The 114,907-nt window shown below is 55.0% G+C and carries 108 protein-coding genes, 3 tRNA genes and 2 riboswitches (2 of these 113 running past the window's edge); of the genes, 58 read left to right on the forward strand and 53 right to left on the reverse strand.

Annotated features, from left to right (window positions below; all coding sequences use genetic code 11):
• Nucleotides 1-625, reverse strand: partial view of a YdiU family protein gene (locus tag AAC060_RS06220; RefSeq protein WP_339824102.1) — the start only. The gene continues 776 nt to the left of window position 1, outside the view; 625 of the gene's 1,401 nt are visible here — the first part of the coding sequence; the start codon lies at nt 623-625; its stop codon lies off the left edge, out of view.
• 60 nt (nt 626-685) lie between these two features.
• Here AAC060_RS06220 and AAC060_RS06225 point away from each other — a divergent pair, with 60 nt between their 5' ends.
• The 4 genes from AAC060_RS06225 to AAC060_RS06240 all read left to right on the forward strand — a co-directional run bounded on the left by AAC060_RS06225 (nt 686) and on the right by AAC060_RS06240 (nt 4,667).
• Nucleotides 686-1,549 carry an alpha/beta hydrolase gene (locus AAC060_RS06225; protein WP_339824103.1) on the forward strand — a complete coding sequence of 288 codons (864 nt, stop codon included), beginning with the start codon at nt 686-688 and terminating at the stop codon, nt 1,547-1,549.
• 31 nt (nt 1,550-1,580) lie between these two features.
• Complete coding sequence (locus tag AAC060_RS06230) at nt 1,581-2,726, forward strand: glycosyltransferase (RefSeq protein ID WP_339824105.1); 1,146 nt, start codon at nt 1,581-1,583, stop codon at nt 2,724-2,726.
• Between the two features lie 80 nt (nt 2,727-2,806).
• Nucleotides 2,807-4,210 carry a nitronate monooxygenase gene (locus AAC060_RS06235; RefSeq protein ID WP_339824107.1) on the forward strand — a complete coding sequence of 468 codons (1,404 nt, stop codon included), beginning with the start codon at nt 2,807-2,809 and terminating at the stop codon, nt 4,208-4,210.
• A 1-nt stretch (nt 4,211) separates the two neighbouring features.
• Nucleotides 4,212-4,667 (forward strand): GNAT family N-acetyltransferase, encoded by a 456-nt coding sequence (locus AAC060_RS06240; protein ID WP_339824109.1) that lies wholly within the window; start codon nt 4,212-4,214, stop codon nt 4,665-4,667.
• A gap of 57 nt (nt 4,668-4,724) precedes the next feature.
• Here AAC060_RS06240 and AAC060_RS06245 read toward each other — a convergent pair whose 3' ends face one another.
• Together AAC060_RS06245 and AAC060_RS06250 are read right to left on the reverse strand one after the other, a co-directional pair.
• Complete coding sequence (locus AAC060_RS06245; RefSeq protein WP_339824111.1) at nt 4,725-6,041, reverse strand: ammonium transporter; 1,317 nt, start codon at nt 6,039-6,041, stop codon at nt 4,725-4,727.
• A 100-nt stretch (nt 6,042-6,141) separates the two neighbouring features.
• Complete coding sequence (locus AAC060_RS06250) at nt 6,142-7,140, reverse strand: D-glycerate dehydrogenase (protein WP_339824113.1); 999 nt, start codon at nt 7,138-7,140, stop codon at nt 6,142-6,144.
• Between the two features lie 109 nt (nt 7,141-7,249).
• Between AAC060_RS06250 and AAC060_RS06255 the strand changes: the two genes are divergently transcribed.
• Nucleotides 7,250-7,726, forward strand: a complete 477-nt coding sequence (locus AAC060_RS06255; protein WP_339824115.1) for an SH3 domain-containing protein — start codon at nt 7,250-7,252, stop codon at nt 7,724-7,726.
• 1 nt (nt 7,727) lies between these two features.
• On the opposite strand, the gene AAC060_RS06260 is transcribed toward AAC060_RS06255, so the two are convergent.
• Complete coding sequence (locus AAC060_RS06260) at nt 7,728-8,918, reverse strand: acetyl-CoA C-acyltransferase (protein ID WP_339824117.1); 1,191 nt, start codon at nt 8,916-8,918, stop codon at nt 7,728-7,730.
• A 153-nt stretch (nt 8,919-9,071) separates the two neighbouring features.
• On the opposite strand from AAC060_RS06260, the gene AAC060_RS06265 reads away from it, so the two are divergent.
• A complete protein-coding gene (locus tag AAC060_RS06265) occupies nt 9,072-9,830 on the forward strand; it encodes a prepilin peptidase (protein ID WP_339824119.1) in 759 nt (252 codons plus the stop codon).
• Nucleotides 9,831-9,937: 107 nt separating this feature from the next.
• A tRNA-Leu gene (locus AAC060_RS06270) sits at nt 9,938-10,022 on the forward strand.
• Nucleotides 10,023-10,263: 241 nt separating this feature from the next.
• On the opposite strand, the gene AAC060_RS06275 is transcribed toward AAC060_RS06270, so the two are convergent.
• Nucleotides 10,264-11,130, reverse strand: a complete 867-nt coding sequence (locus AAC060_RS06275; RefSeq protein WP_339824121.1) for a hypothetical protein — start codon at nt 11,128-11,130, stop codon at nt 10,264-10,266.
• Nucleotides 11,131-11,230: 100 nt separating this feature from the next.
• Nucleotides 11,231-14,020 (reverse strand): TonB-dependent receptor, encoded by a 2,790-nt coding sequence (locus AAC060_RS06280; RefSeq protein ID WP_339824123.1) that lies wholly within the window; start codon nt 14,018-14,020, stop codon nt 11,231-11,233.
• Between the two features lie 164 nt (nt 14,021-14,184).
• Between AAC060_RS06280 and AAC060_RS06285 the strand changes: the two genes are divergently transcribed.
• The 6 genes from AAC060_RS06285 (at nt 14,185) to AAC060_RS06310 (ending at nt 24,226) form a co-directional block, all read left to right on the forward strand.
• On the forward strand, nt 14,185-15,852 hold the full coding sequence (locus AAC060_RS06285; RefSeq protein WP_339824124.1) for an alkaline phosphatase D family protein: 1,668 nt from the start codon (nt 14,185-14,187) through the stop codon (nt 15,850-15,852).
• Nucleotides 15,853-16,010: 158 nt separating this feature from the next.
• Complete coding sequence (locus AAC060_RS06290; protein WP_339824125.1) at nt 16,011-17,882, forward strand: DUF294 nucleotidyltransferase-like domain-containing protein; 1,872 nt, start codon at nt 16,011-16,013, stop codon at nt 17,880-17,882.
• Nucleotides 17,879-18,571 (forward strand): exonuclease domain-containing protein, encoded by a 693-nt coding sequence (locus tag AAC060_RS06295; RefSeq protein ID WP_339824127.1) that lies wholly within the window; start codon nt 17,879-17,881, stop codon nt 18,569-18,571. Before AAC060_RS06290 ends, AAC060_RS06295 begins: the two co-directional genes overlap by 4 nt.
• A gap of 119 nt (nt 18,572-18,690) precedes the next feature.
• Complete coding sequence (locus tag AAC060_RS06300; RefSeq protein ID WP_339824128.1) at nt 18,691-19,002, forward strand: DUF4212 domain-containing protein; 312 nt, start codon at nt 18,691-18,693, stop codon at nt 19,000-19,002.
• Between the two features lie 11 nt (nt 19,003-19,013).
• On the forward strand, nt 19,014-20,789 hold the full coding sequence (locus AAC060_RS06305) for a sodium:solute symporter family protein (RefSeq protein ID WP_339824130.1): 1,776 nt from the start codon (nt 19,014-19,016) through the stop codon (nt 20,787-20,789).
• Between the two features lie 77 nt (nt 20,790-20,866).
• A complete protein-coding gene (locus tag AAC060_RS06310; RefSeq protein WP_339824132.1) occupies nt 20,867-24,226 on the forward strand; it encodes a PAS-domain containing protein in 3,360 nt (1,119 codons plus the stop codon).
• A gap of 2 nt (nt 24,227-24,228) precedes the next feature.
• Here the strand turns inward: AAC060_RS06310 and AAC060_RS06315 are convergent, their stop codons facing one another.
• Together AAC060_RS06315 and acs are read right to left on the reverse strand one after the other, a co-directional pair.
• Nucleotides 24,229-24,867, reverse strand: coding sequence for a response regulator transcription factor (locus AAC060_RS06315; protein ID WP_339824134.1), 639 nt, complete (start codon nt 24,865-24,867; stop codon nt 24,229-24,231).
• A 3-nt stretch (nt 24,868-24,870) separates the two neighbouring features.
• Nucleotides 24,871-26,841: an acetate--CoA ligase gene (gene acs, locus AAC060_RS06320; protein WP_339824135.1), complete on the reverse strand. Its 1,971-nt coding sequence runs from the start codon at nt 26,839-26,841 to the stop codon at nt 24,871-24,873.
• Between the two features lie 155 nt (nt 26,842-26,996).
• On the opposite strand from acs, the gene AAC060_RS06325 reads away from it, so the two are divergent.
• Nucleotides 26,997-28,379, forward strand: a complete 1,383-nt coding sequence (locus AAC060_RS06325) for a DcaP family trimeric outer membrane transporter (RefSeq protein ID WP_339824137.1) — start codon at nt 26,997-26,999, stop codon at nt 28,377-28,379.
• A 307-nt stretch (nt 28,380-28,686) separates the two neighbouring features.
• Here AAC060_RS06325 and AAC060_RS06330 read toward each other — a convergent pair whose 3' ends face one another.
• Nucleotides 28,687-30,015, reverse strand: coding sequence for a lipopolysaccharide biosynthesis protein (locus tag AAC060_RS06330; protein ID WP_339824139.1), 1,329 nt, complete (start codon nt 30,013-30,015; stop codon nt 28,687-28,689).
• A gap of 63 nt (nt 30,016-30,078) precedes the next feature.
• Between AAC060_RS06330 and AAC060_RS06335 the strand changes: the two genes are divergently transcribed.
• Together AAC060_RS06335 and AAC060_RS06340 are read left to right on the forward strand one after the other, a co-directional pair.
• On the forward strand, nt 30,079-31,242 hold the full coding sequence (locus AAC060_RS06335; RefSeq protein WP_339824140.1) for a hypothetical protein: 1,164 nt from the start codon (nt 30,079-30,081) through the stop codon (nt 31,240-31,242).
• The gene (locus AAC060_RS06340; protein WP_339824142.1) at nt 31,235-32,359 is read left to right on the forward strand and encodes a glycosyltransferase family 4 protein; all 1,125 of its coding nucleotides are present in this window, start codon (nt 31,235-31,237) and stop codon (nt 32,357-32,359) included. The genes AAC060_RS06335 and AAC060_RS06340 overlap by 8 nt, the downstream gene beginning before the upstream one ends.
• Nucleotides 32,360-32,532: 173 nt before the next feature.
• Here the strand turns inward: AAC060_RS06340 and AAC060_RS06345 are convergent, their stop codons facing one another.
• Genes AAC060_RS06345 through AAC060_RS06355 form a run of 3 tightly spaced genes read right to left on the reverse strand, consistent with a single transcriptional unit; the run spans nt 32,533 to nt 35,023 of the window.
• Nucleotides 32,533-33,843: a cobyrinate a,c-diamide synthase gene (locus AAC060_RS06345; protein WP_339824144.1), complete on the reverse strand. Its 1,311-nt coding sequence runs from the start codon at nt 33,841-33,843 to the stop codon at nt 32,533-32,535.
• A complete protein-coding gene (gene cobO, locus AAC060_RS06350) occupies nt 33,840-34,454 on the reverse strand; it encodes a cob(I)yrinic acid a,c-diamide adenosyltransferase (RefSeq protein ID WP_339824146.1) in 615 nt (204 codons plus the stop codon). The genes AAC060_RS06345 and cobO overlap by 4 nt, the downstream gene beginning before the upstream one ends.
• On the reverse strand, nt 34,451-35,023 hold the full coding sequence (locus tag AAC060_RS06355; RefSeq protein ID WP_339824147.1) for a hypothetical protein: 573 nt from the start codon (nt 35,021-35,023) through the stop codon (nt 34,451-34,453). The genes cobO and AAC060_RS06355 overlap by 4 nt, the downstream gene beginning before the upstream one ends.
• Nucleotides 35,024-35,201: 178 nt before the next feature.
• Nucleotides 35,202-35,401: riboswitch (cobalamin riboswitch) on the reverse strand.
• A 59-nt stretch (nt 35,402-35,460) separates the two neighbouring features.
• Nucleotides 35,461-35,651: riboswitch (cobalamin riboswitch) on the forward strand.
• Nucleotides 35,652-35,820: 169 nt separating this feature from the next.
• Here AAC060_RS06355 and AAC060_RS06360 point away from each other — a divergent pair.
• The 11 genes from AAC060_RS06360 to AAC060_RS06410 all read left to right on the forward strand — a co-directional run bounded on the left by AAC060_RS06360 (nt 35,821) and on the right by AAC060_RS06410 (nt 50,425).
• A complete protein-coding gene (locus tag AAC060_RS06360) occupies nt 35,821-37,773 on the forward strand; it encodes a TonB-dependent receptor (protein ID WP_339824149.1) in 1,953 nt (650 codons plus the stop codon).
• Complete coding sequence (locus tag AAC060_RS06365; RefSeq protein ID WP_339824150.1) at nt 37,773-38,180, forward strand: DUF1636 domain-containing protein; 408 nt, start codon at nt 37,773-37,775, stop codon at nt 38,178-38,180. Before AAC060_RS06360 ends, AAC060_RS06365 begins: the two co-directional genes overlap by 1 nt.
• Entirely contained in the window at nt 38,177-39,193 is a 1,017-nt protein-coding gene (gene cobT / locus AAC060_RS06370) for a nicotinate-nucleotide--dimethylbenzimidazole phosphoribosyltransferase (RefSeq protein ID WP_339824152.1), read from the forward strand. The genes AAC060_RS06365 and cobT overlap by 4 nt, the downstream gene beginning before the upstream one ends.
• Nucleotides 39,190-39,756: a histidine phosphatase family protein gene (locus tag AAC060_RS06375; protein WP_339824153.1), complete on the forward strand. Its 567-nt coding sequence runs from the start codon at nt 39,190-39,192 to the stop codon at nt 39,754-39,756. Before cobT ends, AAC060_RS06375 begins: the two co-directional genes overlap by 4 nt.
• Nucleotides 39,753-40,463 (forward strand): adenosylcobinamide-GDP ribazoletransferase, encoded by a 711-nt coding sequence (locus AAC060_RS06380; RefSeq protein WP_339824155.1) that lies wholly within the window; start codon nt 39,753-39,755, stop codon nt 40,461-40,463. The genes AAC060_RS06375 and AAC060_RS06380 overlap by 4 nt, the downstream gene beginning before the upstream one ends.
• Nucleotides 40,460-41,449, forward strand: coding sequence for a threonine-phosphate decarboxylase (locus AAC060_RS06385; protein ID WP_339824157.1), 990 nt, complete (start codon nt 40,460-40,462; stop codon nt 41,447-41,449). Before AAC060_RS06380 ends, AAC060_RS06385 begins: the two co-directional genes overlap by 4 nt.
• A complete protein-coding gene (gene cbiB / locus AAC060_RS06390; protein WP_339824159.1) occupies nt 41,442-42,377 on the forward strand; it encodes an adenosylcobinamide-phosphate synthase CbiB in 936 nt (311 codons plus the stop codon). The genes AAC060_RS06385 and cbiB overlap by 8 nt, the downstream gene beginning before the upstream one ends.
• Nucleotides 42,365-43,825, forward strand: a complete 1,461-nt coding sequence (locus AAC060_RS06395; protein WP_339824160.1) for a cobyric acid synthase — start codon at nt 42,365-42,367, stop codon at nt 43,823-43,825. The genes cbiB and AAC060_RS06395 overlap by 13 nt, the downstream gene beginning before the upstream one ends.
• Nucleotides 43,822-44,340: a bifunctional adenosylcobinamide kinase/adenosylcobinamide-phosphate guanylyltransferase gene (cobU, locus tag AAC060_RS06400; RefSeq protein ID WP_339824161.1), complete on the forward strand. Its 519-nt coding sequence runs from the start codon at nt 43,822-43,824 to the stop codon at nt 44,338-44,340. The genes AAC060_RS06395 and cobU overlap by 4 nt, the downstream gene beginning before the upstream one ends.
• A gap of 351 nt (nt 44,341-44,691) precedes the next feature.
• The gene (locus AAC060_RS06405; protein ID WP_339824162.1) at nt 44,692-47,247 is read left to right on the forward strand and encodes a TonB-dependent receptor; all 2,556 of its coding nucleotides are present in this window, start codon (nt 44,692-44,694) and stop codon (nt 47,245-47,247) included.
• A 226-nt stretch (nt 47,248-47,473) separates the two neighbouring features.
• Complete coding sequence (locus AAC060_RS06410) at nt 47,474-50,425, forward strand: TonB-dependent receptor (RefSeq protein WP_339824164.1); 2,952 nt, start codon at nt 47,474-47,476, stop codon at nt 50,423-50,425.
• A gap of 82 nt (nt 50,426-50,507) precedes the next feature.
• Here AAC060_RS06410 and AAC060_RS06415 read toward each other — a convergent pair whose 3' ends face one another.
• From AAC060_RS06415 to AAC060_RS06450, 8 genes are all read right to left on the reverse strand, one after another.
• On the reverse strand, nt 50,508-50,807 hold the full coding sequence (locus AAC060_RS06415) for an excalibur calcium-binding domain-containing protein (protein ID WP_339824165.1): 300 nt from the start codon (nt 50,805-50,807) through the stop codon (nt 50,508-50,510).
• A 197-nt stretch (nt 50,808-51,004) separates the two neighbouring features.
• A tRNA-Thr gene (locus AAC060_RS06420) sits at nt 51,005-51,080 on the reverse strand.
• A gap of 30 nt (nt 51,081-51,110) precedes the next feature.
• Nucleotides 51,111-51,983 carry a hypothetical protein gene (locus AAC060_RS06425; protein ID WP_339824166.1) on the reverse strand — a complete coding sequence of 291 codons (873 nt, stop codon included), beginning with the start codon at nt 51,981-51,983 and terminating at the stop codon, nt 51,111-51,113.
• Nucleotides 51,984-52,068: 85 nt separating this feature from the next.
• Entirely contained in the window at nt 52,069-53,271 is a 1,203-nt protein-coding gene (locus tag AAC060_RS06430; protein ID WP_339824168.1) for a mechanosensitive ion channel, read from the reverse strand.
• A 159-nt stretch (nt 53,272-53,430) separates the two neighbouring features.
• Nucleotides 53,431-54,426: an NADPH:quinone oxidoreductase family protein gene (locus AAC060_RS06435; protein WP_339824170.1), complete on the reverse strand. Its 996-nt coding sequence runs from the start codon at nt 54,424-54,426 to the stop codon at nt 53,431-53,433.
• Nucleotides 54,423-55,826 carry a serine hydrolase gene (locus AAC060_RS06440; RefSeq protein ID WP_339824171.1) on the reverse strand — a complete coding sequence of 468 codons (1,404 nt, stop codon included), beginning with the start codon at nt 55,824-55,826 and terminating at the stop codon, nt 54,423-54,425. The genes AAC060_RS06435 and AAC060_RS06440 overlap by 4 nt, the downstream gene beginning before the upstream one ends.
• Nucleotides 55,807-57,075: a replication-associated recombination protein A gene (locus AAC060_RS06445; protein WP_339824172.1), complete on the reverse strand. Its 1,269-nt coding sequence runs from the start codon at nt 57,073-57,075 to the stop codon at nt 55,807-55,809. The genes AAC060_RS06440 and AAC060_RS06445 overlap by 20 nt, the downstream gene beginning before the upstream one ends.
• A gap of 53 nt (nt 57,076-57,128) precedes the next feature.
• On the reverse strand, nt 57,129-58,310 hold the full coding sequence (locus AAC060_RS06450; RefSeq protein WP_339824174.1) for a glycosyltransferase family 1 protein: 1,182 nt from the start codon (nt 58,308-58,310) through the stop codon (nt 57,129-57,131).
• A gap of 169 nt (nt 58,311-58,479) precedes the next feature.
• On the opposite strand from AAC060_RS06450, the gene AAC060_RS06455 reads away from it, so the two are divergent.
• Nucleotides 58,480-59,028 carry an MOSC domain-containing protein gene (locus tag AAC060_RS06455; protein WP_339824716.1) on the forward strand — a complete coding sequence of 183 codons (549 nt, stop codon included), beginning with the start codon at nt 58,480-58,482 and terminating at the stop codon, nt 59,026-59,028.
• 5 nt (nt 59,029-59,033) lie between these two features.
• Here the strand turns inward: AAC060_RS06455 and AAC060_RS06460 are convergent, their stop codons facing one another.
• The 11 genes from AAC060_RS06460 to AAC060_RS06510 form a co-directional block, all read right to left on the reverse strand.
• Nucleotides 59,034-59,969: a hemolysin family protein gene (locus AAC060_RS06460; protein ID WP_339824176.1), complete on the reverse strand. Its 936-nt coding sequence runs from the start codon at nt 59,967-59,969 to the stop codon at nt 59,034-59,036.
• Between the two features lie 21 nt (nt 59,970-59,990).
• Complete coding sequence (gene ybeY / locus AAC060_RS06465; RefSeq protein WP_339824178.1) at nt 59,991-60,497, reverse strand: rRNA maturation RNase YbeY; 507 nt, start codon at nt 60,495-60,497, stop codon at nt 59,991-59,993.
• Nucleotides 60,484-61,515 (reverse strand): PhoH family protein, encoded by a 1,032-nt coding sequence (locus AAC060_RS06470; RefSeq protein ID WP_339824180.1) that lies wholly within the window; start codon nt 61,513-61,515, stop codon nt 60,484-60,486. The genes ybeY and AAC060_RS06470 overlap by 14 nt, the downstream gene beginning before the upstream one ends.
• The gene (gene miaB, locus AAC060_RS06475) at nt 61,515-62,852 is read right to left on the reverse strand and encodes a tRNA (N6-isopentenyl adenosine(37)-C2)-methylthiotransferase MiaB (protein WP_339824181.1); all 1,338 of its coding nucleotides are present in this window, start codon (nt 62,850-62,852) and stop codon (nt 61,515-61,517) included. Before miaB ends, AAC060_RS06470 begins: the two co-directional genes overlap by 1 nt.
• A gap of 9 nt (nt 62,853-62,861) precedes the next feature.
• The gene (locus AAC060_RS06480; protein WP_339824182.1) at nt 62,862-63,641 is read right to left on the reverse strand and encodes a 1-acyl-sn-glycerol-3-phosphate acyltransferase; all 780 of its coding nucleotides are present in this window, start codon (nt 63,639-63,641) and stop codon (nt 62,862-62,864) included.
• Between the two features lie 46 nt (nt 63,642-63,687).
• Entirely contained in the window at nt 63,688-64,110 is a 423-nt protein-coding gene (locus AAC060_RS06485; RefSeq protein WP_339693446.1) for a Fur family transcriptional regulator, read from the reverse strand.
• Between the two features lie 113 nt (nt 64,111-64,223).
• Nucleotides 64,224-64,640, reverse strand: a complete 417-nt coding sequence (locus AAC060_RS06490) for a MucR family transcriptional regulator (RefSeq protein ID WP_339824184.1) — start codon at nt 64,638-64,640, stop codon at nt 64,224-64,226.
• 103 nt (nt 64,641-64,743) lie between these two features.
• Nucleotides 64,744-65,259 (reverse strand): ribosomal protein S18-alanine N-acetyltransferase, encoded by a 516-nt coding sequence (rimI, locus tag AAC060_RS06495; RefSeq protein ID WP_339824185.1) that lies wholly within the window; start codon nt 65,257-65,259, stop codon nt 64,744-64,746.
• A 3-nt stretch (nt 65,260-65,262) separates the two neighbouring features.
• Entirely contained in the window at nt 65,263-65,889 is a 627-nt protein-coding gene (tsaB, locus tag AAC060_RS06500) for a tRNA (adenosine(37)-N6)-threonylcarbamoyltransferase complex dimerization subunit type 1 TsaB (protein ID WP_339824186.1), read from the reverse strand.
• A 7-nt stretch (nt 65,890-65,896) separates the two neighbouring features.
• On the reverse strand, nt 65,897-66,490 hold the full coding sequence (locus AAC060_RS06505) for a malonic semialdehyde reductase (RefSeq protein ID WP_339824188.1): 594 nt from the start codon (nt 66,488-66,490) through the stop codon (nt 65,897-65,899).
• Nucleotides 66,491-66,517: 27 nt separating this feature from the next.
• A complete protein-coding gene (locus AAC060_RS06510) occupies nt 66,518-67,090 on the reverse strand; it encodes a NifU family protein (RefSeq protein ID WP_339824190.1) in 573 nt (190 codons plus the stop codon).
• A gap of 157 nt (nt 67,091-67,247) precedes the next feature.
• On the opposite strand from AAC060_RS06510, the gene AAC060_RS06515 reads away from it, so the two are divergent.
• Nucleotides 67,248-70,133 carry an insulinase family protein gene (locus AAC060_RS06515; protein ID WP_339824192.1) on the forward strand — a complete coding sequence of 962 codons (2,886 nt, stop codon included), beginning with the start codon at nt 67,248-67,250 and terminating at the stop codon, nt 70,131-70,133.
• Here the strand turns inward: AAC060_RS06515 and AAC060_RS06520 are convergent.
• The 4 genes from AAC060_RS06520 to AAC060_RS06535 form a co-directional block, all read right to left on the reverse strand.
• On the reverse strand, nt 70,130-70,762 hold the full coding sequence (locus AAC060_RS06520; protein WP_339824193.1) for a peroxiredoxin family protein: 633 nt from the start codon (nt 70,760-70,762) through the stop codon (nt 70,130-70,132). The genes AAC060_RS06515 and AAC060_RS06520 overlap by 4 nt on opposite strands.
• Nucleotides 70,763-70,810: 48 nt before the next feature.
• The gene (gene hslU / locus AAC060_RS06525) at nt 70,811-72,112 is read right to left on the reverse strand and encodes an ATP-dependent protease ATPase subunit HslU (protein ID WP_339824195.1); all 1,302 of its coding nucleotides are present in this window, start codon (nt 72,110-72,112) and stop codon (nt 70,811-70,813) included.
• 42 nt (nt 72,113-72,154) lie between these two features.
• On the reverse strand, nt 72,155-72,721 hold the full coding sequence (hslV, locus tag AAC060_RS06530) for an ATP-dependent protease subunit HslV (RefSeq protein WP_339824196.1): 567 nt from the start codon (nt 72,719-72,721) through the stop codon (nt 72,155-72,157).
• Nucleotides 72,722-72,887: 166 nt separating this feature from the next.
• Nucleotides 72,888-73,127 (reverse strand): hypothetical protein, encoded by a 240-nt coding sequence (locus AAC060_RS06535; protein ID WP_339824197.1) that lies wholly within the window; start codon nt 73,125-73,127, stop codon nt 72,888-72,890.
• A gap of 328 nt (nt 73,128-73,455) precedes the next feature.
• Between AAC060_RS06535 and AAC060_RS06540 the strand changes: the two genes are divergently transcribed.
• Complete coding sequence (locus AAC060_RS06540) at nt 73,456-73,650, forward strand: hypothetical protein (RefSeq protein ID WP_339824199.1); 195 nt, start codon at nt 73,456-73,458, stop codon at nt 73,648-73,650.
• Nucleotides 73,651-73,684: 34 nt separating this feature from the next.
• On the opposite strand, the gene AAC060_RS06545 is transcribed toward AAC060_RS06540, so the two are convergent.
• A complete protein-coding gene (locus AAC060_RS06545) occupies nt 73,685-74,971 on the reverse strand; it encodes an MFS transporter (RefSeq protein ID WP_339824719.1) in 1,287 nt (428 codons plus the stop codon).
• 163 nt (nt 74,972-75,134) lie between these two features.
• Between AAC060_RS06545 and pgsA the strand changes: the two genes are divergently transcribed.
• Genes pgsA through AAC060_RS06560 form a run of 3 tightly spaced genes read left to right on the forward strand, consistent with a single transcriptional unit; the run spans nt 75,135 to nt 76,410 of the window.
• Entirely contained in the window at nt 75,135-75,707 is a 573-nt protein-coding gene (pgsA, locus tag AAC060_RS06550; RefSeq protein ID WP_339824201.1) for a CDP-diacylglycerol--glycerol-3-phosphate 3-phosphatidyltransferase, read from the forward strand.
• Nucleotides 75,707-75,970 (forward strand): MoaD/ThiS family protein, encoded by a 264-nt coding sequence (locus tag AAC060_RS06555; protein WP_339824202.1) that lies wholly within the window; start codon nt 75,707-75,709, stop codon nt 75,968-75,970. The genes pgsA and AAC060_RS06555 overlap by 1 nt, the downstream gene beginning before the upstream one ends.
• Entirely contained in the window at nt 75,967-76,410 is a 444-nt protein-coding gene (locus tag AAC060_RS06560; RefSeq protein ID WP_339824204.1) for a molybdenum cofactor biosynthesis protein MoaE, read from the forward strand. The genes AAC060_RS06555 and AAC060_RS06560 overlap by 4 nt, the downstream gene beginning before the upstream one ends.
• A gap of 32 nt (nt 76,411-76,442) precedes the next feature.
• Here the strand turns inward: AAC060_RS06560 and AAC060_RS06565 are convergent, their stop codons facing one another.
• Entirely contained in the window at nt 76,443-77,366 is a 924-nt protein-coding gene (locus AAC060_RS06565; protein WP_339824206.1) for a hydrogen peroxide-inducible genes activator, read from the reverse strand.
• Between the two features lie 156 nt (nt 77,367-77,522).
• Between AAC060_RS06565 and epsC the strand changes: the two genes are divergently transcribed.
• Nucleotides 77,523-78,227 (forward strand): serine O-acetyltransferase EpsC, encoded by a 705-nt coding sequence (epsC, locus tag AAC060_RS06570; RefSeq protein ID WP_339824721.1) that lies wholly within the window; start codon nt 77,523-77,525, stop codon nt 78,225-78,227.
• Nucleotides 78,227-78,580: a DUF2794 domain-containing protein gene (locus tag AAC060_RS06575; protein ID WP_339824723.1), complete on the forward strand. Its 354-nt coding sequence runs from the start codon at nt 78,227-78,229 to the stop codon at nt 78,578-78,580. Before epsC ends, AAC060_RS06575 begins: the two co-directional genes overlap by 1 nt.
• A 38-nt stretch (nt 78,581-78,618) precedes the next feature.
• Here the strand turns inward: AAC060_RS06575 and phoB are convergent, their stop codons facing one another.
• From phoB to AAC060_RS06610, 7 genes are all read right to left on the reverse strand, one after another.
• Nucleotides 78,619-79,320, reverse strand: a complete 702-nt coding sequence (gene phoB, locus AAC060_RS06580) for a phosphate regulon transcriptional regulator PhoB (protein ID WP_339824208.1) — start codon at nt 79,318-79,320, stop codon at nt 78,619-78,621.
• Nucleotides 79,320-80,051 (reverse strand): phosphate signaling complex protein PhoU, encoded by a 732-nt coding sequence (phoU, locus tag AAC060_RS06585; protein ID WP_339824210.1) that lies wholly within the window; start codon nt 80,049-80,051, stop codon nt 79,320-79,322. The genes phoB and phoU overlap by 1 nt, the downstream gene beginning before the upstream one ends.
• Before the next feature lie 24 nt (nt 80,052-80,075).
• Complete coding sequence (gene pstB / locus AAC060_RS06590) at nt 80,076-80,873, reverse strand: phosphate ABC transporter ATP-binding protein PstB (protein ID WP_339824212.1); 798 nt, start codon at nt 80,871-80,873, stop codon at nt 80,076-80,078.
• A gap of 54 nt (nt 80,874-80,927) precedes the next feature.
• Complete coding sequence (gene pstA, locus AAC060_RS06595) at nt 80,928-82,190, reverse strand: phosphate ABC transporter permease PstA (RefSeq protein WP_339824213.1); 1,263 nt, start codon at nt 82,188-82,190, stop codon at nt 80,928-80,930.
• On the reverse strand, nt 82,183-83,571 hold the full coding sequence (gene pstC / locus AAC060_RS06600; protein WP_339824215.1) for a phosphate ABC transporter permease subunit PstC: 1,389 nt from the start codon (nt 83,569-83,571) through the stop codon (nt 82,183-82,185). The genes pstA and pstC overlap by 8 nt, the downstream gene beginning before the upstream one ends.
• A 59-nt stretch (nt 83,572-83,630) precedes the next feature.
• Entirely contained in the window at nt 83,631-84,674 is a 1,044-nt protein-coding gene (locus tag AAC060_RS06605; protein ID WP_339824216.1) for a substrate-binding domain-containing protein, read from the reverse strand.
• A 190-nt stretch (nt 84,675-84,864) separates the two neighbouring features.
• Nucleotides 84,865-86,136 (reverse strand): ATP-binding protein, encoded by a 1,272-nt coding sequence (locus tag AAC060_RS06610; RefSeq protein WP_339824217.1) that lies wholly within the window; start codon nt 86,134-86,136, stop codon nt 84,865-84,867.
• Nucleotides 86,137-86,374: 238 nt separating this feature from the next.
• Here AAC060_RS06610 and AAC060_RS06615 point away from each other — a divergent pair, with 238 nt between their 5' ends.
• The 5 genes from AAC060_RS06615 to glmU all read left to right on the forward strand — a co-directional run bounded on the left by AAC060_RS06615 (nt 86,375) and on the right by glmU (nt 90,518).
• The gene (locus tag AAC060_RS06615) at nt 86,375-86,791 is read left to right on the forward strand and encodes a hypothetical protein (protein WP_339824219.1); all 417 of its coding nucleotides are present in this window, start codon (nt 86,375-86,377) and stop codon (nt 86,789-86,791) included.
• A 72-nt stretch (nt 86,792-86,863) separates the two neighbouring features.
• Nucleotides 86,864-87,148 (forward strand): HPr-rel-A system PqqD family peptide chaperone, encoded by a 285-nt coding sequence (locus AAC060_RS06620; RefSeq protein WP_339824221.1) that lies wholly within the window; start codon nt 86,864-86,866, stop codon nt 87,146-87,148.
• An 8-nt stretch (nt 87,149-87,156) separates the two neighbouring features.
• Entirely contained in the window at nt 87,157-88,017 is an 861-nt protein-coding gene (locus AAC060_RS06625) for an HprK-related kinase A (RefSeq protein WP_339824726.1), read from the forward strand.
• Nucleotides 88,017-89,048: a nucleotidyltransferase family protein gene (locus AAC060_RS06630; RefSeq protein ID WP_339824729.1), complete on the forward strand. Its 1,032-nt coding sequence runs from the start codon at nt 88,017-88,019 to the stop codon at nt 89,046-89,048. The genes AAC060_RS06625 and AAC060_RS06630 overlap by 1 nt, the downstream gene beginning before the upstream one ends.
• A gap of 111 nt (nt 89,049-89,159) precedes the next feature.
• Nucleotides 89,160-90,518, forward strand: coding sequence for a bifunctional UDP-N-acetylglucosamine diphosphorylase/glucosamine-1-phosphate N-acetyltransferase GlmU (gene glmU, locus AAC060_RS06635; protein ID WP_339824223.1), 1,359 nt, complete (start codon nt 89,160-89,162; stop codon nt 90,516-90,518).
• A gap of 168 nt (nt 90,519-90,686) precedes the next feature.
• Here the strand turns inward: glmU and AAC060_RS06640 are convergent, their stop codons facing one another.
• Complete coding sequence (locus tag AAC060_RS06640) at nt 90,687-91,424, reverse strand: tetratricopeptide repeat protein (protein ID WP_339824224.1); 738 nt, start codon at nt 91,422-91,424, stop codon at nt 90,687-90,689.
• A 117-nt stretch (nt 91,425-91,541) separates the two neighbouring features.
• Between AAC060_RS06640 and AAC060_RS06645 the strand changes: the two genes are divergently transcribed.
• The 6 genes from AAC060_RS06645 to AAC060_RS06670 all read left to right on the forward strand — a co-directional run bounded on the left by AAC060_RS06645 (nt 91,542) and on the right by AAC060_RS06670 (nt 96,036).
• Nucleotides 91,542-91,775, forward strand: a complete 234-nt coding sequence (locus AAC060_RS06645; protein WP_339824225.1) for a ribbon-helix-helix protein, CopG family — start codon at nt 91,542-91,544, stop codon at nt 91,773-91,775.
• Between the two features lie 6 nt (nt 91,776-91,781).
• Nucleotides 91,782-92,147: a type II toxin-antitoxin system VapC family toxin gene (locus AAC060_RS06650; RefSeq protein ID WP_339824227.1), complete on the forward strand. Its 366-nt coding sequence runs from the start codon at nt 91,782-91,784 to the stop codon at nt 92,145-92,147.
• Nucleotides 92,148-92,166: 19 nt separating this feature from the next.
• On the forward strand, nt 92,167-93,990 hold the full coding sequence (glmS, locus tag AAC060_RS06655) for a glutamine--fructose-6-phosphate transaminase (isomerizing) (RefSeq protein WP_339824229.1): 1,824 nt from the start codon (nt 92,167-92,169) through the stop codon (nt 93,988-93,990).
• A gap of 2 nt (nt 93,991-93,992) precedes the next feature.
• Nucleotides 93,993-94,433 carry an OsmC family protein gene (locus AAC060_RS06660; RefSeq protein ID WP_339824230.1) on the forward strand — a complete coding sequence of 147 codons (441 nt, stop codon included), beginning with the start codon at nt 93,993-93,995 and terminating at the stop codon, nt 94,431-94,433.
• A gap of 197 nt (nt 94,434-94,630) precedes the next feature.
• On the forward strand, nt 94,631-95,665 hold the full coding sequence (locus AAC060_RS06665) for a sensor histidine kinase (RefSeq protein ID WP_339824231.1): 1,035 nt from the start codon (nt 94,631-94,633) through the stop codon (nt 95,663-95,665).
• The gene (locus AAC060_RS06670; protein ID WP_339824232.1) at nt 95,662-96,036 is read left to right on the forward strand and encodes a GFA family protein; all 375 of its coding nucleotides are present in this window, start codon (nt 95,662-95,664) and stop codon (nt 96,034-96,036) included. Before AAC060_RS06665 ends, AAC060_RS06670 begins: the two co-directional genes overlap by 4 nt.
• Nucleotides 96,037-96,106: 70 nt before the next feature.
• Here AAC060_RS06670 and katG read toward each other — a convergent pair whose 3' ends face one another.
• A complete protein-coding gene (katG, locus tag AAC060_RS06675) occupies nt 96,107-98,302 on the reverse strand; it encodes a catalase/peroxidase HPI (protein WP_339824233.1) in 2,196 nt (731 codons plus the stop codon).
• A 272-nt stretch (nt 98,303-98,574) separates the two neighbouring features.
• Here katG and AAC060_RS06680 point away from each other — a divergent pair, with 272 nt between their 5' ends.
• From AAC060_RS06680 to queE, 6 genes are all read left to right on the forward strand, one after another.
• Nucleotides 98,575-99,759 (forward strand): aspartate aminotransferase family protein, encoded by a 1,185-nt coding sequence (locus AAC060_RS06680; protein WP_339824235.1) that lies wholly within the window; start codon nt 98,575-98,577, stop codon nt 99,757-99,759.
• Complete coding sequence (argF, locus tag AAC060_RS06685) at nt 99,756-100,682, forward strand: ornithine carbamoyltransferase (protein ID WP_339824237.1); 927 nt, start codon at nt 99,756-99,758, stop codon at nt 100,680-100,682. Before AAC060_RS06680 ends, argF begins: the two co-directional genes overlap by 4 nt.
• Nucleotides 100,682-101,584 carry an Hsp33 family molecular chaperone HslO gene (locus tag AAC060_RS06690; protein ID WP_339824239.1) on the forward strand — a complete coding sequence of 301 codons (903 nt, stop codon included), beginning with the start codon at nt 100,682-100,684 and terminating at the stop codon, nt 101,582-101,584. Before argF ends, AAC060_RS06690 begins: the two co-directional genes overlap by 1 nt.
• A gap of 145 nt (nt 101,585-101,729) precedes the next feature.
• Nucleotides 101,730-102,137 carry a hypothetical protein gene (locus AAC060_RS06695; RefSeq protein ID WP_339824241.1) on the forward strand — a complete coding sequence of 136 codons (408 nt, stop codon included), beginning with the start codon at nt 101,730-101,732 and terminating at the stop codon, nt 102,135-102,137.
• A gap of 57 nt (nt 102,138-102,194) precedes the next feature.
• Nucleotides 102,195-102,881: a 7-cyano-7-deazaguanine synthase QueC gene (queC, locus tag AAC060_RS06700; protein ID WP_339824242.1), complete on the forward strand. Its 687-nt coding sequence runs from the start codon at nt 102,195-102,197 to the stop codon at nt 102,879-102,881.
• On the forward strand, nt 102,878-103,522 hold the full coding sequence (gene queE, locus AAC060_RS06705; RefSeq protein WP_339824244.1) for a 7-carboxy-7-deazaguanine synthase: 645 nt from the start codon (nt 102,878-102,880) through the stop codon (nt 103,520-103,522). The genes queC and queE overlap by 4 nt, the downstream gene beginning before the upstream one ends.
• A 4-nt stretch (nt 103,523-103,526) precedes the next feature.
• On the opposite strand, the gene AAC060_RS06710 is transcribed toward queE, so the two are convergent.
• Nucleotides 103,527-103,799, reverse strand: a complete 273-nt coding sequence (locus tag AAC060_RS06710; protein ID WP_339824246.1) for a hypothetical protein — start codon at nt 103,797-103,799, stop codon at nt 103,527-103,529.
• A 51-nt stretch (nt 103,800-103,850) separates the two neighbouring features.
• Nucleotides 103,851-104,501, reverse strand: a complete 651-nt coding sequence (gene lipB, locus AAC060_RS06715; protein WP_339824247.1) for a lipoyl(octanoyl) transferase LipB — start codon at nt 104,499-104,501, stop codon at nt 103,851-103,853.
• Between the two features lie 72 nt (nt 104,502-104,573).
• Here lipB and AAC060_RS06720 point away from each other — a divergent pair, with 72 nt between their 5' ends.
• On the forward strand, nt 104,574-105,326 hold the full coding sequence (locus AAC060_RS06720; protein WP_339824249.1) for a hypothetical protein: 753 nt from the start codon (nt 104,574-104,576) through the stop codon (nt 105,324-105,326).
• Here the strand turns inward: AAC060_RS06720 and AAC060_RS06725 are convergent.
• The 3 genes from AAC060_RS06725 to AAC060_RS06735 are packed head-to-tail and all read right to left on the reverse strand — an operon-like array spanning nt 105,319 to nt 107,237.
• Nucleotides 105,319-105,918 carry a GNAT family N-acetyltransferase gene (locus AAC060_RS06725; RefSeq protein ID WP_339824251.1) on the reverse strand — a complete coding sequence of 200 codons (600 nt, stop codon included), beginning with the start codon at nt 105,916-105,918 and terminating at the stop codon, nt 105,319-105,321. The genes AAC060_RS06720 and AAC060_RS06725 overlap by 8 nt on opposite strands.
• A 6-nt stretch (nt 105,919-105,924) precedes the next feature.
• The gene (gene hemF / locus AAC060_RS06730) at nt 105,925-106,782 is read right to left on the reverse strand and encodes an oxygen-dependent coproporphyrinogen oxidase (RefSeq protein ID WP_339824253.1); all 858 of its coding nucleotides are present in this window, start codon (nt 106,780-106,782) and stop codon (nt 105,925-105,927) included.
• Nucleotides 106,779-107,237 carry a tRNA (cytidine(34)-2'-O)-methyltransferase gene (locus tag AAC060_RS06735; protein WP_339824255.1) on the reverse strand — a complete coding sequence of 153 codons (459 nt, stop codon included), beginning with the start codon at nt 107,235-107,237 and terminating at the stop codon, nt 106,779-106,781. Before AAC060_RS06735 ends, hemF begins: the two co-directional genes overlap by 4 nt.
• Nucleotides 107,238-107,412: 175 nt before the next feature.
• Between AAC060_RS06735 and petA the strand changes: the two genes are divergently transcribed.
• The 3 genes from petA to AAC060_RS06750 are packed head-to-tail and all read left to right on the forward strand — an operon-like array spanning nt 107,413 to nt 110,131.
• Nucleotides 107,413-107,976, forward strand: coding sequence for a ubiquinol-cytochrome c reductase iron-sulfur subunit (petA, locus tag AAC060_RS06740; protein ID WP_339824257.1), 564 nt, complete (start codon nt 107,413-107,415; stop codon nt 107,974-107,976).
• Between the two features lie 13 nt (nt 107,977-107,989).
• Complete coding sequence (locus AAC060_RS06745) at nt 107,990-109,264, forward strand: cytochrome b/b6 (RefSeq protein WP_339824259.1); 1,275 nt, start codon at nt 107,990-107,992, stop codon at nt 109,262-109,264.
• A 12-nt stretch (nt 109,265-109,276) separates the two neighbouring features.
• Nucleotides 109,277-110,131: a cytochrome c1 gene (locus AAC060_RS06750; RefSeq protein ID WP_339824261.1), complete on the forward strand. Its 855-nt coding sequence runs from the start codon at nt 109,277-109,279 to the stop codon at nt 110,129-110,131.
• A gap of 86 nt (nt 110,132-110,217) precedes the next feature.
• Here AAC060_RS06750 and AAC060_RS06755 read toward each other — a convergent pair whose 3' ends face one another.
• Nucleotides 110,218-111,687: a glycerol kinase gene (locus AAC060_RS06755; protein WP_339824733.1), complete on the reverse strand. Its 1,470-nt coding sequence runs from the start codon at nt 111,685-111,687 to the stop codon at nt 110,218-110,220.
• Nucleotides 111,688-111,804: 117 nt separating this feature from the next.
• Between AAC060_RS06755 and AAC060_RS06760 the strand changes: the two genes are divergently transcribed.
• On the forward strand, nt 111,805-113,325 hold the full coding sequence (locus tag AAC060_RS06760) for a glycerol-3-phosphate dehydrogenase (RefSeq protein ID WP_339824262.1): 1,521 nt from the start codon (nt 111,805-111,807) through the stop codon (nt 113,323-113,325).
• A 66-nt stretch (nt 113,326-113,391) separates the two neighbouring features.
• Nucleotides 113,392-113,465, forward strand: a tRNA-Gly gene (locus tag AAC060_RS06765).
• A gap of 142 nt (nt 113,466-113,607) precedes the next feature.
• Here AAC060_RS06765 and AAC060_RS06770 read toward each other — a convergent pair.
• Nucleotides 113,608-114,907, reverse strand: partial view of an MFS transporter gene (locus AAC060_RS06770; protein ID WP_339824263.1) — the 3' portion only. 35 nt of this gene lie beyond the right edge of the window; 1,300 of the gene's 1,335 nt are visible here — the last part of the coding sequence; its start codon lies beyond the right edge, outside the window — the gene reads right to left on this strand; it ends in the stop codon at nt 113,608-113,610.

Here is a 114,907-nt window from a genome sequence, read left to right on the forward strand (position 1 = left end):
TCAGAGTCTCGTTCTTCTCGTAGGCGATGCGCTGGAAGGTTCCGATCCGGATATGACTGTGGCTCAATCTGGTCATGACTGCAGAGCGGGTAGGGGAGGGTTCGTCGCCGCGCGCCAATTGCTCGCCGGTTTCGACAACGGCAAAAGTCTTCGACGTATGGACGCCGAGCGCTTCGAGCATTTCTGTGGCGAGAATCTCGCGGACTGCTCCTTTCAGAGTGAGTCGGCCATCGCCGGTTCTGCTCCACGGCGTCGTGCCGGAACCCTTTGTGCCCAGATCCATGAGCCGTTGCCGGTCATCCCGCAGTTGCGCGAACAGAAAGCCCCGGCCATCACCGATTTCGGGATTATAGTTGCGGAACTGATGGCCATGATAGCGCAGCGCCAGTGGCGGATCGAGATTGTCCGCGAGCGGTTCGAACCGTCCGAAATGGGATAGCCATGCTTCATCACTCAGGCCGTCAAGGCCGACACTCTGGTCCCAGCGGTCATTGCGGAACCGCAAGATATGGTCGGGGAAATCGGCGGGCTTCGCCGGATCACCGATCTTGTCCCCCAATCGGGTGATCTGGACATCGGGCTGATAGACGGTCTTGCCGGGTTCTGGTTGCGGTTTATATGGCATTATTCGACAGTGGCGGCTAATCGGTTGCGCAGCAAGCAGGAACACGAGGCCAATCGCAGCATGACCGAAAAAAAATCTTATCAGGATATCTATTGGGAATCCGATGACGGGCTGAAATTGCACGCCTATGACTATCCTTCGGACAGCGGCAAGACACCCGTTATCTGCGTGCCCGGATTGACCAGAAATGCTCGCGATTTCAGACATCTCGGGACGGAACTTCATGGCCAGCGGCGGGTCATCATGGTCGATCTGCGGGGCCGTGGCCTGAGTGAATATGCCAAGGACAGCAGCACCTATAATCCGAAGCAGTATATCTCGGATATCATCATGTTGATGGACGAGCAGAAGATAGAAAAAGTGGTGTTCTTCGGAACGTCACTCGGCGGTATCGTCACGATGATCATGGCAAAGATGTATCCGGCGCGCGTGGCTGGCGCTTTGCTGAACGACATCGGTCCCGAACTCGATCAAAAAGGTCTGGACCGGATTGCCGACCATGTCGGGCAGGGGCGGAGTTTCGACACCTGGGCCCACGCGGCCCGCGATATGGCGGATAGTAGCCGGGATATCTTCCCCGATTTCACCCTGAAAGACTGGATCGAATTCGCCAAGAAGGTCTACCGGATGAACAGTTCCGGCAGGATCAAGCTGGATTATGACATGAAGATTGCCGAGCCGTTCGACAGCAAGGGCGGTGGCAGCGGCGCCATGTGGAACGCTCTGGAGAATATGAAAGACATTCCGACCCTGATCCTGCGGGGAGAATTGTCAGACTTGTTCAGCGAACGGGTCGCCGCCCAGATGCTCGAAAAACTGGACAAAGGCGAGCTGGTCACGATCCCGCGCGTAGGCCACGCTCCGACGCTGGAGGAACCCGCCTCGCTTGACGCGATCCACCAATTGCTCCACCGCATTGACTGAACGATTTTAGACAGCCGAGCATGAAATCCGCATGAAACCAGCAAAGATCCTGCATCTCCACAGTACGTTCAATCTGGGCGGCAAGGAAGCGCGCGCCGTCAGATTGATGAACCATTTCGGATCTGCCGCAGAACATGTGATATTGTCCGCAGAGCCCGACAGCCTGTCTGCGCGGGACGCGATTGATGCCAGGATAAGGGTCGAATTTCCCAAAGACGCGCCATCACTGGCGGGGAAGCCTTCGCTGAAACGTTACCGCGAATTTGTCACCTATTTCCGCCAGTTCGATCTGATCCTGTCCTATAATTGGGGCTCGATGGACGGGGTGATGGCGCGAACCTTATTCTCCCGTGCCGGCGGCCTGCCACCGCTGATCCATCACGAAGACGGGTTTAACGAGGACGAGCAGAAAAAACTGAACTGGAAGAGAAACTGGTTCCGCAAATTTGCTCTGGGTGATGTGCGGGCGCTGATTGTTCCGTCTGAACAGCTGGCGGCAATTGCCAGAGATGTCTGGAAACAGCCGGAGCAGAAAATTCAACGGATTCCCAACGGGATTGACGTAAAACGTTTCGACAAGAAACCGCAACGCGGCGCGCTGCCCAGTTTCATCAAGCGCGACGGCGAGGTCGTTGTCGGCACGGTGGCCGGACTGCGGGCGATCAAAAATCTCCCGCGACTGGTGCGCGCTTGTGCGGTGGCGGGCGATAATGTCCGGCTGGTGATTGTCGGCGAAGGTCCGGAGAAAGCAACGATATTGGCCGAAGCACAGCGTGTCGGCCTCGGTGACCGGTTGCTGATGCCGGGATTCATGGCCGATCCGGCGCGTTATATCGGTCTGTTCGACATTTTTGCCCTGTCATCGGACAGCGAGCAATTTCCTATTTCGCTGATTGAGGCAATGGGAGCCGGTTTGCCGGTTGCGGCAACCGACGTCGGTGATATAAAGTCGATGGTATCGCAGGCTAATCAGGGCTTTATCAAGCCGCTGGCTGACGAATCAAAATTTCAGGAATCGCTGACGACGTTGGTTCAGCATCGGCAATTACGGGAAGATCTCGGCATGCAGAACCGTCTTAAGGCGCAGGCTGAATATAATGAGAGCAAGATGCTGGCCCGCTACGGCCTGCTTTACGGCCATGCGCTGGGACGCGCCGATTTCGGGTCCGCTAAATAACGCAATTCATACCAGAGATTTTTCGAGCATTTCTCTCTGTGGCCGTCTATATCGAAATTTGGGGAAAATAGGAGATTTCATTGTTTAAGGGCTTAAAACCCATCCAGTATAATGGTCAGGAAGTATGGCCGTTGATCGAAGGTGGAAAAGGCGTCGCAGCTACCAATCACGCGAGTTCGGGAGCCTGGGCTGCCGCTGGCGGCATTGGTACGGTATCCGCAGTCAATGCGGACAGTTATGACGAGCATGGCAATGTCATTCCGCAAATCTATCATGGCCGCAAACGCGAAGAGCGGCACCAGGAACTGATCCAATACGGGATCGATGGTGCGGTGACGCAGGTCAAGCAGGCCTATGAAATTTCGGGCGGCAAGGGCGCGATTAATATCAATGTCTTGTGGGAAATGGGCGGCGCGCAGCAGGTCCTGGAAGGCGTGCTGGAGCAGACCAAAGGCATGATTGCCGGCGTGACCTGTGGTGCAGGCATGCCCTACAAACTGTCCGAAATTGCCCAGCAATATGGCGTGAATTATCTGCCGATCATCAGCTCCGCTCGCGCCTTTCGCGCGCTGTGGAAGCGGGCCTATAAAAAGGTTCCGGACCTGATGGCAGCAGTGGTCTACGAAGATCCGTGGCTGGCTGGTGGCCATAACGGTCTCTCCAATGCAGAAGATCCCCGGAAACCCGAAGATCCCTATCCACGGGTCAAGGACCTGCGCGATACGATGCGCGCCGAGGGCATATCCGACAGCGTGCCGATCATCATGGCCGGTGGTGTCTGGCATTTGCGCGACTGGCAGAACTGGATCGACAGCGAAGAACTGGGGCAGATTGCGTTTCAATTCGGCACCCGACCTTTGCTGACCAAGGAAAGTCCGATTCCGGAAAGCTGGAAGAGCGAGCTGACCAAGATCAAGGAAGGCGATATTCTTCTGCATAAATTCTCGCCGACCGGTTTTTACAGTTCAGCGGTTCGCAACGAATTCCTGCGCAGTCTGGAATCGCGGTCGGAGCGCCAGATTCCCTATTCGACAGAGAAGGCCGGTGAACATACCCATCAACTCGACGTCGGCATCAAGGGCAAGAATTTCTGGGTGACCCGCAACGATCTGCTCCGCGCGCGCGAATGGGACGGCCTCGGCTTTACCATGGCGATGAAAACGCCGGATAACACTTTGATATTCGCAACCCCCGAAGAGTCGAAAATGATCCGCAAGGATCAGGCAGACTGCATGGGTTGCCTGTCGCATTGCGGTTTCTCGGCATGGAAGGATCATGACAATAACAGCACTGGACGGCTTGCCGATCCGCGCAGTTTCTGTATTCAGAAAAGCCTGCAGGAAATCGTCCATGGCGCGCCGGTCGAGGAACATCTGATGTTTGCCGGCCATGGTGCTTTCAATTTCGGAACCGATCCCTTCTATTCCAACGGCTTCGTACCGACGGTGAAGCAGCTTGTGGATCGCATCCTGACTGGCGATTAAGTTGGAAATCCGGCTCGATGATCTTAGCGGCCAGCAGGTTAAGGACCTGCTGGCTGCGCATCTTGCCGGAATGCAGGAAAACTCGCCGCCGGAGAGCGTTTATGCGCTCGATCTTTCGGGTTTGCTGGCAGCTAATGTTTCGGTCTGGACCGCATGGGACAGCGACGACTTGATGGGCATCGGCGCGCTTAAGCAGCTTTCCTCATCAACCGGCGAGATCAAATCGATGCGCACCGACACCCGGCATCTGCGCAAGGGCGTCGGTCTCGCTATTCTTGACCACATTATCGCCGTAGCACGGGAACGCGGTTATCGGCGTTTGAGCCTCGAGACCGGTTCCGGCGCAGAATTTGAAGCTGCGCTGGCCATGTATCGCAAGCGTGGGTTCGGCAATGGCGAACCGTTCGGCGACTATAAGCCGACTGACTTCAACCAGTTTCTCCATTTGGAGCTATAACGGCTAACCTGTTCTCGGGTTAGCAACCCTCTCCCTTGAGGGAGAGGGGATATTCCCTCAATCCAGATCCCACGCCCGTTCGCCATGGTTGGAAATATCCAGACCATCGCGCTCGTCATCTTCGCTGACCCGCATCGGCAGGATGAAGCTGATACCGAAGCCGAGAATGGCGGTGGCAACTGCGGACCAGATGGCGACCGCGCCAACGCCGATCAGTTGGGCAACAAACTGGCTGCCGAAGCCCATACCTTCGGGATAGCCGGTGCCGCCGAAACTGCTGCCGATGAACAGCGCCAACATCAGGCTGCCGAGGATGCCGCCGACGCCGTGGACCGCGAATACATCAAGGCTATCGTCGATCTTGAAGCCGTTTTTCACCAGACCGACGGCCATGAAGCAGACAATCGACGCGGCAGCGCCGATCAGGATCGAAGCGCCTGGACCGACAAATCCAGCCGCCGGAGTGATGGTAGCCAGCCCGGCAATCGCACCGGTGGCGACGCCGACCGCGGTTGGTTTTCCGACCTTGAACTTTTCGATCAATATCCAGACCAAAGCGGCCATGGATGCTGCGATATGGGTGTTGATGATTGCGGCTGACGCATCGTCGGTCGCCGCTAGCGCCGAACCGCCGTTGAAACCGAACCAGCCGACCCAGAGCATCGCTCCGCCGGCAACCGTGAGGGCAGGGCTATGCGGCAACATAAGCGTTCTGGGCCAACCCATGCGCTTGCCCATCATGATGGCGACGACGAGCGCGGAAACACCCGCGGTGGTGTGGACAACGATACCGCCAGCAAAATCGAGTACGCCGAGATTGCTTAGCCAGCCGCCACCCCAGACCCAATGGGCAACCGGTGCATAGACGACGAGCAGCCAGAGAGCACAAAATGCAACCACCCAGCCAAAACGCGCGCGTTCGACCCATGCGCCGATCATCAGCGCAGGAGTGATAACGGCGAAGGTCATCTGGAACATCGCAAATGCGGATTCGGGAACGGCTGTGCCTTCACGGACATTGCCAAGATTGTTCAGCATCATGTTGAAACCACTGCCAAGGAAGCCGTTGGTGACGCCGCCGAAAGCCAGCGAGTAACCGACCACAATCCAGAGAACCGAACAGATGCCGACTACCGCCATGCACTGGATCAGCACCGACAGGAAATTCTTGGCGCGAACGAGGCCGCCATAAAATAGTGCGAGACCGGGCAGGGTCATCAGCAGAACCAGCGCGCTGGAGGTCAATATCCAGGCGGTGTCACCGCTATTGGCAACATCGGCAATGGCCGGGTCCAATACCTGCTGTGCATGGAGCGGGGAAACCGCCAGGCCGGCTGCCAGAAGCATGCCCAAGGATTTGACTGGATATTTCATGATGGTCCCCGCCGATATATTCTTATCATGCCCGTCCACCTTCGCGAATCAGGCTACCGAAAATGTCTAGTCGAGACCATCAGGGGACTCAACGGAAAGCTTAGACCCAGCCGTCGAGAACCTGATCCGGTGGGCGATGACCGTCGGCCCAAACCCGGATATTGGTAATAACCCGCTCGCCCGCCGCTTCTCGGCCTTCAAAGGTCGCGCTGCCCATGTGCGGTAGCAATATCGTATTCTTGAGCTTCAGAAAACGCGGGTCGATATCCGGTTCATTCTGATAAACATCCAGTCCGGCACCGCCGATATTTTCATTTTGCAACGCTTCGATCAATGCATTTTCATCGACCAGATCGCCGCGCGCAGTGTTGATCAGATAGCAGGAAGATTTCATCTTGCTGATCCGCTCGGCATTGATCATTTCGTGGGTTTCCGCCGTGTGCGGACAGTGGAGCGTGATGATGTCGCATTCCCGGACAAGATCCTCGAGATCGGCAACATAGCTGGCGCGTAACGATTCTTCGACCGCCGGTGGCAGCTGGCGGCGGTTATGATAGACGATCGACATTCCGAAACCGGAAGCACGACGGGCGACGGCCTGACCAATGCGGCCCATGCCGACAATTCCGAGTTTCTTCCCGCCGATACAATGGCCGAGCATGCCCGACGGTTTCCAGCCCTCCCATTGACCGGACTGTATCAACTTTTCACCTTCGGAAAGTCGGCGGGGGGCGGACAGGATAAGCGCCATGGTCATGTCAGCGGTATCTTCGGTGAAAACACCGGGTGTGTTGGTGACCAGAATCTTCTTTGCCCGCGCGGCGGCCAGATCGATATGATCGACACCGGCACCAAAGCTGGCAATCATGCGCAGGCGGTCCGGCGCATTGGCGATCATCTCTGCATCAATCTGGTCGGTCACGGTGGGCACCAGCACATCGCAATCTGCCATTGCGGCAATCAGGTCTTCGCGGGAAAAAGCTGTGTCTGTGTGATTGAGCACCGCATCGAATAATTCGGACATGCGATGCTGATTGGCATCAGCCAATTCACGAGTGATGATGACACGGGGATTAGCGGGGCGAGCTGAGTCTTGCATAAGCAATCGCTATGCCCGAAATTTACTACAGGTCAAGCAGGCGGCGCTTGAAGCGGACTCCAGTTTTGGGCTATGCGGGCATCAATCGGGGAATGAGTAACCAATCATCATGCGTATTCTGGCTTTCATGCTCATTGCGATTTCGGGTCTGTCCCTGTCAGAGCCTGCTACGGCGCAGCAAGAGCCGCCCTACTGGGCCTCCATCGATGAGCCCGAGGCGCGCATGCGCACTGGTCCCAGTACCGAATATCCGACGATGTGGATATATAAGCGCGAGAAATTGCCGGTAAAGATTCTCGCCCGTTACAAGGCCTGGCGCAAAATCGAGGACCATGAAGGAACCCAAGGGTGGATGCACGCGCGTCTGCTCAGCGCATCCCACACCGGTCTGGTGCTCGCGACCAGCGGAAAGCCGGTCGCGATGCGTGCCTTGCCCAGTGGCAGTGCGAAGATTGTCTGGATGGCCGAACCGGGTGTGGTCGGTAGCCTGACCCAATGCGAAAAAGGCTGGTGCCTGTTCGATGTTACCGGCCGCCGGGGCTATATCAGCACCGACGACGTTTGGGGTGATGAACCGCTGAAATAGTTCAGTCGGTCAATTCCAGTGCTACTGCGGTTGCTTCTCCGCCACCGATGCAAAGCGCCGCAACGCCCTTTTTCAGACCGCGTTTTTTCAACGCCGCCATCAACGTCACCATGATCCGCGCGCCGCTGGCACCAATCGGGTGACCAAGCGCAGTCGCGCCGCCGTTTACGTTCAACTTGTCGTGGCTGATGCCAAGATCCTGCATCGCGAACATGGCGACGCAGGCGAAGGCTTCATTGACTTCCCAGAGATCGACATCGGCAACCGACCAGCCGGCCTTGTCGAGGACTTTCTGAATGGCTTTGACCGGTGCGGTGGTGAATTTGGCCGGCGCATGGGCGTGAGCGGCATGAGCAACGATCCGTGCAACCGGTGTCAGGCCTTTTTCCGCTGCGACACTGGCGCGGGTAAGTACCATTGCAGCAGCGCCGTCGGAAATCGACGAAGCATTGGCAGCGGTGATCGTGCCGTCCTTGGCAAAGGCAGGACGAAGCTGCGGGATTTTGTCGGGATTGCCCTTGGGTGGCTGTTCGTCCTTGTCGACGATGACATTGCCCTTGCGGGTTTTGACTTCGACCGCGACGACTTCGTCATCAAAGGCGTCGCCTTCGACGGCCGCTTTGGCGCGAGCGAGCGATTCGATCGAATATTCGTCCTGCGCTTCGCGGGTCAGTTGATATTCGCCAACGGTTTCTTCTGCGAAACTGCCCATTGCCCGACCCGATTCATAGGCATCTTCAAGACCATCAAGAAACATGTGATCCTGAGCGACGGTATGACCGAGCCGCGCGCCGCTGCGCATCTTCGGCAGCAGATAAGGCGCGTTGGTCATGCTTTCCATGCCACCGGTCACGATGATATCGACCGATCCTGCGGTGAGGGCCTCGGCCCCCATGATCGCGGCCTGCATGCCGGAACCGCACATCTTGTTGACCGTGGTCGCCTCGACCGATTGCGGCAGGCCGGCATAAATAGCGGCCTGACGGGCAGGGGCCTGACCCTGGCCAGCGGACAGGACATTGCCCATATAGATGCGTTCGACATCCGCTCCGGCAACCCCGGCGCGTTCAACCGCTGCCTTGACCGCGACAGCACCCAGATGGGATGCGCTGACTTCGCTGAGCGCGCCTTGCATGGCGCCCATCGGTGTGCGGGCATAAGAGAGAATGACGATCGGGTCGGAACTGGACATGAATTGGCCTTTCTGGGTTGGTTGCGCTCCCCGGAGGGGCAAGCGCGATTCTTGAAATGCACATAGGCGTCACATTCCGATTTTTCAATTGCCCCATTGAACGGCACGGCCCACCGTGTAACGCAATTAGCGTAACCTTCTTCGGAGTGTCCTTTGCCAGCTTATCTCTTTCCGGTTGCCGGCGTCCTGCTCGGTCTGATCATCGGGAGCTTTCTGGCGACGCTGATACTCAGATGGCCGGAAGGACGTTCGGTCATCACCGGTCGTTCCTCCTGCGACCATTGCGGCCACCAGTTGCGCGCCAGGGAGCTGATCCCTGTCGGGAGCTTCCTGCTCCAGTCGGGAAAATGCCGTCAGTGCGGGTCCAAGATCGCCAGCGATCATGTAGCAATTGAGATAGCCGCCGCGCTGATTGGCGGTCTCGCCCTGTTCGCCGCGCCCGATGTTCAAGGGGTGACGGGCGCGGTCTACGGGTGGCTGTTGCTGACGCTAGCCGCCCTTGACGTCAAACACCACTGGTTGCCGGACCGGCTGACCGTGATTCTGGCTCTATCCGGGTTGCTCGCCAGCCTGCTCATGGTCGCTCCAACATTTCTCGACCGGCTGACCGGCGGTTTGGCGGGATATGCGTCCCTGGCGATTCTGGCCGCAGCCTATAAATTTGTCAGGGGACGAGATGGTCTGGGCGGTGGTGATCCGAAGATGCTGGGCGCAATCGGCTGCTGGCTGGGTTGGCAGGCATTACCCCTCGTCATTCTCGGCGCCAGTCTGGTCGGGATTCTGGTCGCGATCTCCTGGCGGTTGCGCGGCGAAAATGTCACCAGAGAAAGCATGTTGCCGCTGGGCAGCCTGATGGCTGTGGCCGCTTTTCCAATCTGGCTGTATCAGACAGCGAATGTCGGTCTCTACTAGTGATTTGCAGATGCTCGCGCGGTCATGTGAAAAAGCCGTTGCCAGCGGATGGCCTGTTCGCTAACAGAGCCTCGATTTCGCTGATCGTCGATTGACGCAGCCAAAGAGCCCCTGTGGTGGAATTGGTAGACGCGCTGCACTCAAAATGCAGTTCCGCAAGGAGTGCCCGTTCGAGTCGGGCCAGGGGCACCATTACAGACATTGCTGGAAAACCACCATTTTTGTGCACGAAGAGTGGGGCAAGAAGGGCACCACTTCAGTGTGGCCCTTTGAGCTCAATTGGCAAAGCGGGGCCTGTTGTGTTGAAAGCTGGATAGATAGCTATGTGGTTCAGCATTTCTGGGGAGAGAGAATATATTGTGATTACACAATATAAAAATCGCCCCTTATCTCGGGCGGTAGTTCGCAACTTTGCTCTACTCAATCCCCAGCGCTATGGAATTTGGGGCAGCTCTATCGCTTTCACGAGACCCAATTTACGATCCACAGCATAAATTATCTGACTATTGTCTGGCGCAAACGAAAAGGCTTGGCCCTCTATCTCGAGTGAGATGGTCGCAACATGTGTCAGATATGGGCCGCTGACGGGCGCTTCCAGAACATAGATCTCGGGTCGGTCGTGGCCGGATATATATAGTCTGCCATCGGGGCCGATCGCACCGCCAGATGCGGCGTAAGGAGCCATGAGATCGGTTATCGCTTTCGGGAACAGCCATCCGCCTGTGCGCCGCCATTGTTTGTCAAGAGTCACGACGCTGGAATAGCGATGGTCCTTATAGGGAACCCCGCGTCGGTCATAATGGGCAAAGGATGCAAGAAAGCCGTCTTTCGTGGCCGCGAACCAGGTGAGGGATCCTTCCTCCATCATGCCCAGGCTGTGAGTGGCACGGTGCTCCATGGTTTCCGTATCGAAAATCTCGATGGATGAGCCCATCGGGGCAGCAGGATAATTGGAATTTGCGCACCACAGTTGCGCTGCCTCTACATAGCAGCTGTTGAGATGCTCGATGCCGGGCGAAGGCAGATCGCTCCACCAGCCAACAGGCGAACCATCGGCCAACATATATTTGCCGATAGTGCTGTTATCGATGGCGTAGAAATGGCGCTCGTCCGCCGCGGCCCCCTGATCGGCTTCCGCGGCATTATAAACGTTTAGTGTCTTCGCTTCGAGCAGGACCGGGGTCGGAACGCCTTTACCATCATGCTGACGCAGGACCGGTTCGCCAAAGCTCGGACCAGCCGCGGTTACAGATGCGGACAGGAACGCGGACAGCATGAATAGTCGTGAGGGTTTGATCATAATATGATCCTTTGCTTACAGAAATAGCATTGGAGAGCCGGTTTATGGCGAGCGATCATTTTGACCGCTCGCCATAAACCGGAGACTCAATTCTGCTGGATCAGAAACTGGCGCTGAATCCGAAATCGACATTGACGCCATAAGCTTCACGGGCCGTTATCTGATTGCGTATTGCTTGATAGCCTATCGAAGGCTCCTCGGTGATATTGGAAACAGAGCCAAAAACTTCCACTCCCTTCATCACACGGTAGGACAGGCGCGCATCCAATACGGTTCGCCCCGCAGCATAGCCATCGCTCGCGCTGGTTCCTCCGACAGAGGTGAGATAGGCATCGCGGTAACTGAGTGCTACCCGCGCCTCAACCGGTCCCTTTTCATAGAAAATGGCTCCGCCCGCAATCCACTTGGACTGGCGGAAGAAAGGCAGATCGTCTGCCCGGCCCGGAACATTCACATTACTGTCTACAAAGGTGACATTGGCCGAGATACCGAACCCGTCAAGCGGAGCGGGTAGAAACGTCAACCGCCGAACCGCATTGGCTTCGATCCCGAACAATTCTCCATCCGTGGCATTTTGGGGCTGTGACAGGCCAAGCAGATCAATGCCGGCAAAGCTGGTGTCTACCAAACGCTGCGTGTAAACCGGGTTCTTGATATTCTTGTAGAACATGGCGAGCGAGAAGACGCTCTCTGCATCCGGATAATATTCGGCCGAGAAATCCAGCCCCATCGATGTATAAGGTTCGAGACCGGGATTGCCTGCTGCGCCTTCGCCATCCTCTTCCTCGAATGTTGGCACGACATCGCTATAGTTGGGCCGGCCGATGGTATTGGTCCAGGCTGCCCGAAGGGCAACATTCGGCATTGGGCGATAGTTTAGTGTCACATTGGGCAGGACGTGGGTATAAGTCTGGTCAAAGCTCAGGGGCGTGATATCAGAGACGGTGATTGTGCCGTTGCCATCGGTGTCGCGGATAGCAAATGCATCATAGGTCCCCTCGGTCCGCTCGATCCGCACGCCGCCAATTGCGGTCAGATCGCCCAATTCCATGCTGGCCATCACATAGCCGGCATAGATTTTTTCGTTGATGCGATAATCCGACGCCCGATCATTAAAGCCGGTTGCTTCTTCATCGAGGACCAGCGAGCCAGGGTTCTGCTGGAAAAAATAATCCAATGTTGCTGCATAATCCATCGCCGGTCCAAAGCGGTAATCGCCATCATAGAAATTGGCAATTTCGGGCAGGGCGGTGCCGGTGTCGGCAAATGTGACGGCGGCGGCAGGTTCCCAGAGTTCCTGATAATTATCACGATCCTTGGTCCGGTCCGTATATTTTACACCAAATTTGAGGAAACTGTCGCTCACGGCGGCAAAATTGACTTTAATGTCGGCCTTGATGGCGTGAAGGTCCTCGTCGATGGTCTCCCGACGAAGGCGAATGCGGCGCAGTGGAAATGATGCCGGATCGAACAAGACTTCATCGACATCGACGAAACTCGGCATTTCGCCTTCAACCAGGATCGTCGAAACGGCCACGCTGCCCGAGCGATATTCGATATCGTCGCGCACCGGCGTATGTTCCTGCGCGTGCGCATATGTATAGTTCAGGGCAAGATCGACATTGCCGAAGCTGAACTCCGCACCTGGCGATATATTATACAGCTTTTGGGTCTGTTCGTTCTGGCGGAATTCACGGGATGCCCGGCCCGATGAATAGGTGACCTGATCGGGGGCCGGAAATGTTATGTCCCCGCGCGCCATGTCATAATCGAACTGGTCGCGTCCTTCCACGTCGGTAAATTCATTGTAGATATTGCGAACATAAAGATGGACAGTATCGCTTGGCCGCCAGTCGAGGTTCAGGATTGCGCCAATGCGTTCGCGCATGATCGAATAATCATAATATCGCATACCGGTAGGGGCAAAGAAACCGTCCGAAACTTCTGTCCAGCCCAACGGATCAACCAGTTGGCTGTCGATGAAGCGTTTTGAATAGCTTATACCGGCGACAATCCCGAAATCCTCGTTGGGGCCGATCAATTGTCCGTGCATCGCGCTGGCAGCGAAGCCGAGCTTGTCCGACGCTCCGTTATAAATGCCGCGGCCGGAAAGATAAGTGAACGGCTTGTTCTGGTCGAACGCTGTCGGCGTGACGATATTGATCGAACCGCCGATGGCATTGGCGTCATAATCCGGGGTAACGGTCTTGACGACCTCGATGGCAGCGACGAGGTCCGAGGGAATAGTATCGAGCGCAACACGCCGTCCTTCCGCCTCGGGGATACCGACAATATTGCCGTCGATAGTCACCTGGTTCAGGTTGGGATCAACGCCACGAATGACGACATAGCGTGGTTCGCCTTGGTCAATTTCGACCGAGATTCCCGGAAGCCGCTGCAATGCCTCGGCGGTGTTATAGTCGGGCAGCTTGCCGATACCGTCGGACGATACAATGTCCGAGATGACAGACAGGGACCGCTTGCGTTCAATCGCCAGCAGACGCGACGTGCGTGCGCCGGTGACGACGATGGCACCATCTGTGGTTTCCCCTTCCAGTTCGATACTGGCATCAGCCGTTACCGAACCTTGCTGCGGTACTGTGACCGTCATTCTCTGGTCTTTATAACCCGGCTGCACAATGAGCAGCGTGTAGGTGCCCGCATCAAGGCCGAGCATCGAATAGCGGCCGTTTTGGTCAGTGCCGACCGATTGGCCGGTTTCTTTGATTATTACCGTCACACCGCGCGCTGGACGATCCAGCGAAGCACTGCTTATTGTCCCGATGACATCACCGGCAATTGCTGTTCCAGGCAAGGTGACTGAAGCCAGAATTGCTGCACGAAGCAAGCGTGTGCGGCGACCTTTACGGTTAAGAATTTCACGACCCATTTTATAAACCCCATTTTTGAGTGAACCAGTTGTGGGGCGTCCGCTAGCGGTCGGGAATGACGACCTGATTGCTGTAACATGTATTGAATGTGAAAGTTATTGGTCGGTTTTAAATAGTTTGGACGTTTAATTAATGTGTCACGTCAGCGCGTTAGCCGGCGGCCATGACCAAGAAAAAATTTGCACTGCCATCCTCGCCATTGCCTACCGTTTCACGGCGCTCGCTCCTGCGGGCTTCGGCAATTGGACCGACCCTGCTCATGGCCAGTTCGCTAAGAGCGGCCCCACAACCGGCTTTTACCCACTCGGTCGCTAGCGGCGATCCGGAGCAGCGAAGCGTTACACTGTGGACAAGATATGTGTCACCCGATGCAGAGCCTGGCTGGTTGCAGGTCGAAGTTGCAGAGGACGAGCAGTTCAAACGGATCGTTTCACGCACTTCCGCCCTGTCCGCGCCGGACAAGGATTTTTGCGTTCATGTCCGGCCGGACAATCTCCAGCCGGGGACCTGGTATTATTATCGCTTCCGGGCTGAGACGGGCGAGGTTTCTCCCACCGGACGCACACGCACTTTGCCGGAAGGTCCGTTGAACCAATTCCGGATCGGCGTTTTTTCCTGCGGCAATGCGACATCGGGCTGGTTCAATGCCTATGCCCATGCTGCGGCCCGCAATGATCTCGACTTGCTGGTTCATCTTGGCGATTATATTTACGAATCCAAGCTGGACCGCTCCGATGCGCTCGAGGGCATGGCAGAGCTTCGGGGAATAGAGCCCGCGCACGAGGCGGTCAGTCTTTCCGATTATCGCAAACGCTATGCCAGCTATCGCGCCGACCCAGGTCTGCAGGAATTGCACCGTCGCTTCCCGATCATCGTGATGTGGGACGACCATGAAACCGTGAACAACAGCTGGACCGACGGAGCGGCCAACCATGATCCGGCTACAGAAGGCCGCTGGAAGGACCGTATGGCGGCCGGCGTGCAGGCATTTCAGGAGTGGCTGCCCATGCGCAGCAAGCCATATACCCAGTATCAGCTTGGCGATCTTGCCACATTGTTCCGTTTGGAAACCCGGCTGATTGGGCGTTCGGAGCAGCTCGATCTGCGGGACGTCATCAGTGGCGGTGAAAAGGATGTCGCTACCGCTGCCTTAGCTTTTCGCGATGGACCGCTGAATGATCCGGCGCGCACGATGATGGGTGCCGAACAGGAACAGTGGCTCGCGGACGGGCTCGCCACATCCACCGCATCCGGCCGGAAATGGCAAATTCTGGCGCAGCAGGTGATCATGGGGCAGTCCCGCATGCCCGCAGACTTCTCGACCTTCTTTGGTCCGGATGATCGGGTAAGTGCAAAGAAGCTTGAAGAAATGAAGGTCTCCGCGCGCCTTTCAGCCATAGATGTGCCGTATCATATGGACCGATGGGAAGGCTATCCTGCGGCACGGCGACGACTGCTGCAAGCTTCGCAAGAGGCAAATGCTGATCTCGTGGTCCTCAGTGGCGACAGTCACAATGCCTGGGCGTTCAACCTCGAACATGATGGTCAGCCAGTGGGCGTTGAACTGGCCGTGCAAGGCGTGTCTTCGCTTGGAATGGACAAGCGTTTCCACGGTGATCCAATTGCCATCGCGGAGCGGTTCGTTGATGCCAGTCCTGATCTTGCATGGTGTGATACAAGCCAGCGGGGCTATATGGTGCTCGACGTGCAGGCCGACCGGATTTCGAATGAATGGCTATTCATTCCCTCACGCATTGCCCGAACGGTAAAGGTTAGCGGAACCCACCGAATGCAGGTAGCGAGGGGGACACGAAAGCTCGCGGCTGGGTGATTACCTCATTCAGAAGATGATTCCGGTTAATCTGTAGCCATAGAGGGATTTATAAGACTTTCTATTTGCGAACTTTGTAAAACTGGGCTTTTTGATGCCAGTCATTTCTTTGGCCAATAGCCTCTGTCTGCTATGCAATGTTGCGCAAGGAGGTTTTTGTGGAAATTGATGAAGTCATTTCTTTTCTAAAACGACATGCGCCATTTGACAGTCTTTCGGCGGATATTACTGCCTCCCTCGCACGCAAAATCGAGATCCGCTATTTCCCGCGTGGAACGGTGATCATTGATGCCGGTGTAGAAAATCTGGCATTGGGTATCGTGCGGTCCGGGGCGGTTGAACTGCGATTGGGTGGCACCGAACTCAATCACCGGTTGGGCGAAGGCGGCATCTTTGGTTATCCATCACTGCTCCACCATCAAGTCACCCGCAACAAGGTGATCGCGCTGGAAGATTGCCTGATCTACCAGCTTCCCAAAGCAGATTTTCTCAAGTTACTGGAACAGCATGCGGCATTGAAGGGATTTTTTGCCAAAGATGAAGCTGAACGGCTGCGTCGGGCGGTCGAAGGTTTGCGCCAGAGGGAAAATGGCTACGGCGATGCGGCGATGATTGCGGTAAAGCTGAAAACGCTGCTGCGCCGCAAACAAGTGGTGACTGCTCGTCCTGACGACACGATCCGTGATGCGGCAAAGCTCATGACCCAGACTGATGTTTCGACTTTGCCGATAACCGATCAGGGCAGGCTGACGGGGATATTGACCGACAAGGATCTGCGTCGCCGGGTATTGGGTGAGGAGGTTTCTCTGGATGAGCCGGTTTCCAGGGTGATGACCCCCGATCCGATAACCATGTCTTTGGACGGTGATTTGCTGTCCGCGATGCTCGTGATGTCCCAGAAAAATATCCATCACTTCCCGATCGTTGACGACGCAAACCAGATTGTCGGCGTGATCAGTGCCAGCGACTTGCTCAACCGCTTCGGCATGAATGCGCTGCAGGTGGTGGCAGAGATAAAGGCGGCCCCCGATGCGGCGACGGTCGCCATAGCGGCGCAGCGCGTGGGTGCGGTCCTGACCAATATGATCGAGTCCGGGGTCGACGCCGATCATACCGCGCGCTTCGTTTCCAATATCGGAGAGACAACCCATCGCCAGTTGCTCAAATTGGCGGAAGAACAATTGGGCCCGCCTCCGGTTCCTTATGCGCTTGTTGTTTTCGGATCGCTCGCCCGGCAGGAACAAGCTGGCGGATCAGATCAGGATAATGGTTTCATTCTTGATGACAGCTATGATCCCGCGAGGCACGCGACCTATTTCGAGCAGCTTGCAACTTCATTATGCGATGGGCTGAACAGCGCGGGCTATATCTATTGCCCCGGCGATATCATGGCGACCAACGAGAAATGGCGGCAACCGCTGGCAGTCTGGAAAGCACGTTATCGTGACTGGATTGATAAGCCTGATCCCGAAAATGTCCTGAACACCACGATTTTCTTCGATATGCGATGTGTGGCCGGTGAAGCGAATCTTGTCGATGATCTCCGTACCCGGATTTTTGAATGGAGCAGCACAAACAGGATCTTTCTGTCTTTTATCGCCCGGGCAGCATCAAGCACAAAGGTTCCGTTGGGATTTTTCCGTAATTTCCTTCTGCAACATGATGAAAAGGAAGGCGAGGTGCTTGACCTGAAGCACCAGGCGATAGCACCGGTGGTTGATATCGCCCGCGTCTATGCGCTCGCGCTGGGACTGGCAGAGGTGAACAGCAAAGACCGTCTGAAGATGGCGGTCGAACGGAGAGGTCTGAGTCAGGAAGAGGCCTCCGACCTCATTGACTGCTTCGAATTTATCCGCAGCGTCCGCTTTCGTCATCAGTCCAATCAGGTCAAACGCGGGGAGGTCCCCACCAATAACCTTCCACCCAAGTCACTGTCCCGGTTCGAGCAGGAGCATCTGAAAGATGCATTTCGCATAATCCGTAATCATCTGGACATGATCAGTCGCAATTATGCGGGCGGAATCCAGTGAAACTCGATTGGCGGAACTGGTTTCACAAAAGGCGTTTTGCGCAGGATTGGGAGCGGGCAAAGCAGGCTGCCTTGTCCACACCGCTGGAAGCTTATTATGATGTTCCGTTGCCAGAGCAAATGTCGCTTGATGACACGCCCCTGGTGGCGCTTGATTTTGAGAGTGACGGGCTGGAGAAAAACGCTCAGTTGCTGGAGGCAGGCTGGACGCGCATTATCGACCGGGCGATAAAACTGGAAACGGCGCAGAAACTCCGGATCCGCGCAGACAACCGGCTACAGGAATCAGCTGTCGTCGTTCACCGCATTACCGATGATGTCGCAGCAGGCGGGCAACGGGAGCCGGCAGTTCTGGCCTTGCTGCTGGATGAGCTGAAAGGGTCTGCGATCGTTGCGCACGGGGCGGCGATTGAACAGTCATTTCTCAATAGCGCCTGTTTGCGCAATTTTGGCGTTCCCTTTGTCGGACGTTTTATCTGTACGATGCAGCTTGAGCAACGATGGTTCCCGAAACAGCGGACGGCAGATGGACTACGTCTGGGAAAATTACGCTCGCAATATGGTCTGCCTTCATATCGCGCGCATGATGGTCTGACCGATGCCATCGCATGCGGTGAATTGTTTCTGGCCCAATGCGCGCGCCGCAATGTCGAAAATCTGTTGCTCGAAGACGTTCTTATGAAGGGCTAAACCTTCTTCGTTCACCTATTAGACGAAAGTCTCTCTATCAAATTTCTCCATCCGCTTTAGCATTACAGGAGAATGGTCAAAAATCGGCCATGATGTGAAACAAAATAGGGGAGGATAGCATGACGGACGACGACAGATCCATACCGGAACCGAACGGTGTTCCGGAATCGGATGGTGAAGCCAATGCCAATGAAAAGGCCTATTGGTCAGAGAATATCAGGCTGCTTTGGACATTGATGACGGTCTGGTTCGTCGTGTCATTCGGTGCAGGCGTCCTGTTCCGCGGTTTTCTCGATCAGTTTTCGCTTGGCGGTTACCCTCTGGGCTTCTGGTTTGCCCAACAGGGATCCATCTACGTCTTCGTCCTTCTCATTTTCTACTACACTTGGAAAATGAAGAAGATCGAACGCAAATATGATCTCGATGATTGAGGGAAACTGACATGGATACACAAACATTAATCTATCTTTTTGTCGGTCTCTCTTTCTCCCTCTATATCGGCATTGCGATATGGACACGGGCCGGATCGACCAAGGAATTCTATATTGCCGGCGGTGGGGTGCACCCGATCGTCAATGGCATGGCAACGGCGGCTGACTGGATGTCGGCGGCCAGCTTTATCTCTATGGCGGGTATCATCGCTTTCTCCGGCTATGACGGCTCAGTTTACCTGATGGGCTGGACCGGTGGTTATGTGGTGCTGGCATTATTACTGGCGCCCTATCTGCGCAAATTCGGGCAATTTACGGTGCCTGATTTTATTGGTACGCGCTATTATTCGAAAACGGCGCGCGTGGTTGCCGTTATTTGTCTGATCTTCATCAGTTTCACTTATATTGCCGGGCAGATGCGCGGCGTCGGAATCGTCTTTTCCCGCTTTCTCGATGTACCAATCACGCTCGGCGTAATCATCGGAATGGGTATAGTATTCTTTTATGCTGTGCTGGGCGGTATGAAGGGCGTCACCTATACGCAAGTCGCACAATATTGCGTGTTGATCTTTGCTTATATGGTGCCGGCATTTTTCATCAGCTTTCTGGTGACCGGTAATCCGATACCCCAATTGGGGCTGGGATCGACGGTCAATGACGGCTCGGGATTATACGTCCTGCAGAAACTCGATCTGGTGCTTCAGGATATGGGCTTTGGCGCCTATACGGACGGATCCAAATCGATGATCGACGTGTTCTGTATCACTGCCGCCTTGATGGTCGGTACGGCTGGACTGCCGCATGTGATCGTGCGGTTCTTCACTGTGCCCAAGGCATCAGATGCCCGTAAATCAGCAGGTTGGGCACTGATCTTCATTGCTCTGCTTTATACCACGGCCCCTGCGATTGGCGCGTTTGCGCGGATCAATTTTATCGAAACGGTTGATCAGACGGAATATGCAGAAGCGCCGGAATGGTTCAAGAACTGGGAAGCCAATGACCTGATTGCCTGGACCGATAAAAATGGTGACGGCAAGATGGAATATCGCTCCGGTGATGCGTTTGCCGGCAGCCCCGAGTTTACCGGTGAAACCGGCAAAAGCGGAGAACGGTTGATTGCCAACGAGATCAATGCAGAAAGCGGGAACGAGGTCTATGTTGACAAGGACATCATGGTGCTTGCCAATCCGGAAATTGCAAATCTTCCCGGTTGGGTGATCGCTTTGGTGGCCGCTGGCGGCCTGGCCGCAGCGCTATCGACAGCAGCAGGTTTGCTGTTGGTGATTTCATCGTCGATCAGTCACGACTTGCTGAAACAGACTTTCCGCCCGCAAATTACGGAGAAAGGTGAGTTGATGGCAGCACGTCTTGCAGCAACAGCGGCGATCGTGGTGGCCGGCTATCTCGGCATCTATCCTCCGGGTTGGGTGGCGCAGGTTGTGGCTTTCGCCTTTGGTCTGGCAGCAGCATCGCTCTTCCCGGCCATTTTCATGGGTATCTTCTGGAAATCTATGAACAAGGAAGGTGCGATTGCCGGGATGGTAAGCGGGCTGGTGTTTACCTTCAGCTACATTGCCTATTTCAAGCTGGTCGCGCCGGAAGCCAATGTGGCAGCGAACTGGCTGTTCGGTATCTCCCCAGAAGGTATCGGGGTCATCGGTATGGTCATTAATTTCGCTATCGCAATTGCAGTGTCGAAAATGACCGCCTCACCGCCGGTGGAGGTGCTCAAAATGATCGACTCGATCCGCGTACCGCGCGGCGCTGGAGATGCGGCGGTGCATTAGACTCTTCCAATCTTAAGAAAAAAGGGCGGCGCTTGGCGTTGCCCTTTTTTTTGCTTAAAGAGCAATAGGAGAACAAAATGATCTTGTGGATCGCGCTGGCCGCTTCGGTGCTCTATGCCGCCGGTCTCTTTTGGCTTGCGCTAAAAGGGGATAGTGGCCGCTTCGCCCTGGGCCCGCGTGCACAATCCTGGATCTACGGGCTCTCTATCGCTGTTTATTGCACGAGCTGGACGTTTTACAGCGCGGTGGGAACGGCAGTGTCGAGTGGCTGGCATTTTCTGCCAATCTACTTGGGGCCGATATTATTGTTTACCATTGGCTATGGTCTGGTGTCACGCACATTGCAGCTGGGCAAGGCGCAACACAGCACCTCGATAGCAGATTTCCTGTCGACCCGGTACGGCAAGAGCGGTTCTGTGGCCGCTATGGTCACGATCATCGCCACTATCGGGATATTACCCTATGTTGCCCTGCAACTGAAATCCGTTGGTCAGACGTTGTCGGCGCTATCCCCCGATATTGGTGGAGTGATCAATTCCGAAAATGTCGTGTTGGGAGTAGCCGCTGTAATGGCGATGTTCGCGATATTATTCGGCGCCCGGCAGGTTGATATGACCCAGCATAACAGGGGACTGGTGCTGACCATTGCGGTCGAAGCCGTTGTCAAAATGTTGGCGTTGCTCGCAGTCGCGCTGTTCGCGATTCTTATGTTCGCGGGAACAGACGCCGCACAGATTGAAAATGCCCGCAGTTTTGGCGAGATCTTTAAAGTCGAACAGTTTGATGCCCGCTTTGCAATTTTGACACTGATATCGGCATGCGCAGCGTTATGTCTGCCGCGGCAATTTCATATGACTATTGTCGAGGCGCGGAAAGATCGTCCGGACAGGTTGATGCGCTTTGTTTTTCCTGCCTATCTCATTGTCATCGCACTTGTCGTTTTCCCGATAACCATCGTCGGAACATCGCTGTTATCGGAGAGCCAGACAAGTCCCGATATGCTGATGCTTGCGCTGCCGCTGAGCATGGGTGCGGACTGGCTGGCGATACTGGTATTCATCGGCGGTTTTTCGGCGGCCACCGGTATGGTGATTGTTACAACCGTGGCGCTGTCCGGCATGATTACCAACGACCTGATCATTCCACTTTTCTATCGTCACAGAACCAATCACGCCATATTGAGTCAGTCGCTGCTGTGGATCAGGCGCCTGACCATCATCGGTCTGCTCTGTCTTGCCTATCTTTATTATCGCACGATCAACAGCGCCGCGACACTGGCGGGCCTGGGAATAATTTCTTTTGCAGCCGTTTCGCAATTCGCTCCGGGACTGGTTGGCGGACTGTTTTGGAAGACAGGAAATCGGAAGGGCGTCAACGCAGGGCTGTCACTGGGTTTTTGCGCCTGGCTGATATTATTGATCATACCCACCTATCTTGACACGAATCCGGTTTTCCAGGTCGCTGATGATATGCTGGTGTCAGCTGTGCTCATCAGTCTTTCTGTCAACATTGCCGCATATTTTATAGTCTCCGTAAACACACAGGCCAATATCATCGATAAAGCGCAATCAGCAGCTTTTGTCGGAATGGAATATCGCTCCATAGGTGATAGCCGCGCGCTGGGAAAAAAGCGGGTGGCAGATTATCGTCTGCTTTTGCGGCAATTTGTGGGGGACGAGCGCAGTCGCGCAGCGATGCAGCAGCTGGGCGCGCAACTTGATGGTCATAATTATACAGATTTAGACGTTGCAGATGATGCTCTGATCGAAATGGTCGAACGGCAGCTTTCCGGTGTGCTTGGTGCATCGTCTGCCAGGGCGATAATCGGCTCTACCATGGAGGGCGATCCGATACCGTTGGAACAGGTTGTCGCGATGTTTGATGAAACTTCCCAGCGTTTGCAATTTAGCGGAGAATTATTGCAAACGGCGATCGAGAATATTGATCAGGGCGTTGCTGTCGTCGACAATGAAATGCGACTTGTCGCTTGGAACAGCCGCTATGTCGAGATGTTTGGCCTGGAAGATGATTTGATAGCCGTGGGCCGGCCAATTGCTGATCTGATCGGCCATAATTTACGCCACAACGGTTTGAATGAAAAGCAGATAGAAGCCGAAGTTTCGAAACGACTTCAACATATGCGCGCTGGCCGAAAACATGGCCAGGAACGCGAGCAGGCGGACGGTCGCATATTGCGGATATTGGGCAACCCGACCGCGACCGGCGGTTATGTGACCAGCTATACCGATATCACCGCAGATCGGCGGTCAGGACTGGCATTGGAGGCAAAGGTTGCGGAACGCACCCGACAACTCACCGAAGTTAATATTGCGCTGGAAAAGGCAACGCGCTCGAAAACCCGTTTTCTGGCAGCCGCCAGCCATGATCTTGTCCAGCCGTTGAACGCCGCGAGATTGTTCACGTCGGCGCTTCATGAAGAAATCGGGACCGAACAACCCAAGGCGAGAAAACTGGCCAACGATATCGACCGTTCTATTGAAATGGCGGATCGCCTGTTGCGCGCATTGCTCGACATATCCAAGCTGGATGGCGGCGGTCTGCAGCCGGAGATTACCACATTTCCGTTAGCACCGATATTCGACGACCTGCGTTCGGAATTTAACCGTGCCGCCAAGAAAAAGGGGCTGGTTCTGAATGTGCAAATAACTGATATCTGGGTAATGACGGACCGTAATCTGCTGCTCAGCATTCTCCAGAATCTGGTTTCAAATGCCGTTCGATATGCCGAAGCGGGATCGGTTTCACTCGGGGTGGAAAATAAGTCCGGCAAGGCGCTCATTCGGATCGACGATACGGGGCCAGGCATTGATCCTGAACATCATCAGCGCATTTTTGAAGAATTCCAGCAAGTCGGCACGCAGATCAAGAGGGAAGGTGCCGGGTTGGGTTTGTCGATATCGCAGCGGATTGCGCGCTTGCTTGAAACAGAGATTGCGGTGGTATCGGCGCTAGGGAAGGGGAGCAGTTTCTCGCTTTCCCTGAAACAGGGAAAACCGAAAACAGGTGACACAGAAGCACCTAAAGCACGTCAAACCCGCGCTTCCGATCTGTTGGGCAAAACAGTTCTCTATGTCGATAATGATCAGAATGCTCTGGATAGTCTTTCCGCCCTGTTGCAGGGTTGGGGGTGCGACATCAGGACAGCTTTGGGACCTGAACAGGCCTTTGACGCTTTTTCAGAACCACCGGAATTGGTGATTTTTGACTATCAACTGGATGATGGCTGGACCGGTGATCAGCTTTTTGAAAGACTCTGTGCAAATTGGGGCCAGCGCCCGGCCGGTATATTGGTAACTGCAGAGGATTCGGGCCGGACAAAAGATGCTGCGGTGCGATTGTCCGTCGAACGTTTGCTCAAGCCAGTGCCGCCTGCAGCCCTTCGTGCACTGGTGAGCCAGACTTTCCGTGAAAGCTGATCTCAGGCCGGTTTAACTTCTGGTAAGTTAACATCCAATTGTTTCGCTACCAAAACAGCCTGCGTACGGCTGATCACATCCAGCTTGCGGAAAATGGCGGTAATATGGGCTTTGACCGTCGCTTCGCTAATCTCCATTTGATAGGCAATCTGTTTGTTGAGCATGCCTTGGCTGACCAGATTCAATATGCGACGTTGAGCCGGTGTCAGGCTAGCCAACTTATCGAATAATTCGGTATCATCTTCGCTTTCTGTGACATCAGTATCGAACCAAATGTCGCCATCGCGAATTCGGGACAGGGCGTCGCGCATGATATCCAGATTGACCGATTTGGGAATGAAACCCGACGCGCCCAGACTTTGACAGGCTCGCACGACCCGGCTTTCTTCACTGGCAGATACAACCACAACGGGTAGTGCGGGAAATTCGTGACGGAAATCAAGCAGCGCGGTTAGCCCGTCACTGTCCTTCATATGCAGATCGAGGAGCAAAAGGTCGGCGGAACCAGCAGTCGCCGCTATATTAGCCTCCGCCACAGTTTCGGCTTCTACTATATCTGCTTGCGGCCAGACTTTCTGCACCGCCTGACATAATGCACCCCTGAACAGCGGGTGGTCATCGGCGATGATGATGCGGGCCATGGCTTACCTGTTTAACCTTCCGTCGATCAGACTATCAACAACGCCGGGATCTGCAAGTGTGGACGTATCGCCGAGCGCAGCATAGTCGTTCTCGGCAATTTTTCGCAAAATCCGCCGCATGATTTTGCCTGAACGGGTCTTGGGCAGCATCGGCGTCAGGTGGAGATGATCGGGCGTTGCGATAGGACCAATCTCCATGCGGACATGGCCGCGCAGTTCGGCGGTCAATTCGTCCGATGATTCCACTCCGGCGTTCAGGGTGACATAGCAATATATGCCCTGTCCCTTGATGCCGTGCGGATAGCCGACCACTGCCGCCTCGGCGACCTTGGGATGGGAGACCAGCGCCGATTCCACCTCCGCCGTGCCCATGCGATGGCCGGAGACATTGATCACATCATCAACGCGGCCGGTGATCCAGTAATAATCGTCCTCGTCGCGCCTGCAGCCGTCACCCGTGAAATATTTGCCCTTATAGGTCGAAAAATATGTCTGGATGAAGCGTTCATGATCGCCATAGACGGACCGTGCTTGCCCTGGCCAGCTGGCAATGATGCACAGATTTCCGCTGGTAGCACCCTGGAGCACAACGCCCTCATTATCGACGAGTTGCGGTTGTACGCCAAAGAACGGCTTGCCGGCACTGCCCGGTTTCATCGCATGCGCGCCGGGCAGAGTGGTGATCATCGTCCCGCCGGTTTCGGTCTGCCACCAAGTATCGATAATGGGCGACTTGCCTTCGCCGACCACATCATAATACCAACGCCACGCCTCGGGGTTAATCGGTTCACCGACCGTGCCGAGCAAGCGAATGGAGGAACGGTCATGCGCCTTCACCGGCGCATCGCCTTCACGCATCAGCGCGCGAATGGCGGTAGGTGCGGTGTAGAAAATATTGACCTTATATTTGGCAACTATTTCCCAGAAACGGCCAAAGTCAGGATAATTCGGAATGCCCTCGAACATGACTTCTGTAGCGCCGTTTATGAGGGGACCATAGACGATGTAACTATGGCCGGTGACCCAGCCGATGTCGGCGCTGCACCAGAATATTTCGCCCGGCTTATAATCAAACACATAATGAAAGGTGGTTGCCACCCAGACAGCATAGCCGCCGATAGTGTGTAACACACCTTTCGGGGTACCCGTTGATCCCGATGTGTAGAGTATGAATAACGGGTCCTCGGCATTCATCGGTTCGCAAGGGCAGTCGGCATCCGCGTCTGCGCTAATCTCATGAAACCAGTGGTCGCGGCCTTCGGTCATCGCTATATCAACGCCAGCATGGCTCACGACCAGCACCGCACCCACATCCACGCCGTCATGGTCCAGCGCGGCATCGACATTCGCCTTGAGGGGTACGGTTTTCCCCCCGCGCAGGCCTGCATCTGCCGTAATCACAAAATCGCTTTCGCAATCCTCAATCCGCCCCGCCAGCGCTTCCGGAGAGAAGCCGCCAAACACTACTGAATGGACTGCGCCGATTCTGGAGCAGGCCAACATGGCAACCGCGCCTTCGATGATCATCGGCATATAGATTGTGACACGGTCGCCCTTTTTGACGCCCATTTTTTTGAGAGCCCCGGCCATTTTGATTACCTCAGCCAGAAGCTCCGCATAGGTCAGTATGCGTCCGTCTGACTGCGGATCATCGGGTTCAAAAATCAGCGCCGTCGCATCTCCCTTGCCGGCTTCGACATGGCGATCGACGGCATTGTGACAGATGTTCAGGGTGCCATCTTCATACCATTTAATATCGACTGGATCGAAGGACCAATTGGATATTTTGGAAGGCTTGGCAATCCAGTCCAGCCGCTCCGCTTGCTTCGCCCAGAATGCATCGGGATCGGATATGCTTTCTGCATATATGCGATCATAATCCTCGGACGTGCAATGCGTTGGAGCGCCTTCCTGCGGTGAGGAAATTATAGCCTTATTATCCGCCTTGGCTTTTATATCCAAGCTATCCAACATGATCATCTCCCTATCTCTTATAATATCAAAGCCCGTCTATCCGAAAGATGTATGCGTTTTGAATGCGACATTGGTCGTATAGACCATTGGCTAATTTCCCTTTGCCCGTCCGCCTGTCATTCTTGCTGAAATATAAGCGAAGGGGAGGATGGCGCATGGCCAAGGCTGCAAGATTTCTGATCAAGGGATTATTATTATCCGCGACAATGCTGAGCGCTTCAGCTGCGTCGGCTCAAAAGAGCGATGTCCATGCCCGGCTGGATCGGCTGGAAGCTTTGGTAACCGGTTTGATTGATCGCATGGATGCAAAAGAAGGTGGCCCTGCGGCAAGCGATGTCGCAGTTGCAGAACAGGCCCGGCAAGCAATTTCGGAAACGCGGGCCCTCGCCGAAAGAACCGCAGCGGTAGAAACCAAAGTGGCCGAACAAGCCTCTGATGCTAATGTTTTCAATGTTGGTAACACGCGTGTGACTTACGGTGGTTATGTCAAAATAGATGCCATCTCGCAGCGAACCAGCGGCGGTCAGGTTGGAACGGGTAGCATCGTGCGGGACTTTCTGATTCCCGGAGCCATCCCCGTTGGCGGAACAGCTTCCGGAATTGATACGGATTTCAGCGCGCGGCAAAGCCGCTTCATTCTCGAAACCAGCACCGATGTTGGTGAAGGACATAAACTGGGTTCGAAAATCGAGATGGATTTCATGGTCACCAGCGACGGTGATGAACGTGTTTCCAATAGCTATACACCACGTTTGCGGCAGGCCTATATCACCTTCGATAACTGGCTATTCGGTCAGGCCTGGTCGACCTTTCAGGATGTAGGTGCATTGCCCGAAGCGCTCGACTTTATCGGACCGACACCCGGTACCGTTTTCAACCGTCAACCAATGGTCCGTTACACAAATGGCGGTCTTCAAATAGCAATTGAACAGCCCGAAACCACAGTGACCAGTCCTACGGGTGGCCGCGTTGTCGCAGGTGATGACAGTTTGCCGGATGTCGTTTTACGCTATAATCATAGTGGTGATTTTGGTCATCTGACAGCAGCCGCTATCGGTCGGGTACTCCGCGTGAAGCCCGATGATTTCGGTCTGATTTCGGATAGCGCTATCGGCTATGGCCTAAGCCTGTCCGGTAAAGTGAATATGGGTTCGCGTGATGACGTTCGCTTCATGGCAACAGCGGGGCAGGGGTTGGGGCGCTACATCGGCCTTAATATCGTCAATGATGCCGCTTTGCGAGTCGATGGCAGCCTTGATCCGATAACCACCTATTCCGGATTTCTTGCTTATCGTCATATTTGGACGGACAAGCTCCGGTCCACAATTTCCGGCAGCTATTTTAAAGCTGATAATCCAGTGGTACTCACGACCGGGGTCGTTACGGATCAAAGCTGGAATGCCTTTGCAAATATAATCTATTCGCCTGTCCCGCCGCTCGATCTGGGGATAGAATATATGTACGCCGATCGTGAACTGGAAAATGGGTTGGCGGGCAATCTGCAGAAGCTTCAGGTGTCAGCCAAATATAAATTCTGAATATCAATCAAGCTCCGCAGCAGCCGGGTTCTGTCCAAGGGGCAACAGTATTCATCGAGACCGCTACCATTTGAAGGGCGCTTCCCGACCCACTGTAAAATGTTCGTGTTCATGATCGTCTGCGATCCGAGCATCTCCACGCTCCATCCACAATTCCTGGCTATCGACCAATGTCGAATGAAAAATATGGACGAACAGTTATGCGGAATAATCGTTTCAAGACTGCTGCGGTGGTTGGTTACGGAAATATAGGCTCTGAAAATGCCGACAATTTCACTCTTGCTCAAACGATCCCGGGCGGGAGATATTAAACCTGAGAATGTCCCATTTTCCTCATAGCGATCAGGACCATCGTACCCATGGCAAGATATCCGAATGCCTGTCCCGCAACTACTGCCCAGGCGATGCCCAGACTGCCTTGGGAGACCAGGAGCAGCATGCCACAGCCCAGCGCGGCGATTGCCAATATCCTCGCCAGCAGGGCAAGACGGGCATGGTTGGTCGCATGAAGGACGGGTTCATAGGCGACACTCGCCATTTCCAGGCTGGCCGCCAATGCCAAGGGTACGAATATGACCGCGCCGCTTTCATAGCCTTCGCCGCCGATAAAACCGAGCAGCTGGCGAGCCAGCAGAAGAGCAAGGGTCACGATCAATATGCTGCCGATGCCCGCTATGGCGGTTACTCGTTTCACCAATTGTCTAAACTGCGCCGCCGTTTGAGCAACGCGAGACCTGTTGATATCGGAGTAGATTGCCCGGCCGACCAGTTGCGACAATTTACCGAATCCTTGCGCCAATTGGTCAGCGAGCCGGTAAATGCCCGCCGCGCTGGTGCCGAGAAAATAACCGACAGCCAGAACCGGTCCTTGCTTGAAGGCAATATCAAGCGTCGAGCTTGCATAGGTCACGCCGAAGAACCGTGCGATTCCCTCGTTCTCGGTCAGGGTCGTTCGCCAGTCGCCAATATGTCGGGCGCGCAGGGATGTCGGTGCAATCCATCGCGCCGAGATCCAGTAAGCGGCCGCAGAGAGCAGATCGATGGCCGCCCATGCGAACAGGAACTTCCCCACGGTCGGCCCGGTAAACCAGAGGAGCAGCGCCGCGAGCAACCGCCCGAGCGGCACAAGTCCCTCTACATATACGGCGATATCGAACCGGTCGAGAACGCGCACGATACCGACCGGTGCAGACACGCGGGACCAGAGCAGCACGCAATTGAAGGCGAATGCCATATCGATATAAGCGGGGTTGAGTCCGAGGTCGTCGGCAAATATATAATAGCCGATCCAGGCGACAACGCAGCCGAGCGTAGCGCCTATCCAGTCCAGCAGCCCGCACAGCATGCTCAGCCGGCCAAATTTAACCCAGTCTTGTGCATGCACATATCGAGTGCCATAGCGCACCATCGTTTGCCAACTTTGAAAGCCGGCAAGCGCAACGAAAGCCTGCCCGGTTGCAAAGATGAGCGAGAAATGCCCGAAATCCCGAATTCCCAAGGAACGAGCGAGAATCGCAAGATAGGCGATCGAACATATAGCGCCGAAGCCTTTCCCCCCGAAAAGCCAAGCGATGTTCGCGCCCATGCGCTTCAGGCCGGATGCTTCTTGATGGCTGGTCACCGCGTCTTTTGTCATCGCCAAGCCCCTTGGACTATCGGCGGTTTGAGCGCAACTGTGCCTGAGAGGCGGGATTAGACGATGACACAAGCAAAACGGATTTGCTTCCTGTTCAATCATGATCAGACGCACCAAATCGCGCATAGCCTGCCCATTGCTTTGGCTCTGGCTGAGCGGGAGGGAGTAGCTGTCACGCTGGCTGTGACCAGCGACACTATCGCCGGACAGATCAAACGGGTTGCTGGATCCTCCATGTCGAAAATGGAGTTGGTGCGGCTCGATTTGCAATCCGTTTTCGCGCAATGGACGGTGACGGCGTTTGACAAGATCGTGCCCGCCCGAAAACTGCTGATCTATCGTGATAATCTGGACTTTTTCCGTCAATTTGATGCGATTGTGGTGGCGGAGAAAACATCGCTGGTGCTCAAGACCCGCTACGGTCTGGACCAAGTTAAAATCATCCACACGCGGCACGGAGCCGGAGACCGCAGCATCGGATTTAGCAAGGAAAGTGCGTTGTTCGACCTGTCGCTGGTGGCGGGCGAGAAGATCGCACGCCGTCTTCAGGCGGAGGCGGGGGTCTCGCCTGAACGGATCGCAATTACCGGCTATGCCAAATTCGACCTCTATGCTGATCTCCGTGCGGAACTGCCCTTCGCGGAGACGGACAAGCCGACCGTCCTCTACAACCCGCATCCATCGCCTCGTCTTTCAAGCTGGTTCGCAATGGGGGAGCGGGTGCTGAACGAGCTGACCGCATCGGACCGCTACAACGTCATTTTCGCGCCGCATGTGATGCTGTTCGCCCGCCGCCATGTCGTAACGATCGCACCGCCGGCGCTCCGCCGTGTCCGCACGCTTGAACCGACGCTGACGGCGCGAACGAACTTGCTGGTCGATGAGGGCAGCGCGGCCTCGACCGATATGAGCTATACCAACGCTGCCGACATATATATCGGAGACGTCAGCAGCCAGGTGTATGAATTTCTGCGCCGCCCCCGTCCGTGTCTGCATCTCGACGCGCACGGTGTCGATTGGCGTGATGATCCCAGCTATTTTCACTGGCACGCCGGCCCCATCGCTGGACGGCGGGCGAATATAGTCGATGCGGTCGATGAAGCCATTGCAACGCATGGCGATTATCTTGCCACCCAGCGCGCCATGCTGGCCGATACGTTTTCGATAACCGGCGAAACGGCGGCTAACCGTTCTGCGGATGCTATATTGGACCTACTCGATGGATGATTTCGCACGTCTCGATGGTCAGAGGGTCTGGGTCATGGCCAAAGGCTATCATCCGGACGAGGGTGGCATGCAGACTTATGCAGAGGGTGTGGCTGACGCTTACGCGGCGAGCGGAGCGGCAGTCACAATATTCACGCAAACCAGCGCCGGGCCGCGCGACTTTACCGCAGGTGCCGTGCGAGTGATCGACATAGGGCCGGGCGGAGGTGCGGGCGTTCCGGTTCGGTTCTGGCGCGCGATGCGGCAGGAACTGCGGGTCACGGGCGCGCCGCTGTTCACCCATGGCACAACCTGGCGCACATCGGTGCTGCCGATGGTTCTGCGGCTCCCTTATGTCACCACATTCCATGGCCGCGAATTCATGTATGCGCGCGGAGCCATGCTGGCTTTGATGCGGCTTGTTGCACGACGGGCGCAGCGCTGTTTCGCGGTCAGCCATTATAGTGCCCACAAGCTTATGGGCCGTCTGGCACCGCTTGCTATCGTGCCCTTGGTCGCATGGAATGGCCTGAGCGCCTGGAACCGTCCGGAGCGGAGTCCCCAAAACGAAAACCAGGCGCCCCTGATAGCCTCGCTCTGCAGGCTGGAGCCGCGCAAGAATATCATTGCTTGCGTAAGGGCCTGCGCCGTCTTGCGCGACAAGGGGTACGACTTCCGCTATCTTATCGCCGGACGCGGTCCTGACCTTGAAGAAATAAGGACCGCTGTAGAGAGCTACGGTTTGGAGGACTCTGTCGAAGTCGCCGGATTCGTCTCTGCAGAACGGGCAGCGCAGCTTTATGCCGACGCAGACATCTTCCTCCACCCGCAGGTGGCAGCCGATGATGGCCGCGATTTCGAAGGCTTCGGTATCGCGATCGGCGATGCGATGGCGGCCGGGGCAGCTGTCATTGTTGGCGAGCAGGGCGGTGCGAAAGAACTGGTTGTCGAGGGTATTTCAGGGCTGATCGTCGACGGTTCGGACAACGACGCCATCGTCCACGCACTGGAGCGCCTATTGACAGATAAACAGTCCAGCCAGAAAATGGGTGAAGCGGGCCAGCGCCGCGCGCACGAATATTTCACCTGGCAACGGCACATTGCGGTCATCTTGAGCGCTATCGACCTCAAAGACTGAAACACGCCGACGTCCAATCCAGTCCCGTGCTTCACGTGGGTCGACGCTGAGAAGTATCGACGCGGCCACACGGCTTATGCTCTTGACCAACCCCTCTGCGGGTTTTTTGTGCTGGAGTGTTTTGATCGTCGAATATTAAACCTTCAATGTACGCTTTCCAAAGCCATTTTTCATTAGCGGCTATCTGAGGGCTGGGTTAGCAACGCGGCGACTCCGGCTGGATTGCTGGGGAAATAAAAATGCAGATAGCTTCCTGTTAGATTGCCCACACGATAGATATTTTCGCCATGCCCGCCATGGGGACTGGTGGCGATAGCATGAGGTTCCAAATCCGTTGTTAAGCTCGAATAATGGAATGTATGCCCGCGCAATTTGCCCTGTGCCAGAGAAACCTGCTGCAAGCCCAACGCGGCAAGCCGTGGCTGCATTTTGGCGCGGCCCGGGAGTATTCCGGCCATTGCCGCTGCTTTGCCATGCCCGTCGCCCAGCTCTTCCAAGCCATATAGCATGCCACCACATTCGGCGAGGATCGGTTTGTCTGCCGCATGGTGTCGCCGGATAGCCGCCAACATAGCTGTATTTGACGCAAGCTTTTCCAAATGGAGTTCCGGGTAACCACCGGGGAGCCAAAGCGCGTCACATTCCGGTAAATCTGTGTCGGTCAGAGGCGAGAAAAACGATAATATCGCGCCCATTTCCGGCAACAGATCAAGGTTCGCGGGATAGATGAAACCAAAGGCTGCATCGCGGGCAATCGCAATGCGGTGGCCGTCGAGCAAGAGGGGCACGTTTCTCACCGCTGGCGCTGGAAACATGACCGGATCGGGTAGCCAGATCGCGCTGTCGGACAAAAGGCTCGCGGCGCGTTCTATCCGGTTTTCCAAATCGGCAATTTCGCTCGCTTGTACGATGCCCAAATGCCGTTCTGGCAATTCAATATCCTGATCACGCGGCAAAGTGCCGAGCCACTGGATATCGCCCTTCAGACTTTCTTCCAGCATGGCAGCATGGCGATCGCTGCCCACGCGATTGCCGAGCACGGCTTTTACTGAAATATCATCGCGATAGCTGGCCAGCCCCAGCGCCAGAGCGCCAAAGCTTTGCGCCATAGCAGAGCCATCAATCACCGCCATGACGGGCAGCCCAAAATGCGCGGCAAGGTCAGCCGCGCTTGGCGTGCCATCGAATAATCCCATGACCCCTTCCACAAGGATCAGATCTGCTTCTTGCGCTGCTGCATGAAGCAATTTCCGGCATTCTTCTTCGCCGCACATGAACAGATCAAGCTGATAAACCGGCGCGCCGCTAGCCTGCTCAAGCACCATCGGGTCAAGAAAATCCGGCCCGCATTTAAAAACCCGTACACGCCGTCCGGCATTGCGATGGCGGCGGGCAACGGCGGCGGTGACCAGCGTTTTGCCCTGGCCAGAAGCAGGCGCAGACACCAGCAACGCCGGACAAGCGGCGGCTGTAATATTGTTCACCGATCAATCCCTTCTTGCGCCCGTACACCTGCGCGGAAGGCGTGTTTCACGTCCCTGATCGCGCTCACCGTATCGGCCGCCTCGATCAGCTCATCATGCGCCGCGCGGCCCGTTATCACGACATGTTGCATCGGCGGGCGATCACGGATTGCGGGCATGATTTCTGCTAGTGAAAGATAGCGATAGGTCACCAGATAAGTCAGCTCGTCCAATATAATGATGTGGATGGAAGGGTCGGCCAATGCAACTTTGGCCTTTTCCCAACCGGCGCGCGCAGCGGCAATGTCGCGGGTCCGGTCCTGGGTTTCCCACGTGAAGCCTTCTCCGCATCTTTCCCAAATCACATCGGGGTGATCCGCGAAAAAGGCGCGTTCACCCACATTTTCTGCACCTTTGATAAACTGGAATACAGCCGCTTTGTGACCATAGCCCAGTGTGCGGGCGACCATGCCGAAGGCGCTGGAAGATTTGCCTTTACCATTGCCAGTAAGCACCAACAGCAATCCTTTGTCTTCCTGCGCCGCAGCGATTTTTGCGTCGACCACGGTTTTGTGCTTTTGGGTCCGCTCTTTGTGGCGCGCGATTTCGCGGGCCTTTTGAGAATCGCTCATTTGCGCGAGACCATATTCTGGCCGGATACTATCGAAGCCGCGACAATGTGGCACACTGCAGCCACACCGGTCCAGGTTACGGTAGAAAGCAAAGTTCCGGGAAAATAACGTGCGATGCGCGGCAAAAATCCGCTCAAACTCGGATCATCGAACCGCCCGCCCAAAAAGTAGAATCCGCCGCTGGAAAACAGGTTGGATATGAAGGCTGCAACGCAAACCGTGGTGATTATTGCCGGAAGCGAAGCGAGTGAGGCACCAAATTTATGGGCAGCCATACGGCCTGCACCCCACATGACCCCATAAGCGGGGAGCAGCATCCAATAAGCCGGCGTAAAGCAGAAATTGGATATGCCCATATAGTTTATTACGACTAGATCTATCGCAAACCCCAGGAGGAATAACGCGGGCATCGCAAGCCGGGAGCGAATGTAGAATCCGGCAACGAAAAAGGTCGCCAGGCTTGTCTCTGGCAAATGGACAAATTGGCTGAGCGAATGAGATCGGGTGATCAGCATCACCAGCGCCAAGACGATGAATAAAGATAGATCGAACGATTTAAAGCGGGTCATGATGGTCTCTCCGGCAAAAAGGAACTGGAAGCAGGCCAGACAATTTGCCCGGACAGGATGAACTGTAATTAATGGTCATCTCGGCTTCCCTATAAACGCACATAAATGTGTCGCTCACCAAAGGGATCATCCCCGAAAAGGGACTGGCCTTCGTTCACCCGGTACATCCCGCCCGCGCAAAGAAACGACGGCATCGGGCCGGTTTCCTGACTTTCCGGCTAAATACGCTTCCTGCCGCCTTCTCAGAGTAAACCCCAATGGCATAATGGCAGGACGCTCGCCGGAAACAGTTGCGGGAGCAGCGCCGACAGCAGTTTTTTACGCTGCTGCGGACTTCCCGATTAAGCCCTCGCGGGCACCCGTTGCGACTCGTTGATATGCCAGCTTTGCTTCTCACGCAAGCATCTAGGGTCTTGCAATATTCAAAGACCGCGAATATCCAGCCCGCAGCGACAGGTTCCCCGAAAGGGGATTCAAAGGGAACTGGGTGTAATGCCCAGGCTGCCCCTGCAACTGTAAGCGGTGAGCCATCGGCCATTTGCCATTGGGACTATTCCAGTCCTGAGAAGGCGGTCGGAACGGCGCTGATCCGTGAGCCAGGAGACCTGCCTGACGCTGTCGTTCTTCGTCTGGACAGGGTGTGCCAGCCGAACGAGGAAGTTCCTCGCGCAGCGACATTATTGCTCCGCCGGCTTGGCCGTGCGGCATGCGGTTTGTCGTGCGCGTTTGCGGTGCGTCTTGCTGCCTGCCGTGTTGCCAACTGACGGAGTGTATCGTCAGACCAACAGGAACACATTATGTCCAAAATTATACACTCAATCTCCCATATCGCATTTCTGGCTGCGGCCTGTCCGACCATTGCCCATGCAAGTGGAGATGGAGGGGCCAGTGAAAGCAGCGTCGATGACGACAGCTTTATCATTGTTTCCGCCCTGCGCGTACCGGTAGAACAAGACCGGATATCGTCCAGCGTTACCGTGCTCGACCAGGCCGATATCGAGCGCGAGCAGCCTATAGCCATCTCCGATATTCTACTCCGCACTCCCGCCATCAGCGTGACCAGAAACGGTGGATATGGCACAGCAACCAGCCTGCGTATTCGCGGCGCCGATTCCGGGCAGAGCGTCTTGGTCCTGGACGGGATGCGTCTGGCGGATGCCACGACGACCGATGGCGGTTATAATTTCGCTAATCTTTTGGCAGACGACATTACGCGGATAGAAATCTTGCGCGGGCCGCAATCGATATTGTGGGGTAGCAACGCGATTGGCGGCGTTATCAACGTGCAGACATCGCGAGCCGAAAAACCGCTTGAGGGGCGTTTTTCAGTGGAGGCGGGATCACGAGATACTGTGAGTGCAAGGGCCGGAATTGCTGGCAAGAGCGATGGTTTCGACTGGAAAATTGCGGGTTCAACTTTCACCACCGATGGTATATCTGCCAAATCCAGTGGTATCGAACCGGATGGCTATACCCGACAATCGCTAAGCGGCAGTTTCGCGGTGCAACTGTCGCCAAATATATCCGCTGATGTCCGTGGATATTGGGCGGATGCCAGCAATGATTTTGACGGATTTTCAGGGGACAGTCCTGAATATGGGCTGACGCGTGAATGGACGGCTTACGCGGGCTTGAATGCGGAGTTTTTCGATGGAAAATTCAAAAACAGGATCGCAATTCTGGAAGGACGAACTGACCGTGAAAATTATGATCCGCGTCGCGATATCAGACAGCTGAATTTCGATGCCAATGGCCGTTCACGCCGCTATGAATATCAGGGAAGTTTCACCATTTCGCCGCTTGCAGAAATTCTGTTTGGTGCGGAGCGTGAAGAGCAGCGGATGACCAATGGTTCGGTCGCCAATAATGACGCGCCCTACACTCTGACTCCATCGCGTGCCGATACTGACAGTTTCTTTGGCCAAATGCGGGTCACGCCGATTGAAGGGGTCACGATTAGCGGCGGTGCGCGTCATGACCGGCATTCGCGTTTTGGCGGGAATACCGTGCTTAGCACCGGCGCGGCATGGTCGCTGAACGGCGGCGCGACAATATTGCGGGCAAGCTATGACGAAGGATTTAAGGCGCCCTCGCTCTATCAACTGTTCAGCCAATATGGCGCAGCCAATTTGCAGCCAGAAAAAGCCAAGGGATGGGAAGTCGGTTTGGAACAGTCTTTTCTGGACCGGCAGTTACAGCTTTCCGCGACATGGTATGAACGCAGCACGGATAATCTGATTGATTTTGCCTTTTGCCCAACAACAGGTGCTTTGCCGAGCGAGTGTTTTATTCCCGGAACGACGACAACCCGTTTCGGCTATTATGCCAATGTAAAAAAATCCAGAACGCACGGGCTGGAATTATCAGCAAAATTAAATGTTGGCGGGGCTTATGTTCAAAGCAATTATAGCATTGTCATTGCCGAAGACCGGACCGAGGGGAGCAATTTTGGCGGACGATTGGCACGAGTGCCACGCCATCTTGCCAATAGTGAAATAGGTTATGTTTTCCCGTTTGGCCTGACCGCAAGTGCGGCAGTCCGTTATTCGGGAAAGACGCTCGACCGTGTTGGCGGCACCAGTTTTCTGAAGGATTATTGGCTCGCAGATTTGCGGGCCGAATGGGCCCTGGGCGACAAACTCACATTTTACGGAAGAGTCGAGAATCTGTTTGATGACATGCATGAAACAGCCGGGGGCTATGGCAGCCTTGGTCGCAGCTTTTACCTTGGTTTAAGGAGCAAATTCTGATGTTGCGCGCCGTCGATGCTGATCCTTCCGTTGTCGTTTGCAACAGCTGCCGTTTTTCGGCGGACCAACGCGAAAATGATGAGGGACAGCGCGGCGGCGCGCTGCTCGCTCAGACTATGCGCGAAGTGGCAGCGGCTATACCTCATCTAAGCGAAGTAGCGGTGCAGGAAATGCCGTGCCTGTTTGCCTGCCAGCGCCATTGCACTGTTTACGTCCGCGCGAAAGGGCGCATCGGTTATGTGCTTGGCGATTTCGTGCCGGACGCCGCAGCGGCGCAGGCCATTCTGGAATATGCCGCCCTACATGCCAAAAGCGAGGAAGGGGTGGTGCGCTACGCTGACTGGCCCGAAGAGGTGAAGGGACATTTCATTGTCCGCACGCCGCCAGAAGGGTTTGTTGCGACATGATCCGTTTTGCCACGCCGGAAGAATTTTCGGCGGCACTCGCCAACTTACCAACACCCGATTCAGACGCGATCACCGCTGCGCGTGCGCGTCAGGAAAGCCTGACAAAACCGGCCCAGTCATTGGGCCGACTGGAAGAGATCGCCCTGTTCATGGCTGGCTGGCAGGGGCGCGAGAAGCCACGTGCCGAGCGTATATTTGCTGCGGTATTTGCAGGCAATCACGGGGTTGCAGCGCAAGGGGTTAGTGCCTTTCCAAGGGAAGTAACCGCGCAGATGGTGGCCAATTTTCGCAACGGCGGAGCAGCGATAAACGCGCTGTCCCGAGCCTGCGGAGCGGAGCTGGAAATTGTCGATCTTGCACTGGATCAGCCCACTGCAGATATTACGCAAGCGCCTGCGATGGATGAAGCGGAATGTCTTGAGGCAATCAATGCGGGGGCAGCGACCGTCCCCCGCGATGCCGACCTGTTTTTCGTCGGCGAAATGGGCATTGCCAACACCACGCCCGCAGCGGCCCTGAGCGCATGTTGCTTTGGTGGCGATGCAATGGATTGGGTCGGGCGCGGTAGTGGTATTGATGACGCGGCTCTCGCCCGGAAAATCAAGGCCGTAAACAGCGCATTGGCCAAACATGCCTCGTATTGCGATAGCCCATTTGAAACATTGCGCCGCCTTGGTGGACGAGAAATCGCCGCAATGGCAGGCGCAATATTGGCGTCGCGGATGCAACATATTCCTATGCTGCTTGATGGATTTATCTGCTGCGCTGCGATTGCCCCGCTGGCTGCGGCGGCTCCCGCGATCACTCACCATTGCCTGGCCGCGCATTGCTCAGCCGAGGGCGCACATAGCCGCTTACTGGAGCATCTTGGACTTGACCCGTTGCTTCATCTGGAGATGCGACTGGGCGAGGGCAGTGGCGCTGCAGTAGCGGTGCAAATCGTGCGTTCGGCACTGGCTGCCCACAATGAAATGGCGACATTCACAGAGGCATCGGTTGCGTCGGCGCTATGAAGCCGGTTTTTCTCCATTTGATGCGCCATGGTGCACCGGAAGGCGCCGGAAAATTACTGGGCCATAGCGATGCTGCGCCCACTGAACAGGGCATTTCCGCCTGCCGGGAGCGAGCAGAAAACCTAGCTGTCACGCGCATCATATCTTCGGATCTGTCCCGCGCCCAGAAAGCCGCAATCTCGATTGCTGGTGACCGGGGCATGACCGCAGAAAGCGACGCTCGTTGGAGAGAACTGGACTTTGGCGAATGGGACGGGTGCCATGCTTCTGCTCTGCCAGCTAACGCCTTGGCAGCATTCTGGGATGATCCTGAAAACTGCCCGCCGCCGCATGGTGAACGGTGGAGCGACTTGCTCCGGCGGATAGACAGTGGATTAGCGGAAATTGGTGATGATACGCTTGTCATCACCCATGCCGGCCCGATGCGTGCGGCATTGTGCGTCTTATTAGGGCTGGATTATCGGCAATCCTGGGCATTTGATTTGCCTTATGCTTCGCTTCTCAGTCTGCAGATATGGCCGGATGAGCCACGCAGTGCCCAAATCATCGGATTAGCGGCATGAAGCGCCTGATCCTCGCCGTGCAATTTATGACGCGCTTGCCTCTGCCCAATGTCGATGCTTCGGCAGAGGACTTTGCCGCCTGCATAAGATGGTTTCCTGCGGCGGGGCTGATCGTTGGTGGCGCAGTTGCGGGCGCCGCATTTACGGGCGGACTGCTGGACCCCTTGGCGGGTGCTTTATTTGGCCTTGTCGCCTGGGTGGCGATAACCGGCGCGCTGCATTTGGACGGGCTGGGCGATATTGCCGATGCCGCCGGCGCGGTCCATGCGGACCGTGAACGCCTATCGGCGGTACTCGCAGACCCGCATATTGGCAGTTTTGGGGTGACGGCGATTGCGCTGCAACTCATTACCAAGCTGATATTGCTATATTTGGTTGTTGATCAGGTGCCCTTATGGATGCTGATATTGCTACCCGCCATCGCGCGGATCGGCCCGCTGGTCTGGACGCTCATATTGCCGCCGCTTCATGCCGGTCTGGCAAGCCGGTTTAGAGAGGGCACGAATTGGTGGCAGGTTGCCGGATGGGCAGTGGTTAGCGCCTGGATTTTGCCCCTTGCGCCCGGTCTGGGCGTTGCGATTGTTGCGGTTCCGCTTTGGGCCTGCTGGTTGCGCACCCGTATCGGCGGCATTTCTGGCGATGGTCACGGCGCTGGAATTGAACTGCTGGAAAGCGTGCTGCTTTGCGCGTTGGTGGCTACGGCATGACAAAGGCATCCTTCACGCTGCATGGCGGCAATTTGAACGACGCACGTACCGTCTTTGGCGAGGGAGACCAGCCGTGGCTGGATCTTTCCACCGGTATAAATCCCGTCAGCTGGCCCGGAACGAGCCGTATCGATTGCGGTTGGCAAGCGTTGCCCGACCCGAAGCTCCTCGCAATATTAGAGGCCGCAGCGGCTCGTCATTTTGGTGTCGCGCCAGATTTATGCTGCGCCGTGCCGGGGAGCGATCTTGCGCTGCGACTGCTCGGCAAGGTGCTGGATGTACCAGCGGCTTTTGTCGCGCCCGGCTATAGCGGACACTCTGCTGTGTGGTCCGATAGCCAGCCCGTGGCGGCTTTTGATGCGCTGCCCGATGAAGCCTTGGCTCTTTTGCTGGCCAATCCGAACAATCCGGATGGCTGTATTTATACACCAGAACGCCTGTTGCGATGGCGTGACAGTCCTGCGGCGGAAAACCGCTGGCTCGTTGTGGATGAAGCGTTCGCGGATGCAACACCCGATATTAGTCTGGCGGCCCATATTGCAGCGCATCGCCGATTGATAATATTGCGCTCTTTCGGGAAATTTTTTGGCCTTGCGGGATTACGGCTCGGCTTTCTGTTGGCGCCGCCAGAAATTATCGCGGAATTTAGGCGCTTGCTGGGTGACTGGCCGTTATCCTCCGCTGCGTTAGCCATCGGCACAGCGGCCTATGAGGATAGCGACTGGATCCTCAAAACACGCAAGGACCTGGGTCTCCGTGCAAACAGGCTGGACGCACTGTTGGAATCTCACGGGTTATGCACCATCGGCGCTTGCCCGCATTTCCGCTTGATCGAAAATGACAATGCGGAGGAAATTTTCAGGCTTCTTGCGCGGAAAGCCATTTTGACGCGACCGTTTGACTATGAACCGCGTTGGCTCCGGTTAGCTGTTCCGGCAAGTGATGCGGATTTTGCAAGACTGCATGAGGCTCTAGCGGATGGTTGAGGCGACTGTGATAGCGGCTCTTGTTCTTGACGCTGCACTGGGCTGGCCGAAATGGCTGCATGCACGCATCGGTCATCCGGTCGGCATATTCGCGGCGATAATCAACTATTGCGAAAAGCGATGGAATAGAGCTGTCCTTACAGAAATGAAGCGGCGGATTGGGGGCGTAATGACCGTTCTCATCCTGATGGTGGTCGCAGGCGGAACGGCGGGGCCGGCACAATATTATATCATCGGTATGTTTGGCGAATGGGCTTGGCTGCCACTTGCTTTCCTCGCATGGCCCGCGATCACGCAGCGCAGCCTGTATGAACATGTCCTTCCGGTCCTTGTCGCGCTAATTGCCAATGATCTTGTCGCGGCGCGGGACGCCGTTGGCATGATCGTCGGACGCGATACAGGCGGGTTAGATGCCGGTGGCGTGGCCCGTGCCGGAACGGAGAGCCTTGCCGAAAGCTTTTGCGATGGCGTTGTTGCTCCTGTATTCTGGCTTGTGGTGGCGGGTTTGCCCGGCATTTGGGTCTATAAGGCAATCAACACGGCTGATAGTTTGATCGGCCATCCGGAACCGCCACTGCGCGCATTTGGCTGGGCCGCCGCTCGAACAGACGATCTTCTCAATCTTGTCCCGGCCCGTCTTTCGGGCATCTTGCTTTGCCTCGCAGCATTTGGAGGGTGGCGGATTATGTGCCGTGATCATAGTCGCCATGCCTCCCCCAATGCTGGCTGGCCAGAGGCAGCGATGGCCGGGGCACTGAGTGTGCGTCTTGCCGGCCCGGTTAGCTATGATGGCGTGCCACAGTATAAACAATGGATAGGTGAGGGGCCTTCGGCGGATAGTGCATCATTGGAGCGGGGATTGACGATATATATCCGCGCCTGTTCAATTTTATGGGTGGTTGGAGTGGGGCTTTTATGGCTGGTATAATGTTGCAGGGAACCGGCTCCGATGTCGGTAAGTCAGTGCTGGTTGCGGGGCTGTGCCGTGCGCTGGCCAACCGTGGCTATGCTGTGCTGCCATTCAAGCCGCAAAATATGTCCAATAATGCTGCGGTCACCGCCGATGGTGGCGAGATCGGGCGAGCCCAGGCGCTCCATGCGCTGGCCGCCAGAGCAGAACCACATGTGGATATGAATCCCGTCTTGCTTAAGCCTCAGGCGGACCGCACGTCGCAACTTATCGTACATGGCAAAGTGCGCGGCACGATGGGCAGTAGCAATTTTCGCGAAGGACGCCGCAACCTGTTGCCCGATGTTATCGCCAGTTATCGACGTTTGGCTGCCCGCTCTGATATCGTGGTGGTAGAAGGGGCAGGGTCGCCAGCGGAAATCAACCTGCGGGACGGTGATATCGCCAATATGGGTTTTGCGCGGGCAGCCAATATTCCGGTGATCTTGGTGGGTGATATTGATCGGGGCGGCGTGATTGCGTCCCTGGTGGGCACCCGAACCGTGCTCGATCCCGCAGACGCGGCGATGATCAGGGGGTTCATCATCAACAAATTTCGGGGTGACCCGGCATTATTTGCCGATGGATATGCTGCGATTGAGGAACTGTCGCACTGGCGCGGCTATGGTCTTGTTCCCTGGCTGGCGGATGCTGTGCGGTTACCCAGTGAAGATGCTGTCGTGCTTGAAAAAGGGCGCAATATTTCGACGGAACGTAAGTTGATCGTCTGCCCCATATTGCCGCGCATCGCCAATTTTGATGATCTTGATCCCTTGAAACAGGAGCCTGACGTCGATCTGGTCATGATCCCGCCTGGCATCGCAATCCCCGCCGAAGCGACGCTCATCATCTTGCCCGGTTCCAAAGCGACTATCGCCGATATGACGGCAATTCGCGAGCAAGGTTGGGATATTGATATACGCGCTCATCATCGGCGAGGCGGGGCAATCTTCGGGATTTGCGGTGGTTATCAGATGCTCGGCAACCGGATTACCGATCCTCTGGGGATTGAAGGCGCAGCGGGCAGGATTACCGGTCTGGGGCTGTTGAATGTCGATACAATATTGGCGGATGATAAATCATTACGGCAAGTCAGCGGACGGGCACTGGACCAAGATTTTACCGGTTATGAAATGCACATGGGGCAAACCCTTGGCCCCGACACCGCTCACCCATTTGCACATTTTCCGGACGGGCGCCGCGATGGGGCAATTGACGCCAGCGGGACGGTTATGGGCACATATTGCCACGGTATATTCGCCTCAACAGAGTTGCGCCGCGCTTTGCTGAACGGGATAGGCGCACGGTCCGCGGGCCTGGATCACGGCGTGATGGTTGATGCTGCGCTCGACGATATTGCGCAGTCTTTAGAACAATGCCTCGACATAGATGCTATGATTGCGCTGGCGCGGGAGAACAGATCATGAAGACACTGTTGGTGTTAGGCGGCGCGCGTTCCGGAAAGAGCCGTTACGCGCAATCCCGTAGCGAGGAGATTGCCGGAAAACTTGTCTTCATAGCGACCGCGCAAGCATTTGACGTCGAGATGACAGACCGTATCGCCCGCCACCAAGCCGATCGCGGCGAGCGTTGGACGACTATCGAGGCGCCATTCGACCTCGAAAATGCCATCATATCCGCCGCGCAAAATGCCGATGCGATATTGGTCGATTGCCTGACGCTCTGGCTTTCCAACCTGTTGTTGGCAGAGCATGATCTGGAAAGAGCCACTGACGACCTTTGTGATACTATCGAGAATTGCACTGTCCCAGTCGCGTTGGTCGCCAATGAAGTCGGTCTTGGGATTGTCCCTGAGAATGCCTTGGCCCGCGCATTCCGTGATGCCGCCGGATGGCTGAACCAAAGGCTGGCCGGTCAAACAGAGGAAGTCGTATTAATCACGGCCGGACTTCCGCTCCACATTAAGCCCAACGGAAGATAAGTATGGGAGCTTGGCTTCCGTTGGAATGAACAAGAGGCTTCCTCCACGCGCGAAAGGCCTAACTGCCTTCTAACTGGCCAGACACCGTAAATCGCGGCACGAGGCTCCTGCCGGTTAACAGTCGGGGATGGGGTGTCATGCGCAGGAGAATGAGATATTGTGTCTTTGTTGCAACGATATTTGCCTGTCCCGCAATAATGCGCAGTAACGCGTTGTTTTTTCAGGCCTGTGCGCTGGACTATCCGTGATATTTATACCAGTGGCGAAAACAAGAATGGATGGTCCGTTCCAATTGTTAAAACCCTCTATTTCATGCCTACGACCATAATGGTCGGGGCCCAGGAGAAACCAATGAAAATCGCAAAGTTTTTGGCCGCTACAGCACTGAGTGGCGTTATCGCAGCATCGCCTGTCTACGCACAGGATGTTCAGGAAGAAGAAACCTTTGACGATAATGTGATCATTGTCACGGCTTCCAAGCGTGCAACCTCACTGCAGGAAACACCTATTTCGGTCTCGGTAACAACCGGCGAAACACTGGAAAATGCGCAAATCCGTGACGTGCTTGATCTGCAGTCGGTTACTCCGTCGTTACGTGTCAGCCAGCTCCAGACTTCTTCTGCATCGACTTTCATCATTCGCGGCTTCGGTAACGGGGATAATAATTTCGGCATTGAGCCTTCCGTGGGCGTATTCATCGACGGCGTGTTCCGTTCGCGTTCGGCTGCAGCTTTGTCGGATCTTCCCAATGTCCAGCGCATCGAGGTGCTGAACGGCCCGCAATCGACGCTGTTCGGCAAAAACGCTTCTGCTGGCGTAATCTCTGTTGTTACACGCGAACCCCAATTCGAATTTGGCGGAGCGGTTGAAGCCGTTTACGGCAATTACAATAATGTTGTTCTCAAGGGCGACATTACAGGCCCACTGACAGAGAATATCGCCTTCTCGATCGATGGTAGCTACAACCGTCGCGACGGATACGCGAAAATTGTCAATCTGGACGAAGAGCAGAACGACCGGAACCGTTGGGCCGCCCGTGGTCAACTCTTGTTCGAGGTAACACCGGATTTGACGATTCGGGCGATTGGTGATTATTCGCGAATTGACGAAATTTGTTGTCAGGTGACGACAGTTGTTGCCGGACCAGCTGCCGGAGCGATCCAGTTGCTTGGTGGTCAATTCTCGACTGATCGTTACAGCTATGATGCCTATCTCAATCAGGTTCCGATCAACAAAGTCGACAATTACGGCGGATCGATCCAGGTCGATTATCAAGCAGGGGCGCTTTCATTTACCTCTATCTCGTCTTACCGGGAACTGAAGAACCTGTTCATTTCGGACATCGATTACAGCAGCCTTGATGTTGCGAACGAAACACGCAACCAGAGGGTCAAGACGCTCACCCAGGAATTCCGCGTGGCATCGGACTTTGACGGCCCGCTTAACTTCCTGCTTGGCGGCTATTATTTCGACGAAAGCATCTCGCAGAAAAGCCAGATCGAAAACGGTGCCCAAATCCGTGATTTCTTTGAGCTACTGGCAGGTGGAAACCCCGCCGATGTCCTCGCGGGCAACCCCAGCGTATTCAATGCGGTTGAAGCAGGTCTAGGCCTGCCGCAGGAATCGATCTTCCTCACACCATTGCTCACATCCGAGCAGTTCTCGATGGATAATACCTCTTATTCGATCTTCGGCACGGTTGATTTTGAACCGGTCGATGGCCTCGTATTTACCGGCGGTTTCAACTATACTGACGACAAGAAGGACTTCGCACTCGCTCAGCAAAGCTTCGATCCACTGGGTCAGATCAATCTCATCGATGCGTTCATTGTGGGTGCAACTGGCGGCACTGTAGCGACGCGGGCGCAATTCCAGGCGCTTCCGGCGGCTAACCAAGAAGCTCTGCTCGCTGCGGCGCAGTCAGCAGCAAACCCGCTGTTCGGTTTGTCGGCCTTCCAGTTCCAGCCACCCTTTGTCACCATCCCGAACGCTGTCGAAGACGGCAAGACCCGTGATGACAAGTTCACCTATCTGCTGCGCGCATCCTATGCGATCTCAAACGAAGTTAATGTCTATGGTAGCTATGCAACTGGCTTCAAAGCGAGTTCGGTTAACCTGTCGCGGGATAGCCGGCCTTCCAGTGCCGATTTTGTTGCAGGCCCGGGTGGATCGACTTTCGCTGCCCCGTCATCGCCAATCCTCGACGGTGGTCTGGCTGTACCGAACTTGAGGAGCGGTTCGCGCTTTGCCGGACCGGAAAATGCCACCGTGTATGAAATTGGTGTCAAAGGTCAGTGGGAAGGCTTCGGCTTCAACCTTGCATTGTTCGACCAGACCATCAAAGGCTTCCAAAGCCTTGCCTTCACCGGCACCGGCTTTGCTTTGCAAAATGCGGGTCAGCAATCGGTCAAAGGTTTCGAGTTTGATAGTACAATCAAGCCGACTGACGGGCTGGTTTTCACATTTGCAATGACCTATCTTGATCCACTATACGACTCCTTCACGGGCAGTGTTTTGGGGGATTTGTCGGGCCTGACACCAGGCGGTATTCCCGAGTTCGCTATCTCGACTTCTGCGACCTATTCACATGAATTCGGCGGCAGTGGAAATATGTTGATCACGCGGATCGATTACAGCCATGAAAGCAATACGCCGATCAACAACGGGTTGCCGACGTTCAATGCTGATCTTGGCAACACCCAGATTTTTGATCGCGAGGTCAATCTGGTCAACGGATCGATGACGCTCAAGCTTGAAAATGGCCTTGAAGTAGGTGGTTACGTTCGTAACCTGCTCAATGACCAATTCCTCACGACGGTATTTGATGGGGTTGCTCAGGCAGGAACAGTTCTGGGTTATCCAAGTGCTCCACGCACTTACGGCGCTGTTGTCCGTTTCAAATTCTAATCCAAACCAATATCGGTAAAAATCTGACCCTGCCGGGAAACCGGCGGGGTTTTTTGTATCAAAATTGCATCAAATCAACTGGCTAGGATGCAAAAATATAACGCGAAGGTGCAATTTTCGCATTTCAGGCTGGACTTAATCGCGCGATTAGTTGAATATCCGTTCATCGGGGGGATGAGTAAAAATGCCACTCTCCGATTTTAACGTTGGGATTTGGGAGAGAGAAATGCGTAAATCGCTATTATTAGCCGCTACAGCTATATCGACAATGTCCGTATCCGCCATGGCGCAGGACCGTGACGATGGGGTCATTGATGATAATGTAATTATCGTCACAGCACAGAGACAGGCGCAAAGCGCCCAGGATGTTCCGATTGCGGTATCGGCCTTTTCGGGGGCAGCACTGGAAGCCCAACAGATCGAAAATAGTTCCGATCTTCAACTGACGCTTCCCAACATCACTTTTACCAAAACCAACTTTACCAGTTCCAGTTTTACGATTCGCGGAATTGGCGATCTGTGTGTGGGTACATCTTGCGATCAGGCAACCGCTATCCACTTGAACGATCAGCCGCTATTCTCGACACGCCTTTTTGAAACAGAGTTTTTCGACCTCGAACGGGTCGAAGTGTTGCGCGGCCCGCAAGGTACATTGTTCGGACGGAACGCGACGGCGGGTGTGGTCAATGTCGTGACCGCCAAACCGAAATTGGGTCAGTTCGAGGCATCGGGTGACGTCGAATATGGCAATTATAATGCGATGAAAGTCAAAGGTATGATCAACATACCTATCGGCGAGAATGTCGCCTTTCGCGGAGCCGGCGTTTTTGTAAAGCGGGACGGCTATACTACCAATCTCAACGGCGGTCCTGATCTCGATGATCGGGAGCTTTATTCGTTGCGCGGAGCACTGCGCTTCGAGCCCACGCCGGATACCACTATTGACCTATATGCATCCTATTTCCGTGAAGACGACAATCGCATGCGGATCCAGAAGCAATATTGTCAACGCGACCCTACAGGTATCCTGGGTTGCCTGAACAATTCGCGCGATGCAGAATCGTTTAATGCAAATTCGACGTTTACTGCGGCTTTGTCATCACAGGAATTCCTCGCCATCCGCGGGATACCAACCGCATTTGCGCTGGGCAGCCTCTATGGGCCGGACCAATATGCAGGTATCGATGTTCCCGCCGACTCCAGAACGGTTAACACCGCTTTTACGCCGGAATATTTTACCAGCGAATTGACCTTCCAGGGCAAGATCGAGCATGATTTCGGTCCGATCAGTGCGCAGCTTTCCGGTACCTACCAGAAGGTGAAGCTGGATTCTCGGCAGGATTATAATAACAATATCGGTCGTCGCGACGGCTATGCACCTGCATTGAACACGCTTGCTGCAGCTGCTGCAGGTCTCATCCCTGGTCTGCCTGCGTCCTATTTTGCCCCGATTGCCGCTGCAATCATTCCTGATGGTCCGAATGGAGTCTTATGTACCTCAGATACCGATACCATCGGTCTCGGGGCATTCGGTGGAAACAGCAATTGTGCGACAACACCGCTGCAATATGACCGTTCGAACCAGTATAACAGCAGTTGGTCAGCGGAAGCGATCATCTCGAGCGACCTTGATGGACCGTTCAACTTTCTGGTCGGCGGTATTTACGCAGATTACAAACTGACCGAGAATAGCTATTATGTGAATGCTTTCGCGATCGACTATGTTGCAGGGTTGCTCGGCAGCTTTACTGCGCTTGGTGGTGCTTTGCCGCCATCGTTTCTGGGCACGCCATATTTCCGGAACAACACGGATGATTTAAAGGTCAAATCCTATGGTCTCTTCGGTGAAGTATATTTTGACGTCAGCGACAAGTTGAAACTGACGGGTGGTTTGCGTTATAATAATGACAAGAAAAATGTTCAGGCGCGTTCGACTCTGGCCAGCTTCCTTGTCCCTTATGGTCAAACAACTAATGCATTTGAATCTCCGTTTGTTGGATCTTTTGATGCCGATCCAGGTACAGCTGGCAACCAGATTTTCCAGAATCGGGAAGTCAAATTCAACGAAATTACAGGCCGTGCGATAATTGACTATAAAATAACCGACGATAATCTGATCTATGCCTCATATTCTCGTGGATATAAGTCAGGCGGTATAAACCCGCCATTGCAGCCTATTTTCGAGGTTCCTGAATCGTTCGCTCCAGAGCAGGTCGATGCGTTTGAAATCGGATCAAAAAATACATTTGGCGATGGAGCGCTGCAACTTAACGTGACGGCATTCTACTATAAATATAAAGACCTGCAGCTCAGCAAGATTGTTGCACGGACGGCGGTTAACGAGAATATTGACGCCGATATCTACGGTGCGGAGGTCGAGGCAATCGTTCGCCCTGATCCGGACTGGATGATCAATCTGGGTTTCAGCTATCTCCATACCGAAGTCAAAGGGGATACGTTTAACAGCGATCCTCGCGACTTTGGTGGTGCCCGGTCAGACGCGGTAATCATCAAGGATATTACCAACGCATCCAATTGTGCGGTAGCTTCGACGTCCGGTAACGCAGCAGGAGTGAATGCCTTCGTCAACACGATCAATACTGTGATCAATGCTGGTCTGGTACCTGGTGTCGCTGCTGGTGCAAATCTACAGCCGACCACAGCCTTTCCAGCGAACGGTAATATTGCTTCGACCGGAGCATTCGGCCTTTGTAGCGTTTTGGAAGCTGCAGCTGCCGGTGCGTTTATAGGTGGTGGAGTTGATCCAGCGGCATTTGGCGGGGTTGAATATTTCGCAGCCGGTGTGCCGAAGAATATTCGTGGAAATACGTTGCCACAAGCGCCGCAGCTGAAATTCTCTGCTGGGGTTCAATATACGATGAACTTTGACAACGGCATGAGCCTGGTTCCACGTGTGGATCTTGCTTATACGGGTGAAAGCTTCGGCAGTATCTTCAACGGCAATGTCAACCGGATCAAAGGCTATGCGCAGGCAAACGCCCAGATCCAGCTGAACGGAACCGATGATCGCTGGTATGTTCGCGGATTTGTCCAGAATCTGTTCGACAGCAACTCGGAAACCGGACTTTATGTGACGGATCAGTCATCAGGCCTGTACACCAACGTGTTCACGCTTGAACCACGCCGCTACGGTATCGGTGCCGGCTTCAAGTTCTGATTTGAAGCAAAGATAAAATGAAGAAGCCCTGCCGGGAAACCGGCGGGGCTTTTTGTTGCTCTGTGGAAATGCCCGGGTTTGCTTATTCGCAAGCTATCCCGTCACCGTCTCCATCGAGATGCCGGCCATAGCCGCGCTGGCCCCGAAATATCGGTGTTGGTCCGGCCACTCTGGCCGCAGCGCAATTGGGATAATAGTCCCGCGTGCCCGTTGGCAGAGCGGGCTGCGGCGCGCTGGTGCCACCGCCATGACAGTGTCTGCCGCCATTTTTGCGATCATTATGACAACCGTCGGCCGCCGTCCTGCCTCCATGCGCTTCCGCGTGACTAATGGGGATTATCGAGAACGCCAGTATCCAGATTATTCTGTTGAGAATCGGCATCCGGAAATCGTAGGCCGAAAAGGTCAAATATCGATGAACTTGATATCACGAAATCGTCATCGAAACGGTTTCGAGGCCAAGCGTGACGTGGCGGGCAATATCAGAAGCAAATCGTGGTGGCGGGGCGACAGGCCCTTGCTTGCGCTGCGGGATTTTTGCGGTCGTCGATCCCCCGGATCGACTTTACTCCGCAAAAATGGTGCCGAATATCCGACTCGAACGGATGACCTACCGCTTACAAGGCGGTTGCTCTACCAGCTGAGCTAATTCGGCATGCACTGGATTTGCTCGGCGCTATTAGCGTCAAACCACGCCAAAGGTCCAGCCCTCTTTTTGCGCAATCTCTTCGGTCATCGCAGGCGGGCTCCAAAGCGCGGGATTGCCTGCGACCTGCTTCATCCAGGCGGCGGTAATCAGCGCATCGGTGCTATGGTCGTCATAGCGCCTTAATCTGGCTGGCGGAGTCGTTTTTAACTGCACCAGAGCGTTTGTGAGGCCAGCGCGATCGCGCACCTTGCTGCGTCCCTTCGGCAGGCCTGCTGCCAGCGCCGCTACCGTTGTATAGATTTCGACGATGACCGGTCCGCGATCGGGAATAGGGTCGAAGGGCCAGACCGGAACGGCGCCGCCGAGCCGGTGCAGCATCCGCATGCCGGTCAGGCTCGATTTTCCGACCTGCGCTGCCCCGACCAGATTGAAGCAACTGGCGCTATTGGCTTGCTTGGTTGCGCGCTGATAACGTTCGACTTCACGCAGGCGTCCGACACCATGTTCAAACAGATCACCGACATGTTCCCGGCTGTGACGGAAATGGCGCTTGGGATGTTCGTGGGCAAGAAAACTGCCGACGCCCAAATGGGGATCATCGCCGCATATCAAGTCCACCTGACTCCACAGATCCTTCGCATTGTCCGGGCTCTGGCTCCATTCCGGGAAATAGGCCTGCTTGTCGACAAAGGGGAGCGCCATGGAGAGATCAAAACCGATCAATATGTCCTGACGGCTTTCTGCGAGGCGGAAAAGCCATTCTAGAACATCTGCCCGTGACCAGCGGGGTTTCGGGGATAGCAGGGCAGGCGGACCGTTGGGACCGACGACCGCCACTGCAATCCCGTCCGGACGCTCCGTCTTTGCGCCCGACCAGTCGACGCAGGCAAAATGGGAAAAGCTTCGCACCGCAATCGTCTAGCGGAACATGGGGGCAAAAGAAAAGGGCAGGCCCATCGGACCCGCCCTTGTTCTCCATTTTTCTGACCAGTGCCTATTTTTTGACGACTGTTTTCCGTACCGGAGCTTTCCGTACCGCTGGTTTTTTCGCAGCAGGTGCTTTCGGCTTCGGCGGGTTGGCGTAGAGATTTTCCAACAATTTGCCGGCAACGTGGCGTCCACCCCAGCCAAAGGCCAGTGCAGCAGCAGCAGCGCCGCCGATGACCAAGGCCGTGAACGCGGTTTGTACGATTTCCTGTCCGACACCCATGAACTGAAGGCCCATGAAGGTGAACAATATGATCGTCGCATAGCGCACAATCGTAGAAGCCAGACTGCCTTCATCCGTGCCGCCGACAATTCGGGACAGCAGGTTGGCGATCAGGAAGCCGACTGCGATCACGATCGAGCCGAAGATAACTCTTCCGCCGAGCTCGAGAACCTGGTCAAGAATTGACGTCAGTTCTGCAAATCCGAGCAAGCGCATCGCTGCAATCGCGAAGAACAGCATGATCGCTACCTGCGCAATTCTTGCCAGTACCGCCGTCAGTGACGTTGTCGCAGGCAGGATATCGAGAGCAGCTACCGACTGGTCAACACCCAGACCGGGCAGTATTTCCGTGATGATCTGAACCACGAACTTGCTGATCAAATAGCCGATACCAAGGATGATAGCAGCGCCGATGATGTTCGGGATTGCTTCAAGGATCATGCGGAGCATATCGCTGGCTGGTCCTGAAACCGATTCCAGATTGAGTGCTTCCAGAGCCAGAATCGCGATCGGGATAATAATCAGAACATAGATGATGGTTCCGATCGTCTTGCTGATCGTCGAATTGCCGGTAACCGCATCGATACCGCCACGATTGGCCCATTTGTCGAAATCCACAGTCTGCAAAGCGGTCACGACAAGGTCGCGAACGATCCGTGCAACCACCATTCCGATGAAGAATATGATCGCAGCACCCAGCAGGTTGGGAACAAAACCCATGATGCTGTTGAGGAGGGTCTGGATGGGTGCGTCGACGCCGCCCAGTCCGAGAACGCGCAGGATGATTAGTAATCCGAACAGCCAGATCAGCAGGGATACAATCTTGCCCAGTGATTCACCGACTGACGTGCCGGCTGAAGTGTCGCGTTGGAGAAAGGTCACGTTGTCGACCAGTTTGGCAAAGGTCCATTTGGCCGCTTTGCCCAAAATCCATGTGCCAACCAGAATGATCAGGGCCAAGCCCAGTTTTTCACCCCATATCATCATCAACTCCGTATCTAGAGCATAATTGCCTATTCGCATCCCATCCATGTAGCTTCCCCTATCTTTCAGTTAATTCGCAGGATTGTGAATAGCACATTTCTTAACAAATGGACAGGAATCAATAAACACTATGAAATTTGGCCGCGTAAAAACTCGTAAAGATCAAGAACTTGTCTTCATCTCGACGACAACCCGTCCGATTGCTTCGCGCTGTTCGAGCACCGAAAGCGCTTTTATTGTTTCATTCAGAGGGAAGGAATGAGAAATATATGGTTGCATTATGCCATCCGCTGCCAATTCTCTCAGCGCCGCGCTTTGGCGTTTTGCCAATGCCGGATCGCGGCGGGGGCTTTCGCCAGCACGGACGCCGATCAGGCTGTAGGTCTTGATCATGACATGATTTGCCGGAAAGGATGGAATCCCGCCGCTGGCAAAGCCGACGATAAGATATCTCCCGTCCCAGGCGATCGCGCGGGTAGCGGTCAAGGCAAGGTCGCCACCGACCGGATCAAAGACGACATCAACGCCTTTTCCGTCGGTGAATTGCTTGACCTTGGCGGCCAGATCCTTGTCGGCAGGATTCAGAACATGATCAGCGCCTGCTTGGCGGATGGCGTCTCGCTTTTCTTCAGTGGACCCGGTGCCGATCACTGTCGCACCGATATGCTTTGCCATTTTGACGGCTGCCATGCCGACACCCCCGCTTGCGCCGAGAACGAGGACGCTCTCCGCCGGTTGCAGATGCCCGCGTGCGATCAGAGCATGCCAGGCGGTCGATGCTCCGGTTTGCCAGCAGGCGCCTTGGCTGAAGGTAAGAGCCGGGGGCAGAGGAGAGACGGCAGCTTCGTTGACAATCCATTGCTCGGCCAGTGCACCGCCTTTGCCTCCGGCCATGACGCGATCACCGGGCTTTATGCCCTGGACATCCGGTGCCACTTCGATGACTTCGCCGGCCGCTTCCAGTCCGGGCACGAAGGGTGGATCCGGACGGAATTGATATTTGCCGTGGGTCATCAGCAGATCGGGGAAGTTCAGGCCGGCTGCCTTCACTGCGATACGCACTTCTCCGGATGCTAATGGTCTGGCTTCTCTGGTCTGCATCTGGATAGATTCGGGACCGGTCAGAGCGGTGCAGATTGCCCCACGAAAAGAGGTCACGGTGCTAGAGCTTTCACGATATCACGCGTAAATGCCGCAATATCGAACCGGCCATCGCCGGAGTCATAGCCACGGCGAACGATCACAAGGTCCATGGAGGGGATGATCACCAGATATTGTCCGCGATTGCCAAAGGCGGCGAGTGTATCCTTCGGAACGCCGGCTGACTTGTTCATCAGCCAGAATGTAGCACCATAGCCGAAATCACCATCCGGCTGCGGTCCGGACGCGGCGCTGACATAATCCCGCCAGTCTTCCGGCAGCAGTCGTTCGCCGTTCCAGACCCCATTGTTGAGATAAAGCTGGCCGAGCCGCCCGAGATCGCGCGCCGTGGTCCAGACCTGGCTGGAGAGGATATAATTGTCCTGCCAGTCGGTTTCGACATAGGTGCGGGTCATGTCCAGCTTCTGGAAGAAGGCGACGGGATCGAAGTCATGCTTCTCCGGCATATAGTTGCCAAGCTTGTTTCTCTTGTCTTCATGGGCAGCCTGGGCTGCGAGCACTGCCAGTAATATGTCATTATTGGCGTAGCGAAACTTCGTGCCCGGCTGTTCGAGTAAGGACCAGCTGGTGGCCTGCTGGCTAACGCTGGTAGCACCCATGTAAATGCCATCGGTGCGGTTGCCGGCGGTGTCGCTGGTCAAGCCGCTGGCCATGCGCATGAGATTATCCAGGGTGATCGCGCTGCGCGGATCGCCAAATTTTTGCCATTGGGGTAAAGCGGCTTTGGCGCCCACATGGGCCATATTCTGCTGCACCGAATGGCCGATCAGAGTCCCGGCGATAGATTTGGCAACTGACCATGTCCGTTGCCCAGTGTGCAGATCATGGCCGGCTTTATATTGTTCGGCGATAATCCCGTTGTTGTGCACTATCAGGACGGCGCTTGTTTTGCTACCTTCGCCGTAAGTGCTGGCATCGAACGCCTTTTCCGTCACAGCGCGGGCGGCAAATTGCGAAGCGCTTTTTACCGGGGCAGGGGTGATATCGCCCATCGGCCATGGACGATCATCGGCGAACACTCGGGCTTTAACCGGCGCACCGGTTTTGAGTCCGGCAGATCCAATCGGCATGGATGTGCAACCGCTGCTGCGATTCCAGATGGCGACGCGAGGCGGCGCATCATCGGCAAAGGCGACACGGACCTGCCGTTCACTCTCGTCGATTTCTTCCGGCAAGGTAGGTACGATATCCGCGATCCGGTCATATATACCGGTCAATTCATCTGCCTTGATATCGGCGAGCGATTTTCCGCCGTTCCACAGGCCTGAACAGATAAACTGGGCTTTATATCCTGCAGCCAGCGCTCGGTCATAGCGTGTGGGCTCTTTCTCTTGGGCAAAGGCGTTGATCGGCAACAACGCGCCCAAGGCACAAATACTAACCAGCTTTTTCAGCACGCAATTTCTCCCAATAATCCAGGCGTTCGCGGATCTTATGTTCAAAGCCCCGATCTACAGGCTGGTAGAAATTCTGGGGCTGCATTTCTTCCGGCCAGTAATTGTCGCCCGAAAAGCCGTCGTCACTTTCATGATCATAGCTATAGCCCGAGCCATAGCCGATTTCCTTCATCAGCTTGGTCGGGGCGTTGAGAATATTCTGCGGAGGCATCAGCGAGCCGGTGTCCCGCGCGGATTTCCATGCGGATTTCTGGGCGTTGTAGGCAGCATTGGATTTTGGTGCGGTTGCGCAATAGAGGCAGGCCTGGACAATTGCCAGTTCGCCTTCCGGACTGCCGAGAAATTCATAGGCCTGTTTCGCGGCCAGCGCCTGCACCAGCGCCTGCGGATCGGCCATCCCGATATCCTCGACGGCAAAACGAACGATCCGGCGCAGCAGGAACAGTGGCTGTTCTCCCGCCACCAGCATCCTTGCCAGATAATAAAGCGAGGCCTGGGGGTCCGACCCCCGCAACGCTTTGTGCAGCGCCGAGATGAGATTGTAATGACCCTCGCGATCCTTGTCATAGACCGCCATCCGGCGGTGCAGGATTTTTGCCAGCTGGTGAGGGTCGAGAGGGTCTTTGATATCCAGCGAAAACAGCGTCTCGGCCTGATTGAGCAGAAACCGGCCGTCTCCGTCTGCGCTGGCGATCAGCGCCTCTCTCGCATTGACGGTTAGCGGGAGGGATTTGTCTTCGATTGTTTCCGCTTTTTCCAGAATCTGGCCAAGGGCCGCTTTATCCAGTCGATTGAGAATAAGCACCTGCGCACGGCTAAGCAGAGCGGCATTGAGTTCAAAGGACGGGTTTTCGGTTGTCGCTCCGACCAGCACTACCGTACCGCGCTCGACATAAGGCAGGAAACTATCCTGCTGCGAACGATTGAAGCGGTGGATCTCGTCGACAAACAATAAGGTCGCCTTGCCCGACTGAAACCGCATCTCGGCCTCGGCAAAGACTTTTTTGAGTTCCGCCACGCCGGAGAAGACCGCCGATATTGCCTTGAAATGCAATTCGGTCTGATCGGCCAACAACCGCGCTAGGCTGGTTTTTCCCGTCCCCGGAGGCCCCCACAATATGATCGAGGATAGTCTTCCCGCTGCGATCATCCGGCCAATAGTGCCGTCGGTGCCCACCAGATGGTCCTGCCCGACGATGTCGGCCAGTTGGCGCGGCCGCAACCGGTCGGCCAAGGGTGCCTCGGGCATATTGTCTGGTTCGCCTTGCTGGTCCTTTTTATCGTCAAACAGGCCTTGCATGGTCAGCGGACGGCAGCCTGTTTGATCGGACCATGACCGGCTTGGCGCTGACGCACCAGTCGTACATAGGTTTGCGCGACGGCATTGTTGATCTGGTCCCAGCTATATTCTTCCGCGCGTTTTTCTCCGGCGGAACCGTGGGCGTTGCGCACGTCAATATTCTCGCAATAGAGTTGCAGTGCATCCGCAAATTCCCGAATTGCGCCCGGTCTGACGAGCTTGCCGGAATCGTTATGCTTGACCAGGCTCTGGCTGCCGGTTGCCTTTGCAGCGACGACCGGTAGCCCGCAGGCCATTGCTTCGAGTGTGACATTGCCAAAGGTCTCGGTAACCGAAGGATTGAACAACATATCCATGCTGGCAACCGCGCGGCCAAGATCGCTGCCTTGCTGGAACCCGGCAAAAATGGCGCCGGGAATTCTTTCTTCGAACCACTGCTTGGCCGGTCCTTCTCCGATGACGACTATTTTATGCGTCACCTTGCGGCGTTTGAGTTCATCAATTGTGTCGGAAAAGACATCGAGACCCTTTTCCATCACCAACCGTCCGAGGAAACCAATGACCGGTTCATCGTCTGCGATGCCCAATGACCTACGCCATGCCATATCCCGGTGACTGGAATTGAATATCTCGCGGTCGACGCCACGCGACCAGATGCCGACGTCATAGTTCATCCGCTGGTCGCGGAGAACTTGGGCCATTGACTCGGACGGTGCCACCAGCGCATCGCATCGCCGATATAGTCGTCGCAAAATCGCTTCGATCACCGGTTCCAGAAAGGCGAGATTATAATAGCGGGGGTAGGTCTCGAACCGCGTGTGTACAGAAGCGAGGACAGGAATATTCTCGCGACGCGCCCACGATACCATCTTGTGGCCTACCCGGTCGGGACTCGATATCTGCATGATATTAGGATTGAATTGTTCGAGATCCTTGCGCACATCGCTGGAAATGCGGGTCGGAAAGCGATATTCACCGCGTCCGGGAAAGGCGACGGAAGGTACGCTGATCAGATCACCGGTCGGTTCAAACGCCGGCGTGTCGGTGGTTGGCGAATAGACCCGAACGGCGGCTCCCTGACGTAGCAGATAATCCACAAGCCGGTTGAGCGCCTGATTGGCGCCGTCGCGTACGAAATTATAATTGCCGCTATAAAGAGCAATGCGAAGGTCACTGATTTCCATAGCCGCCTTCAAGCATAGTCAGCGGGGAATTGCCAATATGAACTTGCTCCGCTAGCAAGCTGTGATGATACGGACCCAGCTCGACCAATTGTTGATAGGCACCCCGAAACCATTTCGCGATGATGGCGAAATGAGCGCGATAGCCAAAATGTCGACGGATGATGCCGCGATGCTCGGCTTTGAAGGCCTCGAAGGCAATCAGGTTGGCGATCCGCTCCGGCACGGCGGCCGTGACAAGGCGGTTCATCTCTATGCGGCCGAACATTATGCGTTCTGGCAGGAAAAATATCCAGATCTGAACCTGTTGGAGCGGCCCGGCGCATTTGGTGAAAATTTCAGCTGCACCGGATTGACCGAAGATCGGCTTTGCCTTGGCGATATCTTTCGCTTGGGGGACGCGCTGATCGAGTGCAGCCATGCCCGGCAGCCGTGCTGGAAGCTCAATCATCGCTTTGGCAAAGCGGACGTTATGAAAACCGTTGTGAAGACGGGGAAATCAGGAAGCTATTTCCGCGTTCTGGAAACAGGCATGGTGCGGGCAGGGGACGACTTCGTTCAGCAGGGTCGGCCGTTGCCCGAATGGCCGCTTGACCGGCTGTTCGACCTGATCATCGGCGGTCAGCACAAGGGGCGAAACGCTGAACTCAGGGCGCTGTCAAATAACCCGTTGCTTGCAGAAAACTGGCGTGCTCGTGCTGAACAGCTGGCGGTGAACTGAACCTGCTATCCGTGAACCTGTTCTGGCGGGTGCAGACGCAATTTGGTCACCCGGCGATCGTCGGCTTCGGTAATTTCCAATATCCAGCCGCTCGGATGCTCTAGTCTTTCTCCGACCGCAGGAATGTGTCCGGCAAGGACGAAGCAAAGCCCGCCGATCGTATCGACATCCTCGTCAATTTCTTCCAGCGCCGGATCGATGGCTACTCCGACATTATCCAGTTCTGCGCGGGCATCTGCTTCCCATATGCCATCGTCCAGCTTGACCAGCATCGGGACCGGTTCGTCATCATGTTCGTCTTCAATCTCGCCGGTGATTTCCTCGACAATATCCTCGATCGTAACCAGACCTTCGGTGCCGTTATATTCGTCAAAAATGATCGCCAGATGGGTGCGGGTTGCGCGCATTTCTGCCAGCAGATCGAGTACGCCCATGGATTCCGGAACGAAGCGAGGCTGCCGGAGAAATGGGGTTATATCGTCCGGATGTTTTCCGCCTTTGGCGACAATTGCGAAGATATCCTTGATATGGATCATGCCGATAATATTGTCGAGATTCTCGCGATAGACCGGAATGCGGCTATGGCCGTGTTCGGAAAAAATATCGACAAAGTCGCTAAACGGGGAGCTTTCCTCGATAGCGATCATGTCGGCCCGGGGAACGGCTATATCGTCAACCCGGTTCTCGCTGAAATGCAGCATATTGCGCAACATTTCGAGTTCCAGCGATGATACGTCCTGTCGGCCATTGGGATCGGCTTCGGCATCACTCTCATGGTCATCAATGACTTCTTCGATCTGCGCGCGCAGACTATTATCTTCGGTATTGCCGAATAGCAGAGCCTTCAGGCTCCGCCATATTCGCCCAGGCTCGTCATCTTCCTTGGATTGGCCACTGTTGCGAATCACGCCCGTGCCATTTTCCTTTTCAACGTCACTCATAGTATTTCTTGATTACCCGCTTTACGTCTGTTCTGCGTAGGGATTGGCAATGCCCAATGTTGCCAAGGCATTGATTTCGCAATTTTCCATCATCCCCGCATCGATCTCGTTCTCGTGATCATATCCTAGCAAATGCAGCGACCCGTGCACAATCAAATGTGTAATATGGTCGGAAAAGGAAATCTCCTTGGCGGAGGCCTCGTCGCGACAGGTCTCATATGCCAGGATTATATCCCCGAGCAAGGCCTCTCCGTCGTCGGTATTCGCGAGCGCTTCGAGCAGGTCTGGCTGGATCTGGGGAAAGGACAAGACGTTGGTTGGCTTGTCCTTGCCGCGATAAGCCTTGTTCAGAGATTGGACATCGGCATTGTCCGAGAGCTTGACACTTAGCTCCATTTCAAAATTCCGGGACAAGAGATCGGCATGGGAGGACGCGGCGATGCCGGCCTTCGCCGCCCGCGCGGCCAATTCCGTCCAGTCCTGTTCATTTCCCCATTCGGGAGACGCAATCAGTTCAGTCTGCAGCATCTTTGCCTTCATAGGCTTCGACGATTTTTCCGACCAGCGGGTGGCGGACGACGTCGCCGGCGCCAAATTCGACTACGCTGACTCTTTCGATATCCTTCAACTTGGATACGGCATCGGCAAGCCCTGAGACCGCTTCTTTTGGAAGGTCGACCTGTTTGGGGTCTCCGCAAATCACCATCCGGCTGTTCATGCCAAAGCGGGTCAGAAACATTTTCATCTGCGCCGCTGTTGTATTTTGCGCCTCGTCGAGAATGACAAAGGCGTCGGCGAGAGTGCGTCCGCGCATGAAGGCGATCGGAGCGATCTCTATTTCGCCGCTCTCGATACGTCTTTCCACCTGCTCCGCGGGAAGCGTGTCATATAGCGCGTCGTAAAGGGGGCGCAGAAACGGATCGACCTTTTCTTTCAAATCACCTGGAAGAAAACCGATCTTCTCGCCCGCTTCGACGGCAGGGCGCGAAAGAATGAGCCGGTCGACAGAACCGCTAACTAGCTGGGAAACGGCTTGCGCCACCGCCAGATAGGTTTTGCCGGTTCCTGCAGGGCCAAGAGCAAAAATCATATCGTCGCGAGCGAGGGCCTCCATATAATGGGCCTGCCGGACGGAACGCGGGAAAATGGTTTTCTTGCGCGTCCGGATCATCACCTTCGGTGCATCAGCGACGTCGTTTTTCGTGGTTTTGCCGTTACCAGCAGATTGCTTTGCTACCTTGGCGACGCGCGGGTCGGCCGCCATGGCGATGATCGCCTCGACTGCGCCATTGTCAATTTCCTGACCCTGTTCCAGACGATTGTAGATTCCGGTGAGAACATCCCGCGCTTGCGAGACGGCTTCTGCCTCGCCTTCGATTTTCAGCTTCGTTCCGCGAGCAGCGATATAGACACCAAGACGGTTTTCGATCGCCACGATATTCCGGTCATATTCGCCGAACAGATCGCCCAGTATCTGAGGATCTTCGAATTCCAGATCGAGTTTTACGATGTTTCCGGCGGATCCGGCTTTTGTTTTCTGGACCATCAGGCGGCCATTCTTTCTCTGATTTCGCCGGTGAGGCTGTTCGGGCCGGCGCGGGTGACTTCGACTTCAACCAAATCGCCAATCTTCAGATCGGGCGAGACGATATGCAGCGATTGCAGCCATGGCGTCTTGCCGATCAACTGGCCATCCAGCTTGCCTTGCCGTTCGAGCAATATATCGGTCGTGCGGCCCACGGTTTGCTGGTTGAACGCATATTGCTGTTCGTTCAGCAATGCTTGCAATCTCTGCAAACGCTCGTCCATGACTTCCGGTGCGATCTGGTCGTCCATTCCCGCTGCCGGCGTACCGGGGCGAGGAGAATATTTGAACGAGAATGCCTGGGAATATTGCGCGTCCCGGACGATCTGGAGGGTTTCCTCGAAATCCTGATCGGTTTCACCCGGGAAGCCGACTATGAAGTCGCCCGAAAGCGCGACATCGGGCCGCACCGCACGCATTTGCTCGAGAATGGTGAGATAGCTTTGCACACTGTGCGAGCGGTTCATCGCTTTCAGGATGCGGTCGCTGCCGGACTGGACGGGCAGATGGAGGAAGGGCATCAGCTTGGCAACTTCGCCATGCGCGGCGACCAGTCCTTCGGTCATGTCATTGGGATGGCTGGTCATGTAACGAATACGCTTCAGACCGGAAATTTGGTCGAGCGCCCGGATCAGGCCGTCGAGTCCCTGATGATTGCCCTTTTCGTCTTCGCCGGTCCAAGCATTGACATTCTGTCCGAGCAAAGTGATTTCGCGCGCGCCGCCGTCGACCAGAGCTTTTGCTTCATCGACAAGATCTGCCCAGGGACGGGAGATTTCTGCGCCACGAGTATAGGGAACCACGCAATAGGTGCAGAATTTGTCGCAACCTTCCTGCACCGTCAGGAATGCGGTTGGCCGTGCCTGTTTCCCGCGTGATGGCAGGACATCAAATTTCGATATGGCGGGCATGTCCGTGTCGAGCGCTTTCTTGCCCGATCTCGCGGTTGCCATCAGTTCCGGCAGCCGGTGATAGGCTTGCGGTCCAACGACGATATCGACGCTGGGTGCGCGGCGGGAGATTTCTTTCCCCTCGGCCTGCGCGACGCAGCCCGCGACCGCGATCATCGGACTGCTGCCGTCTTTTCTGCGCAACCGCCCGATATCGGAATAGACCTTGTCGACTGCCTTTTCCCGGATGTGGCAGGTATTCAGCACCACCAGATCGGCTTCTTCGCCATTTTCCGCGGCGCTCATGCCCTGATCGACGAGCAGTTCGGACATGCGCTCGCCGTCATAGACGTTCATCTGGCAGCCAAAGGATTTGATGTGGAATTTTTTAAGATCGGCTTGAGTCATAGAACACGCCTATACAATGGGTTTGCCCCCCAGGGAAGCCGAAAGCGGTTCGGCAATCCGTCGCCTGGCCTCGGCTGCGATATCTTTTCGCGACGAATAATGGTCAGGATCGAAGGGCTCCAGAAAATTGACTTCAACCAGAAAACTGCTGCGCCGCGTCAGCAGGCGCCAGGCATTTGACGGCGCGCTTTCTTCGCCCGTCCAGCTGACTTCATGCGCATATTCTCCGTAGTTGAGAAATATCGGTTGCACCAATATGCCCGGCGGGGGCGGCTCCAGCACTTTTAGCAGCGGCGCCTTGAATGGGAGCAGGGTCGAGCCATCGGTCGTCGTGCCTTCGGGAAAGATCGTGATCGCCCAGGTCTCCTCCAGAGCATCCCGCAACTGGTTGATTTGCTGGGCTATACCCATCCGGTCCGACCGGGAAACGAAGACGGTGTCATTGAGCCGGCAGAGCCAGCCGATGATCGGCCAGTTCCCGATTTCTTCCTTTGAAACAAAAGCGGTGCCGCTATGTCCGCCCAGAATCGCAATATCCACCCATGACAGATGATTGGATATGAAAAAGACATCCCGCCTTATCGGTATGCCCTTGATCTTGACTCGCGCACCGCATGCGAACGCTGCAATCTTCAGGAACGTTCGTGGCCAGGGATTGGGAAGCCGCAAAAGCCGCCAAATATAGTAAAATGGCACGCAGACGAACAGGGCAGCGAACAGCAGGATGATCCGCAGTGAAAATCTCAAATAGCCCAACGGCGTTGCTCCGTCCCACAGACGGTACGCCATTGGCTGGGTATCACAAGGTCGAGCCTCAGAATCGGGGTTGGGCACTTTATTTTTTTCTGGCGAGAGATACGCCATATAGCTCCATGCGGTGGTCAACCAGGCGATAGCCTAGTTTTTCTGCAATCTGCTTCTGCAGCGCTTCAAGCTCGGGATCGACAAATTCGATAACTTTTCCGGTTTCAACATCGATCAGATGATCATGGTGAGATTCAGGAACGGCTTCATAGCGGGCCCGACCATCGCCAAAATCGTGACGGTCCAATATGCCGGCTTCTTCAAACAGGCGAACCGTCCGGTAAACCGTTGCAATCGAAATGCGGGAATCTACCGCTGAGGCACGTTCATGCAGGGTTTCGACGTCCGGATGATCCTCGGCATCGGAAATGACACGCGCGATTACGCGACGCTGGTCAGTGATCCGCAACCCTTTTTCTGCACATAATGCTTCAAGATCAATTTTTTGTGGCATGGAGCCTTTCCGTTATCGTTGGGGAGACTCTATGCGGGGTGGAAGATATTGCAAAGCGAAAATTGCGGCAATATTGCCGCAATTTTCTAATTTCGATGCAATAGTGAAGTTATTTACTTCTTCGGACCCTTTTTCTTGCCGAGGCCGATAGCCTTGGCAAGCTGGCGGCGCTTCTCAGCATAATTGGGGGCGACCATCGGGTAATCGTTGGGCAGGCCCCATTTTGCGCGATAATCTTCCGGAGTCATGCTATAATGAGTCATCAGATGGCGCTTCAGCATTTTGAGCTTCTTGCCATCTTCCAGACAGACAACATAATCCGCTTTGATAGATGATTTAATCGGAACGGCAGGATCAGGGCGGGCCTGTTCCGCAGCTTTGCCGGAAAGACCGGCAAGAGCTCCATGAACACTGCTGATGATAATAGGTAAATCTGATACGGCGACGCTGTTGTTGCTAACATGCGCCGCAACGATATCTGAAGTGAGCGTAATAAGCGTCTCGTTCAGAGCGATTTCTTCCTCTGTCATAATATAGTACCTTTTTGCGACCATTATTATTATATTGCAATTCTTGCCGGCCGTTATTTACACGAACGAACACAGGCTGCAACAGTCAAACGTTCGAAATCATTTATCTTTTAAATAGGGGGGTGACGGCAGCTTTATAGGTTATCGCGTCGAATTTTTCCATATTCGGACCAGTGTAATAAGCTTTGCGTAACCCGATCTCGCGGAAACCAAATTTTGCGTAGAGTTTCCCCGCCGGGTTATTTGCCCGCATTTCCAGAAAAATATTAGAAACATCGTTTTCTCGAGCGATCAGGAACATCTGTTCGAGTAGCACATAGCCGACGCCGTGTTTCTGGCATTCCGGAGACACCGCAATCATCAGAAGCTCTTCCTCATCCGCTGCCTGACGGCTGATCACAAAACCACAGATTGTATCTTTCTGTCGTGCGATCAAAAGCTTCGCACTGGGCATTGCCAGCATCGACCGGCATTGGTGATGGTTCCAGCTTTCGCCATAGGTTTTGGGAAATGCAGCTTCCATAACCCGCATAACGTCACTCAAATTGCTGAAATCACCGGGGCCCACATCGATCGAAGCCGAATCAGGGGCTTCCCACGGCTTATGGCGACTGGCCATCGCTCAGGAGGCTTTCGCTGGCTGGGCGTCCGGTTTGCGTCCATAAACGGGTTTCGATGACATTTTTTTCATATCGCTCGCCACTAAAGAGATTTGCGAAGCATTTGGCAATATTGGATAGTGTTCAATTGTGCCGACTATCCCGGCAAGCTCCGTCGCGGCGGATCCGGCAATGATGTCGGCTTTGATCGATGCTGCTGCTTGCTCGGGGGTAAGTGAGGCAAACGGCTCCAGCGGTTCGCCGTTGCTGGAGAAATTCTGCAAAAAATATTCGCCATGGCCTGCAAGCATGGCCACGCAGACCGGTCGAACTGTTTCAAGCTGCTTCTGCGCCTGCGCCGCTACTAGCGCGAGGCAGGAGTAACCATGGATTTCCGCGCCCCAGGCCAGTGCCAAGGCTTTTGCCGCGGAAATGCCGATACGAACGCCGGTAAAACTGCCCGGTCCGCAATTCACCAGAATTTTATCCGCTTTGCCGCGGTCGGGAAGTTGCGCAATCGCCGGAATAAGCTTTTCCGCATGTCCTCGGCCGATTGCGGCATAGTCCGAAGCAATCAGTAGATCGCCTTCGAATAAAGCAACGGAACATGCGATGGTGGCCGTATCGATCGCGAGAAGGCGGTCGCCCATCAAACGGTCAGATCAAGCTGTTGAATTTATCGAATTCCGGACGCGGGCTGCGATCAAAAATCGTTGCCGGATCGCCATAGCCCAGTGTCGAGATGAAATTGGATCTGACACTAGGCTGGTCGCCGAAAAATTCCTTGTCGACCGCATCATTATCGAAGCCTGACATCGGGCCCGTGTCGAGACCGAGCGCGCGAGCCGCGAGAATGAAATAGCCGCCTTGCAGCGAACTGTTCCGCATCGCATGTACTTTTCGCGCTTCGGCATCGCCGGCAAACCAGCTTTTCGCGTCAGCATGCGGGAAAAGCTCCGGCAGATGCACGTGAAAATCCTGATCCATACCAATGATGACCGCCGCTGGCGCTTTGCGGATTTTTTCCTGATTGCCTTCGGATGAAAGGGCGGCCAGCCGGTCCTTCGCCTCTTGGCTGTGGCACCAGACAAGTCGTGCCGGCAGCATGTTCGCGCTGGTCGGACCCATTTTCATCAGATTCCAGATTGCATGCAGCTGGTCTACCGAAACAGGTTTGTCCTGATAGCCGTTATAGGTGCGCGCTTCGAGAAACAGCTGGTTCAGCGCCGCTTGATCCAATGGGGAATTCATTGATATACCTTTGTGTAAAAAGGGAACTTATGCCGCCTGGACGTCAGTGACCTCGGGAACATAATGTTTCAGCAGGGATTCGATCCCGTGCTTCAAAGTAGCCGAAGACGACGGGCATCCCGCGCAGGCACCCTGCATTTTCAGGAATACCGTGCCCTTGTTGAAACCGCGATAGATGATGTCGCCACCATCATTGGCAACCGCCGGGCGGACCCGGGTTTCGATCAATTCCTTGATCTGTGCTACAATATCGGCGTCTTCCGGATCGTCATGCACTTCCTCTTCAGGGGGGACGGAAATTTCTCCCGCGCTACCGGGCTTGAACAACGGTAGCCCGGCCGAAAAATGATCAAGCAAAATGCTCAGTACCTGGGGTTTCTGATCACTCCAGTCGGCGCCCGGTCCGCAGGTTACCGAGATAAAATCCGAACCGAAGAAGACGCCCGTGACATCGCCGAGTGTGAAAAGCGCTTCGGCAAGCGGTGATATCTCCGCATCTTCCGGAGACGCAAAGTCACGGGTCCCGTCGGACATGACCGGTTGTCCAACCAGAAATTTGAGGGTCGACGGGTTCGGTGTTTTTTCTGTTTCAATAAGCATGTTCCTTATCTGGCGATTATTGATGACGCTATCAAGGGGTAAAAGGCTTAACCGCCGCAGCATTTGCTATGTATCGGGGGAATATTCACTGGCCAGTAAGATTGGGCCTGCTTATATCGCTTCCATGAAACCAACATTCCCCCGTCTCACCCGACATATGTCGTTTATCTGCCTGGCGTTCGGCCTGCTCGCTGTGCCAAATTTGGCTGCTGCACAACAGGCCGAGAGCGCCGAAACACAACCATGGCTTTACAAGAACAGCGATGTTCCGGTCGACAAGAGCTGGACCTTTGGTGAACTGGACAACGGATTACGCTATGCGATCAAACGCAATGGTGTACCGCCGGGCCAAGTGTCGATCCGGTTGCGGTTGGATGTCGGTTCGCTAATGGAGACCGAACAGGAGCAGGGATTTGCCCATTTCATGGAACATCTGACCTTTCGCGGTTCGACCCATGTGCCCGACGGTGAGGCGAAACGTGTCTGGCAGCGACTGGGGGCGACGTTTGGAAGCGACAGCAATGCCGAAACAACGCCGACGCAAACCGTTTACAAGCTGGACCTGCCTAACGCCAACAGAACCAGTCTCGACGAGAGCTTGAAAATATTGTCTGGAATGGTGAGTTCGCCCGGTTTGAACATAACCGCAATCAATGCAGAGCGTCCGGTGGTGCTGGCGGAATTGCGCGAACGGGCCGGTCCCCAAACGATAGTGCAAAATGCGACGCGCGAACTGTTTTTTGCGGAGCAACGGCTAGCGAACCGCGCGCCCATCGGAACGCCGGAAACCCTGGGCGCTGCAACGCCGAAAATGCTGCAACTATTCCATCAACGCTGGTATCGGCCCGAGCAAGCGGTCATTGTAATCGCCGGAGACGGTGATCCGGCACTGTTCGAGGAATTGTTGAAAAAGCACTTTTCCAAATGGCGTGGAAAAGGCGAAGCGGGGGTTATTCCCGATTTCGGGCAGCCGCGAGATATAGAGGATATCAGCCGGGTTGTTATCGAGCCCACGTTGCCGCGGTTCATTTCGATGGTCATCGCCCGTCCCTGGGAGCAGGTCGAGGATACGATTGTCTATAACCAGCAGATTTTGATCGATCTGCTAGCGCTGCAGATGATCAACCGTCGCCTGGAAGGTCGGGCGAGAGCAGGGGGGAGCTATCTCCAGGCAAGCGTCGGACAGGATGACGTCAGCCGTTCGATTGACGGGACATTTATCAGTATCATCCCACTCGGCGACGACTGGGAAGCTGCTCTGGCCGATGTACGCGGTGTTATCGCCGATGCCACAACTGTTGCACCTTCCGAGCAAGACATTGCCCGGGAGATTGCGGAATTCGATGCAGCGCTGGCGATCGGCGTCGAAAGCTACCAGACGGAAGCGGCGCGAAAACAGGCTGACGATATCGTCAATGCTGTCGACATTCGGGAAACCGTCGCGACGCCGCAGGTGGCGCTCGACGTATTTCGCGAAATGAGAGACCTGTACACGCCTGAAAGGCTGCTTGAATCCACGAAAAAATTATTTACCGGCGTGTCGACGCGGGCCTTGATGACATCCCCCGACGTCATCGATGATGGGAAGGTCAAACTGGCCAAGGCGCTGAGAAGCACCGTCAAGGCTTCAAGCGACGTTCGTGTCACCCAATCCGATCTTGGTTTTGAAGCCTTGAAAAAAATCGGCAAAAAAGGCTCTGTCAAAACGGCGCAGAAGATTGACCGTTTCGATATCGAGCAGCTGGAGCTTTCCAACGGCGTCAGGGTCCTGCTGTTTCCGAACACATCGGAACGCAACAAGATCATGGTCAATGCCCGATTTGGAACTGGATATAGCGGCCTGTCGCCTGATAAGGAATCACTTGCCTGGTCCGGCGCGCTCGCGTTGATCGCCAGCGGGGTTGGTGATCTCGGACAGGAAGAGCTCGACAAGATTACCACCGGGCGCCGTATTGGACTGGGATTTAGCATAGACAATGACGCGTTCGAAATTGCCGCCAATACAAGGCCGGCCGACCTCGAAGACCAGCTTCATCTGATTGCGGCGAAATTGGAGAATCCTCGCTGGGATCCGGCGCCGGTCATCCGCAGCAGAGCTGCATCGCTTATCGGCTATGACAGTTTCTCGGCATCTCCGCAGGCGGTTATGGAACGGGACCTTGAATGGCTCGTCCACGGAAAGGATCCTCGCTGGAAGACTCCGGACAAAGAAGATTTCGAAAAACTCAACGCCGAGAATTTTAAACAATTCTGGAAGCCGATTCTTGCAAGCGGTCCGGTCGAGCTGATGTTGTTTGGTGATTTTGACCGTGATCAGGCGGTAGAGGCGATCCTCAGGACCTTCGGCGCGTTGAAAGAGCGCAAGCCGCTTGCTGTCCAGCCCGGAGCAACATCGCCGCAATTTCCTGCTCCGCAGGCCGGCCCGGAAATTCTGGTTCATAAAGGTGATCAAGACCGGGCCGCTGCGATGGTCGCCTGGCCAACCGGTGGCGGGCTGGAGAATATACGCGAGAGCCGGAAACTGGAAGTGCTTGTCTCCATTTTCAATGACCGGTTGTTTGAAATTCTTCGCTCTCAACAAGGGGCAAGCTATAGCCCGCAAGTTGTTAACAGCTGGCCGGTCGAGTTTAATTCAGGCGGTTATATCGGGGCACAAAGCCAATTGACCCCGGACAACGTCGACCGCTTCTACAATGTCGTGGAATTGATCGTTAAAGACCTTCGGGAAAATCCGGTGAGTGCCGATGAGTTGCAGCGTGTTGTCGAACCCTTGCGTCAGCTTATAGCCCGTGCCTCCAGCGGCAATAGCTTCTGGATGAGCCAGATGGAGGGAGCGAGTTTCAATCCGCAGAAATTTGTCGCGCTGCAGACGCTGCTCCACGATTACACCGTTATTACCCCTGAAGAGGTGCAGGCTCTGGCCGTCAAATATCTTGTTGATGGCAAGAAATGGAAGCTCGTCGTTCTGCCGGAGGGCGACCGGCTTGCCGCCAATGACAATGATCCGGTGGCGACCTCAGAAAACAGCGCGGCGAGTAACTAGATCGAGTCTACCAGCGCCAGTATCTGCTCGTTGCTGGGGCGTTTCTTGTAATTGCCCGATACGGATTTCGCGATGATCTTGCCGTTTTTGTCGATCACAAAAACCGAAGCATAAGGCACGCCGACGGCGCGGCCGTCGGTATATTGCGGGTCGCGCAATCCGAAACCATCTATGACCTTGGATGGCTGGTCTGAGAGCATCTGATATTGCAACATCTGGTTTTTGGCGAAGCGGTCCTGCTTGTCCGGGCTGTCATAAGAGAGCCCGTAAAGATTATAGCCGCGATCCTTCAGATCATCGACAATAGCATTGATCGATTTCAATTGGGTCTGGCAATAGGGACACCATTCAACCGACCGGGTAAAAACAACAAGGGCAGGGCCATTCTCGAGGATTTTACCGAGAGTGGTTTCGCCCGCATCTGTTAGCAGGCCGGCAGCCATCGGTGCCTGGTCTCCAACAGCCAGTCCGGCATCAATGCTTTCCGTACCGCTGATCGGAGAAACAACCGTTTCCGGTTTGCTGTCAACTTGCTCGGTCAATGCGGAATCCGCCTCGTCAGCGGATTCAGAGCAGCCAGACAGGGCTACCGCAGCAGTGGAAGACAATAATAACATCGCTCGTTTCATGAATGACTCCATCTCATTATCTTCGCTACCGAGGGGATTTCGATAACATCATAATATATATTTGGACAGGTCAGTATTCTTGGCAACATCGGAAAGCTGCTTGTCAACATAGGCTGCGTCGACGGTAATTTCTTCGCCGCCACGGTCCTCCGCATTGAAGCTGATATCTTCGAGCAGTTTTTCCATAACCGTCTGCAGACGGCGGGCACCGATATTTTCAACGGTCTCGTTCACGTTGGCCGCGATTTCAGCCAGTTTCCTGATCGCGTCGTCGGTGATGGTGATCGTGACATCTTCGGTCCCTAGAAGAGCTATATATTGCTCGGTCAAATTGGCTCTGGTCTCGGTCAATATCCTTACGAAATCCTCTTCGGTCAACGCCCGCAATTCCACCCGGATCGGCAAGCGACCCTGTAATTCGGGCAGCATGTCGCTGGGTTTGGATATGGAAAAAGCGCCGGAAGCGATGAACAGGATATGGTCTGTTTTCATCGGACCATATTTGGTTGCGACGGTCGTGCCCTCGATCAGCGGAAGCAGATCGCGCTGGACGCCTTCCCGGCTAACCGATCCGCCACGCACATCGCTCACCGCGATCTTGTCGATCTCGTCAAGGAAGACGATCCCGTTGGATTCTGCATCGGTTATGGCAGCGCGCGAAATATCATCATCATCGAGACGCTTGTCTGATTCCTCTTCGACGAGCTTGTCCCAGGCATCGGCTACGCGCATTTTGCGCCGCTTCAGACGGCTCTGGTTGAAAGCCTTGCCCATCATGTCGGACAGGTTGATCATACCAACCTGACCACCCATGCCCGGAATATCCATCGGCGTGTTGGGCGTGTCTTCGACCTCAATCTCGATTTCGGTGTCGTTCATGTGATTGTCGACCACACGCTGGCGAAAACTTTCGCGCGTGGCTTCGCTGGCGCTTTCTCCGCACAGAACGTCGAGCAATCTCTTCATCGCAGCTTCCGCTGCCGCTTCGTGCACAGCCAGGCGCCGGCGTTCGCGTTCCAGTCTCACGGCTTCCTCGGCAAGATCGCGGGCAATCTGCTCGACGTCGCGACCAACATAACCGACTTCCGTGAATTTGGTGGCCTCCACCTTGATAAACGGCGCGTCAGCAAGTTTCGCCAGACGGCGGGAAATTTCGGTTTTGCCGCAACCCGTGGGCCCGATCATCAGGATGTTTTTGGGAGTCACCTCTTCGCGGAGTTCTGCGGGCAATCTCTGTCTACGCCAGCGGTTGCGCAAAGCAACGGCGACCGCGCGTTTTGCATCCTGCTGGCCGATAATATGTTCGTCCAACGCCTTAACGATGGCTTTGGGGGTCAGGTTCGCCTGCATGCTATATTCTCTTTATTATAGGGGTAACGGATCCGACAATATTTAAGTGTCGCTATCGAGGGTTTCAATCGTGACCTGGTCGTTGGTGAACACGCAAAGCTCTGCTGCGATTTGCATCGATTTCCTGGCCAGCTTCTCGGCGTCCTTTTCATAATCTTTCAAGGCGCGCGCGGCGGAAAGGGCGAAATTCCCACCGGAACCGATCGCTGCAATACCTTCTATTGGCTCGAGCACGTCACCGTTGCCGGTAAGGATAAGCGTCACATCCTTGTCAGCTACGATCATCAAAGCTTCCAGATTGCGGAGATATTTGTCGGTCCGCCAATCCTTTGCCAGCTCCACAGCAGCGCGCATGAGCTGGCCATTGTGGCGTTCGAGCTTTGCCTCGAGCCGTTCAAATAAAGTGAAAGCATCTGCGGTCGCGCCAGCGAAGCCGCCAATCACTGATCCGTCGTGTAATTGCCGCACCTTGCGGGCGTTCGGTTTCATCACGGTATTGCCCATGGATACCTGGCCGTCGCCTATAACGACGACCTTGCCATTCCGACGGACCGATAAGATTGTTGTGCCATGCCATTGCTGCAGGCCATGTTGCTGATTTTCTGTCATGAAACCGGATATGGGTAATCTGGTCCGGATGTGCAACCAAAGGCGCTGCCCCTAACCATATTGATGTCCACTTGCCCGGTGATTTTCCAGTTCGCAGCACTTCTAACATCAAAAAAAATGGCGACCAATTGGCCGCCATCTTTAAATTGTTTATGCCTGAATTAATTCAGGGGGAGGTTGGCGCATCGTCGCTGCCGTCAGCTGCGACAACGATACCAGCAATCACTGCTGCTGCAGCGAGGATTGCAATGATGATGCCCGATCCGCCTTCAACATTGTTTTCTTTTTCAACGGTTGCACCGGTACGAGCAACAGAAGAAACAGGCTGAACAGCCTGAGCCAAGACGGGCGCGCTTACAAGCGACGCGGCTGCTGCTGCAGCCATTCCAATTTTACCGAAACGCATAATTTGCTCCTTCAGGGTTTCGCATTACATTCAATACGAACTGGTCATTGGCATAACAGGCAGGTCAAATCAACGATGTTGTTGTTCGAAATGGTGATTTTCCGGAGTAGTGGCAAAGATCACACAGGTCGGATTTTGGCTGATAAACCGATGATTTGAATATGCCGATTGCCTGTTAATCAATTTAATATCCGTGCCGCGCGCGAAAATACTGCATTTGACAGCCTGTTCCAATTCAAGACATTAACCATAGTCCTAAAATCTGTGCTGGAAAATATGGATAACAAATTGTTAACTGTTCCACATGGACAGAGAAAATTTACGATCATTGGCATTGCGAAAAGACGGAATAGGTCATCCCTTTCGTCAAAATCTGCCGTTCGAGATGGCGCCAATCGCCAAAGCGGAACATGTTTTGGAAACTTCGGGTACAACTGGAGGAAAATGGCTGGGCGAAGATGTGAGCCTGTTCATTCTAAGCTTCCTCGCCTTTTTTACCGCCTTTTATACGTTCATTTTCTGACCCGGCACGTTCTGCTCGGCCGCAAAAAGGTCGATCAGTCGCAAGCCCGATGAAGCTGCTGACCGAGCCACGCAGCCACCAGACACATGGCCGCAACCAGCAACAGCTGTTCGGTTGTCGAAACGCCCAGCATGCTAAGGCCGATCGCCGCGAGCGCGCCAAATACCATGCAGCCGGAATTGACCACATTATTTGCAGCAATGGTGCGGGCGGTCTGGCTGATATCGACGGTCGTGGTCAGAAACGCATATAGCGGCACGACGAACATGCCGCCAAATATGGATACACCGCCGAGGGTGGCGAGCAGAGACCAGGCACCATCATGGACGATGAATGTCTTGAATGTGTAGAGTTCGCCATTGGGCAAGCCATCCCAGCTCCGAGTTATGAAGTAGAGTATCAGGACAAATACGCCCATCAAGATGACGCTGACCGGTGCGAAACGCGCCGAAACTTCGCTTTTCAACAACCGGTTGACCAGAACCGAGCCAATCGCGATCCCGATCGAAAAAACGCCCAGAAAGAGGCTCGCTACCTGCGGTGTCGCCGTCAGTACATTCTCCACAAGCGGTGGAAACTGGATGATCAGGACCGATCCGATCGTCCAGAAAAAGCTGATCGCGATAATCGCCAGATATAATTTACGCACATGCAACGTCGCCGAAATCAACTGGATGGAAGAACGAATGAAGTTGAAGTCGATTTTCTCGACTTCCTTTTGCGCGGGGGCCGGCGGCATGAACTGGGCTGCGACCCGGCCCAGAATCGCGACCAGAAAAACCGTAACGACGGCAATTTCGACGCCATTGCCGTTGCGGTCAATGATGATGCCGCCCAGTATCGTGCCGGCAAGAATCGCAATATAGGTGCCCGCTTCGACCAGACCCGTGCCGCCTAGGACTTCATCTTTCTGCAAATGCTGCGGTAGGACTGCATATTTGATCGGACCAAAAAATGTCGATTGCAGTCCGAGCAGGAATAATGCGGTCAGCATGATGGGAATTGAATGCAGCCAAAGCCCGACCCCGCCAATCACGGCAATGAATATCTCGAGGGTCTTGACCAATCGCGTGATCCGCGCCTTGTCGTAATTGTCTGCCAACTGTCCAGCCAGAGACGAAAACAGGAAAAACGGCAGAATGAAGAGACCGGAGGCGAGGGCGTTGAACGCGAAATCCTCGGATTCACTGTCGTAAATTCCGTAAGTTACCAAAATGATCATCGAGAATTTGAACAGATTGTCGTTAAACGCCCCGAGCAGCTGCGTTAGGAACAGCGGCAAAAATCTTTTTGTCCGCAGCAAATGCGCAGTGTTTTGCATCAAGGGAAAATCTCTTTTCGAGGGAAAATTTGAGTGTCAGCGCATCTTTAACCCTCTGAGCCTCCGCGTCAAATCGAATGACGAGAGGAAAGTCCATCAATTTGCGGATGAGTTGATTGAAACAATTTTCATTTCGTCAGAATCTGTTTATGCGAGAGCCGTGATGCTGAATTTGCCAAACATATTAACACTCTCGCGAATATTCGCCGTGCCGATTCTGGTATTTCTGCTTTGGCCCAATTTTGCTGTGGTGAGACCGCAACCGCTGCCGATCGATTATTTGCTCACCTTCGGACTATATTGTCTGATGGCGATTACCGACTATTTCGACGGCTATCTTGCGCGTTCGCAAGGCACCGTCTCCAAGCTCGGGATATTTCTGGATCCTATCGCCGACAAGATCATGGTCGCCGCGGTGGTAATGATGCTGATATTCACGCGGGATATCCACGGCTGGCATGCCATAGCGGCCATTGTCATCTTGCTACGGGAAATCACCGTGTCCGGTTTACGGGAATTTCTTGCCGGCTTGCAGGTCAGCGTTCCTGTTTCCCAATTGGCCAAATGGAAAACCGGATTTCAGATGATTTCGCTCGGCGCGCTCATCCTCGCCGGAGGCTTGCCGCAATTTCCAATCGTTCAAACGGTCGGCCTGTGGACGCTATGGGCCGCTGCGATTCTGACGCTGGTCACCGGTTGGGATTATCTCCGGGTCGGTCTGAAGCACATGGACTGATGGATCGTTCGATCAATCTGGTATATTTCGCCTGGGTGCGGGAACGGCTCGGCCTCGATAGCGAAATAATTTCCCTCGGAGCAGGAGCCGAGACAATAGATGATGTCCTGAACATGCTGGTCGAACGCGGCGGGGCCTATCCGGATGTTTTCTCGGATGTGGCGAAATTGCGCTTCGCTCTCGATCAGGATTATGGAACGCCCGATTCTCCAATAGGCATGGCTCAGGAACTGGCCATTTTTCCACCGGTAACCGGCGGATGATCAGGGTTGAAGTCGGTACCGCTGATTTTGATATTGGCGCCGAGACTGCGAAGGTTGCCGCGCAGGGTGGCGGCGCGATCGCCAGCTTCGTCGGACAGGTCCGCAATGACGGGAATTTGGAAACACTCGAACTCGAACATTATCCGGCTATGACCGATAAGGCGCTTCGTAACATTGCCAAAACAGCGCAAGCCGACTGGCCGCTCCATGCAATCACGATTATTCACCGGGTCGGCAAACTGTCGGTTGGCGAGAATATCGTCCTGGTGGTGACCGGTTCAGATCATCGCGAGGCGGCGATCGAATCCTGTTCCTTCATCATGGACCGGTTGAAGACGGTGGCGCCGTTCTGGAAGAAAGAGACCGGTTCTGACGGATCCACCAAATGGATCGAAGAGCGTGAATCAGATCTCAAGGCATCGGAAAAATGGCAAAAATAGCATAGGCTAGGCCGGTTTATTTATCGGCTTTTCTACGAACCGGCTGTGGAAACCCAGTTCTGTGCACCTTTCATAATCTCCGCCAATAGCTGGAATTCGCTGCGTCGCGGACTGTTGGTGCGCCATACCAGCGCAATGTCGCGGGCCGCGTTTTCCGATTTCAGCGGTCGCGCGACTATATTGGTGTGATTCAAGATGCCGCTGTCGATCGCCATTTTCGGAAGCAGTGTCAGACCCAATCCATTGTCGACCATCTGGACCAGCGTGTGCAGCGACGTTCCCATCATCCTCGCAGAGGCTCTCAGCTCCGGACGATTGCATGCGGCCAAAGCATGATCCTTGAGGCAATGCCCGTCCTCGAGCAGTAACAAGCGGGTTTCGTCCAGCGTAGCCGGATCAACCTGAGCCGGCGGATCACGCGGATCGTCTTTCGGGAAAGCGACAAATATCTCGTCGCTGAACAGGACTTCGGATTCTACGTCGCCACAGGGGAAAGGTAGCGCCAGCAAAACGCAATCAGCATGGCCGTGATGCAGCGAATCGCAGGCGGCCTGGCTGGTTTCCTCTTTCAGATAGAGTTTGAGCTCCGGCCGTTCCTTGCGCAATTGCGGGAGCAAGCGCGGCAATAGAAAGGGCGCAATTGTCGGGATGACGCTCATCCGGACATCACCGGCCAATGGCTTGCCTGCAGATCGGGCCATTTCCGACAATTCTTCTGCCTCGCGCAAGATCCGGTAGGATTTCTCCACCATCTGGTTGCCCAGTTCGGTGAAACGAACGACCCGGCGGGTGCGCTCCACCAGCACGATGTCGAGCAAGGCTTCCAGTTCCTTTATACCCGCGGATAATGTGGACTGGGTGACGAAGCAGGATTCCGCCGCTTTGCCGAAATGGCCATGTTCTTTCAGTGCCACCAGATATTGCAATTGCTTGAGCGTGGGGAGGTAGGTCGACATTATCGAGGCTTTCGATCAGTGCTTATTCTTTAATCTAATATAGTGATTAATAGGGTTTTGAAAAGTGCCATCAGATTTGCGTTTCAAGAAAAGACTGGAAATAGTGGTTTGTCGTCCCTATTTTAAAAATCTTCGCAACATCCGGAGAATATGAATATGTTTCGGGAACTGGGCGCTTATCTGGATTCCATCAAGGCTCGCGACCCGGCCCCGCGGTCGCGCTGGGAAGTGCTGCTATACCCTGGTGTGCTGGCTATTGGCCTGCACCGGCTGGCGCATTGGCTGTTTAAAGGCGAACTCTATTTCTTTGCCCGGCTGATCAATCACATCTCGCGTTTCTTCACCGCAATCGATATCCATCCGGGTGCCAAGATCGGACGGCATCTGTTTATCGATCACGGGTTTACCGTGATCGGCGAGACCGCTGACATCGGTGACAATGTGACCATTTATCAATGCGTGACATTGGGTGGTACTAACCCGACCAACGGCGTTGGCGGCAAGCGTCACCCCTCGATACAAGACGACGTGATCTTGGGTTCCGGCGCGCAGGTGCTCGGACCGATAACCGTCGGCAAGCGGGCGCGCGTCGGTGCGAATGCAGTTGTGACGCAGGACGTACCGGAAGGCGCGACTATGGTCGGAGTTCGCGCTCGTCCGACGTTGGTCGAGGCAAAGGAATATCAAAAAGACTTTGTTCCTTACGGAACGCCGTGCAGCGAGATATTCGATCCATCGACGCAAAAGCTGGAAATCTTGCAATGCGAAATGGAGCAATTGCAAAAGCGTATTGCGGCTTTTGCCGATGAGCGGAACAAAAACGGCAAAGGTATAGAGACCAAGGGACGTGATCGCGCTTGATGCGTTTTTCCGGGTCCAATATCTCGGCATTTCCGCAGCGTAGCGGCCCTTCTCAGGTCGGATTCGAACGCACGGAAATGGAACGAATTCTCGGCCTATATGGCCGGATGGTGGCTGCCGGCCACTGGAAAGATTATGCCATGGACATGCGGCCTGATGTTGCGATTTTCGCAGCCTTTCGCCGGGCATCGGAACGTCCGCAGATACGAATCGAGAAACGACCCGCGGACCGCAACCGTCAGGGTATGTGGTCGTTGCACGGAGAACAAGGCCAGATCCTGAAACGTGGCCATGATCTCGCAGGTATATTGGCGCCGGTCGAGCGCAAGCTTGTGAAGCTTGTCACCGACTAGAAATATAGGCTCCGGTTTTCGATAGGTTCGCCAAGCAACTATGTCTGAACAGCATCGGTGTCGAGAGCATAGCCAGCCGAACGGACCGTGCGAATGATGTCGGCTCTGTCATTGGCGTTGAGCGCTTTGCGGAGCCGCCGAATGTGCACATCGACGGTGCGAAGCTCGATATCGCTATCCTGACCCCATACGCTGTCGAGCAGCCGCTCGCGGGAAAAAACCCAGTTGGGATGTTCCAGAAAATGGCGCAGCAGCCGGAATTCGGTTGGACCCAGCGCGACGGTGTCACCGCCACGTTTGACCTTGTGACCGACCGTGTCCATTTCCAGATCACCGAAAGTCAGTTTTTCGCCGGCCAGAGCGGGACGGACACGGCGCAAAACGGCTTTGACCCGAGCAATCAGTTCCCGGGGGCTGAACGGTTTTGTGATATAATCGTCGGCACCGGTTTCCAGGCCTCGGATCTTGTCTTCTTCTTCGCCACGGGCGGTCAGCATGATGATCGGGATATTGGCGGTTTCCGATGAACGGCGAAGCCGTCGGCAGACCTCGATGCCGGAAAGACTCTCCAGCATCCAGTCGAGCAATATCACGTCCGGACGATGTTCCTGCACCAGCAAAAGCGCTTCCTCGCCATCGCTGGTGTGGATGACGTCATATTCCTCTTTTTTGAAATTCCAGGACAGGAGTTCCGCCAGAGCGGCGTCATCTTCAACCAGCAATAATTTCGCATTTACCATCAGTCAGCCCCATCGCTCAATGCAGCGTCCAGCGTATCCGTCGGGTCTTCTCCGCGGATACGTTCGGGCATTGGTTCACCGGTCGCGGCAAAATAGACCATCTCGGCGACATTGGTTGCGTGGTCGCCGATCCGTTCGAGATTTTTGGCGATGAACAGCAAATGGGCAGCCTCGCTGATATCCTTGGGATTTTCGATCATATGGGTGATCACGGCGCGAAAAATACTATTATAAAAATCATCGACGATTTGATCGCGCCGGTTCACTTCCATCGCCAGTTCTGCGTCCCGACGGGCAAAGGCGTCAAGTGAATCGCGGACCAGTTCGCTGGCGATTTTCGACATCGACGGAAGCAGGGAGATTGGCGTCAGGCGACGGGTTTTGGTGACCAATGGTACCCGTTTGGCGATATTTTTAGCATAATCGCCAATGCGTTCAACGACGCCGGATATTTTGAACGTGGCAATCAATTCTCTCAGATCATCGGCCATCGGGGCCCGCAGAGCGATCGTCTGAAAGGTAAGATCGTCAATCCGCTTTTCGAGATCGTCGATTAGCTTGTCTTCCCTGACGACTTCCGCGGCCAGTTCCAGATCGCTATTTTCCAGCGCGCGCATAGCCTTGTCAATTGCCTGTTCGCTGCGGCCGCCGATTTCCGCGACCATCCCCCGCAACTGGTTGATATCGGAATCAAACGCTTTGACGGTATGTTCTGTACCACTATTGGCCATGTCTTGTTCCTAATCCTCTGCCGGTCAACCGTAACGACCGGTAATATAATCGCGCGTTTTTTCTTCGCGCGGGTTGGTGAAAATATCTGTCGTATCGCCATATTCTACCAGGGTTCCGAGATGGAAAAAGGCGGTTTTCTGGGAGACACGTGCCGCTTGCTGCATATTATGCGTAACGATGACGATGGCATATTTGCCGCGCAATTCGTGGATTAGTTCTTCGATCTTGGCGGTCGCTATCGGATCGAGGGCCGAGCAGGGCTCGTCCATCAGGATTACTTCGGGATCAACCGCGATAGCGCGCGCGATGCACAGCCGCTGCTGCTGGCCGCCCGATAAGGCTGTGCCGCTGTCCTGCAGCCGGTCTTTAACCTCGCCCCATAGACCGGCGCGGTGCAACGAGGATTCGACGATATTGTCCAGTTCTTCCTTGCCGGTCGCCAGCCCGTGGATACGCGGGCCATAGGCAATATTGTCATAGATCGACTTGGGGAAGGGATTGGGTTTCTGAAATACCATGCCGACCCGCGCGCGCAATTGCACAACGTCCATGTTCGCCGCATAAATATCTTCGCCTTCCAGCATGATATCACCGGTGACGCGGGCAATCGGAATGGTATCGTTCATCCGGTTCATGCAACGGAGAAAGGTGGACTTGCCGCAGCCGGACGGTCCGATAAACGCGGTAACGCTATCCATGTTCACGTCGATCGACACGTCCTTGATGGCCTGCTTGTCGCCGTAAAAAACGTCGACGTTGCGAGCCGTCATTTTTGGCGTGCTGGTTTCGCCGGTCGTCTCTGTTGTGGTCGAGTCTGTCATATTTACGCTTTCGCTCGATTCTTGCATTTTTTCATCATGTTTCATGGGCGGTACCTACCAGCGCGTTTCAAAACGGTTGCGCAAATAGATGGCCAGTGCGTTCATCGTCAGCAGGAACAATAATAGCACAATGATCGCTGCCGAAGTTTTCTCGACAAAGCCGCGATCGACTTCGTCCGACCAGAGGAATATCTGGACCGGCAATACGGTTGCCGGATCGGTAATGCCGCTTGGCGGGGTCGCGATGAAAGCACGCATGCCGATCATCAGCAAAGGAGCGGTTTCGCCCAAGGCCCGCGCCATCCCGATGATCGTGCCCGTCAATATGCCAGGCAGGGCGAGCGGCAGGACATGGTGGAACACCACCTGCAACGGACTTGCGCCGATACCGAGCGCGGCTTCGCGGATCGACGGGGGGACCGCCTTAACCGCGTTGCGTCCGGAAATGACAATCACCGGCATGGTCATAAGGGCGAGAGTCAGGCCACCGACCAGCGCGCCGGAACGCGGCATGCCGAAAAAATTGAGGAACACGGCGAGGCCGAGCAAGCCGAAAATGATCGATGGCACAGCTGCCAGATTGTTGATCGAAACCTCGATCAGATCGGTCAGGCGGTTTTTCGGTGCATATTCCTCAAGGTAGAGCGCGGCGAACACGCCAACCGGAAAGGCCAGCAGCAACGTCACGATCATCGTGATCAGCGAGCCTTTGAACGCCCCCCAGATGCCGACCTGCATCGGGTCTGTTGCATCCGAATTGCTCAGAAAATTCCAGTTGAACCCGGTCGAGAACTGGCCGGAAAATTCGCTGACCTTCATTTCCGCTTCCGGATTGCCAACGTCTTTATAAGCGACATCTATGTCCGAGAGAACCGGCAGATATATCGTTGCTTTCTGTTCAACGATTTTCGGGTCGGCGAGGATCATAGAGCTCACCCTTGTCCAGCCGCCGGGTGAGAACAGATCATTGCCGGTCTCTCCATATTGGAGATCGATACTGCTATCGACAATCTCCCGTAGTCCCATCGACTGCAAATTGCTATTCGCGTCGGGCCCCTCAAACTGGCTGGAAGACGCGCCGCCTGTGGCAGCGGGAAAATCAATTTCGAGTGGCAGTTCGGTCTGGGTGAAGCCGCGGAATCCGTTGCCCACCATGACAATCAGGAGAAAGGCGAGAAAGCCTGCGGACAGCATGACGGCTCCCATACCGATCGCCTTGAACCGGCGTTCAGCCGCATAGCGCCGCGCAATGCGCTTCTGCATTGCAGCACCCTGCCAGTCGGTTGGCCGACGCTTCATTTCGGTGAGACTATTCATAAGCTTCCCGGTATTTTTTGACCACGCGCAAGGCGATGAGGTTGAGCAACAATGTCACGAGGAACAGAACCAGTCCCAGGGCAAAGGCAGCCAGGGTCTTGGGACTGTCAAATTCCTGATCGCCGGTCAGCAACTGTACGATCTGGGTGGTGACAGTAGTGACGCTGGAAAACGGATTGGCTGTCATATTGGCAGCAAGACCGGCAGCCATGACGACGATCATGGTTTCGCCAATCGCGCGACTGACCGCCAATAGGACGCCACCGACGACGCCGGGCAGGGCAGCGGGGATCAGGACCTTCTTGATGGTTTCGCTATGGGTCGCGCCCATCGCCAGCGAACCGTCACGCATCGCGCTTGGCACGGCTGCAATACTGTCGTCGGCCATGGAGGAAACGAAAGGAATGATCATTATGCCCATCACCACACCCGCCGCTAGAGCGGATTCCGAAGAGGCGCTGGTGATACCTATAGAAACCGCGAAATCGCGCAGAGCAGGGGCCACTGTCAGAGCAGCAAAATAGCCATAGACCACCGTCGGTACGCCGGCGAGCACCTCCAATATGGGTTTCATCCAAGCCCGAAATTTCGCCGGTGCATATTGGGTGAGATAGATGGCGCTCATCAATCCGAGCGGGATAGCCACGATCATCGCGATAATCGCACCGATAAAGACTGTACCCCAGAAAAGCGGAATCGCACCGAACCCGGTTTCGCCCCTTGGTCCGGCCACCGCTTTCGGGTTCCATTCCGTGCCGAACAGAAAATCGATCGGCGATACCATCGAGAAGAAACGGGCCGATTCGAAAACCAGCGATAGGAATATGCCGACTGTCGTAATGATCGCTATCAGTGAAGCGAGCAGCAAAACCAGCATCGTCACCCGTTCGATTTTCGTGCGCGCTCTCAGATCCGGTTTGATCTTCAGCCAGGCATAAGCACCAAAAGCGAAGACCATGAGCAACGCCGAGACAGCGCCGATCATCTGGTAATAGGAGATTGCATCGCGATAGGGATTCACCATCGACTGGGACAGCGGATTAAACGCGTTGACCTGATATCCGTAAGCAATGGAACGGGCTTCGGACAGAATAGCAGCTCGGGCAAAGCCGCCTTCCGGCAATTGTAGCGCAGCAGGGCTGGTCAGCGCGGCATCGGTTATCAGGGCGGGGCTGACGAAGCTCCACACCAGCATGAAAATTGTTGCCGGAACAATGGCCCATAATGCAACATACCAACCGTGATAGCTGGGCAGGGAATGCAGGACCGAACGGGAACCTTTTCTGCCATTGGACTGCAGTCCAGCTGCTTTCAGGCGGCCAAAAAACCACGCGACGAGGCCTAGGCCGATCACGAGAAAAAGAAGCGTAGTACTAGTCACAATATCTGGTTCCGCCCCTGGTTCAAAATCATCTGGAAAGGACGCTCGTTGCCGAGCGCTTATTTAAGTTCGCTAAGGTCGAGTGGCGTCATGTTGCGGACGACTTCGGTCATCTTTGCTCTGGTATCATCAGGTGAAGCAATCAGTCCGGCTTTCACCAGATAGCCGTCTCGGCCACCGGCGTTGATAAACTCAAGCATATAATCTTTCAGTCCCGGTATCACACCGACATGCTGCTTCTTTACGTAAACATACAGCGGTCTGGCGCCGGGATATTCTCCTGAAGCAATCGCATCATAAGTCGGGTTGACCCCGGACACAGCTATTCCGCGCACACTGTCGAGATTCTCTTCGAGGAAGCTATAGCCAAAAATGCCGACGCTGTTGGGATTGGCTTTCAGCTTCTGGACGATGAGATTATCATTCTCGCCAGCATCAACATAGGCACCATCGGCTCTGACTTCATGACAGACGGCTTCAAATTCAGCTTTGTTGCTGTCCTTGAGCGCCTTGGTCGCCGGATCGGTAACGCAGCCCACTTCCATGATCAGCTCGGTGAGCGCATCTCTCGTACCCGAGGTTGATGGCGGACCATAAACGCTGATCGCAAATTTGGGCAGGGAAGGATCAATGTCCGACCATTTCTTAGTGGTATTTTCCTTGCCGAACGGACGTTCCGCGATGGCCTTGTAGATCTGTACAGGCGTCAGAGAAAAGGAAGTGCCGTTATTTGCCTGGGCGATGGCAATGCCATCGATACCGATTTGCACTTCGACAACATCCTTCACACCGTTGCTATGGCATAATTCCAGTTCGGATGCTTTGATCCGCCGCGATGCATTTTCGATATCCGGAGTTCCGGCACCGACGCCAGCGCAGAACAGGTTCATGCCGCCACCCGTGCCAGTTGATTCAAGAATAGGAGACGAATTCTCTCCGTTGAGACTGAATTGCTCGGCGACTGCCTTGGCAAAAGGAAAAACCGTCGATGATCCGACAATCCGGATTTCAGTCCGGGTCCCGCTTTGGCCGCCCGAAGCCTGATCCTGACAGCCAGAGGCCGCAAGAGAAGCGATGGTCAGGAAAGCGAGTTTTCTAAACATGAAATATTCCTCAATTCTTCCGGGCTGAAATCTTAGGGAAACCACCAATGAACAGAACCACAGACTTGTTGGCCTGCTTTTAGGGAGACGCAAAGTCTTCAGCATTACAATTATGTTACAGAAATGTGACAATGACTGATCACTGGCTTCTTCAAAAGATATCCAACCGGAAGATCGCGCAACGGTCATTCTATGCCGCGCCTGTCCCTGCATCGCCCGGAACAGAAGTATTTTGGGCGATGGGTAGCAAAACGGATACCGTCGTGCCGGTGCCAACTTTGCTGGTAATTTCCATCCGACCGCCGTGCCGTTCCGAAATATGTTTGACGATGGCAAGTCCCAGACCGGTTCCCCCGATCGATTTACTGCGCCCTTTGTCCACGCGATAAAAACGCTCCGTGAGCCGTGGAATATGCTCCGCAGCAATGCCGTCGCCTTGGTCTGTTATCGACAGCGACAGCATCGTCCCGCTTTTATTGGGTGTCACATCTATTCTGACCGGCGTCCCTTTCTTCCCATATTTGAACGCGTTGCTAAGCAGATTATAGATGACTTGGGACAATTGCGCCCGATCTCCATGGATCAGGGGTAGGTCGGCAGGAAGGTTGAGCAGAATCTCCTTTTCATTCTTGCCGCGACTGTTGATGTAGAAATTGCGCGCTTCTTCGACCAGTTCGCTCAGGTCGATCACATCGGATGGTAACTGGAACTTTTCCGCCTCGATCCGCGAAAGCGACATCAGATCTTCGATCAGACGCTGCATCCGGTCGGCCTCGTCATACATTATTTTCAGGAATCGAGCGCGTGTCGCATCATCCTTACCGGCTTTCGGGTCTTCCAGAGTTTCCAGAAACCCTTTGATCGCGGCTAGCGGCGTGCGCAGTTCGTGGCTGGCGTTGGCGACAAAGTCGGTGCGCATTCTTTCCGCCGCATAGCGACTGCTTTGATCCGAAAGCTGGACCAGTTTCAAACCGTCCTCCAGCGTATGAATCCGCAATTCCCATCTTTGCTCGGTACTGCCGACGCCGACCAACAGAATCGGCTCTCCCGTGTGTTTAGCCTCCGGGTTGGCGAGCCGGTCGGCAGCCGCGGGGTGACGGATGGCAATGCGTACGTCTTCGCCAACAATATGGTTTCCGAGAACCTTGGCCGCCGCCGGATTCGCCGCTGCGACCCTTGCGTTGCGGACCAGCAATATCGGATCGGTGATCGGGTCGATAATGTCCTGGTAGGCTTCCGAGCGGCCTTGATAGAGGATGCGCTTTCGCTGACGTTCCTGTGCGGCGAGGTCCGGCTGAGGTGGCGGCGGCGGGTTTTGCAAAACCGTGAACAGGGCAATCACGCTGGCACAGATGACAACAATGATCTGTGGCCCCGACTGCGACAACTGGCTCGCCAATATCGCGCCACCGACAATGAACAGCAATGCGACCAGCAGGCGGGCGGGGGCAATAGAGGTCATAGGGCGCATTCTGGCATGATCATGTGATCCATTTAAGCCGTGCACTGCCGGAACGGCAACGAGAATGTTTCGAAACCTTTGTTCGGACTGCTAAAGCCTGTAGATCAAATTAACAATTCCCCTGTCTATGTCCCGATTTTGGACGCGGGTTGTGGTGCGGGACTGTTTACTCGCTTTTTACGCTATTTCTGATAATGGGCGGATATCTGGAGCAAGAGCAACCATGGATAGAAATTCGATGAATGAAGACCTTCCATCTGGACCGTCAGAAGATAGCGATCTGAACAAGGGTATCGTAACCCGCCGTCGCGCCTTGATGATGGGTGCGGTGACAGCTTCTGCAGTGGTGAGCATCAAACCTGCATTGGCACAAACCGCGGGCTCCGTGCTCAATTGTGAAATTCCGGTCCCCGGCAACCATGCTTCGGGTGGATATATCGCCGCTGATGGCGCGGTGGTGACTTCGGACACGCCAGGCGCATATCCGCCAGCGGGTCGCAATTTTACCGGTGAAGAAGTGCGCCGGGCGATGAACGGACGGACGCTGCCGGGCACCTCGCGTGACCAGTCGGAAGCCTATGTAAATTATATCCGCAGACTGCAATCCGGGCAGAGCGGATTTACATGCTATGCCTCGCTGCAGATGCCGCGCTGATATTCGCGACCAATTTTAACATTTGCCTGCTATCAGACTGGTATGTCGCACCAGAATCGCAGGTAATCCATCATGTCCCAAAAATATCGGGCTCCGCCTAAAGATGATCTGGTCTGGCATGATCTCGACAGCATGACGCTGTTATATCATCGACCGTCCGGCATCACCCATTTGCTAGCCGATCCCGCTCCCGCGATAATCGAGGTGATGGGAAAGGCTGAGGTCACCGCTGCTGAAATTGCATTTCGGCTGACGGCTTTATTTGATGTTGATACCGGCGTGGACGCAGAAGATATTGTGATTGCCCGTCTCGAAGAGCTCTCCGCATTGGGTCTGGTATCGAGAGTATCCGGCTGATGGGCGAGATGCACCAGAAATTGCTCAAAATCGGGCCAGCCGCGTTCCGGATCGCGTCGGCATGGAAGCAACCGCTGGATCAATTGACGGCTCTATATCAGGACTATCCGGAGCCGGCCGATCAAAGCGTCGATTTCACGGTCCGTCTTGAGCCCGAAAAGCCGTGGCGGCGTTTCCTCCGGCCATCGGTTCATATAGGCGGTGACTTCTGGTTACCCGATGCCGCGCCTTTACCGCTTGCACAGGGGTTGCTCGCTGCCGAAATGGGCATGAACCTGCAAATGGCACTCGGCTGGCGGCGGCATCTGTTGCTCCATGCCAGCAGTGTCGAAAAAGAAGGCAAGGCGCTGATCATGACCGGTCTCTCCGGATCCGGGAAATCGACCCTATCGGCGATGCTGGCCGAAAGAGGCTGGCGCTTCATGGGTGACGAATTTGCCCTGTTAAGTCTAGATACGGGTGAAATCACTCCCTTTCCGCGACTGATCAGTCTGAAAAACGAGGCGATAGGCGCGATGCAGAACGTGGCTCCCGCAAACCGCTTCGGTCCCGAAATGAAGGCCACACCAAAGGGCGATATCCGCCATCTGGTCCCGCCGAAAGCCGCGATTGCGCGGATGGGCGAGCGCGCCAAACCGGCTCTGCTGCTCTTTCCCCGCTTCGGCCATGCGCCGGAATTGCGGGAAATGGGCAAATCGGAAATATTCGTGCGGCTGACCCAGGCTTCGACCAATTATGTCGCGCTGGGAGAATCCGGCTTTCACGCGCTGACCCGTTTCGTCGACGACGTTCCGGTCAAGGCGATGGATTATCAATCAACCGATCAGGCGGAAGAGATGATCCATGAGCTGTGGAGTCAATTGCCATGATGCGCGATGCCCGCCTTTTGGTTGATGCACTGCGCGATCCGGCGAGCGTCGAAACGCTCCACAGCGACCAGTGGACAGAATTGATCAGCATCGCACGCGCAGAATCGTTGATCGGTTCACTGGCCCATAGGGTGAAGGACGTCTCGCTACCGGATCGCGTGCGCGCTGTTCTTCAGGATGCCATCGAAGCGCATGACCTGGCGCGCCAGCAGGCCTTGTGGGAAGCCGATTGCGCCCGAAGGGCCTTGGCTGATTATCCCGGCAAGATCGTCCTGATGAAAGGGACCGCTTATGTAGCGGCCAATCTTGATGCGGGGGTAGGCCGTAGCATCGGCGATCTTGATATCATGGTTGCACGGGAAGACTTGCCGGTCGTCGAAGCCGCTTTGCTGGATGCCGGATGGGAATGGGTTAAGCCCGATCCCTATGATGACCAATATTATCGCGATCATATGCACGAACTGCCGCCGCTGATCCACCGTGAGCGCGACCGGATGATCGATGTCCACCACACGATTTTGCCGCTGACCGCCGGCCCGAAACCGGATGCGGGAGCGATATTGGATAAAGCAGTGCGGTTAGCGGACGGGCTCTATGTCATGGCTCCCTCCGATATGTTGCTCCATTCCATTGCCCATTTATTCGCCGATGGCGATCTCGCAGGTGGACTGCGGAACCTTTGGGATATCAATCATTTGGTCCGGTATTTTTCGGAACGGAATGAAGATTTCTGGGTTGAACTCGATGCGCGCGCAAAAACCCATGGGCTGGTCGATGAACTGGCGAGAGCGATGCGCCTTGCTGCTCGCTTATATGCAGCACCCGTTCAAAATATCTACGCCGACAAGAGAAAATTTTCTGACGGGGTGTATGTCCGCCGTTTACTCGCCCGCGATGGATATGGCCGTGAAACGCGAAAATTGACCCGCTTCGCTTTCTACGTCCGCTCTCACTGGCTCCGGATGCCGCCGTTGATGTTGGCGCGGCACTTGTGGACCAAATGGCGCAAAGGCGGAAAGCCATCAAATTGAACGCGCCAGAGGTAAATAAACAGACTGGCTTCAGCCGGTTTTGCATGGCATTAGCCGTTTCAAATGGCCGGGATTAGGCCGCTACCAACCAATTTTCTCCGGAGTAACCCGATGACCGACCGCCCGCTAGCCGCAATCATTTTGGCCGCTGGACAAGGCACGCGCATGAAATCGGAAAAGCACAAAGTGCTGCACCCGATCGCCGGCAAGCCGATGCTCCATCATTTGCTCGATACAGTGGATTCGATCGGCGTCGAGCGCACGGTCATCGTCGTAGGAGCGCGCCGCGAGCAGATTGAAGCGAGCGTCGAGGGCCGCAATGTCGCGATTGCGGTGCAGGAAGACCAGCTCGGTACCGGCCACGCGGTGGCACAGGCGCATGATGCGCTCAAAGGCTTCGCGGGTGATGTGCTGATCCTTTATGGCGATGTGCCGATGGTGAGCGCCGATACCATGCGGGACATGATCTACCGACTGAACAACGGCTCTGAACCGCGCGCTGTCGTGCTCGGCTTTCGTCCCGATGATGCAGGCGCTTATGGCCGGATCATCGCCGATGATCAGGGCGAAATCGAGAAGATGGTCGAGTATAAGGACGCCAGTGAACAGGAGCGTCATGTAAACCTGTGCAACAGCGGCCTGATGGCGGCGCGCTCGACCGACCTGTTCATCCTGCTCGACCAGATCAGCAATGACAATGCGGCGGGCGAATATTATCTGCCCGATATTGTCATGCTGCCCGGCCAGAAAAGCGCGGTGATCGAAGTCTATGATCCGGCCGAGGTCGCCGGTGTGAACAGCCGCGCCGAACTCGCAGCCGTCGAAGGCGAGTGGCAGGCCCGCCGCCGCGAACAGGCGATGGCCGATGGTGTCAGCCTGATTGCACCGGAAACCGTCTGGTTTTCATATGATACGAAATTATCTTCAGATGTGGTCGTAGAGCCCAATGTGATTTTCGGTCCCGGCGTGTCGATTGCATCCGGCGCGAAAATATACGGCCACAGCCATATCGAAGGCGCGACCATCGGGCCTAACACCAATGTCGGTCCTTTTGCCCGTCTGCGCCCAGGAGCGGTGATGGAAGAAGGTTCGAAAGTCGGCAATTTTGTCGAGATGAAGAAGGCCACGCTGGGCAAGGGTGCCAAAGCCAGCCACCTGACCTATCTCGGCGACGCCGAAGTGGGCGAGGGCGCCAATATCGGGGCGGGTACGATTACCTGCAATTATGACGGCTATTTCAAATATAAGACAGTGATCGGCAAGGGCGCCTTCATCGGGTCGAACAGCGCGCTGGTGGCACCAGTGACCATTGGTGACGGCGCGATTGTCGGGGCAGGGGCGACGCTGACCAAGGATGTTTCCGCGGGCGATCTGGCGCTGGTTCGGGCGGAGCAGACTGTGAAGGCGGGCTGGGCTAATCGATTTAATGAAGCGAGCGCGAAGAAGAAAGCCAAGGAGACGAAATCGTGAACGCTGTCATGCCAACCATTCTCGCCGTTGCTGCATGCAGCGATGAGGCACATACACAGCAAATGAATACATCAATCGAGATGCGCGGAAATGTGGTGAAGGTAGATTCTCCGCTAAGATCAATGGGATGAGTCATTCATCCTCACGGGTGAGCGGCAGGGAAGGGATCTATTTCTCGACCGACTGAGCATCAATATATTTTAGTTCCTGTAGCGAGCCAGGGTCATCGGGGATTAGCTTCAAGCATTCATCAATTGCCGACCGTGCGTCGGTCCAATTGCCCATTTCGACATGATTGAACGCGATACCGCGATAGGATCTGCAGCGCATTGAATTTGTTATTTCTGTGGACTGTTTTTCGTCTTCCATCAGGGCAATGGATAGGTCGTTAGTTTCACTAGCCTTCGTGAAGATATCAAGGGATGTCTGCCAATCACGGCCAACCTTATGCCATTCAGCGAGTTCATTCATATAATGCTGATTATCAGGATCCATTTCCACGGCCATCTGAAGATTTGGCAACGCTTCGTCGCGATTGCCAATGTCGATTAACGCAAATCCTTTGGCAAAATATGCGGAGCAAATATCGTCTGAAACTGCAGCGGTAACGGATTTTCCTTCATCCAGATCGGATTGATCGAGCCTCAGCGCAGCGCCAAGAAGAGTATTCAGATTATCGGAAAGGCCGGATGCGCATCTATAGATGCTATCGCTCCGCTTTCCGTCTTCAAAATTTTTTATAACCATGTTCGCCTTGCTTATCGCGAGTTCGAACTGTTTGGCGTTGATTGCTTCAAAAGCAGCAATGACGGCAGCATTATCATCTTCCATCTGACTGTCCGTTGCGATCGCAGGCGTTGCCGCTGCCAAGAAAACGGGGGCAATCCCCAAGAACGATTTTTTCATTTCCAACCCTCACGGAATTAACTAGATTTTGGCAAGTTAATGAGAGCACGAAATAATCACAAGTGAACTTCGATGGCTTATCATTGACATGATATCATGATATGATATCAGGGCCTCATGACACGTATTCTCGCTGACCTTCCCGAAGAAGATATTAAATGGCTCGACGCGCAAGCGGCCGAGCAGGGCAAGTCGCGGGCGCAGTTGTTGCGGGAGGCGGTGAGCGCATATCGGGCCGAGGGGAGCAAGGACTGGATATCCAAAGGGCGAGGCTATTGGAAAGACCGGCGTGATATCGGAGACAGCATAATATATCAGCGGACTATCCGCGTCGACCGCGATCCCGCATAGCATCATATGTCCACACCCTTTTTCGACACCAATATCATCATCGACTGGCTACAGGACCGTCCCGGAGCGGCTACCGAGCTTGAGCGCTATGCAAAGCACAGGATCAGCCGCATTGTCTGGTCAGAAGTGATTGCAGGAGAGCCATTGGAAACCCGCCGCAAGGTGCAGGACCTGCTTTCCCCGTTCGAAATCGTCGAACTGGATGCACGAATTGGTGATGCCGCAGCGGATATCCGCTATCGTACGGGAATGAAGCTGCTTGATGCCATGATTCTTGCTACCGCGCAGGTCAATGGCGCGATCCTGATTTCACGAAATACAAAGGATTTTCCGGCAAATATGCCGGGGGTCCGCGTACCTTACACACTCTAAGAGGAAAGTCCGAAAAGCCATGTGCGGAATCATTGGAATTGTAGGCAAGGAAGCTGTCTCGGATCGTCTCGTCGACGGCCTGAAACGCATGGAATATCGCGGCTATGACAGCGCCGGTATTTGCACCGTGCATGACGGCCAGCTGATTCGCCGCCGCGCAGAAGGCAAGCTCGCCAATCTGGTAAACGTCCTCAAAACCGACGACGCTGCCGGTAATATCGGCATCGCCCACACCCGCTGGGCGACGCACGGCGCGCCGACCACCAGCAACGCGCATCCTCACGCTACGGACGAATTGGCGTTGGTCCACAATGGCATTATCGAGAACTTCAAAAGCTTGCGCGAAGAGCTGAGCGCGCGCGGTCGCAAGTTTGAAAGCGAAACGGATACCGAGGTAGTTGCCCATCTGGTGAGCGAGCAGGTCGAAGCAGGCAAGTCACCGGAAGAGGCAGTCAAAGCTGTCTTGCCTCTGTTGCGCGGTGCTTTCGCGCTGGCGATAGCGTTCCGCTCGCATCCCGACCTGTTGATCGGCGCGCGTCTGGGCTCGCCTCTGGTGGTCGGCTATGGCGAAGGCGAAACCTATCTCGGGTCTGATGCCTTGGCTCTGGCTCCCCTGACCCAGAAGATCGCTTATCTTGAAGAAGGGGACTGGGTCGTCATTACCCGCGAAGGTGCGGCTATTTATGATAAAGATAACAAGCCCGTAGAGCGTGAAGTTACGACATCGGGGGTCTCCGCCGCCGCGATTGAAAAAGGCAATTATCGCCATTTCATGCAGAAGGAGATTTTCGAGCAACCGACCGTGGTCGCCCAGACGCTGCAAAGCTATATCCGTCCGCTGGAACAGCAAGTGGCATTGCCGCAAATGGATTTTGATTTGCGCGATATCAAGCGGGTTACCATCGTTGCCTGCGGGACCAGTTTCTACGCCGGGATGGTGGCTAAATATTGGTTTGAGACTTTTGCTCGCGTGCCTGTGGATCTCGATTTCGCCTCGGAATTCCGTTATCGTGATCCGGTTCTAGAGGCCGGTGGACTAGCGCTGTTCATCAGCCAGTCTGGCGAAACGGCTGACACATTGGCGGCATTGCGCCACGCCAAGGCAGAGGGCCAGAAAATCGCGGTTGTCGTCAACGTTCCGACCAGTAGCATGGCGCGCGAGGCGGATCTTCTGCTTCCGACCCATGCGGGACCGGAAATCGGTGTCGCCTCGACCAAGGCATTCTCATGTCAGCTCGCTGTTCTGGCCGCGCTCGCTGCTCATCTCGCCGTGGTGAAAGGAAAAATGACCCGCGACGAAGAGCGTGAAGTGGTCAAGCATTTGACCGAAGCACCTGCTGCACTCAACGCTGCCTTGGCCCATGATGCTGATATTGCCGATATGGCGCATCTTATCGCGCCGGCGCGGGATGTTCTTTATCTTGGCCGTGGTCCGGATTACCCGCTCGCACTGGAAGGCGCGCTCAAGCTCAAGGAAATCAGCTATATCCATGCCGAAGGCTATGCGTCCGGCGAAATGAAGCACGGTCCTATCGCATTAATCGACGAAGCTGTGCCGGTCATCGTGCTGGCGCCATCCGGACCTTTGTTCGAGAAAACCGTGTCCAACATGCAGGAAGTCATGGCTCGGGGTGGAAAAGTCGTACTGATCTCCGATGCCGAAGGCATAGCCGAAGCCGGAGACGGCTGCATGGCGACGATCGAGATGCCGAAGGTTCATCCGCTGATTGCACCGCTGGTCTATGCTGTCCCGGTGCAGTTGCTCGCCTATCATGTAGCGGTCGCCAAGGGGACCGATGTCGATCAACCCCGCAATCTCGCAAAATCAGTAACGGTGGAATAATCATGGCAACGAATCCCTCCCTCGTCTCGGTCGAGACCGCCAGCGGCAAGTTCCAGCAGACGGTTACGGTCGGAAAACATGTCTTCCTTGCCGATGAACCAGAATCATTCGGCGGCACCGATAGCGGACCGTCGCCTTATGATCTGCTGCTCGCTGCGCTGGGAAGCTGCACCTCGATGACGATGAAAATGTATGCCGACCGCAAGGGCATTCCGCTTGAAGGCGTTCATATCGTGCTGGAGCACAGCCGCGAACATGCGGAAGATTGTGCCAATTGCAACAATGATGACAACCGGATCGATGTCATCGACCGGTCCATCGTGCTGCAGGGCGACTTGACCGATGAGCAGCGCAAAAAACTGCTAGAAATCGCAGAAAAATGCCCGGTTCACCGCACGCTGGAGAACCGGATCGATATTCACACGCTGGAAGTGCGGGAATAACCAGCATATCCGGCGGGTCCCATTGCCGCGCTGTCCGCTTCAAACCGCATTTCGAAGTCGCGCCGGCCCTCCGAGACGATGATTGGCTGCGCGCGGCCCCGGTTCTTGCTTCAGGATAAAATGATAATGTAGATCTATGTTATATTCAGGCGCTACAAACGAATGTAAACGTGTCTCTCCTTAAGAAGGCGACGCAAATGTTTGGCTTGTTTAATACGGATTCGCTGGCGCGCATTAACCGGCTTGACCTGGTTGATCTTACCCCGCGTTTTCCTCCGCTCATTGTGCAGATCATCGTTGCGGTTACTTTTTCCGGCATTGCTATAGCCGCGCGAGAAATCATCAACAGCTGGGCCGATGGCGCAGGGCCATTTGTCGTCAATGTCCCGTTTATATTGCTTGCAACACTTTTCGGCAGGTTCCGCGCCGGGCTCCTGGCCTTGCTTTTAACGACGGTTTACTCCTGGTATTATGTATTGCCCTTCACCGGCAGCTTTTCATTCGAAGCCCCCGGTGACGGAGCCAGAACGCTGGTGAACGCAGCAATCGGTTTGATCATAGTATGTCTTGGTGATGCGGCGCGAACGACTGGCCGTTGGCTTCTGCTTGAAAAAGAACAGCATATTGCCGAACGAGACATGCTGCTTGCCGAAGTTGACCATCGCGTCAAAAACAATCTTGCGATCCTGTCGAGCCTGCTCTCACTGCAGCAGCGGAAAAGCGATAATATTGAAGTGATATCAGCGCTTGGCAGGGCAGCGGGCCGCGTTCAGAGCCTTTCGAAAGCTTATGAAAGCTTACGATATGATAATCTCGATAATATTGCGATCGTCGATATGCGGGACTTTTTGAACAGACTTTGTGGTTCGCTTAGAGAGGCTTTGACGCTTGACGGGCGAATTAAGCTGGTCGTTGTCGCCGAACCGTGCCAGCTCTCCCGCGATCGTGCCGGTGCGGTCGGGCTGTTGGTCAACGAACTGGTCACAAACGCCGTAAAACACGCGTTCGTTGATCGCGAAAAGGGGACCATCAAAGTGGAGTTGCTTGCGGTATCAGATGGCGCAGTGCTGGAAGTCAGCGACGACGGTGTCGGTCTGCCGGATATTATTCGGGATGGAGCTCAAGGCACCCAGTTTTTAAGCGCCTTTGCTCAAATGGCAAAGGGTGAACTCGATTCTGAAACGGGCGAATATGGGACTCGCTATATTTGCCGATTGGAAGATACTCCATGACCGAGCAAAACATTTTCGGCGGTTGTCATTGCGGCGCTGTGCGTTTCGAAGGGACCGTCGAAAATGCACCGGAGCTGCTCGACTGCAATTGCTCTATCTGCGCGCGGACAGGCTTTCTGCATCTGATCGTGCCGCATCGGGATTTTACGCTGCTGAGAGGCGAGGACGATCTGACCAGCTACAGGTTCGGCAGCGGGCAGGCGGAACATCTGTTTTGCAAGCATTGCGGCGTCAAAAGCTTCTATCAGCCGCGCTCTCATCCGAATGGCTGGAGCGTCAACTACCACTGCGTTGATGATGGTCATCACGTGAAACCGACGATCAGAAAATTTGATGGCCGGAATTGGGAAAAATCCAGAGCCGGGTTGTAGCAACAGAACCGGAATGAAAAAGGCCCGCTGTTTGTTCCAGCGGGCCCTCTATTCCGTGATTTAGGTTAATCTACGCGAGATCGAAGCGACCAGCATCCATCACCTTGGCCCACGCAGCCACGAAATCGTCCACGAATTTCCGTTCATGGCCATCCTCGGCGTAGACTTCGGCGACCGACCGCAGTTGCGAGTTCGATCCGAACACGAGATCGGTCCGTGTCGCGCGCCATTTCTCCTCGCTCTTCAGGCGGCATTTGCCGATGAACAGCTCGTCGCCTGTCTCGTCCACGACCTCCCAGACCGTGCCCATCTCAAGCAGATTGACGAAAAAGTCGTTGGTCAGCTGACCGAGACGATCAGTGAACACGCCTTCGGTCGGCGCGCTCGAATGGTTGGCCCCGAGTACCCGCAGTCCCCCGACCAGTACCGTCATTTCGGGGATCGAAAGATCGAGCAGGTTGGCACGGTCGACCAGCATATCCTCGGTCTTCACGCTCGCCTTGGTCTGCAGATAGTTGCGGAAGCCGTCGGCAAAAGGCTCGAGCGGTTCGAAGCTTTCGGCATCGGTCTGCTCGTCCGTCGCATCGCCGCGACCGGTGGTGACCGGAACGCTGATATCGAAGCCGGCATCCTGCGCTGCCTTCTCGACCGCAGCGCTACCCGCAATCACGATCGCATCGGCCATCGAAAGCGAACCGCGCAGTTCGTCGATTTTCGCCAACACTTTGGCCAGCTCTTCCGGATCATTGGCTTTCCAGTCCTTTTGCGGAGCGAGCCTTACACGGGCACCATTTGTACCGCCGCGATGATCGCTCTTGCGATAGGTGGAAGCCGAAGCCCAGGCCGCCTTGACCAGTTCGGAAACCGAAAGGCCACTATTGAGCACAGCAGACTTGAACGCAGAAACATCGCTGTCGGATGCCTGGGTTCCAGCGGGAACGGGGTCCTGCCAGATCAGGTCTTCGGCGGGCACTTCGGGACCGAGATAACGCACTTTGGGTCCCATATCGCGATGGGTCAGCTTGAACCATGCGCGGGCAAAGGCATCGTCCAGCGCAGCCTGATCGTCACGGAAGCGTTCGGAAATCTTGCAATAGTCCGGATCGCGCTTCAGCGCCATATCGGCAGTGGTCATCATCGTCGGCACCTTCTTCGAAGGATCGCGGGCATCGGGTGCCATATCCTCGGGGTCCGGATTGACCGGCTGCCATTGCTTGGCGCCTGCGGGACTTTCGACCAGTTCATAATCATATTTGAACAACAGCCGGAAAAAGTCGCCGCCCCATTGTGTCGGGTTCGGCGTCCATGAGCCCTCGAGGCCGGAAGTCGTGATATGTCCCTTTCCAATCTGCTCTGGGTCGGTGGCCCAGCCAAACCCCATCATCTGCAAGTCTCCCGATTCCGGATCGCCGCTCAACTGGTCTGGCGGGACCGCGCCATGGCATTTGCCAAAAGCGTGACCGCCGGCGGTCAGCGCGACGGTTTCCTCGTCGTTCATCGCCATTCGCAGAAAGGTTTCTTTCATGTCGCGCGCCATGCCTTCGGGGTCGTGCGGATTACCGCCCGGACCTTCCGGATTGACGTAAATCAGGCCCATCTGGATCGCCGCGAGCGGATTCTCCATCGCCTTGCCTTCGTCGGGGATGATGCGGGTTGCGACGCCTTCATTCACCCATTGCTCTTCGGAGCCCCAATAGACATCGGTCTCGGGCTCGTAGACATCCTTGCGACCGCCGCCGAAGCCGAACACCGGGCCGCCCATCGACTCGATCGCGACATTGCCGGTGAGGATGAACAGATCGGCCCAGCTGATCTTCTGGCCATATTTTTTCTTGATCGGCCACAGCAGCCGCCGCGCCTTGTCGAGATTTCCATTGTCAGGCCAGCTGTTGAGCGGAGCGAAGCGTTGCTGCCCGCTGGAAGCGCCGCCACGTCCGTCACCGGTGCGGTAGGTGCCAGCGCCATGCCATGCCATGCGAATGAAGAACGGGCCATAATGACCGTAATCTGCCGGCCACCACGGTTGGCTGTCGGTCATCAGCGCGGTCAGGTCGTCCTTCAGTGCCTGAAAGTCCAGACTATTGAACGCCTTTGCATAATCGAAGTCGGGACCCATCGGATCGGGCGAAGTGCCGCCTTGCGTGAGAATTCCGAGTTGCAGGGAATCTGGCCACCAGTCACGGTTCTGCCTGCCCAGAAGAGCGCGGACGCCGCCGTCAGAACTCATGGGACAGCCGTCGGGGGAACCAGTTGTTTTCATATCCATTGCATATCTCCTTTGTTGGTGCTGCGTTTCTGTCGCATCATCACCGATGACCCTGCTTACGTTATGGCGATCGGCGCGCTAAACGAATTGTCCTTGTCTGAGTGATCACTATTGTCACTTAGACCGGTCACCTGGAGCATGGTGGTCGCTGCATTGTACCACGATTGACCGCCTTCGCGAAGCGGCATATAGGAACAGCCTATATTCGAGAGGCGGCCAATCGGGTCGCCTTTTCTATTTTGTTTGCGTCCGATTGTTGGAAGGAAAGTAAGATGACGATTACCCCGCTCATGCCCGTATATCCCCGGTGTGGTTTTCGTCCCGTCCGAGGCGAGGGCGCCTGGCTTATTTCCGAAGATGGTTCGCGGGCTTTGGACTTTGCCAGCGGTATCGCGGTCAATGTGCTTGGCCATGGCCATCCGCATCTGACCAAGGCGATCCAGGATCAGGCCGCAACATTGATGCACGTCTCGAACCTCTATGGCAGCCCGCAAGGCGAAAAATTTGCCCAGCGGCTGGTCGACACCACTTTTGCCGACACGGTATTCTTCACTAACAGTGGGGCGGAAGCGGTCGAGTGCGCGATCAAGACGGCGCGCGCTTACCACCAATCGGCAGGCAGCGACCGGTTCGAGATTATCACTTTTAAAAACGCCTTTCATGGCCGGACTATGGCGACCATCTCGGCCTCCAATCAGGAAAAAATGCATCACGGTTTCTCGCCACTGCTCGCGGGTTTCAAGTATGTCGATTTTGACGATCTGGCAGGCGCCGAAGCGGCAATCACCGACAAGACCGCTGCCTTTCTGGTCGAACCGATCCAGGGCGAGGGCGGTGTCCGCCCAGCCTCCGACGAGTTCATGAAGGGGCTCCGCGATCTTGCCGACAAGCACGGCATCTTGCTGGCACTGGACGAGGTGCAATGCGGTGTGGCACGGACCGGCGAGCTTTATGCCTATGAATTATATGGCGTAACACCAGACATCGTCGCTACCGCCAAAGGTATCGGCGGCGGTTTCCCCTTGGGAGCTTGTCTGGCAACCGAAGAAGCGGCTCGCGGTATGGTGGTCGGGACCCATGGTTCGACCTATGGCGGTAATCCATTGGCTATGGCCGCTGGCAATGCCGTCTGGGACATCGTTGCCAATGACGAGTTTTTGAAAAATGTCCGGTCGACCGGCGAAAAACTGCGCGCGGCGATCGAGCAATTTATCGGCAATTATCCCGATCTGTTTCTTGGCGTGCGGGGCAAGGGCCTGATGCTCGGCATCATGATGACGCAGGAAGCGCGCAGCTTCGTCGCTCATCTCCGCGACAATCATGGTCTGCTGACCGTGGCCGCAGGAGACAATACGCTCCGCATATTGCCGCCGCTGAATATTGAAGACAGCCATATTGCAACCTTCATCGAGAAGCTATCTGCCGGCGCGGCCGATTATCAGGCACCGGAATCATGAGCCGGCATTTTCTCAATCTCGCCGACGCAGGCGGAGACGCGATCGCAGCCATGATCAGCGATGCAATCGATCGCAAAGCGGCGCGCGCTGGCTTTCCCAAGGGCAAGCCGGATGCGGACAAGCCGCTGGCCGATCATGCGCTGGCAATGATCTTTGAAAAGAGCAGCACCCGGACACGGGTTTCTTTCGACGTAGGCATCCGCCAGCTTGGCGGCAGCAGTATCGTCATGGACAGCGGCTCGATGCAACTCGGACGCGGAGAGAGCGTGGCGGATACTGCCAAGGTCCTGTCCCGCATGTGCGACGCGATCATGATCCGCACAGACGATCATGCCAAAATCGAGGAAATGGCGGCAAATGCCACGGTACCGGTCATAAACGGCCTGACCGACCTCTCGCATCCCTGCCAGATCGTTGCCGATCTTTTGACCTTGGTGGAGCACGGGAAATCCTTGCCCGGTCTGGAAGTCGCGTGGCTGGGTGATGGCAATAATGTCCTCAACAGCATCGTCGAGGCCGCCGGTCTAATGAAGTTCAACGTCAGGATCGGTTGCCCCGAAGGCTATGATTCCGACCCGGAATTTATCAAAAATGCCCGGGCAGCAGGCGCCAATATCTCGATTTATCGGAACGAGAATGAAGCGGTGGCCGGCGCGGATGTGGTGGTTGCCGATACCTGGATATCGATGGGACAGGAACATGCGGAGGACAAGCTGGCCGCGATGATGCCTTATCAGGTCAACGATGTGTTGATGGAACAGGCCAAGCCGGACGCACTGTTCCTGCACTGTCTGCCCGCCCACCGCGGCGAGGAAGTCATGCCTTCGGTCATCGACGGCCCGCAGTCGGTTATCTGGGACGAAGCAGAAAACCGGATTCATGCGCAAAAATCGGTATTGCGCTGGTGTTTCGGACAGATTTGATGATCGAGATCGCCCTCATTGACAGCATCTTGTCCTTTGCGATCCCGGGAAAAAATTGTCGCGGGCGGGTTGTCCGCCTTGGCCCTGCGCTGGACGATATTCTCGCGGCACATGATTATCCGTCGGTGATCCGTGACATATTATCGGAAGCCGTTTGCCTGACTGCGATGTTGGGCGCGTTGTTAAAGGATGAGAATTCCCAGTTAACGCTGCAGGCGCAGACCGAGGCGGGTGTTATCAGCCTGCTAGCCTGCGATTATAAAGACGGTGCTCTGCGCGGCTATGTTGAATTTGACCGGGAACGGCTTGCCTCCCAACCGGTAGAGCCGAGCTTGATGGCACTGTTCGGCAAAGGCTATCTTGCGATCACCTTTGACCAGCCGGAGCCCCGCGGGCGCAACCAGGGCATTGTTCCGCTCGAAGGCGCAAGCCTCGCTGAAGCGGTGCAGAATTATTTCCTCCAGTCCGAGCAGATCCCGACGCTGATACGCGTCGCGATTGACGAGACCGATGGCAAGATTGTGGCCGGCGGATTGCTGGTACAGCATCTGCCCGAGGGAGAGGAAGGCCGCGAACGGCTTCATACAAAACTTGATCATCCGGAATGGGAACATGTCGAGATCATGGGCAGCAGCGTAAAGGCTGCTGAACTGACCGATCCGGCGCTCGCCCTGCAAGAAATTTTATGGCGTTTGTTCAGCGAGAGCGACGAAGTGAGACTTCTGAGCGGTAAATCGTGCGTTAAGGGATGTCGTTGTAATGAGGATCATATCCGGGATGTGATCGCACGCTTCCCGAAAGAAGATAAGGCCGATATGGTCGACGACGAGGGAAATATCGGGATTGACTGCGCATTTTGCAGCAAAAAGTTCATTATTACGGGTGCTAGCCTGAATAATTGAACATCACGGCAAATGTGGCAGCTTGTCCGATTTGTCTAAAATTTCCTATCGATTGACGTAATTCGTGACAATATTCGCCGTATTTACAGATTATGGCAGGATTCGCTGCAATCATTCACGCAACCAGCAGGACAGGAGAATATCAATGAAAGGCATGAAACTGATCAAGACCGTCAGTGTAACAGCCGCGTTTCTGTCCGGATTTGCGATGGCTGCGCCCGCGCAAACGCCAAAATTGTTTGTACTTGAGGGGCTGATGCAGGGCGAGTGGACGCTGAAAGAACGTGGTTCCAACGAAATCGCACAAAAAGTCTGCCTCGGAAACCCTGAATTGCTGCTGCAAATCCAGCATAGCTATATGCCCTGTACCCGCTACGTGATCGAAAATGGCGCGAAGAAGCTCCGGGTGAGCTACAAATGTGGAGCTGCCGGTCATGGTGTTACCGAAATCAAGCAGGAATCCAGCACTGTAGTACAGATAAACTCACAGGGAATTCGCAATAACGCGCCCTTTTCGATCGCCTTTGAAGGTCGACGCACGGGTAGTTGCTAAACGCAATCCGCGTTCAAAACTTGCACCAAGTCGGCAAGGCGATTAGCGGAGCGCATCATGACATCCGAATCAAAAGCAGCGATTATATTATTATCCGGCGGGCTGGACTCGATGGTTTCTGCAGCAATTGCTGCAGAGCAGGGGTATCGGCTGATCGCCCTGACGGTCGACTATAACCAGCGCCATAAAATCGAACTGCAATCCGCAGAAAAAATTGCAGCGAAACTAGGGGTCGATGAACATATCATCTTGCCGCTGGACCTGAGCCGCTTTGGCGGATCGGCGCTGACCGCCGATATCGATGTCCCGAAGACCGGCGTCGCCGATGATATTCCGGTGACTTATGTTCCCGCCCGCAACCTTATTTTTCTGTCACTAACCCTCGGGCTGGCCGAGGCAAGAAACGCACGGGATATTTTCATCGGCGTCAATGCGCTGGACTATTCCGGTTATCCGGACTGCCGACCAGAATTTATTCAAGGTTTCGAAAGGCTCGCCGATCTGGCGACAAAGGCTGGCGATCAGGGCAGCGGCTTCAACATCAGAACACCGCTGCAGCACATGACCAAGGCGGATATCGCGCGGGAAGCAATACGGCTCAATCTCGATCCCTCCTGGAGCTGGTCCTGTTATGACCCTTCACCGGAAAACCTGCCTTGCGGGCTCTGTGACAGCTGCCGTTTGCGGCAAAAGGGTTTCGAAGAAGCCGGGATCGTCGACCCGACCGAATATGTAACATCATGAGCTATGCGGTAAAAGAGCGATTTCTGACCCTTCAGGGCGAAGGCGTCCATGCCGGACGCCGAGCGGTTTTTGTCCGTTTCGCCGGCTGTAATCTCTGGTCCGGACTGGAACGGGATCGGGCTACTGCAATCTGCCAGTTCTGCGACACCGATTTTGTCGGACTGGACGGCGAGGGCGGCGGTCGTTTCGATACGGCGGAAAATCTCGCCAAGGCAGCGGCCGAAACATGGGATGGCGACAGAGAATCGCGTTTCGTGGTCCTGACCGGCGGCGAACCGATGTTGCAGATCGATCAGGATCTGATCGATGCGCTGCACGCCGAAGGCTTTTTCATCGCTATCGAATCGAATGGAACTTTAGCCGTTCCGCGCGCGATTGACTGGATCTGCATCAGTCCGAAAGCGCAGAGCGATACCGTCCAGCGCTCGGGCGACGAGTTGAAGCTGGTCTGGCCGCAGACGGACAGCAATTGGCAAGCGATGGAAGATTGGGACTTCGCCAATCTATTGCTGCAGCCGATGGATGCGCGTGGCGATGAGGCTGCCAGCCAGGCCAATCTCGAACAGGCCATAGAATTTGTCCAGGCCCATCCGAAATGGCGTTTGTCGCTACAGACTCACAAGATACTGGGTCTGGCCTGATATTTTACTCAGCCGGTGTTTCCGTCGCATCTGCTGTTGTTTCGGATGCTTCTTCTTTTGGCTTGTCTGCAGATTCGTCGGTTTCCTCACCGGTAGCGTCGACGGCTTTCATTGTATCGACGTCGACCATTTCGTCGCTGATCGTGCCATCGATGACATCAACATCGTCCATCCGGGTTTCAGTGACTTCGTCCGCGTCGGGCGCTTCGTTGCCGGAACAGGCCGAGATGGTCAGTGCGACCGCTGCGACCGCAGCAATTCTCGAGAATTTAGCCATGATTTTGTCCTCATATGTTAAATGGGTTCACCAAGCCTTCATAGCCTTGGATCAGCCTTGATCAATCGCCTTCAGGAAGCCGCCAACCGTTTTTTGCAACGCTTCGTCAAACTCCTGAAGCTTTATCGCGATACCCAGTTGAGCGAGGCTGGTTACAGGATATTCGCTGATGCCGCACGGGACGATCCCGCCAAAATGGCTGAGATCGGGATCAATATTGACCGAGAAGCCGTGCATGGTAACCCATTTGCGGATACGAATGCCGATCGCGCCGATCTTGGCTTCCTGCCCGTCCGGCGTATCGCACCAGATTCCGACACGGCCGTCGACCGCCCGTGCGACGACGCCAAACTCCGCTAGGGCGGCGATGATCCAATCCTCCAGAGCATGGACGAAGCCTCGGACATCCGCGTTGCGCTTTTTCAGGTTCAAAATCACATAGCCGACCCGCTGGCCGGGACCATGATAAGTGTGCCGGCCACCACGACCCGTGTCATAAACCGGAAATGCCTGGCTGAGCAGTTCCGCCGGATCCGAACTGGTTCCGGCCGTATATAGCGGCGGATGTTCCAGCAGCCAGATCAGCTCCTGGGCGTCACCGGCCTGAACAGAAGCGTTGCGCTGTTCCATTTCGGCCAGGGCTTCAGGATATTCAACCTTTTCGGGCGATATGCGCCATTCGATATCATCAGGACCATTCATAATATTTTCGTGCACTTTTGCCGAGCGGGTGGCAAGGGCTGGTAATCAAGAAATGGATCCGGGAACGAAAAGATGAAGCTCAACTATATGCAATGCTGGAATGGTGCGATGGCTCTGCTCAGCGCGCATAAAGAGGCCGTTCTGGCGATTGCCGGTGTCTTTTTATTTCTGCCGACCTTTTTATTCGCGCAATTCGTCGCCCAACCGGTCTTTACCGGTGATGAGGATGTCAATGGTCTGGCGTTCGTTTATTCCGCCTATTTCAGCGAAAACGCCCTTTCCATCATGGCATCCAATCTGGTGATCAGTTTTGGCGGCCTCGCGATCTATTTTGCCCTGGCTCCCTCCCGCAACAACACGGTCGCGGAAGACCTCGTAGCCGCGCTTAAGGTATTCCTGATTTATCTGATCGCCAATCTGCTGACCGGCCTGTTTACATTGATGGGTTTTTTCCTGCTCGTCATTCCCGGTCTCTATATTGCCTGCCGGTTCATCCTGGTACCGATCATGATTGTCGACAAAGGCGAGCGGAATCCGGTCCAGGCACTCAAGCAAAGCTGGGCATTGACCCGGAACAACGGATTCTCGATCCTGTTGTTCATCCTGATCATCGCGGTCGTCGGTACGATCACTATTGGCGCTCTGCAGGCGCTCACCGGGATTATCACCGGTCTCGTAACCGGGGGAGCAGGCTGGCCTTTTATAGAGAATCTTGTGGCCGCACTTACCGGTACAGCTTTCCAGCTTGTCCTCGCGGGCGTGATTATATCAATTTATATCGAGCTGACCGGTAAGAAGGGCAATGTCGGCGAAATATTTAACTGAGTATCGGCACATGTGGTGCCGCTGTCTTCGGTAAATGTCCTGACAGGCGCGGATCCGGCATGATATCGAATTGCTGTTTGAAAATGCGGAAACCACAGCGCTGGTAAAAGGGCAGGGCGCGCGGAGAATCCTGGATGCAGGTATGAAGCCAGACGCGTTCGATATCGTCCGCCCAGGCTTTTTCCAAGGCCTGGTTCATCATCCAGCTGCCGTGGCCTTTGCCGTTCATTTCCGGAACCAGTCCGAAAAAGCCGATTTCACACTGGCCGGTTTGCCGGAAGTCGAGTTCGATAAAACCGACCGACGCTTCACCATCGCGGATGATATAAATATCGATGTCGGGGTGTTGAATGTTGGCCCGAACGTCGTCTTCTGCCATCAATATGCGGGATGTCCAGAACCAGGGTTCCCCGACAGCCCGGAATAAAGCCAAATATTCCGCAACAGGCGGCTTTGCCCATTTTTCGAGGGAGAGGCTCGATCCAATCTCCTCTAGAGCCGGCTTCTCGAGCATCTCGAGATGGGTGATGATGGTTGCTACATGACCTGCAGGAATGGTCTGGGGCAGGTTTGCGGGACTATCTGCACCCATTTTTGGCTACACCCATTTGGCTTCGGGGGGCAGGCTCATCAATATCGCGTCGACATTGCCGCCAGTCTTGAGACCGAACGTCGTGCCCCGGTCATAGACCAGATTGAACTCGGCATAGCGTCCGCGCCATTCCAGCTGCTGCTGCTTTTCTTCCGCCGTCCATTCCATATCCATGCGCTTGCGCACCAGCTTGGGATAAATATCGAGAAAAGACCGGCCCACATCCTGGGTGAAAGCAAAATGGCGATCGAAATCCGATTCGTGGTCCAGTTCGATATGATCATAGAATATACCGCCGACGCCGCGATGGACCTTGCGGTGGGGTATATAGAAATAGTCATCCGCCCATTTCTTGAACCGCGGATAATATTCCGGATTATGCGGCGCGCATGCCGAACGCAGTCTGGCGTGGAATTGCTCTGTATCCTCGTCATATGGGATCGCTGGGTTCAGATCGGCACCGCCGCCGAACCAGCGCTTGGTCGTGCACAGGAAACGGGTATTCATATGGACAGCAGGCACATGCGGGTTGGCCATATGGGCAACGAGACTGATTCCGGTGGCAAAGAAGCGCGGATCATCTTCCGCGCCGTTGATCTGGGCCTGGAATTCTTCGCTGAACACGCCGTCGACCGTGGAAATATTCACACCGACCTTTTCGAATATCTTGCCTTTCATCAGGCCCTGGGTGCCACCGCCGCCCGGACTCCCATCGGGATTCTGTCGATCCCACGGGATATAGTCGAACGTGGCGTCACTACCGGCTTCCTGTTCGATTTTCTCGAATTCCGCACAGATCTGGTCGCGCAGTTCTTTGAACCACGTCTGGGCCGTGTGCTGCTGGTCATCCAATTTTGTCGTCATTCCGGAAATTGTCCTGTTTGTCTGAGTGCTTCTCCCAAGGCCATGCCAGCCGAAACGGCTAGATTCAAGCTGCGCATTCCCGGCTTCATGGGGATGGTGATTCGACCATCGCATTGCTCCTGTATAGTCAGGGGAACTCCTGATCCTTCCGATCCGAACAACAATATATCGGAATCGTTATATGCGAATCCGTGATGCGGGTGTTCGGCCTTGCTGGAAAGCAGGATAATCCTCGCGTTGCGGGAATTCGCTGTCTGTTTAAATGCGACCCAGTCAGCATGGCGAATATAGTCGACATGGTCGAAATAATCCATTCCGGCGCGTTTTAAACTGCGGTCACTGAATGGAAAACCGCACGGTTCTATTATATCAACCGGCACACCTAGGCATGCACAAGTCCTTAATATTGTTCCTAAATTTCCCGCAATCTCGGGCTGATATAAAGCTATCCTCATGGGCCGATCATCATGCGCAAGAAGGGAATGTTAGGTCAATCGAAAATTCACTGTTGGCAAACCCTATCCTACGCGGCTATCAGGCGCGCAATTCACTGCCTGTTCAAGCTGTTGTGAAGCAGTATCGAACGTTCGGGCAGTCAGGGGTCATAATTTTTCTATAGGGCTTGTTTGCATGGCAACGGTTGAAACAGCTGAAACGGCAGTCGCAGAAGATGGCGGCGTTCGCCGCCGGGACTTTATCAATATCGCAGCAGTGAGTTTCGCTGGTGCCGGGGCGGTTGCTACCGTTTTCCCGTTGGTGAATCAGATGAATCCGAGCGCGGACGTTCTCGCTCTGGCATCTGTTGATCTGGATATAGGAGCGATTGAGCGCGGTCAGGCGATCAAAATCCTGTGGCGCAAACAACCTGTGTTTGTCCGCAATCTCACCGACAAGGAAATCGGTGAAGCCAACGCGGTAGACGTTTCATCGCTGCGCGATCCACAAACTTTGCAGGAACGGACCAAGGTCGGCAAGGAAAACTGGCTGATCACTCTGGGCGTTTGCACCCATTTGGGCTGCGTTCCTCTCGGTGCAGCCGAAGGCGAAAACAAGGGCGAATTCGGCGGATATTTCTGCCCTTGCCACGGTTCGAGCTACGATACAGCGGCCCGAATTCGCAAGGGCCCCGCACCAAGAAATCTGGATGTTCCAGACTATGAATTCCTATCAGACACCGTCGTGAAAATCGGCTAAAGGACAGAGAAAAATGAGCTTTCCTTGGGCAAAACAATATACACCAACAACCGAATTAGGTCAGTGGATGGACAAGCAGCTTCCGCTGCCTCGTTTCGTCTATAACAGCGTTGGTGCCGGTTATCCTGCTCCGCGCAATTTGAACTATATGTGGAACTTCGGTTCCCTGGCCGGCCTGTTTCTGGTCATCCAGATTGTCACCGGCATCATATTGGCGATGCATTATGCGGCCAATTCGGAAATTGCCTTTGATTCCGTCGAACATATCATGCGCGACGTGAACAGTGGCTGGATGATCCGCTATGCCCATGCCAATGGCGCAAGCTTCTTCTTCATTGCTCTATATATGCACATCGCTCGCGGGCTGTATTACGGCTCTTACAAGGCGCCGCGTGAAATGCTGTGGTTGCTCGGTGTTGTCATCTATCTGCTGGCAATGGCAACCGGCTTTCTCGGTTACGTGCTTCCCTGGGGACAGATGAGCTTCTGGGGTGCCAAGGTGATTACCGGCCTGTTTGAAGCCATTCCGTTCATCGGCAAGCCGATTCAGGAACTGCTTCTTGGTGGTTTTGCGCCTGATAATGCTGCTTTGAACCGTTTCTTCTCGCTCCACTATCTTCTGCCATTCGTCATTGTCGGCGTTGTCATCATGCATATCTGGGCGCTGCACATTCCGGGTTCAAACAACCCGACCGGTGTTGACGTGAAGGGACCACAGGATACGGTTCCGTTCCACCCTTATTATACCGCGAAAGATGGCTGGACCGTTGGACTTGCGCTGATTTTCTTCACCGCGCTGATGTTCTTCCTGCCGAACGCGCTTGGCCATGCCGATAACTATATCCCGGCCAATCCGCTTTCCACTCCGGCCCATATTGTTCCGGAATGGTATTTCTGGCCCTGGTACGCAATTCTGCGGGCCTTCACATTCGACTTCCTCTTCATTCCGGCGAAATTGCTCGGTGTGCTGGCGATGTTCTCCGCGATATTGGTCTGGTTCTTCCTGCCTTGGCTGGACAAATCACCGGTACGTTCGGGTAGCTTCCGCCCCAAGTTCAAGATATTCTACATCGTCCTGTTGATCGATGTCTTGATACTCGGATATTGTGGCGGTGCGCCGGCAGAGGAACCATTTGTGATGATCAGTCAGTTGGCTGCAGCTTATTATTTTGCGCACTTCCTGATCATATTGCCGCTTTTGTCGAGCTTGGAAAAGCCCGAACCGTTGCCGAACAGCATCACGGAATCGGTCACCGGCAAGCCACTTAAAACGCCAGTTAAGAATTAGGGACCTGTCGTAATGGTAAGAATTTTCGGAATCTTGATTGGCCTGTTTTTCTCAGGCTGGCTCTTGGTCTCATTCGGAATGGGAGCTGTAGCATATATATCGAACCCGCCAGCTGAAACAGCAGAGCATGAGTTCCACAAGGAAGCGAAAGAAATATCTTTCACTTCCGATGGTCCGCTTGGCAAATTCGATCGCCAGCAACTGCAGCGCGGCTTCCAGGTTTACAAGGAAGTCTGTTCGGCTTGCCACTCTTTGCGTCTTGTCGCTTTCCGCAATCTGGAAGAAATCGGCTATAACGAAGATGAAGTGAAGGCGATTGCAGCCAACTGGGCGATCCAGACTCCGGATATCGATCCGGCTACTGGCGAAATGTCGACGAGGACACCGCTTCCTGCCGACAAATTCCCCAAGCCTTTTGCCAACAACGTTGCTGCCGCTGCTGCGAATAATAACGCTATTCCGCCTGACTTGTCCTTGATGACAAAGGCGCGTGAAGGCGGGGCACCTTATGTCTATTCCTTGCTGACCGGTTACACCAATCCACCGGCCAATCTGCCGGAAGCCAATCAACCGGGACCGGGGCTGCATTATAACCCTTATTTTGCGAACCTGAACCTTGCGATGGCACCACCACTGGCGGCCGAAGATCAGGTCAGCTACTCGGACGGTACCAAGGCAAGCATCAGCCAGATGGCCGAAGATGTTTCCGCCTTCCTGATCTGGAGCGCAGAGCCGAAGCTGGAAGAGCGCCATCAAGCTGGATGGGCGGTCCTCGCCTTCCTGCTGATCGCGACGATCCTCGCCTATCTGTCCTACCGGACGATCTGGGCGGACGTGAAGGCCGAGAAGAAAAAGAAAGCTGCGTAAGTCTGTTTTTCAATACAGCTAGAAATTAAGGAAGCCCGCTTTTGGCGGGCTTCTTTATGTCTGATTGATTTTAGTCTGACTGAAATCTAGTTAGCCAAAACGACGTCGACGGCCCGCTTCCATCCCGCAAGCCGCTCTTCTCTGGTCTCAGGGTCGATATCCGGTTGGTGCACGTCGAGCCCCGATATCATCACCGTTGCCGCTTCGAGGGACTCGTAGATTCCGCAACCTACTGCGGCCAACATGGCCGCGCCGAGAGCGGTTGTCTCGAAAAACCCAGGGCGTTCCACGTCGATATCCAGTATATCCGCCAGATCCTGTACCATCCAGTCATTGGCGACCATGCCGCCGTCGATCCGCAGGTTTTGCCAGTCGACACCATCTGCGGAAAATGCGGTTTTCAGATCATGGCATTGATAAGCAATCGATTCGAGCGCAGCGCGGGCGATATGCGCTTTTCTTGATGAAAAACTGAGGCCGGAGATGGTTGCTGTCGCATCGGCCCGCCAATGGGGAGCACCAAGGCCGGACAGGGCGGGAACCAGGTAGACTCCGCCATTATCCTCGACCGAACGGGCCAGCTCCTCGCTCTCGCCGGCGAATTTCAGCATTTTGATATCGTCGCGCAGCCACTGCATCAGGCTGCCGGCCACGAAAACCGAGCCCTCGAGCGCATAGATGCGCTCGCCCTCATATTGATAGAGTATGGTCGAGAGCAGGCGATGCTCCGAGCGTAGTGGCTTGTCGCCGCTATTGGTCAAGATGAACGCGCCGGTCCCGAATGTTGCATTGGTCTGGCCGATCTCGAGACAACCCTGGCCGATTGTTGCCGCCTGTTGATCGCCGGCAGAACCGCAGATTGCGATAGGTCCGCCGAATAATTCGACCGCAGTGGTTCCCAGATCGCCTGCACAGTCCATAATCGTCGGCAGCGTATGCTTGGGAATGTCGAAGAGCGCGAGGAGATCATCGTCCCAATCATCACCATCCAAGGCCATCAGCATCGTCCTGCAGGCGTTACTGGCATCGGTAATATGCTGACCACCGGTCAGCCGGTAGATCAGGTAGGATTCAATCGTACCGAACGCGAGATTGTCGCCCGCCGCCCGGACTTCGGGCCGGTTCTCCAGCATCCAGCCGATTTTGCTGCCCGAGAAATAGGGGTCGAGCAGCAGGCCGGTCTTTTCCTGTACCATCGGTTCGAGGCCATTGGCCTTCAGAGCATCACATTTCGCGGCGGTTCGGCGATCCTGCCAGACGATCGCCCGGCCAAGCGGTTCACCCGTCCTTTTATCCCATGCGACGACGGTTTCCCGTTGATTAGTGATGCCAATTGCCGCGATTTTGTCAGCGCCGCCAGCCTTCTCGATCATTTTCTGACAGCAACTCAAGGTCTTTTTCCAGATTTCAGTAGCATCATGCTCGACCAGGCCGGGAGCCGGATAATATTGATGCAAGGATTCCTGTTGGGAGCCATGTAACTTGCCATTTGCACTGAAAAGCATCGCCCGTGTCGACGTCGTTCCCTCGTCAATGACCAAAATCTGCTGCGCCAACATTGTCTGCTCCCTGATGTTTTGGGCACGCTATAAGCTGGCATAAAAAAGGCAAGAAAAAGCAATCCATGATGCAGTATATTGCGATGCAACATTGCGCGAATCGCTGGTTTCTCTATGACTGTCGCGATGTATGATCTGGCCATCATTGGCGGCGGCATAAACGGCGTCGGAATTGCGCGCGATGCAGCGGGCAGGGGATTGAAGGTCCTGCTGGTCGAACGGGACGATCTGGCGTCGCATACATCCTCCGCCAGTACCAAATTGGTCCATGGCGGTTTGCGCTATCTCGAACATTATGAATTCAATCTTGTTCGCAAGGCGCTGAAGGAACGGGAAGTGCTGCTGCGCGCGGCCCCGCATATCATCTGGCCAATGCGTTTTGTTTTACCGGTCGACGAGGGGATGCGGCCTGCCTGGCTGCTCCGCCTCGGTCTGTTTCTCTACGATCATCTGGGCGGCCGCGATATATTGCCGGGCACCAAAAGCGTAAACCTGCTCAAGGATCATCGCGGTGATCCGCTGCAAGAGCGTCTCAAGAAGGGCTTCGCCTATAGCGATTGCTGGGTCGAGGATGCCCGGCTCGTATCCCTGACCGCGCGTGATGCTGCTGACCGGGGTGCCGACATCAGGACCCGGGCCGAATGCGTGGCGCTCGATCGCGGTGCGGACCACTGGAACCTGGAAATCCGGAAGGATGGCGAGACAAAGAGCGAGCAAGCCAGGGTGCTGGTGAACGCCGCCGGTCCCTGGGTTGATCCGGTCACGGCGATGTATGACCATAGCAGCCACGCGGCGAAACTGCGTCTGGTCAAGGGCAGCCATATCGTCGTGAAACGGAAATATGAGGGCGAACACAGCTATATTTTCCAGAATAGGGACGGTCGGATCGTCTTCGCCATTCCCTATGAAGGCGATCATACGCTGATCGGGACAACCGACGAACCGTGGAGCTACGCCGAAGGCCCAGCGAAGATCAACGATGGCGAAATCGATTATCTGTGCGACGCTGCCAGTGAATATTTCGAGGCACCGGTAACCCGCGACGACATCATATGGACTTATTCCGGTGTCCGCCCGCTGTTTGACGATCACAGCCGGACTGCTGCGACGGTGACCAGGGATTTTGTGTTCGACTATGATATTGAAAAGGGTGCACCGGTGCTGTCCATTTTTGGCGGCAAGATAACAACTTATCGGGTGTTGGCACTGCAAGCGATCCGGACATTGTCCGAGGCGCTGGATGTCAACGGAGACGACTGGACCAAAGAAGCGCATCTGCCCGGCGGCGACTTCTCGCCAGACGGGTTTGAGGAGTTGGTCGATCAATATGCCAGCAAATGGCCCTTTGTCGAGAAATCTGTCGTGCATCGACTGGTGCGGGCCTATGGTACTGATACAGCCTGTATCCTGAAGGATGTCAAAAATATCGCGGATCTCGGCCAGCTATTTGGCTCAGGTCTGTATGAGATCGAGATCCAGTGGCTGATCGACCGTGAATTTGCTTGTACGGCAGAGGACGTCCTCTGGCGGCGCTCGAAACTGGGATTGCATATGAGCGACGCCGAGAAACAAGCCGTGGAGCAATGGTTTGACGAGCAGAAGCAACGGCCAAAGCCAAATCGCGCCCTTTCGTGATTGACGAGCCACAAAAGCGGTGGCAATAGCGGCGCATTCGGTCACCTTGGCGGCCGATCTGAAAATGCGGGTGTAGCTCAATGGTAGAGCAGAAGCCTTCCAAGCTTACGACGAGGGTTCGATTCCCTTCACCCGCTCCACTTATCGTCCAGTGTCCGCAAAATTCGCTACTTGCTGCTGGGAACTGCGATATAAACGGTAATACCCCCATTTTGCTCACTCTCGTCTTTGAGGCGCCCCCAAAAAAAGGGGATCGTCTTTGTGCATCAAGCTGAACAAAGGTCAAATGGACGCAGCCTCCGCCGACATGCGCGCCAGTTCGCGTGCAAAAGGCTTGAAACCGAGAGTTAGAATAATCGCTGCAATCGGCAGCGCAATCGCTGCGACGGTCGCTATCGAATATTGGAGTGCAGCATCGTTCTGGAAGAGTTCGTCGGTGAGCAAGGCGATGCATATCGGTCCAAACCCCAGACCGACAAGATTGACGACAAAGAAATAGAATGCAGTCATGCGAGCACGATATTCGTTCGGTGTGATTAACTGAAGCGCGACGCCACCAACTCCGTGCATCGTCATTGCTGGAAAGGCGATAGCGAGCATCATAAACGATAGCCAAGCATTTGGCATCAGCACTGCGGCGAGCAGAGGCGGGCCACCGAGAATGATCGATAGCCGCATTACCCGTAAATGGGAATCCGCGACGCCCTTTTCATATTGTCGATCTGCTAGTGAGCCACCGACTATCAAGCCGATTGTTCCACCGATTGCCATAATGACCCCAAACCATATCCCGGCATGAGCGATTTCCATACCGAAGGTGCGCGCAAAAAAGGTGGGAATCCATGCGATTACTCCATACATCACCAGACCAATCAATGACATGCCCGCAAAAAGGGTCACGAGAACTACCTTTTGTGTCACGAGATGTGCGATCAGGCTCGGCGCATCGACAGCAATGTTTGCAGCCTTTGTTGTTTTGCGGCCCCGGCGAAGCGGTTCCCGTACAGTGAGCAATAGCAGGCAGACGAGTATTCCGGGTGCGGCTACCCAGACAAAAATCAGTCGCCACGCTTCCATTGGACCGATAAATGGAACCGCTATCATCGGTGCCGTCAACAGAGACTGGACAACAAAAGCCCCTAGGATGAGAGCGATCCCGGCACCCAAAGGCACGCCCATTGAATAGACAGCCATCGCTCTTGCCAGTTTATGGCGCGGAAAATAGTCGCTGAGCATAGAATATGCTGCGGGAGACAAGGTCGCTTCCCCGACACCGACACCCATACGAGCGAGAAATAAGGTCACATAACTCCCCGCAAGTCCGCACCCGGCGGTCATAACACTCCATATCGCGACCCCGGCAACGATCAGATTACGACGATTGTAGCGGTCAGCGATCCACGCAAGCGGAAGACCGAGCACCGTGTAAAAAAGTGCGAAGGCGAGGCCGATAAGCAAGCTGACCTGCGTGTCCGAGATGTCCAATGCCGCCCGGATCGGCGCTACAAGCAAGCTCAGTATCATTCGATCAATAAACGACAACGTGTAGGCGAGCAGCAGAATAGCGACGACATACCAACTA

It is taken from the genome of uncultured Parasphingorhabdus sp., from assembly GCF_963975555.1.
In the GTDB taxonomy this organism is placed as follows: Bacteria; Pseudomonadota; Alphaproteobacteria; order Sphingomonadales; family Sphingomonadaceae; genus Parasphingorhabdus.

Coding starts and splice junctions, on each gene's coding strand:
- pgsA (WP_339824201.1), top strand. CDS start 75,135: ATGCTGAATTTGCCAAACATATTAACACTCTCGCGAATATTCGCCGTG.
- petA (WP_339824257.1), top strand. CDS start 107,413: ATGGCAACGGTTGAAACAGCTGAAACGGCAGTCGCAGAAGATGGCGGC.
- AAC060_RS06640 (WP_339824224.1), bottom strand. CDS start 91,424: ATGAAAAAATCGTTCTTGGGGATTGCCCCCGTTTTCTTGGCAGCGGCA.
- AAC060_RS06430 (WP_339824168.1), bottom strand. CDS start 53,271: ATGATGATATGGGGTGAAAAACTGGGCTTGGCCCTGATCATTCTGGTT.
- cbiB (WP_339824159.1), top strand. CDS start 41,442: ATGGTTGAGGCGACTGTGATAGCGGCTCTTGTTCTTGACGCTGCACTG.
- glmS (WP_339824229.1), top strand. CDS start 92,167: ATGTGCGGAATCATTGGAATTGTAGGCAAGGAAGCTGTCTCGGATCGT.
- AAC060_RS06380 (WP_339824155.1), top strand. CDS start 39,753: ATGAAGCGCCTGATCCTCGCCGTGCAATTTATGACGCGCTTGCCTCTG.
- AAC060_RS06515 (WP_339824192.1), top strand. CDS start 67,248: ATGTCGTTTATCTGCCTGGCGTTCGGCCTGCTCGCTGTGCCAAATTTG.
- AAC060_RS06405 (WP_339824162.1), top strand. CDS start 44,692: ATGAAAATCGCAAAGTTTTTGGCCGCTACAGCACTGAGTGGCGTTATC.
- AAC060_RS06375 (WP_339824153.1), top strand. CDS start 39,190: ATGAAGCCGGTTTTTCTCCATTTGATGCGCCATGGTGCACCGGAAGGC.
- argF (WP_339824237.1), top strand. CDS start 99,756: ATGAGCCGGCATTTTCTCAATCTCGCCGACGCAGGCGGAGACGCGATC.
- AAC060_RS06510 (WP_339824190.1), bottom strand. CDS start 67,090: ATGCTTATTGAAACAGAAAAAACACCGAACCCGTCGACCCTCAAATTT.
- AAC060_RS06255 (WP_339824115.1), top strand. CDS start 7,250: ATGCGTATTCTGGCTTTCATGCTCATTGCGATTTCGGGTCTGTCCCTG.
- AAC060_RS06455 (WP_339824716.1), top strand. CDS start 58,480: ATGCTCGGCTTTGAAGGCCTCGAAGGCAATCAGGTTGGCGATCCGCTC.
- phoU (WP_339824210.1), bottom strand. CDS start 80,051: ATGGCCAATAGTGGTACAGAACATACCGTCAAAGCGTTTGATTCCGAT.
- AAC060_RS06225 (WP_339824103.1), top strand. CDS start 686: ATGACCGAAAAAAAATCTTATCAGGATATCTATTGGGAATCCGATGAC.
- pstA (WP_339824213.1), bottom strand. CDS start 82,190: ATGAATAGTCTCACCGAAATGAAGCGTCGGCCAACCGACTGGCAGGGT.
- acs (WP_339824135.1), bottom strand. CDS start 26,841: ATGTTGGATAGCTTGGATATAAAAGCCAAGGCGGATAATAAGGCTATA.
- AAC060_RS06325 (WP_339824137.1), top strand. CDS start 26,997: ATGGCCAAGGCTGCAAGATTTCTGATCAAGGGATTATTATTATCCGCG.
- AAC060_RS06310 (WP_339824132.1), top strand. CDS start 20,867: ATGATCTTGTGGATCGCGCTGGCCGCTTCGGTGCTCTATGCCGCCGGT.
- epsC (WP_339824721.1), top strand. CDS start 77,523: ATGTTTCGGGAACTGGGCGCTTATCTGGATTCCATCAAGGCTCGCGAC.
- AAC060_RS06745 (WP_339824259.1), top strand. CDS start 107,990: ATGAGCTTTCCTTGGGCAAAACAATATACACCAACAACCGAATTAGGT.
- cobO (WP_339824146.1), bottom strand. CDS start 34,454: ATGAGCGATTCTCAAAAGGCCCGCGAAATCGCGCGCCACAAAGAGCGG.
- AAC060_RS06750 (WP_339824261.1), top strand. CDS start 109,277: ATGGTAAGAATTTTCGGAATCTTGATTGGCCTGTTTTTCTCAGGCTGG.
- tsaB (WP_339824186.1), bottom strand. CDS start 65,889: ATGGGCGACCGCCTTCTCGCGATCGATACGGCCACCATCGCATGTTCC.
- AAC060_RS06340 (WP_339824142.1), top strand. CDS start 31,235: ATGGATGATTTCGCACGTCTCGATGGTCAGAGGGTCTGGGTCATGGCC.
- AAC060_RS06535 (WP_339824197.1), bottom strand. CDS start 73,127: ATGCGTTTCGGTAAAATTGGAATGGCTGCAGCAGCAGCCGCGTCGCTT.
- AAC060_RS06365 (WP_339824150.1), top strand. CDS start 37,773: ATGTTGCGCGCCGTCGATGCTGATCCTTCCGTTGTCGTTTGCAACAGC.
- AAC060_RS06410 (WP_339824164.1), top strand. CDS start 47,474: ATGCGTAAATCGCTATTATTAGCCGCTACAGCTATATCGACAATGTCC.
- AAC060_RS06690 (WP_339824239.1), top strand. CDS start 100,682: ATGATCGAGATCGCCCTCATTGACAGCATCTTGTCCTTTGCGATCCCG.
- ybeY (WP_339824178.1), bottom strand. CDS start 60,497: ATGCTGCAGACTGAACTGATTGCGTCTCCCGAATGGGGAAATGAACAG.
- AAC060_RS06720 (WP_339824249.1), top strand. CDS start 104,574: ATGAAGCTCAACTATATGCAATGCTGGAATGGTGCGATGGCTCTGCTC.
- AAC060_RS06660 (WP_339824230.1), top strand. CDS start 93,993: ATGGCAACGAATCCCTCCCTCGTCTCGGTCGAGACCGCCAGCGGCAAG.
- AAC060_RS06280 (WP_339824123.1), bottom strand. CDS start 14,020: ATGGGTCGTGAAATTCTTAACCGTAAAGGTCGCCGCACACGCTTGCTT.
- cobU (WP_339824161.1), top strand. CDS start 43,822: ATGAAGACACTGTTGGTGTTAGGCGGCGCGCGTTCCGGAAAGAGCCGT.
- AAC060_RS06385 (WP_339824157.1), top strand. CDS start 40,460: ATGACAAAGGCATCCTTCACGCTGCATGGCGGCAATTTGAACGACGCA.
- queE (WP_339824244.1), top strand. CDS start 102,878: ATGAGCTATGCGGTAAAAGAGCGATTTCTGACCCTTCAGGGCGAAGGC.
- pstB (WP_339824212.1), bottom strand. CDS start 80,873: ATGACAGACTCGACCACAACAGAGACGACCGGCGAAACCAGCACGCCA.
- AAC060_RS06285 (WP_339824124.1), top strand. CDS start 14,185: ATGACCAAGAAAAAATTTGCACTGCCATCCTCGCCATTGCCTACCGTT.
- AAC060_RS06460 (WP_339824176.1), bottom strand. CDS start 59,969: ATGAGTGACGTTGAAAAGGAAAATGGCACGGGCGTGATTCGCAACAGT.
- AAC060_RS06760 (WP_339824262.1), top strand. CDS start 111,805: ATGACTGTCGCGATGTATGATCTGGCCATCATTGGCGGCGGCATAAAC.
- AAC060_RS06300 (WP_339824128.1), top strand. CDS start 18,691: ATGACGGACGACGACAGATCCATACCGGAACCGAACGGTGTTCCGGAA.
- AAC060_RS06250 (WP_339824113.1), bottom strand. CDS start 7,140: ATGCAAGACTCAGCTCGCCCCGCTAATCCCCGTGTCATCATCACTCGT.
- hslV (WP_339824196.1), bottom strand. CDS start 72,721: ATGACAGAAAATCAGCAACATGGCCTGCAGCAATGGCATGGCACAACA.
- AAC060_RS06485 (WP_339693446.1), bottom strand. CDS start 64,110: ATGCCACAAAAAATTGATCTTGAAGCATTATGTGCAGAAAAAGGGTTG.
- AAC060_RS06710 (WP_339824246.1), bottom strand. CDS start 103,799: ATGGCTAAATTCTCGAGAATTGCTGCGGTCGCAGCGGTCGCACTGACC.
- hemF (WP_339824253.1), bottom strand. CDS start 106,782: ATGACGACAAAATTGGATGACCAGCAGCACACGGCCCAGACGTGGTTC.
- AAC060_RS06315 (WP_339824134.1), bottom strand. CDS start 24,867: ATGGCCCGCATCATCATCGCCGATGACCACCCGCTGTTCAGGGGTGCA.
- phoB (WP_339824208.1), bottom strand. CDS start 79,320: ATGGTAAATGCGAAATTATTGCTGGTTGAAGATGACGCCGCTCTGGCG.
- AAC060_RS06360 (WP_339824149.1), top strand. CDS start 35,821: ATGTCCAAAATTATACACTCAATCTCCCATATCGCATTTCTGGCTGCG.
- katG (WP_339824233.1), bottom strand. CDS start 98,302: ATGGATATGAAAACAACTGGTTCCCCCGACGGCTGTCCCATGAGTTCT.
- AAC060_RS06560 (WP_339824204.1), top strand. CDS start 75,967: ATGATCAGGGTTGAAGTCGGTACCGCTGATTTTGATATTGGCGCCGAG.
- AAC060_RS06445 (WP_339824172.1), bottom strand. CDS start 57,075: ATGCCCGAGGCACCCTTGGCCGACCGGTTGCGGCCGCGCCAACTGGCC.
- AAC060_RS06725 (WP_339824251.1), bottom strand. CDS start 105,918: ATGGGTGCAGATAGTCCCGCAAACCTGCCCCAGACCATTCCTGCAGGT.
- AAC060_RS06665 (WP_339824231.1), top strand. CDS start 94,631: ATGTTTGGCTTGTTTAATACGGATTCGCTGGCGCGCATTAACCGGCTT.
- hslU (WP_339824195.1), bottom strand. CDS start 72,112: ATGCAGGCGAACCTGACCCCCAAAGCCATCGTTAAGGCGTTGGACGAA.
- AAC060_RS06230 (WP_339824105.1), top strand. CDS start 1,581: ATGAAACCAGCAAAGATCCTGCATCTCCACAGTACGTTCAATCTGGGC.
- AAC060_RS06545 (WP_339824719.1), bottom strand. CDS start 74,971: ATGCAAAACACTGCGCATTTGCTGCGGACAAAAAGATTTTTGCCGCTG.
- AAC060_RS06575 (WP_339824723.1), top strand. CDS start 78,227: ATGCGTTTTTCCGGGTCCAATATCTCGGCATTTCCGCAGCGTAGCGGC.
- AAC060_RS06680 (WP_339824235.1), top strand. CDS start 98,575: ATGACGATTACCCCGCTCATGCCCGTATATCCCCGGTGTGGTTTTCGT.
- AAC060_RS06555 (WP_339824202.1), top strand. CDS start 75,707: ATGGATCGTTCGATCAATCTGGTATATTTCGCCTGGGTGCGGGAACGG.
- AAC060_RS06605 (WP_339824216.1), bottom strand. CDS start 84,674: ATGTTTAGAAAACTCGCTTTCCTGACCATCGCTTCTCTTGCGGCCTCT.
- AAC060_RS06480 (WP_339824182.1), bottom strand. CDS start 63,641: ATGGCGTACCGTCTGTGGGACGGAGCAACGCCGTTGGGCTATTTGAGA.
- AAC060_RS06610 (WP_339824217.1), bottom strand. CDS start 86,136: ATGACCTCTATTGCCCCCGCCCGCCTGCTGGTCGCATTGCTGTTCATT.
- AAC060_RS06565 (WP_339824206.1), bottom strand. CDS start 77,366: ATGTCGACCTACCTCCCCACGCTCAAGCAATTGCAATATCTGGTGGCA.
- AAC060_RS06245 (WP_339824111.1), bottom strand. CDS start 6,041: ATGAAATATCCAGTCAAATCCTTGGGCATGCTTCTGGCAGCCGGCCTG.
- AAC060_RS06450 (WP_339824174.1), bottom strand. CDS start 58,310: ATGGAAATCAGTGACCTTCGCATTGCTCTTTATAGCGGCAATTATAAT.
- queC (WP_339824242.1), top strand. CDS start 102,195: ATGACATCCGAATCAAAAGCAGCGATTATATTATTATCCGGCGGGCTG.
- AAC060_RS06415 (WP_339824165.1), bottom strand. CDS start 50,807: ATGCCGATTCTCAACAGAATAATCTGGATACTGGCGTTCTCGATAATC.
- AAC060_RS06260 (WP_339824117.1), bottom strand. CDS start 8,918: ATGTCCAGTTCCGACCCGATCGTCATTCTCTCTTATGCCCGCACACCG.
- miaB (WP_339824181.1), bottom strand. CDS start 62,852: ATGACTCAAGCCGATCTTAAAAAATTCCACATCAAATCCTTTGGCTGC.
- AAC060_RS06520 (WP_339824193.1), bottom strand. CDS start 70,762: ATGAAACGAGCGATGTTATTATTGTCTTCCACTGCTGCGGTAGCCCTG.
- AAC060_RS06275 (WP_339824121.1), bottom strand. CDS start 11,130: ATGATCAAACCCTCACGACTATTCATGCTGTCCGCGTTCCTGTCCGCA.
- AAC060_RS06695 (WP_339824241.1), top strand. CDS start 101,730: ATGAAAGGCATGAAACTGATCAAGACCGTCAGTGTAACAGCCGCGTTT.
- AAC060_RS06670 (WP_339824232.1), top strand. CDS start 95,662: ATGACCGAGCAAAACATTTTCGGCGGTTGTCATTGCGGCGCTGTGCGT.
- AAC060_RS06330 (WP_339824139.1), bottom strand. CDS start 30,015: ATGACAAAAGACGCGGTGACCAGCCATCAAGAAGCATCCGGCCTGAAG.
- AAC060_RS06615 (WP_339824219.1), top strand. CDS start 86,375: ATGAATGAAGACCTTCCATCTGGACCGTCAGAAGATAGCGATCTGAAC.
- AAC060_RS06355 (WP_339824147.1), bottom strand. CDS start 35,023: ATGACCCGCTTTAAATCGTTCGATCTATCTTTATTCATCGTCTTGGCG.
- rimI (WP_339824185.1), bottom strand. CDS start 65,259: ATGGCCAGTCGCCATAAGCCGTGGGAAGCCCCTGATTCGGCTTCGATC.
- AAC060_RS06395 (WP_339824160.1), top strand. CDS start 42,365: ATGGCTGGTATAATGTTGCAGGGAACCGGCTCCGATGTCGGTAAGTCA.
- AAC060_RS06505 (WP_339824188.1), bottom strand. CDS start 66,490: ATGAATTCCCCATTGGATCAAGCGGCGCTGAACCAGCTGTTTCTCGAA.
- lipB (WP_339824247.1), bottom strand. CDS start 104,501: ATGAATGGTCCTGATGATATCGAATGGCGCATATCGCCCGAAAAGGTT.
- AAC060_RS06490 (WP_339824184.1), bottom strand. CDS start 64,640: ATGACAGAGGAAGAAATCGCTCTGAACGAGACGCTTATTACGCTCACT.
- AAC060_RS06470 (WP_339824180.1), bottom strand. CDS start 61,515: ATGGTCCAGAAAACAAAAGCCGGATCCGCCGGAAACATCGTAAAACTC.
- AAC060_RS06650 (WP_339824227.1), top strand. CDS start 91,782: ATGTCCACACCCTTTTTCGACACCAATATCATCATCGACTGGCTACAG.
- AAC060_RS06645 (WP_339824225.1), top strand. CDS start 91,542: ATGACACGTATTCTCGCTGACCTTCCCGAAGAAGATATTAAATGGCTC.
- AAC060_RS06630 (WP_339824729.1), top strand. CDS start 88,017: ATGCGCGATGCCCGCCTTTTGGTTGATGCACTGCGCGATCCGGCGAGC.
- AAC060_RS06625 (WP_339824726.1), top strand. CDS start 87,157: ATGCACCAGAAATTGCTCAAAATCGGGCCAGCCGCGTTCCGGATCGCG.
- AAC060_RS06335 (WP_339824140.1), top strand. CDS start 30,079: ATGACACAAGCAAAACGGATTTGCTTCCTGTTCAATCATGATCAGACG.
- cobT (WP_339824152.1), top strand. CDS start 38,177: ATGATCCGTTTTGCCACGCCGGAAGAATTTTCGGCGGCACTCGCCAAC.
- AAC060_RS06305 (WP_339824130.1), top strand. CDS start 19,014: ATGGATACACAAACATTAATCTATCTTTTTGTCGGTCTCTCTTTCTCC.
- AAC060_RS06620 (WP_339824221.1), top strand. CDS start 86,864: ATGTCCCAAAAATATCGGGCTCCGCCTAAAGATGATCTGGTCTGGCAT.
- AAC060_RS06735 (WP_339824255.1), bottom strand. CDS start 107,237: ATGAGGATAGCTTTATATCAGCCCGAGATTGCGGGAAATTTAGGAACA.
- glmU (WP_339824223.1), top strand. CDS start 89,160: ATGACCGACCGCCCGCTAGCCGCAATCATTTTGGCCGCTGGACAAGGC.